This window comes from Telmatospirillum sp. J64-1, from assembly GCF_006980715.1.
In the GTDB taxonomy this organism is placed as follows: domain Bacteria; phylum Pseudomonadota; class Alphaproteobacteria; order Rhodospirillales; family Magnetospirillaceae; genus Oleiliquidispirillum; species Oleiliquidispirillum nitrogeniifigens.
In genome coordinates this window covers 1,353-114,562 of record NZ_SBHN01000004.1, presented here as the reverse complement: position 1 = coordinate 114,562, position 113,210 = coordinate 1,353, and the positions used below count along the sequence as shown (strand labels likewise).

The window sequence follows — 113,210 nt, the reverse complement described above, 5'->3', positions numbered from 1 at the left end:
ATTCCGCTAGGCATCACGGCCATCGTCGGGCGCAACGGCAGCGGCAAGACCACCCTGCTGAAGCTGCTTCAGGGTCTCTATCGTCCGACGGAAGGCAGGGTGCTGCTGGACGGCGCCGATATCGCCCAGTTCTCGCGTTCCGAGCTGGCCTCCTGGATCGGCTACGTGCCGCAGGATTGCGTGCTGTTCGACGGTACCATCCGCGACAATATGGTCGCGGCGATGCCCGAGGCTTCGGACGAGGACGTCCTGCGCGCCGCGCGCATGGCCGGGGTTCATCACTATATCGCGAACCTGCCCGACGGCTATGGCACCGCCATCGGCGAGGCGGGCGCAAGGCTGTCGGGGGGGCAGCGCCAGCGCCTTGCCATCGCCCGCGCCCTGATCGGCCAGCCACCGGTCCTGCTGCTGGACGAGCCCTCGAGCAGCCTGGACCATCAGGCGGAAGAGGAATTACGCGATACGCTGGTGACGCTCGCCAAGGAACGGGCGGTGCTGGTGGTCAGCCACAGCCCCGTCCTGCTACCGGCTTGCCAGCATGTCATGGTGCTGGACGGCGGCAAGCTGGCGGCTTTCGGTCCCGCTGCGCAGATCCTGCCGCGCCTGATGGGAACGCGTCGTCCGGTCCCGGCCAATGGGGCTCAGCCGCAACGGGTGGTGCCGGCATGAGCCGTCTTGAGGAACTGACCCGCCAGCCCGGCCGCGCCGCTTGGCAGCGTCCGTCGCGGATCATCATGGTCTTGCTGACCGGTTTCGTCGCATGGTCGGCCTTCGCCCAGATTGACGAAGTCTCCTTCGCTGCCGGCAGCGTGGTGCCGGAAGGCAAGGTCCGGGTCATTCAGCATCTGGAAGGCGGCATCATCCGTGAAATCCATGTGCAGGAAGGCCAGACGGTCGAGGCTGGCGGCCCCCTGGTACAGCTCGATCTGCCGGTGGGCGGCATCAACCGCGAGGAATTGCAGGTGCGGCTGGACGGCCTGCTGCTGGCCCGCGCCCGTCTGGCGGGCGAGGCCGAGGGCGTCGCGCCTGTCTTTCCCCCCGAGGCGGCCGCGCGCCGCCCGCAATTGCTGGCGGCCGAGCAGAACAATCACCGGGCCCGGATGGAAGGACTGGAGAGCGCGCTGCGGGTTTTGCAGGAGCAGGTCCGCCAGCGCGAGATGGAAGTGCAGGAATTGCTGGCCCGTGAGCGGGCGGTGAATTCCAACCTGCGCCTGGTGCGCCAGAAACTCGCCATGTCGCGGGATCTGGTCAAGGACGGCCTCGTCTCGAAGATGGACCATGTGCAGCTTGAAAGCGAGGCCGACGCCCTGGAAGGCCAGATGAGCGTGTTCGGCCCGGCGATCCCACGCGCGCGTGCCGCCTTGGCCGAGATGGAGGGGCGCATTGAAGAAGAGCGGGCCCGTTTCCGCAGCGAGGCCCAGGCCCAACTGACCGCGACCGAAGTCGAAGTGGCCCGCGTCGAGGAATTGCTGTCCATCGCCACCGGGCAGAAGCAGCGCGCGCTGATTACCTCGCCCACTGCAGGGATCGTCAAGAATATGCGCTACCACACCATCGGCGGCGTGGTGCGGGCGGGCGAGCCGATCATGGAGATCGTCCCATTGGACGAGCGCCTGCTGGTGGAGGCCAAGTTGAGTCCGTCCGATCGCGGCTATGTGCGCGAGGGCCAGCCGGCACGGGTGAAGGTCAGCGCCTATGATTTCACCCGCTATGGCGCGCTGGACGGCACTGTCTTGCTGGTCGCCCCGGACGCCACTAGCGGCTCCGAGGGAGAGCAGTATTTCCGTGTTCTGGTGGAGACCGAAAAGGCCTATCTCGGCACGGCCGAGGCACCGCTGGCGATTGTTCCCGGCATGCAGACGGTCGTCGACATCAAGACCGGAACACGTTCAGTTGCGCGTTATTTCCTGCGTCCGGTCATCAAGTTGAAGGACGAAGCCTTCCGCGAAAGATGATGATGTCGCGGATGGTTTTTCAGCGGAGCGGGACTCCGTATTGGAAGTGAATATTTTTTGGCATAATTTTATCTTTTGGATAATGAGGCCGCTCAAGGGGGGCGCCAATGGCGAAGTCGTTTGAAGGTGTGATCAACGGCCTGACGGGTGAAACGCTGCCCGATTCGGCGCCTTTCGCGGTCCTCGACGCCTCTTCCGGTGCGCAGCTGGTGGTGCCTGGCGGCGATTTCCTTCTGACGGCGCGCTTCATTCGTGTCGGGCCCAACTTGGTCCTGGAAGGGGCGGACGGCACCCAGGTGGTGGTGACCGGCTATTTCCGCATGTCCCCGCCGCCGGACCTGATGACCGAATGGGGGGCGGTGATCCCCGCCGACATGGCCGAGAAGCTGGCCGGTCCTCTGGTGCCCGGACAATATGCCCAGGCAGGTGAAGCCCCCGATCAGCCCCATATCGGGGTGGTCCAGAATGTTTCCGGCAATGTCACCGCGCGCCGCGCCGATGGCAGTCTGGTGGTCCTGGAGGATGGTGCCCCGATCTATCAGGGGGACGTGATCGAGACCGGCGAGGACGGCTCGATCGGGGTGGTTTTCGTCGACCGTTCGACCTTCTCGCTCGGCCCCAAGGGCCGCATGATCATGGACGAACTGGTCTTCGATCCCGCCAGCCTGGAGGGCAGTTCGGCTTTCTCTGTGGTACAGGGTGCCTTTTCCTTCGTCTCGGGGCAGATCGCCAAGGCCAATCCCGAGGCCATGGTGGTGCGCACGCCGGTCATGACCATCGGTATCCGCGGCACCACGGTGGCCGGCTATGCCGCCGCCGAGGGCGAGGCGAACTATGTGACCCTGCTGCAGGATGAAGACGGCGGCACGGGCGCGATCATCATCCAGACGGGTGGGGGCTCCCAACTCCTGACCGCCAGCGGTCAGACAGCCGTGATCGGGAGCTACTTCTCCTCGCCGAGCGAAAACGTCTTTACGATGAGACCGGAGGAAGTGGCGGCGCGCTACGGCATCGCCATCGACTTCCGTCCGCAGCAGCCCCCGACAGTGGATCAGGTGCCTCCGCCGGTCCTGGGGCCACAGGGAAAGCAGCCTGATCAAGAACGTCCGCAGCAGGAGAGACAAGAGGGGGAATCGTCGGCGCTGCTTCCCAGGGAAGTTCTGCAAGCGATGCTCACGGCGCTACAGGCCCAGCAGCCGCTTCAAGAGGAAGCGGATGCACAACGAGTCTCGGAACTTTATCGGGAGGCCCTGGGGAGGGGGGCGGAAAAGGATTCGACGCAGGTGTGGCTCGAGAGCCTGTTGAGGCCGACACCGCGGCCGTCAATCATAGAGACCACATTGGCGCAGAATTCGTCAATATCATCACTGGCGTATAGAGGCGTGTTGACGGTGTATCCGTACACGCCTTCTCCAATACGAACCTCAATACTGATCCCAACGCTGCGCCCCACGAGCACGCCGGAACCGGCTGTGACGCCGAAACCGACTGTGACGCCGGAACCGACCGGGACGCCGGAACCGACCGGAACGCCGGAACCGACCGGGACACCGGAACCGACCGGAACGCCGGAGCCGACCGGAACGCCGGAACCGACCGGGACACCGGAACCGACCGGAACGCCGGAGCCGACCGGAACGCCGGAACCGACCGGGACACCGGAACCGACCGGAACGCCGGAGCCGACCGGAACGCCGGAGCCGACCGGGACACCGGAACCGACGGAGACGCCAGCACCATCGGAGACTCCGCTGCCGATCCGTGGAACGGATGGTGACGATTCTCTGGTTGGCACCGATGGCGACGATGTTTTCCTCGCAAGTCCGGGTAATGACATCATCGACGGTAAGGGCGGCAACGACTGGATCGATTATTCCGAGGCGCCGAACGGTGTCCTGATCGATCTGTACGAGGGCAGGGGGAATGCGGATCAGTGGGGCGAAGACCTCCTGATCAGCATCGAGAACGCCATCGGTTCTCGATATGACGATACCCTGGTCGCCGGTTTCGATACCATCCGTTTGGAAGGAGGGGCCGGGAACGATACTTATGTGGTTCCTTCCTTGCCCGCTCCGGGCCAAGTCCTCACCATCTTCGACGACGAAGGGGACGATGACGGTCTGGTTCTGTCGTCTCCTGTGGAAGGCGGACGGGTCGAGGAAAACCTGCAAGGCATTTCACGTGTTGGGGATGATCTTGTCATCACCTTCATGAGCGGCGGCTCGATCGTCGTTTCCGGCCATTACAGCGGCAATGCCGTGGAATGGTTGGCGATCGAACACGAGGACTTTTCCTGGGAGAAGTTCTTTTTGGCCACCGGCTATGTCGCCGGGGACGAGGGATCGTATATCATTGTCGGCCCCGGCGCGGGTGAGACGGCTGCCGTCGTCGGTGGTGCTTTCCACGATATTTTCTTCTGGAATGGCGGCAGCGGATCCTTCACGGGCGGTGGCAGCCTCTACGAGAGGGATGAAATCCATTTCGGCAATGCCGAGATCGGCATCGATGCCGATCTTTCCGCAGGGACGGTCAAGATCGGCGACATCACCGTCACGATCAGCGGCATCGATCAGGTTTTCGGCAGCCGCTACGATGATGTATTCGTCGGCAATAGCGGCAACAACTGGTTCTCGGGCATGGGGGGTAGCGATGTCTTCTATGGCGGAGGTGGCTGGAACGAGGTCGATTATTCCTGGAGCGGCGGCGGCATCGTCGTCGAACTGAACGATTATTCTGGCAGTGTCGGCTATTATGACGGCACGGACAGCCTGCAGGGCATCCAGGCTATCAGCGGCAGCCGCTTCGACGACACGATGGTCGCCACCGGCTCAAAGGGCGTCTACTTCAACGGTGGGGCCGGCAACGACACGCTGATCGGGGGCGATGGCGATGACTTGCTGGCCGGCGGCACCGGGCAGAACACCATCATCGGCGGCGGCGGGCACAATACCGCCCTCTTCGACGGCGAGATGAGCCAGTACACGGTGAGCTTCGATGGCGAGTGGCTGTGGGTCAGCGACGGCGAGAACGCCACCCGCATGAAGCAGATCCAGGAACTCCAGTTTTCGGATGGCAAGCTCAGCGTCTCGGGTACCGATCCGCTGGAACTGAACGAATTGCCGGGCTGGTATGAAGCCCCCAGCCTGACGACGCTGGCCAATGGGACGCAATTGGTGATCTGGCAGACGGTGGAGAATGGTGCAAGTACCGTCTGGGGCCGTTTCCTGGATATCGGCGGCAATCCCGCCGGATCGCAGTTCCAGATCAACAGTAGCAACAGCACCCATGAAAAGCCTGTCGTCACGCCCTTGGCCGATGGCGGATTCCTGGTGGTGTGGGAGGTAAAGGCCTCCTATACCGAGAACGAGTGGGATGTCTATGCCGCCCGCTTCGATGATGCCGGCAATCCCGTTGGTCCTCAGTTCCGTGTCAACGATACCTTGGCCGGTCATCAGGAAGGTGCCAAGGCGGCGGGCTTGGCGGATGGCGGCTATGTCATCATCTGGCAAAGCCAAGGGGACAATGCCTATGATATCTGGGGCAAGCGCTTCGCCGCTGACGGCACGGAGCAGACCGGCGGCGAATTCAGGATCAACCAGACCCTGGACGGTGACCAGAAAGCGGCATCCCTGACGGCGTTGCCTTATGGCGGATTCGCTGTGACTTGGCTTTCGGTATCGGCCGATGGTTCCTATGACCTGTATGGCCGTGTCTATCACGCCTCTGGGACAGGCGGCGAGGAGTTTGTCATCGCGTCCCAAGCTGCGGCACTCCCCCCTGTCATCGCCACCTTGTCCGATGGCGGTTTCGTGACTGTCTGGGTTGGGCAGAGCGGGACCGGCGAATACAGCCTGAGAGGAGCCCTGTTCGACAATGCGGGCAATGGGCTGGGCGACCAGTTCGTCATTGCCGATGGGGTGAGCGGGGAAACCGCGCCTGAAGTGGCGGTTTTGGCGAATGGCAGCTTCGTGGTGTCCTGGGGGAATGCCGATGGCGTCTATTACCAAATCTTCGATGCGGTCGGTATGGCGGAAAGCGAACCGCTGAAGGTCGCTTCGGCGGGGGCATTCGATTTTTCGATCACGCCCTCCGTCGATGGCGGTTTCGCCATCACCTGGAGTCAAGCCAAGGAAGGTGTGTCCGGCGAAACCCAGATATTGTCACGGCGCTTCGACGCCAATGGCGAGGCCCTGATCCAGGTCACGCCCAGCGCGGGTGGCGGCGAGGAGGGACGGACCATTGTCCTCTCGGGAAATATGCGCGTGGCCAATGGGGGGCCTGGCAACGATACGATCATCGGCAGCGACGGCAATGATGTCATCAATGGTGGCGCTGGGGCCGACAGCATCTTTGCCGGGGATGGCGATGACCGCATCTGGTACGACCCCGAAGACGTCATCGTCGATGGCGGACGCGGCTTCGATACCCTGATTGTTTCTTCCCTGTCTTCCGGGACCGAACTGAAAGAGTATTTCCGTCCAGGGGAGAAGGTGTTCGACATCGAACATCTGAACATCCTGAGCGGCGAGGGAAGCTTGAGCATCGACGCCGCTTCCGTGCGGGCTTTCTCGACGGAAACCGACGCCCTTGTCATTTCGGGGGGATGGCGTGGACTTCTTCATGATGCCGAACTGGGCTGGCAGGAGGGCGGCAGTGTCCTCTTCAACGGTACCAGCTACAACGTCTACACCAAGGATGGTGCGACATTATGGGTCGACCCCTCCATCCAGGTCTCCCTAGCCTCGCCGCCTGTCACGTCGGAGCCGCTTCTTTCGACGGAGCCCCGCAGCGAAGGCGACGGGACCATCTTCCGCATCTTGGGCATGCCGCCCATGGGGCAGGAAATCCTGATCGAGGGGGCGACGGAGGGGAATGACCAGCTCGACCTCGCTGCTTTGGGGAATCTGGATCGCGTCGCCAAAGGCCTGTACCGCGATGGCGAGGATCTGGTGCTGGAGTTTTTGGCCGGCGGCGTCATTCGCGTGAAGGACCATTTCGGAGCCGGTCAGGTGGAGTGGCTTTCCGAAGGCCATGATGCTGAACACGGCTCTTCCAGTGACTTCCGCTTGGCGAAGGGATATGAGGCGGAAGAAGGGTCAGCCAACCATATGTTCCTCGGCCCCCGCGCCAATGAACATGCGGATGTAATAGGCAGCCAATGGGGGAATGACATCTTCATCTGGCAAGGCGGCAGCGGCAGCTTTGAAGGCAATGGCGGATGGAACAATGAAGCCTGGTTCATCAATGCCGACCGGGGCATCTTCGTCAATATGGGTGGAACGGAAGTGCCTTATGTTATGGTCGGATACGATCAGGCCTTGGGCGATGAGTTCTATCGTGGCTATGACGGCGCGGCCGATTACGCCCCTGAGTCCGTGATTGTTCATCTGCATGACATTCACGGCATTCGGGGGACTTCCTATAGCGACCGATTCTATGGCGGCTTTGGCGATGATTGGTTCCAGGGCATGGGGGGCGGTGATTTCTTCGATGGAGTCGAAGGAAACAATACCGTCAGCTATAGCTGGCTGAATGCTGGTGGTATCAAGGTAGAGGTTGTCTGGGAAGAAGAATGCTCCTCTTATCCTCTCTACCTAGAAGTTACCTACGACCGCGGTTTCGGTCAGGAAACGGATATCCTGCAGAATATCCAGAGGATTGTCGGTTCCGATTTCAGTGATGAATTGCGGGTCCTGCCGATGACCTGGGATGGAGCCCTTTATGGCGGGGCCGGAGACGACCGCATCTGGTACAGCGAAGGGGTTCGGGAATTCGACGGTGGAAGCGGCTGGGATACCTTGGTCGTGGATAAGGGAACCGTCCAAGGAAATCTCAATTTCGGCCAGATGATGAGGGGAGAATGGGCCTCCTTCCGGAATTTCGAGGAAATCAGCCTGGAAGGCGAAGGCTATGTGACCCTGGTCGTGGGCAGCGATACGATGGAGATCTCCTCGGATCTGCGTCTGCGGATTTCCGGAACCGCTGGCCAGGTTATCAATGGGCAAGGGGAAGATCCCTGGAACTTCACGGGGACCCAGGTAATCGAGGGCGTCACCTACAAGATCTTCACCCGGGAGACGGGATGGGGCGAGGCGTATACCCTGGAGGTTCAGGACGGGCTGGATAGCACGATGCTGACCTTCGATCCTTGGACGATCGGGGGCGGCCAAGCGTGGTGGAGCAATGTAGACAACTGGAAAACCAACCTCGGTGATGCCGCAACGACGCTTCCTCCCGCGGGCCAGGATGTGAGGGTCGATGGCATGCAAAGTTCGGTTTTCCTGGATATGGATGCCGAGATCGGTACGCTGCATCTCAATTCGTCAACAAATTTGATTTTTATGGCGACAAGTGAGGGGGAGCCTTTTGTCACGGCCCAGTCCGTCGTCCTTACCGATGCTGCACGCTTGGACATCGCTGTAGGCAGCCTGACCACCGAGACATTGTTTGCCTCCGGATATGGCGGCAGCCTGAATATCAATGGGGATCTGCTCGTCACGCAGCGGGGGCGCCTCGAGTCGTTGTCTTTCTTGGAAATCGGGGAAGGCGGACGCCTCGGAGGCATCGGCAGTATCGAAATTCGCGAAACGGCAGTTTCTCTTACGGGTGGAGCCGCACTTGGCAGTTTCGGCGGCAGTGTCATTTTCCGCGGCGGCACTGACCTGGGCTTCGGCAATGGAAGCTATAGCATAGACGGTCAGGTCTTCTTTGGCCTCGACGGTGATAATGAGGTTTATGCCTTCCTGGAAGGGGCCGAGTTCCATGGGGAAGGGCGCCTCGTCAATTACGGACATATGGATATCGCGGAGGAGAACTCCTTCGTTGTCGATTTTGAAAACAAGGGCGCAATGTTCGTCGAAGCGGAAGGAAAGGTCGTTTTCGGGAATGGTCTGAAAAACAAAGGCCTTATCCATCTCGACTCCGCCGTCTTGGAGATCCAAGGAACTGGTTTCCAGAATGACGGCGTCCTTGATGGCACGGGGAGTATCTGGTTTTCGCCCACCGGATCGTGGGGAGAGTTCCTGAACAACGGGATCGTCAAGGTGGGCGATAATATCGGCAATCTGGCTTTCGACTTCGGCGCCGTGGGAGGAAGACTGAGCAGCAGCGCCACCGCGGAATGGTGTTTCCGGATTGCGGAGAATGGCAATCATTCAGTCAGTGTAGTGAGCGGCGATCTCGATCTGGGCGGCACCTTGTCCGTTGAGGTGGAGGGCGGCAACTTCGAGCCTGGGCAGTCTTTCCAATTGTTCACCCTGGAGGGCGGCGGGCAGATCGTATCGAACATCTTCCATCGCTATGAAGGTCTGAATCTGGGCAATGGTCTGGTGCTGGCGATCGAACACGGTGATGGCAGCCTTGATGGCATGGTCATCAGTGCTGAGGTGAAGCAAGGGACTCTTCTGCAAGCAGGAAGCTATCAATTCTCGGCCAATCCTCCGCAATATTCAGATGAACCGATTTATGTCGGTACCAATGCCGAGGGGCAGAGTTTCGACCTGTCCGGCACGGAAGGCCATATCGTCTATGGCGCGGTAGGGAATGATACCTTCATCATCGACAGCACAGGCTTCGGCCGCATTGATGGCGGCGAGGGCGAGGATAGCATCGCCTTTTCCGGTTCCTTGTCACTGCTGGACCCGGATCTCCATGGCTATGGCATCGACAATATCGAGCGCCTGATCTTCCGTGATGAGCAGAACCGTTTGATTCTGGACCACCAATCCGTCATCGGGGTGACCGATTCGCAGAACGTGCTGTTCATCGGCTCATCCTCTTCGGATGGACGGAATTTCGTGGAATTCGCGGATTGGGAGGATTGGGCGGCGGAAGCATCCGATCCGGTGGACGGCTATACCGTCTACACCCATTCCTCCGGTGCCAAGGTCATGATGGACTCGACGATCGAGCGGCAGGCTTACTCGCTAGGCGGTTAAGGCCTGGCGGTTGTTCTTTCATCGGATCTGGCTTGAGGCGCGGAGGTCGGCGGCGGCGCCGCTTTCGCGTTCTCCGGCCATGTGTTCGTCGCGGGCCTCGAACCAGCCGTTTTCCCAATGCAGATGGCGGCCGCTTTCGAAGCGATGGGGATTGGCGGTCAGGGGGAGACCTTGCAGGAAGGCGGCGTAGCCTTCGTCGTATTCCTTCAGGCCCGGGTCTTCGGGCTGGTCCTCGCCGTGATGGCGGTTGAGGAAATCGCGGAATTCGCGGAATTGCATCAGGACGGTATCGTCCACGCCCTGGGGATTTTCCGCCAGGATGCGGCGGCCCCGTTCGGTGATGCAGAAGCGTCCGTCATCCACCGGCTTCAGCAGCAAGGCCTCTTGAAGATAGATCCGGGCGGTATCCAGGCGCTCGCGCACTTCCTCGGCCGAGGCACGGGGCTGTTCGCCGGCGGCCTCCAGCATGGCGTTCAATTCGGCCACGGCATCGTCCAGTCCGGCCGCGCGGCGGGAGGCCACTTTCAGCAGGTTCAGCATCAGGTCGGGATAGCTCAGCAGGGGGAGCTGGTAGAAGTCCTGGTCGGTCATGGTTCCTCTCGTCTCAGCGCGATCGTCCGGCAGGCCCTTTCTTTCAGATGCGAAGAGGTGGGATGGGGATCAAGCATTCTTTCCCCGCCCGGGGATAGTCCTCCGCCGTCAAGGAGGGAACGAAGAAACGAAGGAGGCGTTGATTCCCCATATGCCGGTTGCCGGGGAGGAGACGGAAATGCCTCAAAGCCGCAATGATGCCTTGAGAAACGAGATGGTGGAGACGCAGATTGTCGCGCGGGGCATCAAGGACCGGCGAGTCCTCGACGCGATGCGCAAGGTCCCGCGCGAGATGTTCCTGCCCGAGGAGGCGGCGGACAGGGCCTTCGCCGACGGCGCGGTGGGGATCGGCCAGGACCAGACCATCTCCCAGCCCTATATCGTCGCGCTGATGACCGAGGCGGCGGGGCTGACCCCGCAATGCCATGTGCTGGACGTGGGCACCGGATCGGGCTATGGGGCGGCCGTCGCGGCACAGCTGGCCGATCAGGTCTTCACCATCGAGCGCATTCCCGAACTGGCCGATGCCGCCCGCAAGCGGTTCCACGACCTGCATTACGACAACATACACAGCCGTGTCGGCGATGGCAGCCAAGGATGGCCGGAACAGGCGCCCTTCGACGCCATCCTGGTGGCGGCGGCGGCATCCGTGGTGCCGGAGGCCTTGTGCGCGCAACTCAAGATCGGTGGGCGGCTGGTCATCCCCATCGGCAGCGGTGGCGGCCAGAGGCTGATGAGGATCGAGCGCAGCACCGCCCATGGTTTCCGCGAAACGGATCTGGGACCGGTGGCCTTCGTGCCGCTGCTCGGCGATTACGGGCCGCAGGCCGGGAAAGTGGACAGGGGCACGGGCGGGTATAATCACTAGAGGCGGTGAAAGACGCCGCCGTCAGCGTGAAGGAGCCCGAGGACGCAGGGCAGGGCCGGACCGGTTCCGTCCGGCCCTGCCGCCGCGTCAGCTTATGCTGCGCGGCTGGCCGCTATCCTGGTGCACATCCTTCTCGGCCTGACCGGCGAGTCTCTGTTCATGCTCGGAGACATCGCCCAGGGACAGCACGCCCACCAGCCGCTTGTCGCGGTTCAGAACAGGCAGGCGCCGGATCTGGGCTTCGCCCATCAAGGCGGCGGCTTCGTTGAGGTCGTCATCCTCGAAGCAATAGACCAGCTTCTCCGACATCGCCTCGCGGACCTTGGACTGATTAGGGTCCTTGCCCTCGGCCGTCGAACGCATGGTGATGTCGCGGTCGGTCAAGGTGCCGATCAGGCGGTCGCCTTCGCCCACGGGCAGGAAGCCGGTATCGATGTCGCGCATCATGCGGGCGGCATCGTAGACGGAAAGATCCGGCCCGATCACCTCTACCTGGGAATGCATCACGTCTTTGACCTGCATCGCTCCCTCCTTGGTCATGGGACGTCTGAAAGGATTAACCGAAGGAGTGAGCGAAGGTTCCCGGATCAGAACAGGCTTATCAGCATGCGTATCGCCGTCAGGAACAGGAAGAAGGCGAAGGCCTTGCGCAGAAGATTGGGGTTGATGGTATGCGCCAGCTTCGCCCCCAACGGGGCGGTCAGCATGCTGGCCGGAACGATCAGCGCAAAACCGACAAGGTTGACGAATCCCAGCGACAGGGGCGGCAGGCCCTCGCGGTCCCAGCCGCTGATGATGAAGCCGATGGCGCCGGGAATGGCGATGACCATGCCGATGGCCGAGGCCGTGCCCACGGCGCGGCGGATGGGATAGCTGAAGGCGCTGAGGATGGGTACGCTGAGCGTTCCCCCGCCGATCCCCATGACGGTGGAGAAGCCGCCGATGATGGTGGCGATCAGCCATTGCAGCGGCCGCGCCGGCAGGCTGGGGGCCAGGGCGGCGCCTTCCTTGCCCAGGACCATGTTCAGGGCGACGAGCATGCCCACGCTGCCGAAGATGGCGGTCAGCACCCGGCCGTCGGCCAGGCCGCCCAGCACGGCGCCCAGCAGTACGCCCAGCATCACTGCGGGCCCCCAGCTTTTCAGCAGGTCGGGGTCGATGCCGCCCCGCTTGTAATGCGAGCGGGCGGAAATGATCGAGGTGGGAATGATGGCCGCCAGCGAGGTACCCACCGCCAGATGCATCTTCACCGCCGGGTCGATGTTGATCAGCGTGAACAGATGGAACAGGACCGGCACCACAACGATCCCGCCGCCGACGCCCAGAAGTCCCGCCAGCAGCCCGGCAAACACGCCGGTCGCCAGCAAAGCGGCGATGAAACCCGCCAGCCAGACGGGGTCTAAAGTCTCCAAGGTTACTCTCCGGGATAGCTTGCGGCTGAATTTGGAGAGCAGATCATGCCCCGCCCGATGGCAATGGTCAAACCAGCCTTGTCACAGAATGGTTTTCGGTGATCTTAACCCCTCTGTCCTATCCTTTCGGTCGGGTCATACTCAGACAAGGAGGGTCAGATGTTGGGAATCGGTGCCGTCGGTTTTGTCGTGGGAATCATGGTCATGGCTCTGGGCGTCTGGGCCCTGTCCATGTGGCGCCAGCATGCCCAGGAAAACCACGCGCAAGGTAATCTGCAGGCCGGTTTCGACCGCGCCCGCCGTGTCCGCTTCACCGGTACGGGCGAGCAGGGCCATTACTACGGCGTCTATACCGATTACGTCTCGCGCGGATAACCGCGTCGGCGTGACGGGGCGGCTCAGCTGCCGAAATTGAAGCTGAGCTGCTCTTCGTCCTCGGTGCCGCGCGGGTCCAGTTCCGTGGCCATCAGGCTGGTGCGCGGCAGCGGGCGGAAGGGGGCTTGTTCCTCGGCCGGCGGGCTGGCGCGGCGGGTCATGCGCCACAGGCCGTAGATGCCCAGCGCGGCGCCGACGAGCGCGGTGAAGAGGAACAGGCCCGACGGCCCCACGGCTTCCATGAAGGCGGCCGCGCTCAAGGGGCCGATGGTGGCCCCGAGGCTGTAGGACAGCAGCAGTCCGCCGCTGACCGGCACCACGTCTTCCGGCCCGATGAAGTCGTTGGCATGGGCGACGCAGAGCGGATAGAGCGTGAAATTGGCGCCGCCGAACAGGGCGGCCAGTACCAGCAGCGCCGTGATGTTCTCCCCCACCTGGGTCAGGGCCAGGCTGACCAGCAGGATGCCCCCGCACAGGGCGACGATGACCTTGCGGCGGTCGAACAGGTCCGATCCCCGGCCGATGGGAAATTGCAGCAGCAGTCCGCCCATGATGGCGGCGGCCATCAATTGCGCCGTGCCGCTGACGGGCAGGCCGATCTCGTGGGCGAAGATCGGGCCGATGCCGTAGAAGGACCCTACCGTCAGCCCCGAGGCGAAGGCCCCGGCGACGCCGAGCGGCGAAATCTCGTAGAGCCGGCGGAAGCTCAGGCGCGACGGCTGGGGCGTCGCCGGGGCCGTCACCTTCGTCGCTGCCACCGGCACCAGGGCCACCGACAGCAGGATCGAGGCCAGCACGAACAGGCCGAAGCCGCTGGGGTCGTGCAGGTTCAGCAGGAACTGCCCGGCGCCTTGCGCCATGTAGACGGTGACCATGTACATCGACAGCACCAAGCCGCGCGTGCGGTTGTCCGCCTGCTGATTGAGCCAGCTTTCCGTCACCATGAACAGCCCGGCCATGCAGACGCCTTCCAGCATGCGCAGCGCCGCCCAGGGCGCCGGGGCGACGTAATAGCCATGGGCCAGCGTCGCCGCTGAAAAGACCGAGGCGAAGACCGAGAAGGCGCGGATATGCCCCACCGCCTCGATCAGCCGGTTGCCGTAAAGCGACCCGATGACCAGCCCCAGGAAATAGGACGACATCACGAGGCCGTTCAGGAAAGACGGGATGCCCGCATCGGCAAGTCGTATGCCGATTAGGGTACCCAGCATGCCACTGCCCAAAAGCATTAATCCGACTGCGACCAGCAAAGCGGCGATGGGGGCAATGGCTTGGCGCATGGAACTCCCGGGAGGCGGAATAGCAGAAGGAATAATAGGCGCTTGCTGCTGTTCAAGATGTGCCGGGACGGGTCTGTGATCAAGGCGATATATCTCATACGGAATGGGCAGAAATAACATCACCAGAAGGATGCGTAGGCATAATTGGAATATTAGGGGTTGATCCCTGGGCTTCGATCCGTATATTGGCAGCCATGCTGATGGAAATTCACCAGAATCAGCGTCAGGAAATAACTGTTCATCCTGACATTGATCGCGGGAGAAGGCATCGTATGTTAATGCCTCAGGCGGAAACGCTGATTCCCGCGATTGAATAAAGACTGCGCGATACTTTGCGAATGCTGGTGCGTGCCATTTGGGCGCGTGCGCTTTCACCCTTTTCTGAAACAGCTATGGAGCCGGTTCCGTGTCGAACGGCTTTCAAGCTGGCGCTTCGGCGTCTCTTGTTCTCCGCCCGCCCATCCAGGAAGATGGGCCCCGAATGTGGGAGTTGGTTCGTGCCGCTGGGACGCTCGATCTCAATTCCTGTTACGTCTATTTGATGCTGGCCCGGTGGCATGCCGCCACCAGTATCGTCGCCGAGGCGGCGGATGACGAAAACGGCCCCCTGGCGGGCCTGATTACCGCCTACCGCCTGCCCGAGCAGCCGGATCATCTCTTCGTCTGGCAGGTGGGCGTAGCCCCCGAATATCGCGGTATCGGCCTGGCCGGCCGCATGCTCGACAGTCTTGTGCGGCGCCTCGATCCGGCGCCCCTGATGGTGGAAACCACCATCAGCCCCAGCAATACCGCCTCTCAATCCCTGTTCCGCTCCTTTGCCCGGCGCTTTTCGGCATCGGTGACGGAAGAGATGTGTTTTCCCGAGGATCTGTTTCCCGGCGCCGGCCACGAGGCCGAGCTTCTGTTCCGGATCGGTCCTCTCAAATTTGGCTGAGGAGGAGTACCCTCTCATGAAAACTTTCGAGGAACTCGAGTCCAAGGTCCGTTCCTATGTCCGTGACTTCCCGACCGTCTTCACCAGGGCAACGGGCCATACCGTCTTTGATGAAAACGGCCGGCGCTATATCGACTTCTTCGCCGGCGCGGGCGTGCTCAATTACGGGCACAACAATCCGCTTCTGAAGGCGCGGCTGATCGATTACATGTCGCGCGACGGCATCGCGCACGGTCTGGACATGGCGACCGAGGCCAAGCGCGACCTGCTGAACACCCTGAACGACGTGATCCTGGCCCCGCGCGACATGAAGTACAAGGTCATGTTCCCCGGGCCGACCGGCACCAACAGCGTCGAAAGCGCGCTGAAGCTGGCCCGCAAGATCACCGGGCGTTCGATGATCATCGGCTTCACCAACGGCTTCCACGGCATGACCATGGGATCGCTGGCGGTGACCGGCAACAGCACCAAGCGCGGCGGCGCCGGCATCCCGCTGACCAATGCCTTCTCCATGCCCTTCGACGGCTATCTGGGCGAGGACGTGGACACGGTCGACGTGCTGGCGCGCTATCTGGACGACCGTGGCAGCGGCATGGACCTGCCGGCGGCGGTGATCGTCGAGACGGTGCAGGGCGAAGGCGGGATCAATGTCGCCTCCTTCGACTGGCTGAAGCGCCTGGAAAAGCTGTGCCGCAAGCACGGCATGCTGATGATCGTCGACGACATCCAGATGGGTTGCGGCCGCACCGGCCCGTTCTTCAGCTTCGAGCCCGCCGGCATCAAGCCCGACATCATCTGCTTGTCCAAGGCGATCGGCGGCTTCGGCCTGCCGCTGGCCCTGACCCTGTTCAAGCCGGAATACGACAAGTGGACGCCGGGCGAGCATAACGGCACCTTCCGCGGCAATAACCTGGCCTTCGTCGCGGCCACCGAGGCCCTGATGGCCTATTGGCAGGACGACGGCCTGGAAAAGGCCGTGCAGGAAAAGGGCGAGATGGTGCGCCTGCGCCTGGAGCAGATGGCCGACCGTTTCGACGGCTTGGTCGAGGGCGTGCGTGGCCGCGGCCTGGTCCAGGGCATGGTCTTCGGCGCCGAAGGCATGGCCTCGGCCGTCGCGCATGAGGCCTTCTCGCGCGGGCTGATCATCGAGACGGCGGGCTTCACCTCGAATGTGCTGAAGGTGATGCCGCCGCTGACCATCTGCGAGGAGGCCCTGGTCAAGGGCCTGGACATCCTGGAGGAAGCCATCGCCCCGGTGGCCCGCCGCGAAGTCACCCGCATGAATGCTCGGGCTGCCGAGTAAGGATTGAACGGGGGAAGAAAACGCCTGAGCGCTTGGCATGCTTCGAGACGCCCCTGCGGGGCTCCTCAGCATGAGGTTCGATAAGCCTCACCTTGAGGAGCCGCCTTGGCGGCGTCTCGAAAGGTGCAAGGCGGACCAAAAGCGTCTCGGGCGTCTTTTCCAGCCCGTTCTGCGTTCCCCCACTGACTTCCGAGAGATACGGAGAGAAAGAAGAATGATCGTCAAACGGCTTCAGGACGTGATCGGCACCGAAAACGACGTCGATACCGAAACCTGGAACAGCCGCCGCCTGCTGCTGAAGCATGAAGGCATGGGCTTCTCGCTGCACGACACCATCATCAAGGCCGGCACCGAAACCCTGATCTGGTATCGCAACCATTTGGAAGCGGTCTATTGCATCGAGGGTGAGGGCGAGATCGAGACCACCGACGACGGCAAGATCTATCCGATCTCGGCCGGGACCGTCTATGCGCTGGACAAGAACGACCGCCATCTGCTGCGGGCGACCAAGGACATGCGCATGGTCTGCGTCTTCAATCCTCCGCTGACGGGCCAGGAGGTCCATGACAGCGAAGGCGTCTATCCCTTGGTGAAGGAAGACGAAAACGCCGCTTGATCCATCTTCCCCCTCTACCAAGGTGGAGGGGGATAACCGGCCAGAAACGCAGGGCGCCCAGGGCGGCTTGCCGATCGCAATCTAACGTTCCTTGGTTCGCCCTCGTGTTCTGGTGAAGCTCTCCTTCCCCATGGAAGGAGCAATCAAGAATATGGGAAAAGGAGACTGAGCCAATGGACCGGATGGTCGATATCTACCCCTCGCGCATCTATGATCGGCCTCGGCTGATCGACCGCCAGGATCCGGTGGTCTATCCCGGCCGTTCCGGCCCGCTGACCGCCGACCAGTTGGCCTTCTTCGAGGAGAACGGCTATCTCTTCCTGCCCGCCTTCTTCGACGAGGAGGAGACGGCCAGGCTGGTGGACGAGGTCAACCGCCTGTGCCGCGAAAAGGCCGGTTCGACCGAGCCGGAAGTGATCCGCGAGGCCGGCGGCGACGATGTCCGCTCGATCTTCGCCATTCACCAGAGCGATCCCGTCTTTGCTTCCTTGTGCCGCGACGACCGGCTGGCCGGAGTCAGCGCCCAGATCCTCGGCAGCGACGTCTATGTCCATCAGTCGCGCATCAATTACAAGCCGGGCTTCCGGGGCAAGGAATTCTATTGGCATTCCGATTTCGAGACCTGGCATGTGGAAGACGGCCTGCCGCGCATGCGCACCGTCTCCTGCTCGCTGGCGCTCAGCGAGAACAATCCCTTCAATGGCCCGCTGATGGTCGTGCCGGGCTCGCACAAGACCTATGTGTCCTGCGTCGGCGCCACGCCCGAGCAGAACTACACCCAGTCCCTGGTGCGCCAGGAAGTCGGTGTGCCCGACGACGAGACCATGACCGAGCTGGTGCGCCGCCACGGCCTCGTCCAGCCCACGGGCCCTGCGGGATCGGTGCTGATTTTTGACTGCAATGTCATCCATGGTTCGGGCAGCAACATCTCGCCCTATCCACGCAGCAACGCCTTCTTCGTCTATAACAGCGTCGAGAATCTGCCGGTGGCGCCCTTCGGTCCCGAGACGCCGCGTCCCGGTTTCCTGGGCTCGCGCGACTTTACGGTGGTGAACCGCCAGCCTTAAGAGTCGGTCTCCATCCCCTTGTAAGCCCGGCCCTTGGCCTCAAGTCAGAGGCATGAAGGTCCGGGCTTTTTTCCTTTCCGTCCTCGCCTTTCTCTGCGGGGCGGTGATGCTGGCGGCCGGGGCGCAGGAACAGCGCCCCGAAGGGCAGCGCCGTGCGGTGATGCTGACCATCGAGGGCCCCATCGGCCCGGCGCTCGCACGTCATGTCATCCAGAACATCGAACGCGCCGCCGAACAGGACGACATCGCCCTAGTGATCCTGCGCCAGGACACGCCGGGCGGGCTGGACACGGCCATGCGCGACATCATCCGCGCCATCCTGGCCTCGCCCGTGCCGGTGGCCTCGTGGGTGGCGCCGCCCGGCGCGCGGGCGGCCAGCGCCGGGACCTATATCAGCTATGCCAGCCATGTCGCGGCGATGGCGCCCAGCACCAATCTGGGCTCGGCCACGCCGGTGGCGATGGGCGGCATGCCCGGCGGGCCGCCGGAGGAGGAACCGGCGGAAGAGGAGGGGGAGGAGGAAACCGTTCCCACGCCGCGCGGCCCCATGGAGCGCAAGGTGGTCAACGACGCCGCCGCCTATATCCGCGGACTGGCCGAGATGCATGGCCGCAATGCCGAATGGGCCGAGCAGGCGGTGCGTGAGGCGGTCAACCTGACCTCCAGTCAAGCGGTTGAGCAGCGCGTGGTGGATTTCATCGCCACGTCTCCGCAGCAGCTTGTCGGACAGGCCAACGGCCGCACCGTCACCCTGCGCGGCGAGCAGGTCACGCTGGACCTCGATGGCGTGGTGGTGGACGAGGTCGCGGTGGATTGGCAGACGCGGATGCTGGCCGTCATCACCGATCCCTCCATCGCCTATATGCTGATGCTGATCGGCATCTACGGCATCATCTTCGAGCTGTCCAATCCGGGCGCCATCTTCCCCGGGGTGATCGGCGCGACCAGCCTGCTCGTGGCGCTGTTCGCCCTGAACGTCCTGCCCATCGATTATGCCGGGGCGGCCCTGGTGATGCTGGGGCTGGCGCTGATGATCGCCGAGGCATTCGTGCCCTCCTTCGGCCTGCTGGGGCTGGGCGGGGCAGCCTTGTTCGCCTTCGGCTCGATCATGATGTTCGACATGAATGTGCCCGGCTTCGGGGTGCCCTGGCCGGTCATCCTGGGCGCCACGGCCCTGACGCTCGCCGTGGTGGTGACGGTGATGACCCTGTTCCTGCGCACGCGCAGGCGGCCCGTCCTGAGTGGTTTCGAGGAGATGCTGGGCGCCGAGGGCAGGGTGCTGACCTGGAGCGAGGCGGGGAAGGGCGAAATCCTGGTGCATGGCGAACGCTGGCAGGCCCGTGCCGCGCGTCCCTTGCAGCCTGGGGAAACGGTTGTGGTGCGCAAAGCCGAGGGCTTGGTGCTGGAGGTTGACCCCAAGAAACCGGACGAGAGGTGACCATGGTTCTGGATTTGTCATTCTACGTCATCATCGCCCTGCTTCTGATCGGGCTGATCGGCGCGGCGATCAAGATCCTGCGCGAATACGAACGCGCCGTGGTCTTCACTCTGGGGCGGTTCAGCGGGGTCAAGGGGCCCGGCGTGATCGTCATCCTGCCGGGCATCCAGCAGGCGGTGCGGGTGGACATGCGCACCATTGTCCTCGACGTGCCCAGCCAGGACGTGATCAGCAAGGACAACGTCTCGGTCAAGGTCAATGCGGTGCTCTATTTCCGCGTGGTCAATGCCGACAAGGCGGTGATCCAGGTCGAGAATTTCATGGTCGCGACCAGCCAGCTGGCCCAGACGACGCTGCGCTCGGTACTCGGCAAGCACGACCTGGACGAGATGCTGTCGGAACGCGACAAGCTGAACAGCGACATCCAGGAGATCCTCGATTCCCAGACCGATGCTTGGGGGATCAAGGTCGCCAATGTGGAAATCAAGCATGTCGACATCGACGAGAGCATGGTCCGCGCCATCGCCCGCCAGGCCGAGGCCGAGCGTATCCGGCGCGCCAAGATCATCAATGCCGAGGGCGAGCAGCAGGCCGCCGAAAAGCTGGTCGAGGCCGCCGAGATCATGGAACGGGCTCCGGCGGCCATGCAGCTGCGCTATCTCGCCACCTTGCATGACATCGCCGCCGAGAAGAATTCCACCATCGTCTTCCCCTTCCCGGTGGACCTGGCGAAAAGCTTTATCGACATGATGGAGCGGAAGGGCGCGTCCTGAGCGAGCAGGAAAATCCCCGCGCTCCCCTGGCCGAGGAACGGACCCTGCTGGCGGCGGAGCGCACCTATTCCGCCTGGATCAGGACCGGCCTTGCCGCCTTGGTCTCAGGCCTGGGTGTCGAGCGCTTCCTGCACGAGGTGCTGCCCTTCTGGGCCTTGCGCGCCTCGGCGGTGGCATTGATCGTCTTCGGCATCATGACCTTCCTGATGGCCGCCTGGCGCTACCGCAAGATCAGCGACAACCTGCACGGCCCGGATATCGGGCGGCTGCCGCCCTGGCTGCTGGTCCTGCTGAGTTCCATCCTGGCGGCGGCGGCCATGGGGGCGCTGACGGGGGTATGGTTCCGGTAGCGGGCGGGGCTGGACAATCCGGCCGATCCCCATGATGCTGCGGCCCCATGTGGACGATCCCGACCTATATCCTGGCCGCTTTCGCCGAGATTGGCGGCTGCTTCGCTTTCTGGGCTTGGCTGCGGCTGGACAAGACGCCGCTCTGGCTGATTCCCGGCATGGCCAGCCTCGCCCTCTTCGCCTGGGCGCTGACCCGCATCGATGCGGATTTCGCCGGACGGGCCTATGCCGCCTATGGCGGCATCTACATCCTGGCGTCGCTGGCCTGGATGTGGACCGTCGAAGGCACGCGCCCCGACCGCTGGGACGGGATCGGCGTGACGCTGTGCGTGCTGGGGGCGATGGTGATCCTCTTCGGGCCGAGGACAGGGAACTGAGGCGGGAAGAGGATTAAGACACAGAGGAACACAGATGAATTTTTCGAAGTTCTTTGCCCGATCTTTTTAAAAAAGAAGGGGAGAGAAAAATCAAAATTTCATCTGTGTTTATCTGTGTCCATCTGTGTCTCGTAACAGGCTACGGAAACAGTCAGCTCTGTCCGCGCCAGACCGTCACCCTCGCGAAGGCGAGGGCCATGGGGGGAAATAGGAGTTTTTTGCAATCTGCCAAATCCTGAGGAGCCGCTTTAGCGGCTTCTCAGGACGACATAAGGCTCCATTCCTTTCCCGTCACACCGAGAAATACTTGGCCTGCGGATGGGTGACTACGATGGCCGAGGTGCTTTGCTCGGGGTGGAGCTGGAAGCCTTCGGACAATTCGATGCCGATGCGCTCGGCCCCCAGCAGGCGCAGAAGCTGTTCCTGGTCCTCGACATGGGGGCAGGCGGGATAGCCGAAGGAATAGCGCGAGCCGCGATAGCCCTGTTTCAGCATGGCCTCGATGTCGCGGGCGTCCTCGGCGGCGAAGCCCAATTCGGCGCGGATGCGCTTGTGCTGGTATTCGGCCAGGGCCTCGGCCATCTCGACCCCCAGGCCGTGCAAATAGAGGTAATCCTGGTAGCGGTTGGCCTCGAACCATTCGCGGGCGACGTCGGCCGCGCGCTGGCCCATGGTCACCACTTGCAGGCCGATGACGTCGCGCTCGCCCGAATCCACCTCGCGGAAGAAGTCGGCGATGCACAATCCGCCTTCGCGCGCCTGGCGGGGGAAGGAGAAGCGGGCGACCTCGGTTTCTCCGTCCTCGTCGAACAGCACGACGCTGTCGCCTTCGGACGCGGCCTTCCAGTAGCCATAGGCGGCCTGGGGCTGGAGGATCTTCTCTTCTTCCGCCTGTTTCAGGATGCGCGTGACGATGGGGCGCAATTCCTTGGCGGCCCAGGCCTTGAACTCGTCGATGGTTCGGCCTGCCTTGCGGTAGCCCCAGTGGAACTGGAACAGCATGGTCTCGTTGAGATAGGGCACCAGCGTCTTCAGCGGCACATGCTCGACGATGCGCGAGCCCCAGAAGGGCGGGGTCGGCACTTCGTACTGGCGGGCCAGTTCGGCGCGGCGGGTCTTGATCTCTTCTAGGTCGATGGGGCGCAGGTCGGTGGCCGCCTGGGCGGCTTGGCCGAGCTTGCGGCGGGTGTTGGAGGGACGGTTCTTGCGCTTGGCGCGGAGTTCCGTCAGATGGGCGTCGAACTGGCCGCGCACTGCCTTGTCCATCAGGTCCAGGCCGTCGAAGGCATCGCGTGCATAGGCGACGCGGCCCGCGCCATAGGCGGCGGTGCAGTCTTCCTCGACATAGCCGCGCGTCAGGGCGGCACCGCCCAGCAGCACCGGTATGTCCAGGCCTTCGCGCGTCATCTCTTCCAGGTTTTCGCGCATGATGACGGTGGACTTGACCAGCAGGCCGGACATGCCGATGGCATCCGCCTTGTGCTCGCGGGCGGCGGCGATGATGTTGGCCACCGGCTGCTTGATACCCAGGTTGATGACCTTGTAGCCGTTATTGGTGAGGATGATGTCCACCAGGTTCTTGCCGATGTCGTGGACGTCGCCTTTCACCGTCGCCAGGACCATGATGCCTTTTTCCTGGCCTTCGACTTTTTCCATGTGGGGTTCGAGATAGGCCACGGCGGTCTTCATGGTCTCGGCCGATTGCAGCACGAAGGGAAGCTGCATCTTGCCCGCGCCGAACAGCTCGCCCACCACCTTCATGCCGTCGAGCAGGATGGTGTTGATGATGTCCAGTGGCGGATATTTCTGCATCGCCTCGGCCAAATCCTCCTCGATGCCGGTGCGGTCGCCGTCGACGATGCGCAGCTTCAGCCGCTCCTCCACCGTTTCGGGGCGGGCCTTGGCGGCGGCGGCTTCGGCCTTGCGGTCCTCGAACAGGGCGATGAAGGCCTGCAGCGGATCATAGCCTTCGGCGCGGCGGTCGAAGATCAGGTCCTCGGCGATCTTCACCTCGTTCTCGGGGATCTTGTGCAGCGGCATGATCTTGCTGACATGCACGATGGCCCCGGTCATACCCCGGCGCACGGCATGGTCCAGGAAGACCGAATTCAGCACATGGCGCGCCGCCGCCTTCAGGCCGAACGAGACGTTGGACAGGCCCAGGATGATCTGGCATTCGGGCATTTCCTGCGCGATGCGCTCGATGGCGTCCAGCGTGTAGAGGGCCAGCTTGCGGTCGTCCTCGTTGCCGGTGCAGATGGTGAAGGTCAGCGGGTCGAACATCAGGTCCGAGGGCGGCAGGCCGTGCTTGTTGACCGCGAAGTCGTAGAGGCGGCGGGCGATGCGCAGCTTGTCCTCGACTTCCTTCGCCATGCCCACTTCGTCGATGGTCAGCGCGACCACTGAGGCGCCGAACTTGCGGGCCAGCAGCAGGCGCTCCTCGGCATGAGCCTCGCCATCCTCGAAATTGATCGAGTTGATGATGGCCTTGCCGCCATAGAGCTTCAGCGCCGCCTCGATCACTGGGGTCTCGGTGGAATCGATGACCAGCGGCGCGGTGACCGAGCCGCGCAGGCGGGTCACCACTTCGGTCATGTCGGCGATCTCGTTGCGGCCGACGAAGGCGGTGCAGACGTCGAGCGTGTGCGAGGCCTCGCGCACCTGTTCGCGGGCCATGGCGACGATGCCGTCCCAGTCCTCGTTTTCCTGGTACTGGCGGAATTTCTTCGAGCCGTTGGCGTTGCAGCGCTCGCCGATGGCCAGGAAGGCGTTTTCCTGGCGCAGGGGAACCTGGCTGTAGAGCGAGGCGACGGCGGGCACCCAATGGACCGAGCGGGTCTTGGGGGCGGGGCGCAGGTTGCCGCCCGCCAGCTTGCGCAGCATGGCATCCTGGGCGGCGATATGGGCGGGCGTGGTGCCGCAGCAGCCGCCGACCATGTTCAGTCCGTCCTCGACCACATAGCGTTCCTGCCACACCGCCAGTTCGTCCGGCCCCAGCGGATAGCGGGTCTGGCCGTCCACCAGTTCGGGCAGGCCGGCATTGGGCTGCAGCGAGATCAGGCCCGGCCAGTTCTCGGCCAGCCACTTCACATGCTCGCTCATCTCCTGCGGGCCGGTGGCGCAGTTCAGGCCGATCAGCGGCACGTCCAGCGATCTAATGACGGTGGCGGCGGCGGCGATATCGGCGCCGACCAGCAGGGTGCCGGTGGTCTCGACCGTGACCTGCACGAAGACCGGAACATCCACGCCCGCTTCCTTGCAGGCGATCTTGCATCCGTTGACGGCGGCCTTGATCTGCAAGGGGTCCTGGCAGGTCTCGATCAGGAAGGCATCCACCCCGCCGGCGATCAGGCCCGAGGCCTGGACGCGGAACGAGGCCTCCAGCGCGTCGTAATGGACATGGCCCAGCGAAGGCAGCTTGGTGCCCGGCCCGATCGAGCCCAGCACGAAGCGGTCACGGCCGTCGCGGAATTCCTCGGCGGCTTCACGCGCGATCTCGGCGGAACGCTTGTTCAGCTCGAAGGCCATTTCGCTGATGCCGAATTCGCCCAGCGTGATGGGCGAGGCGCCGAAGGTGTTGGTCTCGACCATATCCGCCCCGGCGGCGTAATAGCGCCGGTGGATTTCCCGGATCACGTCGGGCCGCGAATGGGACAGGATGTCGGTGCAGTTCTCGTGTCCCATGAAGTCGCCGTCCACGGTCAGGCTCATGGACTGCACCTGGGTGCCCATGCCGCCGTCGCACAGCAGGACGCGGTTGGACAGATGGTCGAGGATCTTGCTCATTCTTCTTCCTGACGTTCAGGCGATGGCTGAAAGGGCGGCTGGTCCGCTTTACCCTTCGAGACGCCCCTGGCGGGGCTCCTCAGGGTGAGGCTACACATATGTTCAATTTTGTCCTCGTCCTGAGGAGGCCCCAAAGGGGCCGTCTCGAAGGACGGGAACTCAGGCGGTTTGCACGGCGGTATCGCGCGGTGCGCGCACGCCCAGGATATGGCAGATGGCGAAGGCCAGATCGGCACGGTTCAGGGTATAGAAGTGGAAATGCTCCACCCCGTCGGCGGCCAGGGTGCGGCATTGTTCCATGGCCAGGGTGGCGGCGACCAGCTTGCGGGTTTCCGGGTCGTCGTCCAGCCCCTCGAACAGCGTGCCCATCCAGCTGGGCACCGTCGCGCCGCAGACCTTGGAGAACTTCACCACCTGGGCGAAATTGGTCACGGGCAGGATGCCCGGCACCACCGGCACGGTGATGCCGGCGGCCAGCACGCGGTCCATGAAGCGGCGATAGACGTCGACATCGAAGAAATACTGGGTGATGGCGCGGGTGGCGCCCGCGTCGATCTTGCGCTTCAGGTTGTCCAGGTCGAACTGGGCGCTGGGCGCGTCGGGATGGGCCTCGGGATAGGCCGCCACCGAAATCTCGAAATCATGCAGCCGCTTCAACCCCTCCACCAGATCCGCGGCATAGGCATAGCCGTCGGGATGGGGGCGATAGCCGCCCTGGCCCTCGGGCGCATCGCCGCGCAGCGCGACGATGTGGCGGATGCCTTCGTCCCAGTAACGCTGCGCCACCTCGTCGATCTCGGCCTTCGAGGCGCCGACGCAGGTCAGATGGGCGGCGGGTTCCAGGTTGGTCTCGCGGCGGATGCGCGCCACGGTCTCGTGGGTGCGCTCGCGCGTCGAGCCGCCCGCGCCATAGGTCACCGAGACGAAGCGCGGCGCAAGCGGTTCCAGGCGCTTGACGCAGTCCCACAGGGATTGCTGCATCTTCTCGGTCTTGGGCGGGAAGAACTCGAAGGACACCTTGATGCCCGACGGCACCGGGGCGGCGATGGCGGGTTCATCCAGCGGACGGGGAAGGCTCACGCTGCGGCTCCTTTTTGCAGGCTGGTCTTGGCGGCGGCGTCCAGGGGATTGCGGGCCAGCCAGAGAGTGACGGTCAGGGGATTGCCGGGCAGGCGGACGGGCTGGCCGGGCTCCAGATGGGCGCGGCGGAACCATTGATGGACTTCCTCGTCCGAGAAGCCGAGACGGCGATGATTATAGAGGCTGCGTAGGTCTTCCAGGTCGTGGGGGGCGAAATCCACCACGGCCAGGCAGCCGCCGGGGCGCAGCATCCGCGCCGCCTCGGCCACGGCCGCGCCGGGATCTTCGGCGAAATGGAGGACCTGGTGAATGGTCACGGCATCGAAGGACGCGCCGGGCAAAGGCAGGTTGTACATGTCGCCCTGGCGGATATCGCAATTGCGCGCCCCGGCCTGTTCGAGATTGGCGCGCGCCACCGACAGCATCTCGCGGGATTGGTCGAAGCCGATGGCGCGTTCGACATGCGGGCTCAGGATTTCCAGGACGCGGCCGGTGCCGGTGCCGATATCCAGCAGGTCGCGGATCGGCTCGCCGGACAGCAGGGCGTCGAGCATCGCCTTCTCGACCACGCGCTCGTCCACATGCAGCGAGCGGATGCTGTCCCATTGGGCGGCATTGTTGCTGAAGAAGGCCGCCGCCGCCTCGGCGCGCGCCTGCTTGATGCCGGCCAGGCGTTCGGCATCAAGCGCGAGCAGCGGGTCGTCTGCGGGCAGCAGGTCCAGCACGCGGGGCGCCAGGGCCGCCCCCAGGCCGTCGCGGGCGAGGCGGTAGAAGACGAAGGCGCCTTCGCGGAAACGGTCGAGCAGCCCGGCCTCGACCATCAGTTTCAGGTGGCGCGAGACACGCGGCTGGCTTTGGCCCAGGATGTGGGTCAACTCGGTGACCGTCAGCTCGCCCTGGGCCAGCAAGGCGATCAGGCGCAGCCGGGTCGGTTCGGCCGCCGCCCGCAATCCCGCCAAAAGCTGTTCCATGCCGCTCTCATGTCTTGTGTGCAAAGTCAGGACATAAACATATCTTTATATCCGGATGGCGGCAAGAGCCTCTTACGCTTTTCCCCCTATGGCCAGGAAGGGAACATGTTGGGCGCTGGTAATCGCCCCGAGGCTGTGTTACCTCAAACGTTATTTCGCCCGGTCCGGCAGAGGGCAAGGCGGGACGTAGAGTTGATGGAACAGGACGGACGCTCTGATGCTTGTTTCTTTGTCAGGCCGCTTTGCTGCCACGCTGGCTTCGGTAATGCTGCTGGCCGGCTGTGCGTCTGTGCCTCCGGAAGACGATCCGGTGGCCCGTGCTGCCTATGAAGAGGCCAATGACCCGCTGGAGCCGTTGAACCGCGGCATCTTCACCTTCAACCAGGGCGTGGACACCATGTTCATCCGCCCGGCGGCCGAGGCCTATCGCGGCCTGACGCCGCGCTTCGCCCGCGACCGCGTCAATGACGCCCTGGACAATCTGGGGGCGCCGCTGGATGCCGGCAACAACCTGCTGCAGGGCGATTTCCGCAATGCCGGGGTGATGGTGCTGCGCCTGCTGGTCAACACCACCTTCGGCGTGTTCGGCATCATGGATGTGGCCACGCCCATGGGATTGGTGGCCAAGAAGGAAGATTTCGGCCAGACCCTGGCGGTCTGGGGAATCGGCGAGGGTCCCTATCTGGTGCTGCCTCTCCTCGGCCCGTCCAATCCGCGCGATGCCGTCGGTTTCGCCGTCGATTCCTTCCTCGATCCGGTCGACCGGATCGCCGTGAATAACGACGCGGAAGGGTTTACGATCGCACGAACCGGGGTAAGGGTCATTGCCGCGCGCGAAGAAATGCTCGATGTTCTGGACGACATCGAACGGACGTCCCTGGACTATTATTCCGCCATTCGCAGCCTGTATCGTCAGCGCCGCGACGCGGAAATCCGCAACGGTGCCGTGCCCGGTCCCGCTTCATCCCCTGGCCATTTCGATTGGGAGCAGGAGATGGAGCAAGGGGCGGACGCGGCTGACAAGGCTCGCTGATCGCTGATGCTGACTCGTAGACTGTTTCTCTCGGCTGCCCTGGCCCTTGGGCTGTCCAGCGCTTTCGCCGTCATGCCCGCCCGTGCGCAGGGCGAGGCCGAGGCGCGTGATTTCATTCAAACCCTGGCAAGCGAGGCCCTTGAGGCCGTCGTCGCGCCGGTGCCCGTGCCCCAGAAGATCAACCACTTCCGCCAGCTCTTCATCAAGGGTTTCGATCTGCCGGAAGTCTCGCGCTTTGTGCTGGGCCGCTATTGGCGCGGCTCCACGCCCGAACAGCAGCAGGAATTCCTGTCCCTGTTCAGCGAAATGACCGTGCTGACCTGGGCGCGGCGCTTCATGGATTATGCCGACCAGGCCGGCGGCACCAGCATCCAGGTCACCAACACCACGCCCGACGGTGAGCACGGCATGCTGGTCGAGACCCGGGTCCTGCGTCCCGGCGGCCAGCCGCCGATCCTGGCGACCTGGCGCCTGCGCAGCACCTCGGGGCAATGGCAGGTGGTCGATATCGTGGTGGAAGGCGTCAGCATGGCCATCACCTATCGTTCGGAATATTCCTCCGTCCTGCGCGCCCAGGGCGGCACCATGGACGGCCTGCTTGATGTCATGCGGCGCCGGGTGGCGCAAATGCAGGCGGAATACGGGCTGTAATAGTTTCTGGCGGACAGGCCGTTCTGTAGAAAGGCGCCCCTTGCGGGCGCCTTTTTCGTTTCCGCATCCGCTGTCGAAGCTCCGGATCTATCCTGGCTTGTCTTGAACAGGCCGCTTTGCCACCCCTTATCATCTTAATCGCAAAAACAACGGCTTTCCGTCAGGGAAGGGGAGGCATCACATGCTGGTTAACACGATTCTGGCAGCCAAGGGGCGACGGGTGGAAACAATCGGGCCCGACGCCAGCGTGGCCGAAGCGGCATCCAAGCTTTGGGGTGCGAAGATCGGCGCCATGGTCGTCCTGGAGGGCGAACGCATCGTCGGCATCATCTCGGAACGCGACATCGTGCGCGGTATGGCCTTGACCGGGCCGGATGTGGGCCAGCGGCCGGTACGGGACCTGATGACCACCCAGGTCCAGACCTGCTCACCCGATGCCAGGGTGGAAGACCTGATGTCGACCATGACCAGCCGGCGCATCCGCCATCTGCCGGTGGTCGAGGACGGCAAGATGGTCGGCATCATCTCCATCGGCGACATCGTCAAGAACCGTCTCGACGAAGCCACCATGGAGGTCCAGGAACTCCGGCATTACGTGGTGTCCAGCCGATAGGAACCAAGCAGCAAGGAAGGAGGCTGGCCGGAAGAATTCCGGTCAGCCCAGCTTGTCGGCCAGTTCCTTGAGCAGCTTCTGGCGCATGTCCTGTGCGCCCATCCGGGCATGAAGTTCGGCGGCGCGTTCGTAATGCTGCCGCGCCGTATCCGGCGCTTCCGCCGCCTCTAGCCGCGCCAGTTCCAGCAGGATTTCGGCTTCCCCGCGCAGGTTCCCGGCGCGGACATGCATTTCCTTGGCTTCTTCGAAGCGGATGCGGGCCTCGTCGCGCTGGCTCATCGAGCGCAGAAGCTGGGCCAGCGCGGTCAGAACGCCGGCCTCGCCCAGGATGTCGCCCTGTCCGCGCAGCAAGTCCAGCGATTGTTCCAGCGCCAGCCGCGCCCGGTCGGGTTGGCCCAGGGTGCGCAGTACGCCGGCCAGGGCGCGCAGGGTATGCGCCTCGCCCAGGCCGTCTCCGGCCCGCTGGTAGAGGTTGCGGGCCTGGCGGTAGAGGTCCCGTGCCGTGTCGTGATGGCCTTCGTCGCGCTCGATATGCCCCAGCCGCTTCAGGCAATGGGCCTCGCCGGAATTGTCTCCGGCGGCATGCAGCAGGTCGCGGGCCGATTCATAGCAATTGCGCGCTTCCCCCGTATCGCCCCGGCGATGGGCCAGTTCGCCCAGCCGGGCCAGGATGGCGCCCTGGTCGTGCTGGTCGCCCTCGGGGGCGAAGCAGCAGCGAGCCTTCACATAGCAGTCCTGGGCCTTGTCCATGTCGCCCTGCCGCAATTCCAGGTCGCCGAGCAGCATCAGGGCCTGGCCCTCGCCGCCACGGTCGTTGGCCTCGCGGTAGAGCTGCTGGGCACGGGCGAAGGCGTCGCGCGCCTTTTCGGCGTCGCCGGCGAGCCAGAGCTTCTCGGCTTCCATCAGGACTTCGTCGGGTTTTGACTGCATGTTCGGCTCGTTTCCCGGTGGTGACAGGTCTGTTTTGGGGACGTCTCTGTCATAACGTGGGGGCGCTCGGTCCGCCGGTAAACTCCTCCAAGGCTGCTAAACTCTTCTAAGGCTTCAGCCTTATGACTTTCCTTGGGGCCCACAGTTCATTAAATCTATCTCATGATCCAGCGCTCCCTTCTTGCGGCCTCAGCGGCCCTCACCCTTATCGCTTTCGTCGACGTCCCGGCTGCACAGGCGTCAGATTGCACTGCCCCGCCTGGGCCAAAGGTCAATTGGACCCGTTGCTACCTTGACGGCCGCAATCTCTCTTCGGAGAATTTGTCGGGAGCGATCCTCATGGATGCGACGTTCCAGCGGGCCCAGATGAACGAAGTCAACATGAGCGATGCCAACGCTTTTCGCTCGAAATTCTTCAGCACCCAGTTGCGGGGCGCCGTGCTTGATGGCGGCAATTTCAGCAATGCCGACTTCACGCGCTCGAATCTCGAAGGGGCATCGCTGAAGAATGTGGATCTCCGCCGTGCCCGTCTCTACGGCACCAATCTGCGGGAGGCCAATCTAACGGGCGCCCGGACGCTGGGGGCGGATTTCATGTATGCCGATCTCTCGGGCGCCACTTGGATCGATGGGGAGCGTGTCTGCGCCGAAGGCTCGATCGGCCAGTGTAATTGACGGCACAGCCCCAGAAGCGGAGAGGCGAAAGCGTGGAATGGGCGGAGGATTATCACGAACGCGCCTGGCGGACGGCGCGTCGGGCCCTGGCCATCATGCTGCGGCTGGAACTGTCGCCGACCCCGCGGAATTTCGCGCTCTTCTGCGCCTATGTAGGGGGCTCTGACGCCGCGCTGGTGAAGGCGGTGGACCAGGCCATGGCGATGCCCGGCGGCTTGACCGACACGGCCTGCGCCAAGCTGCACCAAGCCCATCTGCATGGCCTCGAGGCCGAGGAATTGCGGACGGCATCGGCGCGGATGGAGAAAGCCCTGCGGCAGGCCTTCGCCGCCATCGGCACGGCTTCGGATGGAGCCGGGCGCTACGGCCGCGCGCTCTCGCGCTTTACCGGGGGCCTATCGCAGAGGGAAGAGGACCTGCCGGATCTGGCGCCGCTCCTGGAGGAATCCGAGGAAATGGTGCAGGCCAATCGCGCCTTGCAGGAGCAATTGGTGGCGTCCTCGGCGGAGATCTTGCGCCTGCGCCAGGACATGGATGCCTTGCGCCGTGAAGCGGCTACCGATCCGCTGACCGGAATCGCCAATCGCCGCAGCTTCGACGAGGCCATGGGCTCGGCCATCCGCCAGGAAAATGCGGCGCCGGGCGGCCTCAGCCTGCTGATGGTCGATATCGATCATTTCAAGGCGTTCAACGACAGCTGGGGCCACCAGATGGGCGATCAGGTGCTGAAGCTCGTGGCGCGGGTCCTGGTGGATTGCATACGGGAAGGGGATCTGCCCGCCCGTTTCGGCGGCGAGGAATTCGCCGTCCTGCTGCCCGGTGCCCGCTTGTCGCAGGCGGTGGAAATCGCCGAGGCGATTCGTTCGGCCGTGGCCGAAAAGAAGGTGATCAACCGCCGGACAGGTCAGGATCTGGGACAGGTCAGCCTGTCGGTGGGGGTGGCGGAATACCGCCCGGACGAAACGGCCGAGCAGTTGATCGAGCGGGCGGACAGGGTGCTGTATCTGGCCAAGCGCGACGGCCGCAACCGCGTGATGGCCGATACCGCCGATTTGGCCGCCGCCGGGTCGTAAGGGCCGGCGACAGGCAAACCCCCGGCCTTGCGGCGCGGGGGCTTCCCTGCGGTAACGGAAATTAGTGCGAGAACAGCACCGGCACGGTCATGTGCTGCATGATATGCCGGGTGGCGCCGCCCAGAACCAGTTCGGTCAGGCGGGTGCGTCCATAGGCGCCCATCACCATCATGTCGGCGCCTTCCTCGGCGGCACGGGACAGCAACATGTCGCCGACATCCATGTCCTCGCCGCCGATGTGATGGCAGACGGCGGGAACGTCGTGGCGGGCCAGGTGCAGGCAGATATCGGCGCCGGGAACCTCGCCATGGCCGCGCGCGCCCTTGCCGGGCTTGGGATTGACCGCCAGTACGTTGACCTGGGTGGCGCGGGTCAGGAGCGGCAGGGCGTCGTTGACGGCGCGGGTGGCCTCGCGGCTGCCGTTCCAGGCCACCAGGATGTTCTTGCCGATCACCGGGAAACGGCCGGCATAGGGCACCACCAGGACCGGGCGGCCGACTTCGAGCAGCAGATGGTCGGTCAGGTTGTTGCGGGCGGCCTGGTCGTCACTTTCGGGGTCGATCTGACCGGTGATCAGCAGATCGGCGTAGCGGCCGTGCAGCGACACGGCCTCGACCAGATCGCCATGGGCTTCGCGCCATTCGAAGGACACGCCGGACAGGCGGCACTGGTTTTCGAAGGCGGTTTTGGACTTGTCATGGGCCTCGCGGGCGAATTCTTCCTGGAACTGGGCGATCTGGGAGCCGTATTGGGCCATCACGAAACCCGGCACATTGGTCCGGGGATGGACGAACAGGCCGACCAGATGGGCTCCGTGCTCGACCGCCAGATTGGCCGCAACCTCGAGACGGGCGGGGCATTGGGCGGTGTTGTCCACGTAGACCAGGATATCCTTGAAAGGCATTTGGTTCCTCCTCGGCGCGCTGGGGATTGGCGCCGGAACAAAGATTGCCTGGACAGTATAGCCGAGGTGGAGGCAATTATCACTACTCGGGGAAGGGAGATTGCGCTTCCCTCCGGGTCGGAGAGGCATGGTGGAAATACGGCGTAGCCGTCCTCACATGCTGGGAAGTGGCTAATGGCAGGGCAGGCAGCATGTTTGGCATAACCCGCGCCCCGGAAATCGACCGTCCCGGCCTGACTTGGTTCAACACGTCGGGGCCGTTGTCCCTGCGCCGGGTCGCGGGGCGCATCGTCATTCTCGACTTCTGGACGTCCTGCTGCATCAACTGCATCCATGTCCTGCCGTCCCTGCGCCGCATCGAGGAGGCCTATCCCAACGAAGTGGCGGTGATCGGCATCCATTCGCCGAAATTCGAGGCCGAGCGCGACCCGCAGGCCCTGGCCAAGGCGATCGCGCGCTACGACATCCAGCACCCGGTGGCGCATGATCCGCAGATGCTGCTTTGGCAGGAATATGCGGTGCGCGCCTGGCCGACCTTGGTCTTCGTCTCGCCCGACGGCTATGTCATGGGCCAGTTGGCGGGCGAGCCTCATCCCGACCGCCTGCTCGACGGTATCGGCGACATGGTGCGTGAATTCTGGGAGCGGGGCGAGTTGAAGGCGATGCCGCTCGATTTCGCCCCCGTCGAGGAAAGCGGCGCCATGCTGCGCTTTCCCGGCAAGATCAAGCCGGTGCCCGGGCGCGAGAAGCTGTGGGCGGTGGCCGATGCGGGCCATCATCAGGTGGTGCTGCTCGATGACGAGGGGCAGGAGCGGGCGCGGTTCGGCTCGGGCCGCCGCGGGTTCGGCGACGGTCCCGCCGACCAGGCATGCTTCGATTCGCCGCAAGGGCTGGTCTGTTCCGAGGAGGCCATCTATGTGGCCGATACCGGCAACCACGCCATCCGCCACATCGACCGCGCGAGCGGCATGGTGAGCACCCTGGCCGGTACGGGCATGCGCGGCACGGTGCTGAAAGTGCCCGAAGCGGGCGAGGAGGTGGCCCTGGCCTCTCCCTGGGATCTGGAACTGGACGAGGGGCGGCACCTTTACTTCGCCAATGCCGGCACCCACCAGCTCGGCGAACTGGACCTGGAGACGGGCATTCTGCGGGCCCTGGCCGGATCGGGGGCGGAAAACATCGTGGACGGACCGGCCATGACGGCCCAACTGGCGCAGCCCAGCGGCCTGGCCCTCTCCCCCGACGGCCACAGCCTCTACTTCGCCGACAGCGAAACCTCTTCCATCCGCCGCCTGTCCCTGGCCGAGCGCAAGGTGGAAACCCTGGTCGGCAGCGGCCTGTTCGACTTCGGCCATGTCAACGGCCCCTTCCCCCAGGCGCGATTGCAGCATGCCCTGGGCGTGGCGGCGGTGGATGGACGGCTCTACGTGGCCGACAGCTATAACGGCGTGGTGCGGGTGCTGGACCTGGAGGCGGAAACGGTCAGCGACCTGGACGGCCCCCAATGCATCGACCCGGTCTGCTTTCCCGCCGCCGAACCGGCGGGAATCGTGGCGGACGGGCCGGAAAGGTTGTTGCTGTCCGACACCAACAACCACCGCATCCTGGAATATCGCCTCGACGGCAACACCTATCGAAGCTGGGCTTGAAGCGCGGTTGCCAATGCGTTGCTCCCATGCCCGTCCGGCGTTAGACTTCGCCATCCGGGTGGGCGGATATAACAAGGGGGCTTCGTCATGGCGGCCAAGAGCCGGTCCGCGATCATTGCGGAAATAGAACATCACATCGACAAGCACGGCGGCATCTATACGGACTGGTTCGTGGGATATACGGCCACGCCGAAGAAGCGCCTGTTCACGGACCATGGCGTCCGGCAGAACGGCGATGCCTGGATCGCCCGGCGTGCCCTGGACGATTTGCAGGCGCGCGAGGTCGAGGAATATTTCCGTTCGGTCAGGCGTTGCGGGGGCGTCGCGACCTCGGGGAACCCGGATGCCGTCTATGTCTATGCCTATCTGCGGAAGCGGCACACCAAACCCTAGCCTTCGGCGTCACGCCCTGTTCATGACGCGGCGGCGGACACAGATCTATGATAAATAAAGAGACCGGCGCCGCCGGTCTTCCTTTTCCCGTTCTGTCCCGTCTGTGTTCATCCGAGTTTTCCGCGTATCGCGGCCTGAGGTGCGGGAGACCTGGTCTTTTCCGGCGGGGGCGGGACGGGGCCTGCATGTCGTCAACTTTTGAGGGGACTGCGCCATGACCTCCAACAGCATCGCCGAAGCCGACAAGGCCAGCCTGCTTCATCCCTATACCAATCTGGTGCGTCATCAGAGCGTGGGCCCCCTGGTCATCACCCGGGGCGAGGGCGTGTATGTCTTCGACGAACAGGGCCGCGCCTATATCGAGGGCATGGCGGGGCTGTGGTGCACCGCCCTGGGCTGGGGAGAGGAGCGCCTGGCGAAGGCGGCGGCCGATCAGATGATGCGGCTGGGCTTCTATCACGGCTTCACCCACAAGAGCCACGACCCCATGATCCGGCTGGCCGAGAAGCTGCTGGAACTGGCGCCGGTGCCCATGTCCAAGGTCTTCTTCGCCAATTCCGGCTCGGAAGCCAACGACACCGCCATCAAGATGGTGTGGTACTACAACAACGCCCTGGACCGGCCGCGCAAGAAGAAGATCATCTCGCGCCTGCGGGGCTATCACGGCGTCACCGTGGCGGTGTCCTCACTGACGGCGCTGCCCCATAACCAGCGCGGCTTCGACGCCCCGACCACGCCCTATCTCCAGACCGATTGCCCGCATTACTGGCGTCACGGCAAGCCCGGCGAAAGCGAGGAAGACTTCGCCACCCGCCTGGCCGAGAACCTGGAAAAGCTGATCCTGGCTGAAGGTCCCGACACGGTGGCGGCGCTGATCGCCGAGCCGGTGATGGGGGCGGGCGGGGTGATCGTGCCGCCGGCCACCTATTTCGAGAAGATCCAGGCGGTCCTGCGCAAATACGACGTGCTGCTGATCGCCGACGAGGTCATCTGCGGCTTCGGCCGCACCGGCGCCCGTTGGGGCTCGGAAACCTTCGGCCTGAAGCCCGACATCCTTACCATGGCCAAGGCGCTGTCCTCGGGCTATGCGCCCATTTCCGCGCTGATGCTGACCGCGCCGCTTTATGACGTGATCGCCGAATACAGCGACCGCCTCGGTCTGTTCGGCCATGGCTACACCTATTCCGGCCATCCCGTCTCGGCGGCGGTGGCGCTGGAGACCCTGGCGATCTACGAGGAGCGCGACATCCTGGGCCATGTCGCCGAGGTCGCCCCGGTCTTCCAGCAAGGCTTGCGCCGCTTGGCGGATCATCCGCTGGTGGGCGAGGCGCGTGGCGTGGGGCTGGTCGGCGCGGTGGAACTGGTGAAGGACAAGGCCAGCCGCGAGAGCTTCGACCCGGCCCTGGGGCTGGGGCCGAAGGTGGTCGCCTTCGCGCAGGAGCAGGGGCTGATCACTCGCGCCATGGGGGATGTCATCGCCATGTCGCCACCTCTGGTTATCAAAGCGGAAGAGGTCCGGGACATGCTGTCCCGGCTGGAGAGGGCGCTGGACCTCGCTGAAAGTTGGGTCGCGGCAAACGCATAGCTGAAGAGACCATATTTTTTGACTGGATGTGTTGCACCTGGGAGGGACAAGACATTAGGATTACGTGAAATCGCCTAGCTTGCGGGTGTCCGAGGAGGACTTATGGATTACGAGACATTCTTCGCCGACAAGATCTCTGGATTGAAGGCCGAAGGGCGCTATCGCATCTTCGCCGATCTGGAGCGTCAGGCCGGCCGCTTCCCGATGGCGAAGAATTATCGTAACGGCAAGGTCGAGGACGTCACCGTCTGGTGCAGCAACGACTATCTCGGCATGGGACAGCATCCCGAGGTGGTCGAGGCCATGGTCGAGGCCGTGCGGATGTGCGGGGCCGGGGCCGGGGGGACGCGCAACATCTCGGGGACGAACCATTACCATGTGCTGCTGGAAGAAGAGCTGGCGGCCTGGAACGGTAAGGAAGCCGCGCTGATCTTCACCTCGGGCTATGTCGCCAACCAGACCACCCTGTCCACCCTGGGGACGCAGATCCCCGACCTGCTGATCCTGTCGGACGAACTGAACCACAATTCCATGATCGAGGGCATCCGCCACGGTCGCAGCGCCAAGGTCATCTGGCGCCATAACGATCTGGCCGACCTGGAAAGCAAGCTGGCGGCTCAGCCGCTGGAGCGGCCCAAGCTGATCGCCTTCGAATCCGTCTATTCCATGGACGGCGATATCGCCCCGCTGGCGGAAATCTGCGATCTGGCCGAACGCTACAACGCCATGACCTATCTGGATGAGGTCCATGCGGTGGGCATGTATGGCGAGCAGGGATCGGGCGTGGCCGAGCGGGACGGCGTGGCCGACCGCATCACCATCATTCAGGGCACCATGGCCAAGGCCATGGGCGTGGTCGGCGGCTATATCGCCGGTTCCGCCGCGATGGTGGATTTCATCCGCAGCTTCGGCCCCGGCTTCATCTTCTCTTCCGCCTTGCCGCCGGCGGTGGCGGCGGGCGCGCTGGCCAGCGTCAAGTATCTGCGCAGCCATCCCGAATTGCGCCATCGCCATCATGAGCGGGCGGCGACGCTGAAGAAGCGCCTGACCCAGGCCGGACTGCCCCTCATCGACTCCGTCAGCCATATCGTGCCGGTGATGGTGGGCGATGCGACCTTGTGCAAGCAGGCCAGCGACGACCTGCTGGCGCGCCACAAGATCTATGTCCAGCCCATCAATTACCCCACCGTGCCCAAGGGGACGGAAAGGCTGCGCATCACGCCCACGCCGCTGCATGACGACGCCATGATGGACCGTCTGGTGAACGCGCTGGTGGATGTGTGGCACCGGCTGGGCCTGAAGAAGGACGCCGCCTGAACGGCGTCTTCTGTACGAGAAGAAGGCGGGCACAAAAGGCCATAACTATAGTATGGCTTTACTTTGCGCCCGTCCACCCCTATATGAATGAGATTAGTTCGCATTTAGGGGGCGCGCGATGTTTGCCGACAATACGCTGACGCCAAAGGAAGCCGTTCGTCTCTGCGCTTTGGGCACGGTTGCTTCCGCGCCCTTGCATTATAGCGAGCTTGCCGGTTCGGTCCGGCACTTCATCAGCCGCATCATGGGGCCGTCGCTGGACCTGATGGGCACTTCCATCGAATTGTTGCGCTATGAAGGGCTGATCGAGGCCCTGGACGGCAAGGGGATGGAGGACAATGCCGTTCTCGCCATCACCGAGGCCGGACGCCAGGAACTCCACACCCTGCTGACCGCCAGGCTGCGTTCGGGCACCGACCTGACCAAGCTGGTGGTGGCCCTGAAGTTCCGCTTCATGCATCTGCTGAACGAGGAAGACCGTCAGGCCCAGGCCGACCAGCTTCTCGATTCCAGCGAAACCGAACTCGCCCGCCTGCTGGACCTGCGCCAGCATCATGTGCGCGAGACCAACGCCCAGACCGGCGATCCCCTGCTCGACTGGCTCGACCACGAGATCGACCAGCTCGAACGCCGCCTGCAATGGCTGGAGAAGTTCCGGGCGTCGCTGTAGGGCGGCGTTCCGTCTTTCTTCGAGGAAGGCGAAAGGCCGGGGCGTCGCTTCCTGTTGCAGACCGACCCCGACCTGCGCTATTGGCTCGGCTTTCCCTTGCGCAGCCGGAGCCTCCGCCATGACCTTGAAGATCGCCCCCAGTATTCTGTCCGCCGATTTCGCCCGCCTGGGCGAGGAAGTGCGCGCGATCGATGAAGCCGGTTGCGACTGGGTGCATATCGACGTGATGGACGGTCATTTCGTGCCCAACATCACCATCGGCCCGGCGGTGGTGAAGGCACTGCGTCCGCACAGCAAGAAGGTCTTCGACGTCCATCTGATGATCGACCCGGTCGATCCCTATATCGAGGACTTCGTGAAGGCCGGCAGCGATATCATCACCGTCCATGCCGAGGCCGGGCGCCATCTCGACCGCACGTTGCAGCTGATCCGTTCCTTTGGCGTCAAGGCGGGCGTGTCGCTGAACCCTGCCACCCCGGAAACCGCCATCGAATATGTCCTCGACAAGCTGGACCTGGTGCTGGTCATGTCGGTCAATCCCGGCTTCGGCGGCCAGAGCTTCCTGGAAAGCCAGGTCGAGAAGATTTCCCGTATCCGCCGCATGATTGGCGACCGGCCGATCGAACTTCAGGTGGATGGCGGCGTGACGCCCGACAATGCCGGCCGCATCGCCGCCGCCGGGGCCAGCGTCGTAGTGGCGGGTAGCGCGGTCTTCAAGGGCGGGGACTATGCCGGTAACATTGCTGCCTTGAAGAAGGCTTCTACCGCGGCGTGAGTGATCGCACCCGTGAAGGCCGGGGAGGGGATGCCTCCCCGGCCTTTTTTATTGGGGATCAAGGGGGTGCCGCAGGCCGTCCCGATCCCTGTGGTAGAGGAGGGGAGAGGGCTTGGCATGCGCTGTAACATAACTTTCACAAATCCGTCATCTCCGCGAAACACAACGCAGCTATTGTCCGACGGCACGCGGCAGGACCTGCTGCCGTAAATACTCTCGGAGGGACTATGATCAGGAAGAGTTTGGCTGTGGCAGCTCTGGCCACCCTGGCGTTCACTGCCACTGCTGAAGCCCGCGACCAGATCCGTATCGTTGGCTCGTCCACCGTCTATCCGTTCTCGACGGCGGTTGCCGAGCAGTTCGGCCGTGGGTCGAACTTCAAGACTCCCGTGGTGGAGTCGACCGGTTCGGGCGGCGGCTTGAAGCTTTTCTGTGCCGGTGTCGGCGTGCAGCATCCCGACATCACCAATTCCTCGCGTCGTATCAAGAAGTCCGAAGTCGAGCAATGCGCCGAAAACGGCGTCGCCGAAGTCGTGGAACTGAAGATCGGCTTCGACGGTATCGTGCTGGCCAGCTCGAAGAAGGGCCAGCCGATGGACCTGAGCCGCGAGCAGGTCTTCCTCGCCCTGGCCAAGCAGGTGCCGGTGGATGGCAAGCTGGTCGACAATCCGTACCGCAACTGGAGCGACGTCGATCCGTCCCTGCCCAACGAACGCATCGAAGTCCTGGGCCCGCCGCCGACCTCGGGCACCCGTGACGCCTTCGTCGAGCTGGTGATGGAAGAGGCGTGCAACCAGTTCCCCGAAATCGCCGCCCTGAAGGACAACTCCGCCGCCCATAAGGCCGCCTGCGCCACCATTCGTGAAGACGGCGCCTATATCGAAGCCGGCGAAAACGACAACCTGATCGTCCAGAAGCTGGATGCCAACCCCAAGGCCGTCGGCATCTTCGGTTACAGCTTCCTCGACCAGAATGCCGACAAGCTGCAGGGCGCTCGCATGAACGGCGTGGAGCCGACCTTCGAGAACATCGCCGATGCCAGCTATCCGGTTTCGCGTGCGATGTACATCTACATCAAGAAGGCCCATGTCGACACCGTCCCGGGCATCCGTGAATTCATCGCCGAATTCACCAACGAACGCGCCTGGGGCCCCGAAGGCTACCTGGCCGACAAGGGTCTGATCCCGCTGCCGGACGACGAGCGCAAGCAGGCTGCGGAACAGGCCGCTACGCTGGCCCCGCTGATGATGTAAAAAAGGATCTGAACGGATCCTGACGGTTCAGGCCGGCGGTCCCTTGGGCCGCCGGCTCCCGCTTCCCTAAAGCTTGTCGAGCCAGATGCAACTCCTCCCCTTGGTCATCGCTCTGCTGGTGCTGACATCCATCGGTTATTATCTCGGCCGCGGCCGGGCTTTGACGATGGCCGGCGGCAGCTCCCGCAACCTGCATTCCCTGCCCGGCTATTACGGCTTCTACGTAGCCCTGTGGTGCGGGATCCCCGCTTTCCTCGTCCTGGCCGCCTGGCTGGCTTTCGAGCCGACGCTGGTACGCGCCTTGGTGATGAACAGCCTGCCGCCCAGCGCCCAGGCGCTGCCCGAAGGCGAGTTGCGCCTGCTGATGAACGAGGTCCGCCAGTTCGCCGGGGGCCGTAGCTACGGCCGCGAGCCGAGCGAGATCGTCATCGCCGCCGCCGAATATTATACCAGCCTGAAGACCACCGGCTTCGCCGCGCTGATCGTCTTCTCCCTGTCGCTGGCCGTTGCCGGTCTGGCCTGGGGGCGCAAGCGCATTCATCAGCAGTTGCGGGCCCGCGTCTCGGTGGAACGGGCGGTGAAGGTCTTCCTGATCATCAGTTCGACCATCGCCGTCTTCACGACCATCGGCATCGTGATGTCGCTGCTGTTCGAGAGCATCCGCTTCTTCCAGGCCGTGCCGCCGATGGAATTCCTGTTCGGCCTGAACTGGAGCCCGCAGACCGCGATCCGCGCCGACCAGGTGGGCAGCAGCGGTGCCTTCGGCGCCGTTCCGCTGTTTGCCGGCACCCTGCTGATCAGCCTGATCGCCATGACCGTCGCCGTGCCGGTGGGGCTGTTTTCCGCCATCTATATGGCCGAATACGCGCCCTCGCGGGTGCGTGCGGTGGTCAAGCCGCTGCTGGAAGTGCTGGCGGGCATTCCCACCGTCGTTTACGGCTTCTTTGCCGCCCTGACCGTTGCGCCCTTCCTGCGCGACAGCGGCTCCGTCCTCGGCCTGTCGGTGGCGTCGGAAAGCGCCTTGGCCGCCGGTCTGGTCATGGGAATCATGATCATCCCCTTCATCTCGTCCCTGTCCGACGACGTCATCACCTCGGTGCCGCACAGCCTGCGCCAGGGGTCCTACGGCCTGGGGGCGACGAAGTCCGAGACCATCCGTCAGGTGGTGATCCCCGCGGCGCTGCCGGGCATCGTCGGCGGTGTCCTGCTGGCCGCCTCGCGCGCCATCGGCGAGACCATGATCGTGGTGATGGCCGCCGGTCTGGCCGCCAACCTGACCGCCAATCCTTTCGAAGCCGTGACCACCGTCACGGTGCAGATCGTCACCCTGCTGGTGGGCGACCAGGAATTCGACAGCCCCAAGACCCTGGCTGCCTTTGCGCTGGGCCTGGTGCTGTTCTGCGTGACCCTGGTGCTGAATGTCGTGGCCTTGCACGTCGTGCGCAAATATCGGGAAAAATATGACTGAGATGTCCCAGACCGTTACGGCGCCGACGGATGCGGCGGCCCGTAAGGCTCGGCAAGACGCCCGTCTGCGGAAGCGTCATGCCGCCGAGCGCCGTTTCCGCGCGCTTGGCATCGCCTCAATCATCATTGCCCTGACCTTCCTGGGGCTGCTGTTCACCACCATCATCGGCAAGGGCTATACCGCCTTCATGCAGTCGCATCTGACGCTGGAGGTGTATTTCGATCCGGCCGAGATCGACCCTGCCGGGACGCGCGATCCCCAGGCATTGGCCACGGCCAATTACATTGCCCTGGCGCGGCAGTCGCTGCAGGACCTCTTCCCCGAGGCGACCTCGCGCAACGACCGCCGCCAGATGAACGCGCTGCTGAGCGTCGGCGCCGATCTGGAATTGCGCCGCATGGTCGAGGCCAATCCGGAGATCATCGGTACCACCCAGCGCGTCGTCCTGCCGGCTTCCGCCGATGTCGACATGGTGGTCAAGGGGCATATCGGCCGCGACGCGGTCGAGGGTGGCCGTGTCAGCCAGCAGCAGCTGGATTGGATCGCCCATCTGGAAGCCCAGGACATGCTGGCGCTGCAATTCAACACACGCTTCTTCACCGCCGGTGATTCCCGCGAGCCGGAACTGGCGGGCATCAAGGGCGCGGTGATGGGCTCGTTCTACGCCATGCTGGTGACGGTGGCCCTGTCCTTCCCGCTGGGCGTGGCGACGGCGATCTATCTCGAGGAATTCGCCCCCAAGAACCGCTGGACCGACCTGATCGAGGTCAACATCAACAATCTGGCGGCGGTGCCTTCCATCGTCTTCGGCCTGCTGGGTCTGGCGGTCTTCCTGCAATTCTTCAACCTGCCACGATCGGCGCCGCTGGTCGGGGGGCTGGTGCTGACGCTGATGAGCCTGCCGACCATCATCATCGCCTCGCGCGCTGCACTGAAGGCGGTGCCGCCGTCGATCCGCCAGGCCGCCACCGGCCTGGGCGCCTCGAAGCTGCAGGTGGTGCTCCATCACGTCCTGCCGCTGGCGATGCCCGGCATCCTGACCGGCACCATCATTGCCCTGGCCCAGGCCCTGGGCGAGACGGCGCCGCTGCTGATGATCGGCATGGTGGCCTTCGTGGTGGACATCCCGGGCGGTCCGTTCGACCCGGCCACCGCGCTGCCGGTGCAGATCTTCCTGTGGGCCGACGCGCCCGAACGCGCCTTCGTCGAACGCACGTCCGCGGCCATCATCGTCCTGCTGGGCTTCCTGGCGGTGATGAACATCGTCGCGATCATCCTGCGCAAGAAATTCGAGCGCCGCTGGTAGGACAGTAGAATGAACTCCTTTGCCAACACTCCTCATTCCAAGCCGTTGGAAACCGACCGCCGGATGGTCAAGGTGTCCGCCCGCGATGTCTGTGTGCGCTATGGCGACAAGCTGGCGCTCAAGCATGTGGACCTGGACATGGAATGCAACCAGGTGACCGCGCTGATCGGTCCGTCGGGCTGCGGCAAGTCCACCTTCCTGCGCTGCATCAACCGCATGAACGACCTGATCGAGGGGGCCTCGGTCTCCGGCAGCCTGATGCTGGACGGCCAGGACATCTATGACCGGGAACTCGATCCGGTGCTGCTGCGGGCGCGGGTGGGGATGGTTTTCCAGAAGCCCAATCCCTTCCCCAAGTCGATCTACGAGAATGTGGCCTACGGCCCGCGTATCCACGGCATGGCCAACACCCGCGACGAGCTGGACGAGATCGTGATGACCAGCCTGGAGAAGGCGGGCCTGCTGGCCGAGGTCAAGGACCGGCTGGAAGAATCCGGCACCGGCCTGTCGGGCGGCCAGCAGCAGCGCCTGTGCATCGCCCGCGCCATCGCCGTCAGCCCCGAAGTGATCCTGATGGACGAACCCTGTTCGGCGCTGGACCCCATCGCCACGGCCAAGGTGGAGGAACTCATCGACGAATTGCGGCAGAACTTCACCATCGTCATCGTCACCCATTCCATGCAGCAGGCCGCCCGCGTCTCGCAGAAGACCGCCTTCTTCCATCTGGGCGAGCTGATCGAAGTGGGCGAGACCGAGGAAATGTTCACCACTCCTCGGCACAGCCTGACCCAAGGCTATATCACTGGACGTTTCGGTTGAGGTATATCCGATCTTGTGTGACTCTTGCCCACGGCCCTGGGGGGCGCCGTGGGCAGCAAGACTGGAAGGGGCCTGGAAGATGAAGCCACTGGTCATGATCGTCGAGGACGAAGCGCCGCTGGCTACCATGCTGCGCTACAATCTCGAAAAGGAAGGCTATCGCGTCTGCGAGGCCGTCGACGGCGAAGAAGCGCTGACGGTCATCGCCGAGGCCAATCCCGATCTGGTGGTGTTGGACTGGATGCTGCCGGTCATGTCGGGGATCGAAGTCTGCCGCCAGCTGCGCCGCAAGCCGCGTACCCGCGACCTGCCCATCATCATGGTGACCGCGCGGGGCGAGGAGGGCGACAAGATCCGGGGGCTCAATACGGGGGCCGACGACTACATCACCAAGCCCTTCTCGCTGCCTGAACTGCTGGCCCGCATCAAGGCGCTGCTGCGCCGCGTGCAGCCGGCCCAGGCCAAGGGCGAATTGACCTATGAAGATATCTCGATGGACCTGACCGGCCATCGTGTCACCCGCGGCGGCCGGTCGATTCATCTGGGACCCACCGAATTCCGCCTGCTGCAATTCCTGTTGCAGCATCCGGGCTGCGTCTTCTCACGCGAGGAACTGCTCAACGCCGTCTGGGGGCCCGACATCTATGTCGAGCCGCGTACGGTCGATGTGCATATCCGCCGCCTGCGCAAGGCGTTGAACGCAGGCGAGGAGGCCGATCTTATCCGCACCGTCCGGGCGGCGGGCTATGCGCTGGATGTCAATCCGGTTGGAGTGTAGGTGGGGCAGGAGAATGACCACCAAAGGATGATAGCTCCAATGACAGATTGAGTAATAGTATCCTTATCGCCAGATCAGAGGGTAAGAGAGACGAGAGGAGCAGAGAGATGCCGCAAGGCGTATTGTATCTGATCGTCGGCCCCTCCGGCGCCGGTAAGGCGGACCTTATCGAGGCGGCTCGACGAAAGCTTGCGGAAGACGACGCCTTCGTCTTCCCGAGACGAATCATTACCCGCTCGGACAGTATGGGTGGGGGCGAAATACATCAGGCCGTGACACCCGCCCAATATGATCGTTTGCGACGGGATCACGGTTTTTCTTTGACCTGGAGCGCCTACGGCGCCAATTACGCCCTTCCTGCCAGCATCCACGACGATCTGGATGCCGGCCGCAACGTCGTAGCGATGGTTTCCCGCACCGTCGTCGAGGAAGCCCGCAACAAATTCTCCTCCGTCGAGGTGATCCTCGTCACCACCAGCCGCCCCTTGCGGCGTCGGCGTCTGGCCGCGCGCGGCGAGGCGCTGGACCTGATCGTCACCCGGTTGGACCGTGATGCCCTGCCGGTGGCGGCCGATCATCGGCTGCAGACCGATGGCGGCATAGAAGCCGCCTTGCCGCGGCTGATGTCGATCCTGCGCGAAGGCCGCTTTTCCCAGCCTACCGGCCGTCGCCGTTCCATGCTCACCGGGATGGCTGCCGCCAACCTGCGCTGAGGCCTCGTCCCCCTTCAGGCGCTTCCGCTCATCCGGAAGCGCTTTTTAACTAAATTGTCAGATGTCTGCCATCAAAGGGTAGCCGGCGGCGGCTAGGATGAACCCATCGCCGGTTTGTTTCAAAGGGCCCCCTGCTGATGGCGCAGAACGATTTCGACCTTACCCCCAGCGAGAAGAACGATATCCTGTTCCGGCTGTCCTGGCCCGGCGCGGCCAAGCCCGCCGTGCCTGCCCCCATCCATTGCGCCGGTTGGCCGGTACGGCTGTCCTTCCCCCGCCAAGTGCCCAGCCTGCCTGTCGCCCGCATCAAGATGAAGGGTGGCCCGCTCGACTGAGGCTGCCCCCAAGACTGGTTTTTGCCCGCACCTGTCGGGGGCCGTCACGGACCTCGACCCCACCCTCATCAAAATCAATAAGGGGAGCCGGCATCGGTCCGGCCGGGTGTGGGCTCAAACCTGCAAGAAGGCGACGCCATTGGCAATTCCCCCTGCGATTGCCTAGGTTAGGGAAAGAGTCACCTGGCCTGGGAAAGCGGATGGTCCTTCTTTTCAAATTCGTGGCGATGCTGGCGATCGTCCATGCCGCCATCGAGGCCCTGTCCCGTTGGGCGAGGCCGGAAAGGCGCGGCTGGTATCTGGTCGGCATCACGACCCTGGCCGCCGCCGGGCTGGCATGGATTTGACGGGCTGCGGGCAAGCACGTGCCGCAGCCTGCCGGCGATGGATTCCTTCCGGTTAAAATCCCTCTAAAATTGTGGCTTCCAGGCAGGGGAAGTGCTAGAAGTCTTCCACCTGCCAAGGAATTGGTGGCTGCCCCCTAGTCTTCGCCCGAATCCGGTGTCTGCCGGCAAGGGATGGGGAAGGGCAGGCCAAGACTTGGTATGTATAAATATGGCTTAAGCCGCGAGAAGGGCATCCGGGAAACGAGATGCCTCTTACAAAGGGACGCCACGACTTTTGGGAGGAGTGTCATCATGGCACTGTTGGACCCGTTCCGGCCAAGGCGCCGGTGCATCGTGATTCCTGCCGGTATCCGCGTCTTCCTGGCTTGCCAGGAGTAAGGCGCCATGCATCTCCGTTCTGAACTGGCCACCGACATGCTTTCGGTGGAGGATGCTCCTGCCTCGGCAGGGCAACGCACCCTGCTGCCCCAGGCCAAGCCGCGTGCGCGGCGCCTGTTCCAGTCCCTTCTCCTGATCCAGGCCTTCAGCCTCGTCGCCCTGGCCGGAATCGGCTTCATGCCCCGCGTGGTCCCCGATCTGGTTCCCCCGGTTTGGCTGGTGGGGCTGGCGGCCGGTCTGGGCGGATTGGTGCTGTGGATCCTGTGGGACCTGCTCCGCGATCATTTCGAGGACCTCAAGCTGGTGGGCGTGGCGTTGAACCAGACCCTGCGCGGCGAGGTGCCGCCCGAGCGTCTGGTGACGCGCTGGCAGGGGCCGCAGGTGGACGAAGTCGGCCATCTGGCCCGCCTGATCGTCGAGATCGCATCTGGCCGCGCCCTGGAAAAAGCCCGTCCCGACCAGCGCCTGGCCTCGGTCATCGGCGCCCTGGGCGATGCGGTCGTGGTCATCACCGAAAGCGGTCAGGTCAGCCTGATCAATTCGGCGGGGAAAAGCCTGCTGGGCGAGCAGCGGGCGGCGGTGGGAACCTCGATCTATGCCGCCTTGGATTACGACTCCCTGAGCGAGGCCATGGAACGGGCGCGGAATGCCAATCGCCGCGCCATCGAGGCCGTGCTGCTGACCGTGGACGGCGAGGAAATCCATGCCCGCATCACCGATTTCGGCGAGCACCGGGGGGCCGTGCTGACTTTCTCGGCGGAAGAGGTCGAGCATTTCCACGAGGTCGAGCATGCCTTGGACATGCATGACCGCCCACCGGAACCCTTGCCGCCGCTGGACGATACGCTGCTGTCCGAATTGCCGGGCCTGGTGCTGGATACCGAAACCACCGGGCTGGACGTCACCTATGACAGCGTCATCTCGATCGGTGCCGTGCGGACCCATGGCACCCGCATCTATCGCGGCGTGGTGATGGATTGCCTGGTCAATCCGGGACGTTCCATCCCGGCCCGCTCGACCGCCATTCACGGCATCACCAATGCCATGGTCGCCGATGCGCCGCCTTTCGGCCATGTGGTGCCGCAGTTGAACGCGCTAATGACCAACACGGTCTTCATCGGCCACAATGCAGGTTACGACATCGCCATGCTGCGCCGGGCCTATAAAGCCGCCGGACAGCCCTGGCGCGATCCGCCCTGGCTGGACGTGCTGCTGCTCTCGGCCGCCCTGGATCCCAAGGAAACCGACCTCAACCTGGAATCCATCGCCCTGCGCCTGGGGGTCAACGTCACCGCCCGTCATACCGCCCTGGGCGACGCCCTGGTGACGGCGGAAGTCTTCACCCGCCTGCTGCCCCGGCTGGAGGAACGCGGCATCCGCACTCTGGGCGACGCCGTGGAATTCTCCCAGACCGCCCGCCAGATGATCGCCGCCCAGCGTTCGGCGGGATGGTAAGGGGGATATAGAAGAAGACACAGATGAACACAGATGGGGCTGGGAAACGGGGGGAAGTCTGGGGCTGTGAGAAAGTGATCGCTCTAGTGGTTAAGAAGAGAAATCACTTTCATCTGTGTCTATCTGTGTTCATCTGTGTCCCTAAAGCCCCTTGTCAAAGGAATGCGGAACAGGAAAAAGGCCCGCTTTCCAGCGGGCCTTAAAGTGTCGGCAAGCCATTTTCCTCGTCACTTCCACCCGGCGCCAGGATTTCCAGGCTTCCAAAGCCTTGGTGTCTTGGTGGCCCCTGCGGCATGAAGAAACCACCAAGGGCACCAAGGAGCCGGTTGCGAGGGTCTGGCCCGGCTTCGGCGTTACGTCTCCCCGTCAGTCGTGAGATAGCCCCCCGCTTGGGCGGGGGGCTATCTTGCTGTGGGGCCGGTTTTGTCAGTGATGTTCTACGAGGACTGGTTCTTGTTCTTCTCGCGTTCGCGCAGGTAATCCTCGGTGGTCCGCAGGCGGGGCGGTTCCTCGGGGTCTTGCGCGGCTTCGAACTGGACGATGACGCGACAGTCCTCGCACATCTTGATCAGGTCCAGCTTGCCCGGCTGGCTGAACATCCAGTGGCCCGACAGACGCCCGATCATGCGCTCGATCGAGGACTTGGTGCCGAAGGGCTTGCCGCACTTGATGCATTCGAAGGGCTCTTCCTCCTTCAGCACCTGACGGACGCGGGTGGCTTCGGTGAAGGCCAGGCGCGGATCCAGGGTGATGGCCTTTTCCGGACAGGTGGCGCGGCACAGGCCGCATTGCACGCAGGCATTTTCCAGGAAGGTGAGCTGCGGCTTATCCGGATTCGATCCCAGCGCCTTGACCGGACAGACATTGACGCAGGACAGGCAGAGGGTACAGGCCGACTGGTCGAGGATCAGCCCGCCGAAGGGCGCGCCCTCGGGCAGGGAGACGGCCTCGACCGGCTGCGGGGCGGTATCGTGCAGATGGGTCAGGGCGAGGCCGATGACCTGGCGCTTGCGGCCTGCCGGCAGGAAGTCGGCGGCCGGCGAGACCGGCTTGGGCGCGGGACGGCGCAGGATATCGGCCAGGACGAAGGGATCGGCCTCGTCGAGGATGACGACGCGCTCGCCCTGGTGGCCCAGTCCGGCCATGGCGGCATTGACGAGGGCGGCATTGCCCTGCATCGGCGCCAGCGAGTCGCGGTGTTCCGGTCCCGTCAGGAAGGCCACCTGCGACACGCCCTGGGCCAGCGCCACGAACAGGAAGTCCAAGCCCAGCGCGGTGACTTCGTTGATGGCGAAGGGCAGGACATGGGCCGGCAGCCCCGAGCCGAGACGGGCCATGGTCGAGATCATCTCGCTGCCGTGGCGCAGGTCGTGGACCAGCAGCACCGGCGCCGTGCCGCCCGCCGAGCGCCAGGCCGACAGCAGGGTGGTTAGGCGCTTGAAGATGCCTCCCGCCGCAGGCAGGTCATAGGTGATGGCCCCGGTCGGGCAGACGCTGGCGCAGGCGCCATGGCCCGAACAGGCATGGGCGTCGATGGAGATATGGTCGCCCGCAGGCTGGATCGAGCCGGTGGGGCAGGCATCCAGGCAGCGCGTGCAGCCGACCTTGCTGTTGCGCGAATGGGCGCAGATGGTCGCGTCCACGCGCACGTAGCGGGGCTTCTCGAATTCGCCGATAAGGCCGTTGATTTCCAGCAGCGCGGCATCCAGCGCACCCGGCTTGCGCGGATCGACGCGCAGATAGCCGTCGCGCGTCCCGGGAAAGAGCGGGGCTTCGCCCGAGACGTCGAGGATGATGTCGAAATTGAGCGTGCTGCCCTGGACGGGGGCGGCGAAGGCCAGGCTGCCGCGGCTTGACGGCGCGGCGACGGCCAGGCTGTCCACGCTGACCTGGAAGGCGCCCAGATGGCCCTTTACGTTGCGCAGGCCGCCCTTGAACAAGGGGAAGTCGTGGCGCGCCGGGGGCATCAGGTTGCCGGGACGGCCCAGCAGGCAGGTCACGGCATGACCGGCGGAGAGGCGGCGCGCGGCTTCCAGCGCCGCTTCGTCATGGCCCCAGACCAACACCGAGCCTTCCGAGGACATGGAGACCGAGGAAGAAGGCTCCAGGTCCAGCGCCGCCTCGGCGATCAGCGCGGCGATCTTGGCCGTGGCTCGGGGCGCCTCGTCGGACCAACCGGCGGTCTCGCGGATATTGACGAAGCTGACATCGGCTTCGGTTTCCTCGGCGATTTCGGCAAACAGCGGCGCTTCCTGCGTACAGCAGACCAGCAGCCGCTCGCCTTCGGAGGCGGCCTGACGGAAATTGTCGATTTGCGCGCGGCAGAGATGGCTCTGCAAGACCGGCGTTTCGGCCCCCAGAGCGGAGGCGATCTTCTTCGGGTCCAGCGGCATCGTGCCTTCGCACGAGCAGACCAGAACCCGCTTGTCCCTGACCTTCATGTCTACTCCTGAAACCACTCGCATGGCCGCTTCGTTATGGCGCTTTGCGCTTGTCGGCCAATATGCGTGGCGCATAGTCTACGCGGCAGGAGGGCCGGAATGGAAGAAGAACAGTATCTCTTGCGCCCCGATTCCGAGGATGCGCGTCTTTATGAAATGATCAGGGGAATCGACCAGGATGGTCGAGAGACCGAGGCTGCAATCATCAATGAGCGTCCTCTGACCATATTTCTCAACGCACGCGAGATTGTTACCGCCATGACCATCGGGGATTATCCCGAATATCTGGCGGTGGGGTATCTGCTGAACCAGAACATGCTGCATGCCGATGACGAGATCACCGGCGTCGATTACGATCCCGAGATCGAGACGGTGGTGGTGCGCACCGCGCGCCAGACCGATTACGAGGACAAGCTGAAGAAGCGCATCCAGACCTCGGGCTGCGCCATGGGCACGGTCTTCGGCGACGTGATGGAGAAGTTCGAGACGGTCAGGCTCGATCCGGCGGTGAAGCTGCGCACCTCGTGGATCTATGCCCTGTCGCGCAAGATCAATACCACGCCCAGCCTCTATCTGAAGACCGGCGCCATCCATGGCTGCGTCCTCTGCGAGGAGGACCGGCCGCTGATCTACATGGAGGATGTCGGCCGCCATAACGCCATCGACAAGATCGCCGGCTACATGCGATTGCACGGCCTCGGCGCCGAGGGCAAGAGCTTCTACACCACCGGGCGGCTGACCAGCGAGATGGTCATCAAGACGGTGCAGATGGGCATTCCGATCCTGATCTCGCGCTCGGGCTTCACGGCCTGGGGGGTGGAACTGGCGCGCAAGGCCGGGCTGACGCTGATCGGCCGGGCCAAGGGCAAGCGCTTCCTGGTGCTGTCGGGGGAAGACCGCCTGGTCTTCGATGCCGATCCCGCCGGGCAGGCGGAGGAACCGGCCCATCTTTCGCGCAAGGGGAGTCGTGGTGATGACGCAGAGTGAGCAGGTCGCCGGGCTGATCCTGGCGGGTGGATTGTCGCGGCGCATGGGCGGCGGCGACAAGGCGCTGATGTCCCTCGGCGGGCAAAGCATGATCGAGCGGGTGATCGAGCGTGCCCGGCCGCAGGTGGGGCCGTTGCTGGTCAATGCCAATGGCGATCCGGCGGAATATGCGCGCTTCGGCCTTCCGGTCGAGGCCGATTCCGTCCCCGGCCATGCCGGTCCGCTGGCGGGCATCCTGACCGGAATGGACTGGGTGCGGCGCGAACATCCCGAATGCCGATGGCTGGCCAGCTTCGCCACCGACACGCCGCTTTTCCCGACCGATCTGGTTGCGCGGCTGCTGGCGGCGGTGACTGAGCAGGGCGCCGACATAGCCTGCGCCACCTCGCTGGGCCGCGCCCATCCCGTCTTCGCCCTTTGGCCGGTGCGGCTGGCCGAGGAATTGCGCCGGGCCATGCTGGACGAGGACATGCGCAAGATCGACGCCTGGACCGCGCGCTACAAAGTGGCGCAGGTGGATTGGGCGGGCGACCGGGTGGACCCGTTCTACAATGCCAACACGCCCGAGGACCTGGCCTATCTGGAAGCGGTGCTGGCCGCGCCCGAGGCGGCGGCTCCGCTTCACGACCGGGTGGCGCTGGGGCTGATCGTCCAGCGCCGGGACGGCGTGACGAAATGGCAGGAGGATGTCTGGCGTCCGGTCGAGGTGGTGCTGAATGCCCCTGCTATTCCTGGGGCTACCCTCTTGCGCCGGAGCGAGGGATGCGACTACTACCTTTTCGGGGGGCTCGGGCTGGAGCTGCACCGTTCCGATCTCGCCAGCTACCGCTATAACCTTGCCAGCGGCCAACCGCGTTTGTGGATCGGCCTGCGCCCCGGTGCGGGCGAGGGCGGGAAACCGGCGGTGGTGCTGGTCAGCGCCGCGCCGGACGAGGCCCAGGCTTTCCTGGACAGCGGCGAGGATGTAGTGGAAACGATCGCCATGCCTGCGGACTTGCGTGCCTGGGTGGAAAGCTTCGTGCTGCGCCATCCGCCGCCGCCGCCCATGCGCAAGCGCAAGAGAGTGAATTACGACCCGGACAAGGCCGGTTTCGGCCGTGGCGCCGGAGAGGAGGGAAGATGAGCGGAGAAGGTGGTTTTCTGCGGCGCTGGTCGCGGCTGAAGAGCGAGGCCGAAGCGCCCGCGCCGGCACCGCAGGAGGCTCCGGAAGCCGAGGCGCTGCCTACCGTTCAGACGGAAGCCCCGGCGGCGGAGGAAGGATCGGCGGAACCCGAGTTCCGGATCGAGGACCTGCCACCGGTGGAAAGCCTTACTGCGGAGTCGGATTTTTCGGTCTTCATGCAGCAGGGCGTGCCCGATGATCTGCGCCGTCTGGCGCTGCGCAAGCTGTGGGCGTCAGACCCCAGTTGGGCGGTGCCGGACCCGCTGGATTTGCACAACCTTGACTATACGACCCCGGCGGCGGGCATCGTCGCCAGCGCTTGGCGGGTCGGCCAGGGCTATGCCGAGGAGGCGCTGGAGAAGATGGACGAAGAGTCCAGTGATTCCGCGCCGCAGCATGCTGCACCGCAACCGGAAGAGGCTGCCGATCCGGAGGGCGAGACGCCCGATCCGGAAGAGACTTCCGTCTCATAGGTTGTGATGCGGAAGGGGATGATTAGTCCCAATATAAAAGTTCCCTCCCTCCACAGAATTCGTTGACGGCCCATCCCTTCGGGTGTGATATTCCGTTGAGTGCGTAACTCCCCCAAGTGAGTGGGGTGGGCGCCTTTTGGCCGGCCGCATGACGGTTGATGCACAGTACCGATTAACCCGCAGCCGGTTGAGCAGGGAGTGGAATGGTTCCGATGGTGAAAGCGGTCCCCGTGGCCGAAGAGGATTTGTTGCGTGCGCGGTTTTATGGATTACTCGCAGCTCTTCTGGCTTCGCCGCCCGATACGGAAATGCTGTCTCGCCTGCGTCAGCTCGAAGGCGACGACTCCCCCATGGGCGAGGCCCTGACCCGTCTCTCCCAGGCCGCTGCCGACGCCTCTCATGAACAGGTCGTGGAAGAGTGGAATGCCCTCTTCATCGGCGTGACGCGGGGCGAGGTGCTGCCTTACGCCTCCTATTATCTCACTGGTTTCCTGAACGAAAAGCCGCTGGCGGTGCTGCGCGAGGATATGGCGCAGCTTGGCATCGCCCGGCGCGAAGGCGTGCCCGAATCGGAAGACCACATCGTTTCCCTGCTGGAAATGATGCGGGGAATGATCGAGGGCAGCTTCGGTGAACCTTTCGATCTGGGCTGCCAGAAGACCTTCTTCGAGAAGCATCTCAAGCCTTGGGCTGGCCGTTTCTTCGCCGACCTCGAGACGGCGGGGGAGGCCAAGCTCTACCGCCCCGTGGGCGCGGTCGGGCGGCTGCTGATGCAGATCGAGGGTGAAGCCTTCGAAATGATGTGATTTTTGCCGGCGGCCTGTATTGCCGGCATCTGAAAAACCGGGTGTGGGGACATGCCCGGAGAGAACAAGACGCAAAACGAGAATGGTGGGTGTCATGAACAAAGACAACGAAGCCAAAGTAATGGACCGCCGCGCCTTCCTGCGTGGCATCGGTCTTGGTGCCGGTACCGCAGGGGCCGCTGCCGTGGCCCTGAGCGCTGGCCCGGCCGCTGCCGCTCAGGCTGACACCCGCGAGAGCTCGGGCTATCGCGAAACGGACCATGTCCGTGCCGTCTACGCCGCCGCTCGTTTCTGATTCGCCGGCAGGAGAGTTGAGAGATGCTGATCAAAAAGGTTGAGGGGGCGTCGAAAAGCCGACGCCTGAGCGAATCCCTGGCCGGGGTCGTCGGCGGTGCGATGGACCGTCGTACCTTCCTGCGCCGTTCGGGTCTGACCGCCGGTGGTGCGGCGCTGGTCGCCTCGGGCGCGCTGGCCACGGTCCAGAAGTCGGAAGCCGCTCCGGCCGTTGCCGGTGGTGCCGTCGAAATCCGCAAGAATATCTGCACCCACTGCTCGGTCGGCTGCACCGTCAATGCCGAAGTGCAGAACGGCGTGTGGATCGGCCAGGAACCGGCCTTCGACAGCCCGATCAATCTGGGTTCCCACTGCGCCAAGGGCGCGGCGGTGCGCGAACACGCCCATGGCGAACGCCGCCTGAAGTACCCGATGAAGCTCGTCAACGGTAAGTACCAGCGCATCAGCTGGGAACAGGCCATCAACGAGGTCGGCGACAAGCTGCTCGACATCCGCGAGAAGTCGGGCCCCGATTCGGTCTACTGGCTGGGCTCGGCCAAGTTCTCGAACGAACAGGCCTATCTGCTGCGTAAGTTCGCCGCGCTGTGGGGCACCAACAACATCGACCACCAGGCGCGTATCTGCCATTCGACCACCGTTGCCGGCGTGGCCCAGACCTGGGGCTACGGCGCGATGACGAACAGCTACAACGACATCCACAATTCCAAGCTGATCTTCCTCATCGGCTCGAACGCGGCCGAGGCCCATCCGGTGGCCATGCTGCACATGCTGAAGGCCAAGGAAGAGAACAACGCGCCCTTCATCGTCTGCGATCCGCGCTTCACCCGCACCGCCGCCCGCGCCACCGAGCATGTGCGCATGCGTTCGGGCACCGACGTGCCGCTGATCTGGGGCATTCTCTGGCACATCTTCGAGAATGGCTGGGAAGACAAGGACTTCATCGCCAAGCGCGTCTGGGGCGTTGAGCAGATCAAGGCCGAAGTCGCCAAGTGGAACCCGGAAGAGACCGAGCGCGTGACCGGCGTGCCCGGCGAGCAGCTGCGCCGCGTCGCCTATCTGCTGGCCCATCACAAGCCCGGCACCGTCGTCTGGTGCATGGGCGGTACCCAGCACACCGTGGGCAACAATAACACCCGCGCCTACTGCATCATGCAGCTGGTTTTGGGCAACATGGGCGTGGCCGGTGGCGGCACCAACATCTTCCGCGGCCATGACAACGTGCAGGGCGCCACGGACATGGGCCTGGACGTCACCTCGCTGCCCGCTTATTACGGCCTGACCGAAGCCGCCTGGAAGCACTGGGCCGGCGTCTGGGACCTGGAATACGACTATCTGCTGAGCCGCTTCGGCGACAAGAAGCTGATGGAAGAGAAGGGCATCCCGGTGTCGCGCTGGTTCGACGGCGTGCTGGAAGCCAAGGAAAACGTCGATCAGCCCGATACCGTCAAGGCGATGATCTACTGGGGCCATGCTCCGAACTCGCAGACCCGCCAGCCCGACCTGAAGAAGGCGATGGAAAAGCTGGACCTGCTGGTCATCGTCGATCCCTTCCCGACGGTTTCCGCCGTGCTGCATGACCGCCAGGACGGCGTCTACCTGCTGCCCGCCACCACGCAGTTCGAGACCGACGGCTCGCGCACCGCGTCGAACCGCTCGCTGCAATGGGGCCAGAAGGTCGTCGAGCCGCTGTTCGAGAGCAAGGTGGACCACGAGATCATGTATCTCATGGCCAAGAAGTTCGGCTTCGCCGAGCAGCTCTGCAAGAACATCAAGGTCGAAGGCAACATCCCGGTCGTCGAGGACATCCTGCGCGAGATCAACCGCGGGGCCTGGACCATCGGCTATACCGGCCAGTCGCCCGAGCGCCTGAAGCTGCACATGGAATACCAGCACACCTTCGACAAGACCACGTTGAAGGCCAATGGCGGTCCGTGCGACGGCGATTACTACGGCCTGCCCTGGCCGTGCTGGGGCACCGCCGAGATGAAGCATCCCGGCACCCCGAACCTCTATGACAATTCCAAGCCCGTCGCCGAAGGCGGCCTGGCCTTCCGCGCGCTGTTCGGCAACGAACGCGACGGCGAGACCCTGCTGGCCGAAGGCGCCTGGCCGAAGGGTTCGGAAATCCAGGACGGCCATCCGGCCGTGACCATGGGCATGCTCAAGAAGCTGGGCTGGGATTCCGATCTGACCGCCGAAGAGCGCGCGACGATCGAGAAGATCGGCGGCGGCAACGTGGATGCGGTGGCCTGGCACACCGACACCTCGGGCGGCATCCAGCGCGTGGCGATCAAGCATGGCGTCTCGCCGTTCGGCAATGCCAAGGCCCGTTGCGTGGCCTGGAACTTCCCCGACGGCGTGCCGCTGCACCGCGAGCCTCTCTACTCGCCCGACCGCGAGTTGGTGGCCAAGTACCCGACCTGGGACGACAAGCAGGACTTCCGCCTGCCCATGCTCTACAAGAGCGTCCAGGATCAGGACTTCTCGAAGGACTTCCCGATCATTCTCACCTCGGGTCGTCTGGTTGAATACGAAGGTGGTGGTGACGAGACCCGATCCAACCCCTGGCTGGCCGAACTGCAGCAGGAAATGTTCTGCGAAGTGAATCCCGCCGACGCCAACAACGCCAATGTGCGTAACGGCGACATGATCTGGGTCCATGGTCCGGAAGGTGGCAAGGTGAAGGTCAAGGCGCTGGTGACCGAGCGTGTCGGTCGCGGCGTGGCCTTCATGCCCTTCCACTTCGGCGGCCATTTCCAGGGCAACGACCTGCGGTCGAAGTACCCGCAGGGTTCGGACCCCTACGTCCTTGGCGAAAGCACCAACACCGCGCAGACCTACGGCTACGATCCGGTCACTGCCATGCAGGAGACCAAGACGACGCTGTGCCGTATCGAGAAGGCTTGAGGAGTTAGACTATGGCCCGTATGAAGTTCCTGTGTGACTCCGAACGCTGCATCGAATGCAACGCCTGCGTCACCGCCTGTAAGAACGAGCATGAAGTGCCGTGGGGCGTGAACCGCCGCCGCGTCGTCACCATCAACGACGGCAAGCCCGGAGAGCGCTCGCTCTCCGTCGCCTGCATGCATTGCTCGGACGCCCCCTGCATGGCCGTCTGCCCGGTGGATTGCTTCTACCAGACCGCCGACGGCGTGGTCCTGCACAACAAGGACCTGTGCATCGGCTGCGGCTACTGCTTCTATGCCTGCCCCTTCGGCGCGCCCCAGTATCCGAAGGAAAGCAACTTCGGCGGCCGCGGCAAGATGGACAAGTGCACCTTCTGCGCGGGTGGTCCCGAAGAGGACAACACCCAGGCCGAGTTCGAGAAGTACGGCCGCAACCGTCTGGCCGAAGGCAAGCTGCCGCTTTGCGCCGAGATGTGCTCGACCAAGGCCCTGCTGGCCGGTGACGGCGATCAGGTCTCGTCGATCTACCGCGAGCGCGTGGCCGCTCGTGGCTTCGGCGCCGGTGCGCCGGGCTTCGACGCCGCCTACAAGGGCTAAGGCCGCTTCCGGATCGGGCGGCGCCGGAAATGGTGCCGCCCCGTCTCCGGGATATGCGAAGGTTCATCGAAGAGGGTCGATACCATGACCGCCAGCATTCGTCCGCGCAGCATCGTCCTCCTGGCCGGCGTCGCCGCCATGGCGGCGTTGCTGACCGGCTGCAACGAGCATGAGCGCTCCCAGGTGCTGCATCTGGAAAAAGGGGTCTACAAGGGCTACCAGTCTCCCCCCCTGTCCGCCGAAACCTATCAGGCTTTGGCCCGTCGGGGTGAAATGCAGCGCGTTCCGGTCAATCTGAACCAGCAGCTGACGCCGGACAGCCTGCCCGAGGCGGGTGCGGGCGTCGTGGTTCAAGGCCGCGAGAAGAACCAGAAATTCTAAGGGGCTTCGGCTGCGCCTGCGGCCGGAAGAGGAGATATTGGCATGAGCAATCGATCCCGCTTCACGTGGAAAGCTGCTCTGTTCTCGGCGCTGATGGCGCTGAGCGCGGCCCTGGTCACCATGCCGGCGGTCCATGCCGCCGAAGGCGCGCTGGATCCCAACCTGCCGACCAACGTTCAGCCCCAGCCGGCGACCACCGACATGTGGCGCGACATCCGTCAGGGCGAACCCGGCTATGTGTCGATCCCGAACGATCACGCAGCCGTGCTGATCCAGTCGGAAGGCAATAGCTGGCGCATCCTGCGCAATGCCTGGGTCGCCCCCTATGGCGCCTTGGCGCTGGGCGGCATGATCCTGGCGCTGGCCGCCTTCTACCTGATCCGCGGCAAGATCCGCGTGTCCTCCGGTCTGGCGGGCCGCCAGATCCTGCGCTTCAAGACCATCGAGCGCGTGGGCCACTGGCTGACCGCCGGGTCCTTCATCGCCCTGGCGCTGACCGGCCTGAACATCCTGTATGGCCGCTACATCATCGCCCCGGTGATCGGGTTGGAAGCCTTCTCCTGGCTGACGGTCTTCGGCAAATGGGTCCACAATGTCGGCGGCTTCGCCTTCATGGCCGGTCTTGCCCTGATCTTCATCCTGTGGGCGAAGGACAATCTGTGGGACCGCTATGACCTGAACTGGATCCTGAAGGGCGGCGGACTGCTGGGCCTGGGCCATCCCCCGGCGCGGAAGTTCAACTTCGGCCAGAAGGTCATGTTCTGGATGGTGATCCTGGTCGGCGCCCTGGTCTCGGCCACGGGCCTGAACCTGCTCTTCCCCTTCATGTTCGTCGATCTGCTGGGGATGCAGCTGCTGCAGCTTGCCCATGTGGTCGCCAGCCTGCTGATGATCGTGGCCATCTGCGCCCACATCTATATCGGCACCATCGGCATGGAAGGCGCCACCAGCGCCATGACGACGGGCTATGTGGACGAGAACTGGGCCCGCGAGCATCACGGGGTCTGGGTCGAGGAAGTGACCGGCGTGCCGAACGGCAAGCATCACGGTCATCAGCCCGCCGAGTGATCGGGCGGTTCCGAGCGATGGAGGAGGGGCCCTGCGGGGCCCCTTTTTCTTTGGCGGGTTTTCTGCGGAAAGGCGGGCTTCAAAAGGTTGACTCTGCTTGCCCGATCCGTATAGTCCGCAGCTCCATTCCCGAGAATGTGGGCCGGTATCCATTCCGTTCCCCGCCCCGGCGCGAGCCGACCGGACTATCGGGACAACATGCTCAGATAAGGAAATCCGATGAGCAAGCGTATTGCTGCAAAGTACAAGATTAACCGGCGCCTCGGCGTCAACCTGTGGGGCCGTGGCAAGTCGCCGATCGCGCGCGGCAAGGAATACGGTCCGGGCCAGCACGGCCAGCGCCGCAAGAAGCCGTCCGACTTCGGCACCCAGCTGATGGCCAAGCAGAAGCTGAAGGGCTATTACGGCAATATCAGCGAGAAGCAGTTCCGCAAGCTCTATGACGAGGCCGTGCGCCGCCGTGGCGACACCTCCGAGAACCTGATCGAACTGCTGGAGCGCCGCCTGGACGCGGTCGTCTACCGCATGAAGCTGGTGCCGACCCCCTTCGCCGCCCGTCAGGTCATCAACCACGGCCATATTCTGGTCAACGGCCGCCGCCTGAACATCCCTTCCTATCAGGTGCGTGACGGCGACGTGATCGAAGTCCGCCAGAAGTCCAAGGACATGGCCCTGATCCTGGAAGCCGTGCAGAGCGGCGAACGCGACATTCCGGACTACCTGGAATTCGACGCCAAGGACCTGAAGGGCAAGTTCATCCGCGGCCCGAAGCTGGCCGATGTGCCCTATCCGGTGCAGATGGAACCGAACCTGGTCATCGAATTCTATTCGCGCTGATCGCTTCCGGTTTCGGAAATGGGAAAGGCCCGGCAGTTGCCGGGCCTTTTTCTATTGGGGAAGGGCGGCTCCATTTCCGCCTCCGTCCGTCTGCGTCTTATGAACTGTTCCCTTACGCCTCGACCGGATCGCCGTGGAGGACGCGGGAGGCGGGGAAGGTGACGATGGCGGTGGTGCCCTGGCCGAAGGTCGATTTCAGCGACATGAAGCCGCCATGGGCCTCCACCAGGGCCTTGGTCAGGGGCAGGCCCAGGCCGGTGCCTTCATATTTGCGCGACAGGCGGGAATCGATCTGCGCGAAGGGTTCCATGGCCGCCGAGATGTCCTGGGGCAGCATGCCGATGCCGGTATCGGCGATCTCGACAACCATCCGGCCTTCCGGGTCCAGACGCGCCGAGACCGTGACCATGCCGTCTTCTTCGGTGAACTTGATGGCGTTGGACAGCAGGTTGAGCAGGATCTGCTTGATGCGGCGCTCGTCGGCATCGAGCAGGGGCAGGTCGGGCGCCAGATGGGCCGCCAGCTTGACATGGGCGTTGTCGGCGCGGTTGCGCAGGATGCGCAGGGCGGCCTCGACGCAGTCGCGCAGGTCCAGCGGTCCGCTATGGATGTCGATCTTGCCGGCTTCGGCCTTCGACATGTCCAGGATGTCGTTGATCAGGTTCAGCAGGTGGTTGCCGCTGTCGTGGATGTCCCGGACATAGTCGCGGTAATTGTCGTTGTTGATCGGGCCGAACAATTCGGCGGCCATGCATTCCGAGAAGCCGATGATGGCGTTGAGCGGCGTGCGCAATTCGTGGCTGATGGCGGCCAGGAAGGCGGCCTTGGCGCGGTTGCCGCGTTCGGCGGCTTCCTTGGCCTCGCGCAGGGTCTGCTCGGTGCGGATGCGCTCGGTGATGTCGGTATAGGTGGACAGGAAGCCGCCATCGGGCATGGCGGCGCGCTGCACCTCGACATAGCTGCCGTCGGGCCGGCACCGTTCCGTTTCGAGCAGCAGGGGCGGGTCCTGCCGGGCCATGTCCAGGCGCTGGCGCACCAGTTCCTCGGTGTCGCCGGGGCCGAACTCGCCTTTCTCGGCCATCAGGCGGATGAAATCTTCGAAGGTGGTCTCGCCGGGGCGGGCGAAGCCCTCGGGCAGGCCGAAATAGTTGCGGGCGCGCTCGTTCAGCGCGGCCAGCCGCATGTCGCGGTCGAACACGCTGATGCCCTGGGGCATGTTGTCGATGATCGCCTGCAGCCGCTCGGTCTGGCGGGCGATCTCGCGCTCGCGCTGCTTCAGACCGGTGATGTCGGTATAGACGCCGACGACATAGCCGTCCGGCGTGGCATGCTCGTTGGCCAGCACCCAGACGCCGTCCGCCATCTGCATTTCCTGGCTGCTGGAGGATTGACGGTGCTGGCGCAGCCTTTCGGCCAGCCATTTCTCGGGGCTGCTGGCGTCGATGCTGATGATGCAGCGGTTCTCGACCACCTGCCGGCACAGGTCGCCGAAGGTGATGCCGGGGCGGACCTCGATACCGGGATGGGTGAAGAAGTGGCGGTATTTGTCGTTGCACAGGACCAGACGGTCGTCCTGGTCCCAGAGCACGAAGCCCTCGGTGATGCTTTCGATGGCGGCGGCAAGCTGCTGCTGGGCGCGTTCGGCGGTGGCCTTGGCCTCCACCTCGGCCGTGATGTCGGTCCCCGTGCCGCGATAGCCCCGGAAGGCGCCGCTGGTGTCGAAGAGGGGGCGGCCGCTGGTCTTCAGATACTTGATACGCCCGTCCGGCAGTTCCTGGCGGAAGATGAAGTCGCGGAAGGGCTTGTGGGATTCCAGCCGCCGCAGGTGATCGGCCCACAGCTTCTTCTCGTCCGACATCTCGGCGAAGTCGTGGAAGGAGCGGCCGATGAAGAAGGCCGTCTTGACGCCCAGGACCTGGCGCACGCGCGACGAGACGAAGACGAAATGCAGGTCCGGCCCGGTTTCCCAGAACCAGTCCGACGCGGCCTCGGCCAGGTCGCGGAAGCGCTGTTCGCTTTCCAGCAGGGCTTCCTCGACGCGCTTGCGGTCGGTGATGTCGCGCACCACGCCGATGAAGGTCAGCTCGCCTTCGCGACGCAATTCGCTGACCGCAAGTTCCAGCGGGAAGATGGTCCCGTCCTTGCGCTGGCCCTGCACCTGCCGTCCCAGGCCGATGATGCGCGCTTCGCCGGTTTCGAGATAGCGGCGCAGATAGTCGTCATGGTCGCGGGAATGGGGGTGGGGCATCAGCATCGAGACGTTGCGGCCCAGCACCTCGGCCGCCTGATAGCCGAAGATGCGTTCGGCGGCGGGGTTGAAGCTTTGCACGATGCCGGTCTGGTCGATGGTGATGATGCCGTCGACCACCGTGTCCATGATGCCGCGCAGGCGCTGCTCGCTTTCGCGCAGGGCGCGTTCGTTCCGCTTGCGCTCGGTGATGTCGCGCCGCGTGCCGACGGTGCCGCCGTCGCTGGTGCAATTTTCCCGCAGCAGCAGCCAGTGCCCGTCGGCCAGAAGCTGTTCCTCCTCGGCGCAGGGCATCTTGTGGAGGCGCATGCGCTCGGCCACCCATTCCTCTTCCCGGCCGATGGCGGCGGGCACGACGCCCCGCTGGGCGGCGGCGGCGGCGATCTCGCGGAAGGGGGTGCCGGGGACCAGAAGATCGGTCAGGGGGGTGAGCATTTCCCGGTAGCGGCTGTTGCACAAGACCAGCCGGTCCTGGGAATCGAAAAGGATGAAGCCTTCCGAGATGCTTTCGATGGCATCCAGGAACTGGTTCTGCACGCGGTTGGCCCGCACTGTCTCGCGTTCGGCCTGGATCTGCTGGCTGCGCAGCACCACCACCAGCAGGGCAATGGCGGTGACGATGGCCAGCACCTGCGCGGCGACGAAGCTCCAGGGCGCCAGATGGGGCACGGAATGGACGAAGGGCGCGCTGAATTCATGCAGGGCGGTGGCGGTGAAGGCCAGGGCGGCGATGGTATGGCCGTCGGCCTTCGAGCCGTCCCGGTTGCGCAGGAAGGCCCAGGCGGTGAACAGGAAGGGCAAGCCGCCCAGGCCATAGAGCGGCAGGTCGTCGTGCAGGGACAGGAACTGGCGTGGCAGGTCGGCCACTCCCCCCCAGACCAGCGCGGCGGCGAGGCCGAGGAGGAGCCAGACTGTCGAGACGCGGCGGCCCAGGAAGGTCAGGGCGCCGACCAGGACCAGGACGGCCATCGCGCCGTGCAGGGCATCCGAGGCCCAGAGCCGCCCCGGCCAGGGCGGCCCGATGAGGGCGAGATAGCCCAGAGTCTGCGCGGCGAAAGCCATGGCCCACCAGCCCAGCGCGGCGGAAGCGCCGGGCAGGGCACGTGCATAGACCATGGCGAAGGTCAGTACCGCCGACCCCATCACTGCCCCCAGCAGGGCCGTCTGCAATGAAATGTCCATGATCATGACACGCCTACCGGTTGGCCCTTGGGGCGCCTCCGGAAGATATTAGCCTTACACCGCACGGGCGAAAACCTATTTCCAGAAATAGGATGGGTTTATATCCGCCCGGTGGATCCTGTCCCGCCCTTTGCTACTGGTCGTATTGCACCAGCGAGGTGAAGGGAACGTCCAGGCGCTTCCGGCCGTTGAGGAAGGTCAGTTCGATGATGCTGGCCGCGCCGGTCACTTCGGCGCCCAGTTTGCGCAGAAGCTCGATGGAGGCCGCCATGGTGCCGCCGGTGGCGAGCAGGTCGTCGAGCACGACCACGCGCTGGCCCGGCTGGACGGCGTCGGCCTGGATCTCGATGATGTCCGTGCCGTATTCCAACTGGTATTCGTGCCGCACGGTGGCGCCGGGCAGCTTGCCGCGCTTGCGGCACATGACGAAGCCGCAGCCCAGTTTCAGGGCCAGCGGCGCGGCCGCCAGGAAGCCGCGCGATTCGATGCCGACCAGCAGATCCGGTTGGTGGACGCGCACTGCATTGGCCAAGCGGCCCATGGTCACTTGCCAGGCATCCGCATGAGCCAGCAGGGTGGAGATGTCGTAGAACAGGATCCCGGGCTTGGGGAAATCCGGGATCTCGCGGATATGGTCTTTGAGGTCCATCACGGCCGTCCGAATGTTTGAGAAAATCCGCCCTGTCGCGCAACTGGCGGGACGGCGGGGCATCCTATCCCCTGCGTTGTGTCATGACAATGTAAGGTATGGACGGCAAGATGGGTCATGGAGATTGCCACCGAGACTGTTTCAGAAATTTCGAATTCTGAAACAAATGTTGCAGGCGCGGCGGCGATCCCTTAGCATTCCCCAACACATTCGATGGGATGCCTGATGGATTCCCTGACCCTTACCGACCGTATCAGAGCGGGCTACGATGCCCTCAGCCCCCAGCTTCAGCAGGCGGCCCGCTATCTGCTGTCCCATCCCGAGGAAGCGGCCCTGGCCTCGATGCGCCGGCTGGCCGATCTGTCCGGCGTCAGCCCCGCCAGCATGGTGCGGCTCGCCCAGGCCCTGGGCTATCCCGGCTGGAACGAATTGCGCGAACAGGTGCGCGAGCAGATGCGCAACGGCGAGCCGCTCTTCGTCGACCGGGCGCGCCGGCTCCAGGGCCGGGATGCGCGGACGGAAGAGCGCCTGATCCAGGACATGGTGGTGGCCGACACGGTGGCCCTGCGCGACCTGCTGATCACCGTCGGCAGCGAAAGGCTGGCGGCCTGCCGCGATACCATCCTTTCGGCGCGGCGGGTCTATGTTCTGGGACTGCGCAGTTCCTATTCCGTGGCCTTCCTCTTCCACTACACCTATTCCCTGTTCCGCGATAACGCCGTCCTGCTGGACGGCCATGGCGGCACCTTCGCCGACAGCCTGCGCCATGTCGGGCCGCGCGATGTGCTGGTGGCCATCAGCCTGCCGCCCTATACGCGGGAAACGGTCTCGGCCGCCGATTTCGCGGCGGGTGAGGGGGCGGCCGTGGTGGCCATCACCGACGGGGCCAACTCGCCCTTGGCCGGGGTCGCCCGCCACGTCCTGACGGTGAGCCACGAAAGCCCGTCCTTCTTTCAGTCGCTGGTGCCGTCCCTGGCGCTGGTGCAAATGCTGGCGGCCAGCCTGGCTGCCGGCAGCGGCCCGGACACCCTGGCCGCATTGGCCGCATCCGAACGTCAGCTCAAGGGGCTGAATGCTTATTGGGAACCTGGAGATATCCCATGACACGCGTCTTCCACCGCCATACCAAGGCGGTTCTGCCTGTCGCCGTTGCCGGTGACGGGCCTTACCTGATCGACAGCACGGGCAAGCGTTATCTGGACGCTTCCGGCGGGGCGGCGGTGTCCTGCCTGGGGCACAGCGATGCCGACGTGCGCCGGGCCATCGTCTCGCAGGTCGAGACCATGGCCTTCGCCCATACCGGCTTCTTCACCAACGAGCCGATGGAGCGGCTGGCCGACATGCTGGTCGAGGCGGCGCCGGAAGGGATCGGCCGGGTCTATTTCGTCTCCGGCGGTTCGGAAGCGGTGGAGACGGCCCTCAAGATGGCCCGTCAGTATTTCCTGGAGGCGGGGCAGCCCGAGCGGTCGCGCATCATCGCCCGGCGCCAGAGCTATCACGGCAACACCATCGGCGCCCTGTCGGCGGGCGGCAACGAATGGCGCCGCGCCCAGTTCCGGCCGATCCTGCTGGACGTCCCGCATATCGCGCCCTGCTATGAATACCGTGACCGCCGCGACGGCGAGAGCGCCGAGGAATACGGCCGCCGCGTCGCCGACGAGCTGGAAGCGGAAATCCTGCGCTGCGGTCCGGAAACCGTGGCCGCCTTCATCGCCGAGCCGGTGGTCGGGGCCACCGCCGGGGCGGTGCCGCCGGTGCCGGGCTATTTCAAGCGCATCCGCGAGATCTGCGACAAATACGGCATCCTGCTGATCCTCGACGAGGTGATGTGCGGCATGGGCCGCACCGGCACGCTGTTCGCCTGCGAACAGGACGGCATCGCCCCCGACCTGATCACCATCGCCAAGGGGCTGGGGGCGGGATACCAGCCGATCGGCGCCTTGCTGGTGTCGGAGAAGATCTATCAGGCCTTCGCGCAGGGCTCTGGCTTCTTCCAGCACGGCCACACCTATATGGGCCATGCCACCGCCTGCGCCGCCGCCCTGGCGGTGCAGAAGGCCATCGTGGAGCGCGATCTCCTGAGCAATGTTCGGGCGCGCGGGGCGCAGTTGCGGGCGGCGCTGGGCGAAAGGCTGGGCGGGCTCGACGCGGTCGGCGACATTCGCGGGCGCGGCCTGTTCCTGGGGATCGAACTGGTGGCCGACCGTGCCACCAAGCAGCCCTTCGATCCGGCCTTGAGGCTCAATGCCCGCATCAAGGCGCTGGCCATGGAGCGCGGGCTGATGTGCTATCCCATGGGCGGCACCATCGACGGCCGGCTGGGCGACCATGTCCTGCTGGCGCCGCCCTTCATCATCGGCGACGACCATGTGGACGAGATCGTCGGGAAGCTGGGCGACGCCATCGAAACTGCCGTGGCGGAAGTGCGATGACCGCCGCCCCGCAAAAGCTGATCATCAACGTCGCGCCCAATGGGGCGCGGCGGCTGAAGCAGGACCATCCCGCCATTCCGCTGACGGCGAAGGAGATGGCCGAGACGGCGGCGCGTTGCCGCGAGGCGGGGGCGGCGATGCTGCATTTGCATGTGCGCGACGCCGACGGGGCCCATCTGCTGGATGCCGAGGCCTATAAGGAGAGCATCGCCGCCGTGCGCCGGGCGGTGGGCGAGGAGATGGTGGTGCAGATCACCACCGAGGCGGTGGGGCGCTATTCCCCCGCCGAGCAGATGGCGGTGGTGCGGGAGGTCCGGCCCGAGGCGGTATCCCTGGCCCTGCGCGAAATCATCCCCGACGAGGCCGCCGAGAGGGACGGGGCGGCCTTTTTGGCGGAATTATGGCGCGCCCGGACATTTATTCAGCACATCCTCTACTCTGCCGAAGATGTAAGCCGTTTCCTTCGGTTGCGCAGCCGAGGTATCATCCCGGGCGGGCAGGTGCTGTTCGTGCTCGGGCGTTATACGCCGGGGCAGGTGTCGCAGCCGACCGACCTGCTGCCTTTCCTGGCGGCCTGGTCGGGCGAGGCCGGGGAGCTTCCTCCCGGCTGGTCGGTCTGCGCCTTCGGACGGCACGAGAATGCCTGTGCCATGGCTGCCGCCGCCTTGGGCGGTCATGCCCGGGTCGGCTTCGAGAACAATCTCTGGCTGGCGGACGGCAGCCTGGCGCCCGAGAACGCCGCCCTGGTAGACCAATTGGCCCGGGGCGCGCCCCTGTTGGGCCGGGCGGTCGCCGATGCCGGAGCCGCCCGCGCCATTATGGCCGAGGAAAGCTGGAAAGTATGAGGAAAGGTATCGTCACGTTGGGTAAGGCCTTGCTGAGTCCCGCCGTCATGGCTCTTGCCGGAATGGTGGCCTTCACCGGGGTCGCGTTTGCCGAGGAAGAGCCGGAGGCGGTGGTCGAACAGGTGACCCTGCCCCTGCTGGTCGTGGGCGGCGGCGAGGTCGGCGGCTATTTCTACAGCGAAGCCGGCGCCATCTGCCGCATTCTCAACAAGAACCGCGACGTCCTGGGCAAGCGCTGCCTGGTCGAGCCGAGCAGCGGCACGGCGGCCAATGTCGTGGGCCTGCGCGAAGGCAACCTGGACCTGGCCCTGATGCAGTCGCGCGGCCAGGCCTATGCCCTGAAGGGCGAGGATGCCTTCAAGGAGCTGGGCCCCTTCGAGGAAATGCGCTCGCTGTTCTCGTTGCATGGCGAGGCGGTGGTGATGGCCGTGCGCAAGGACAGCGACATCAAGGACGGCACCGACCTGAAGGGCAAGAAGGTCAATCTCGGCAGGCCCGATTCCTTCCAGCGCAGCATGGCCGAAAGCGTGCTGGCGACCTACAACCTGCAGCATGGCGACCTCGAGGCGGTGCTGGAGATCGAACTGTCCCAGCAGGGCCAGGCTCTCTGCGAAGGCCGCATGGACGCGGCCTTTTTCACTGCCGTCCACCCGGCGGCGGGCTTGCAGGAAACCCTCAATCAATGCGAAGTGGAATTGGTCAGCTTGACGGGTAAGCCGATGGAGGCCATGCTGAGCAATCAGGCGCAATTTTCTGCCCTGACCATTCCTGCAGAGACTTACCAGGGGCAAACCGAAGACGTGGTCACTTTCGGTACTGTCGCCACCGTTGTGGCTACCGAGGATATGCCCGAGGACGAGGCATACACGATCGTCAAGTCCGTCTGGGAAAACCTGGACGCCTTGGCCGATATGGTGCCGGTATTGGGTACGATTCATCGCGACCGGATGCATAGGGCAGGTCTCACCGCGCCGCTGCATCCCGGAGCGGAAAAATTCTTCAAAGAGGTGGGACTGAAGTAAGAAGGAGGCTTCTTCTTCTTCCTTGCCGTGACCACCTTCAAGAGAATCTCACAATAGAAAGCATGAGGAGGTTTTGATGCTCATTCGTCGTACCAGCCTGGCCGTTCTTGCTGCGGCCGGCCTTGCCATGGCCAGCGTCCCCGCCTCGGCCCAGCAACAGCAGCGCTTCATCACCATCGGTTCGGGCGGCGAGACGGGCATCTATTATGCCGTCGCCACCAATATCTGCCGTCTGGTCAACAGCGGCACCCAGGAACACGGCCTGCGCTGCAATGCCCCGGCCGGCGGCGGCTCGGTCGCCAACCTGACCCGCATCGCCGGCGGCGAGATCGAACTGGGCGTGGCCCAGTCCGACGTGCATTACAACGCCCTGGAAGGCCTCGAGCAGTTCCAGCAGGCCGGCCCGAACGAAAAGCTGCGCTCGGTCTTCTCGCTGCACCCGGAATCTTTCACCGTGGTCGCCCGTCGTGACGCCAATGCCCGCACCTTCGACGAACTGCGCGGCAAGCGCGTCAATATCGGCAATCCGGGCTCGGGCCAGCGCGCCACCATCGAAGCCGTGATGGCCGCCAAGAACTGGACCGTCCGCGACTTCTCGCTGGCTTCGGAACTGGAAGCCCGCGAACAGGCCCAGGCCCTGTGCGACAACAAGGTCGACGCCATGGTCTACGTCGTCGGCCATCCCAACGGCTCGATCCAGGAAGCCACCACCTCCTGTGATTCGGTGCTGGTCAGCGTCGACGGCCCGGATATCGAGCAGTTGGTGAACCAGTATCCCTACTACGCCACCGCCACCATCCCGGGTGAAATGTATCGCGGCAACGCCGAGCCGACCCCGACCTTCGGCGTGCGCGCGACCTTCGTGACCTCTGCCGACGTGCCGGAAGACGTGATCTACAACATCACCAAGGCCGTCTTCGACAACCTGGACCGCTTCAAGCGCCAGCATCCGGCCTTTGCCGTGCTGGAAACCGAGGAAATGCTGACGGCCGGTCTGTCGGCTCCGCTGCATGACGGTGCCGTTCGCTACTTCCGTGAACGCGGCTGGATGGAGTAATAACCGCAATGGGGGCGGCCGCTCGCGCGCGGCCGCCCTTTTTCTTTCGGATGATCAAGACCATCTGACGAGCAGCCGAAGGGGCGGATAGGGGGAACAGCATGACGCCATCACCGACGAAAGACACTCAGCCGAACACTCCGCAGGACGGACCGAGCGCCGCCGATTTACAGGATCTTGTCGCTTCCGCCGACACAGGCGCCCGTTCACCCTTGGGATTGCCCGGCAAGGTGCTGTTCGCCGTGGCGCTGGCCTGGTCGCTGTTCCAGCTCTGGTTCGCTTCGCCTTTGCCGTTCATGCTTGGTTTCGGCGTGCTGAACGACACTGAAGCCCGCGCGGTTCATCTCGCCTTCGGCATCTTCCTGGCCTTTACCGCCTATCCGGCCCTGCGCTCCTCGCCGCGCCGCCGCGTGCCGATCACGGACTGGATCCTGGCGCTGGTGGCTGCGTTCTGCGCCGCCTATCTCTTCCTATTCTATAGCGAGCTGGCCATGCGCCCGGCGCGCCCGACCACCATGGACATCGTGGTGGGCTGCGTCGGCGTGGTGCTGCTGCTGGAAGCCACCCGGCGCACCCTCGGCCCGCCGCTGATGATCATCGCCATCCTGGCCCTGATCTATGTCTTCGTCGGCCCCTACATGCCTGACGTGGTCAGCCATCGCGGCGCCTCTCTGGCCCTGGCCGCCAACCATTTCTGGACCACCACGCTGGGCGTCTTCGGCATCGCCCTCGGTGTTTCGACCAGTTTCGTCTTCCTCTTCGTGCTGTTCGGCTCGATGCTCGACAAGGCCGGGGCGGGCAACTACTTCATCAAGGTCGCCTTCTCGCTGCTCGGCCATCTGCGCGGCGGCCCGGCCAAGGCGGCGGTCGTCTCCTCCGCCCTGACCGGCGTGATCTCGGGGTCGTCCATCGCCAATGTGGTGACCACCGGCACCTTCACCATTCCGCTGATGAAGCGCGTGGGCTATCCGGCCGAGAAGGCCGGCGCGGTCGAGGTGTCGTCCTCGGTCAACGGCCAGATCATGCCCCCGGTGATGGGGGCCGCGGCATTCCTGATGATCGAATATGTGGGCATTCCCTATTCGCAGGTGGTCAAGCACGCCTTCCTGCCGGCGCTGATCTCCTATATCGGCCTGCTCTACATCGTTCATCTCGAGGCGCTGAAGGCCGACATGAAGGCCCTGCCCAAGCCGGGCGTGCAGCGCAGCCTGCCCTATGCCTTGATCCGGACCGGGCTGATCCTGTGCAGCATCCTGATCCTGGCGGGCGCGGTCTATTGGGTCATCACCGGCATCCAGGCGATCGCCGGCGGCGCGGCCAATTGGCTGATCGGCCTGCTGATCGGCGTCACCTATCTGCTGCTGCTGCGTCACTCGGCCAAATATCCCGAGCTGGAGGCCGACGATCCCAACGCCCCGGTGGTCAAGCTGCCCGAAGCCTGGCCGACCATCCAGGTGGGGCTGCATTTCCTGCTGCCGGTGGTGGTTCTGGTCTGGGCGCTGCTGGTCGAACAGCTTTCGCCCGGCCTCTCGGCCTTCTGGGCCAGCCTGTTCATGATCTTCATCCTGGTCACCCAGCGTCCGCTGAAGGCGTTCTTCCGCCGTTCGGGCGACCTGGGGGCGGCTGCCCGCCAGGGCTTCAATGAACTGCTCGACGGCCTGACGACCGGTGCCCGCAACATGATCGGCATCGCCATCGCCACCGCCACGGCGGGCATCATCGTCGGCATGGTCACCCTGACCGGCCTGGGCGCGGTGATGGCCGATGTGGTCGAGGCGGTGTCGGGCGGCAACCTGATCCTGGTGCTGCTGCTGACGGCCCTGATCAGCCTGATCCTGGGCATGGGCCTGCCGACCACGGCCAATTACATCGTCGTTGCGACGCTGATGGCGCCGGTGATCGTCGAGCTGTCCGTCCAGTCCGGCGTCATCGTGCCGCTGATCGCCGCCCATCTCTTCGTCTTCTATTTCGGCATCATGGCCGACGTGACGCCGCCGGTGGGGCTGGCTTCCTTCGCGGCGGCGGCGGTGTCGCGCGCCGATCCCATCCGCACCGGCCTCGTCGCCTTCTTCTACAGCCTGCGGACGGCGGTGCTGCCCTTCCTGTTCATCTTCAACACCGACCTGTTGCTGATCGACGTGACGCTGTGGCACGGCACCCTGATCTTCTTTACCTCGACGGTGGCGATGCTGACTTTCGCGGCGGCCACGCAAGGATACTTCTTCGTCCGCTCGCGCCTGTGGGAATCGGCGGTGCTGCTGCTGGTGACCCTGATGCTGCTGCGCCCCGACGCCTTCATGAACCAGATCTTCCCGCCGCTGGAGCAGTACGACGCCAGCGAGATCGAGGAAGTGCTGCCCGAACTGGAGCAGGGAACGGAATTGCGGATGCGCATCCTCGGCCAGAGCGCCACCGGTGCACCGCGTGAATTCACCACCCTGTTCACCGTCGGCGCGCCCGGTACCGCCGAGGAGCGGCTGGATCAGCTCGGCCTCATGCTCTACCACGAGGGTGACCGGATCCTGATCGACTCCGTCGGTTTCGGCAGCCCGGCGCAATCGGCGGGCCTGGAATTCGACGACGAAATCCTGTTCATGGAAGTCCGCGCCGACGTCCCGCCGAAGGAATTGCTGTTCATTCCGGCCTTCCTGCTGCTGGGCTTCATCATTCTGCTGCAGCGCGTGCGCCTGCGGCGGCAGCAGGCGGTTCCGGCAAAGGCATAATCCTTATGCAGGCTGCGGATCGCTCCGCAGCCTGCCAGTGACGACGACCCTGCCAAAGACGACAAGGAGGCAGCGATGTACAAGGACATCCTCGTTACCGTCGATCTGGGCGATGAAAGCTCCTGGCGGCGTGCGCTGCCCACGGCGGTGGAATATGCCAAGGCTTTTGAGTCCCGCCTGCATGTGATGACCGTGCTGCCCGATTTCGGCATGAGCATCGTCGGGCAGTTCTTCCCCCGCGACCATGAGGACAAGATGGTCAAGGGCGTGACGGAGGCGCTGCATGCCTTCGTCAAGCAGCATGTGCCCGAAGGCATCCCGGTCCAGCACATCATCAGCCAGGGGACCGTCTATGAGGCCATCCTGGATATGGCCGAGCGTATCAAGGCCGACCTGATCATCATGGCCGCCCATCGCCCGGAACTGCGCGACTACCTGCTCGGCCCCAATGCCGCGCGCGTGGTGCGCCATGCCCATTGCTCGGTGCTCGTGGTGCGCGAATAGGCCTGTTTCCGCCGCGCCCCCTTCCGAACCACGAGATTTCGTAGGGGGTGACGGGAATATCGAGAAGGATGCTTGTCCCCGGCCGGGGGCATTCGTAGATATCCGTTAGAGCGCTTGTCAGGCCTGCGGAGAGGGAAACTCCGCTTTTGGATGGCCTCGGAAGAGCCGCGCGGCGCATCGGCCGGTCCGGTGCGCGCGTGGCGGCTTCCACCCGGCCCGGGAAGAGGGCCGGACGCGGTTTGCCGCTTCGCGCTCCGGCGCCCGGGTTCCAGGAAACGTCAGGAAGGCTTTTTGCGTCACGAGGATGTTTGCCGGAAAGGCTGCATCGGACGCATACGGACAGGGCAGAGCCATAGCCACCCCGTCGAACACAACCGGACGGACGTGCTATCGCGTATGCTCGCGCTATCCTTTTATGGCTCGGCTCTATCCTTGATTGCGGTAGCGCCTCCTTCCTCCCCCGCTCTGGCGGAGGTCGAAGAGGGGAAACCAGCGAGGTATGACGAAGGTTATAGGCTACCCCATATGAGGGTTTGTCAGGAGCGGGACTCTGGATTACACCAAAAAGGGGTGCCAACCGTTTAAAATAGGGATTGGGGTCATGGGCTTTATCGAAGACGAATTGCAGAAGACGCAATCACAGGACCAGGCCGGACTTCTCTCCGATGGCAAGTGGACGCCCCGCACGCGCCTGCTGTTCGCGATCGGTGCCGCGACCGGCGCCTGGGCGCTGGTGGTCCTGCTGGCGGTCTATGTGAGCAACCTGTTCTAGAAAAGCGACAGAAGGCCGTGGGGAGAAGGTCTCCTGTCGCCATTCCTTCGGGTCGAACCGCACCCGTCTCGCCATTTCATCACGCCGCCCAGTCCAGTCCTTTTGGCGCCGTCTCCTGACGGGCCTCAGCGCATATGTTCCACATCCACGTCGGTATGGCGGCGCCCGTAAAAGTCGGACCAGGAGGCGCCCCAGGGCGGAATGCCGTTCTGATGGCGCTGGTAACGGGGCATCTGCTTGAACAGTTCGGCATTATGCTGCGCGATCTGACCGCAGCTCTGGACCATGGCCTGCATGCAGGAAAGCCAGCCCTGGGCCAGCGTCATCTGCCATGCCAGCATGAACATGTACGGATTGTTCATCTTGCTTCCTCCTTCCTGTCGTTGCGCCCTGCATCCACCGTTGCAGGAAGTGCGCAGCGGCCTGGCAAGGCGGCGTCCGGCTTTCAGGTCTTTATCGGCTGACCGGAAATGGAACGCAAGAAACCGTTCAGCGTAGCCAATTCGTCAAAGGCATGATCCAACAGCGAAACCCCCAGATGGTCTTCGACTTCCATGATGAAGTGCAGAAGGTCCACGGAATCCAGGTCCAACTGCTCGCGCAGGGGACGGTCGGGGTCGAGCCGTTCCGGATCGCATTCGGGAGCGACGGCGCATAGGGCCTCGGTGATGGTCCTCATCATGGCGGCGGTCAGACCCCGGTTCCGCGGATGTCGGAATCCATGCCGGAGAGGTCGCCCGTGGGAAGGCCCAGTTCCCGGGCCTTCAGCACGCGCCGCATGATCTTGCCGCTGCGCGTCTTGGGCAATTCGTCGATGAAGACGAGTTCCTTGGGGGCGAGGGCCGAGCCCAGGCGCAGGCGGGCGAAGGCGATGAGCTCGCGCCGCAAGGCTTCCCCGGCCGCGAAGCCGTGGCTGAGCGAGACATAGGCCTTGACCCGTTCATGGGCCACGGGGTCCGGCTTGCCGATCACCCCGGCCTCGGCCACGGCGGGATGGTCCATCAGCGCGCTTTCCACCTCGAACGGCCCGATCAGGTGACCCGAGGCCTTGATCACGTCGTCGGCACGCCCGAGGAACCAGAAATAGCCGTCGGCATCGCGCTTGGCCAAGTCGCCGGTCAGATACCAGCCGTCGATGAAGCATTCCTCGTAGCGGGTATGGGCGCCGATATAATCGCTGAACATGCTCGGCCAGCCGGCCTTTAAGGCGATTTCGCCCGGGATGCCGGCATCCTCGATGAAGCGCAGCCCTCCCTCGGGGCGGCGCTCGACCAGGGCGACCTCGAAGCCGGGGACGGGGCGGCCCATGCTGCCCGGCTTGATGGTGGTGACGGCGAAATTGGCCAGGGCGATGCAGCCGGTCTCGGTCTGCCACCAGGTGTCGTGGAAGGGCAGGCCCAGGGCGTCCCGCGCCCAGATCACCGCCTCGGGGTTCAGCGGCTCACCGACGCTGAAGGCCAGACGCAAGGAGAGCGGGCGATAGGTGCGGGGCAGGGCGGCGCCGAAGCGCATCAGCATCCGCACCGCCGTCGGCGTGGTGTACCAGACGGTCACCTTCTCGTTGCGCAGCACGCCATACCAGGCGCCAGGATCGAACTCGCCTTCGTAAAGGATGCCCGTCGCCCCGGCCAGCAGCGGCGCCAGAAGCTTGTAGATGCTGCCGGTGACCCAGCCGGTATCGGCCGTGCACCAGAAGATGTCGCCCGGACGCAGGTCCAGGACCATGCGGGCGGTGGCATGGATGCCTGCGGCGCTGCGCTGCGGGTGCAGGGCGCCCTTGGGCTCGCCGGTGGTGCCGCTGGTGAAATGCAGCATGGCCGGATCGTCGGGCGACGTGGCCTCGACCGTACCGTCCTCGGGCGAGGCGGCATTCAGGGTCGCCTGGAAGTCCAGGCAGCCCTGGGGCGGCTGGCCGCTGCCGCCGATCAGCAGCACATGGTCCAGCTCCGTCAGGTCCTCGCGCAGGTCGGCGATCTTGCGCAGATACAGCGCTTCGGTGGTGACCAGCAGGCGGGCGCGGCCCAAGATCAGGCGGGCGCGCACGGGTTCGGGACCGAAGGCGGCGAAAAGCGGGCAGAAGACGCAGCCGGCCTTGATCGTGCCCAGCGCGGCGATGGGGAGCTCGGCCAGGTTGTTCAGCATCACCGCCACCGTGTCGCCGCGCTTCAGGCCCAGATGGCGCAAGGCGGCGGCGAAGCGGTCGGTCTGCTCCTTCAATTGGGCGTAGGTGAGCTCGCGCCGCGAGTCCTGGTTGCGGCTGATCCAGCGCATGGCCACGGTCTCGCCCCGGCCCTCGGCGACATGGCGGTCCACGGCCTCCACGGCCAGATTGAGACCGCCCCCCGGAAGTTTCGACAGCCGGTCGATCTCCGTCTGCCAGTCGAAGGCCGCGCGGGCGGCCTCCCAATCCGTCAGATAGGGCGGAACGGCGAAATCGCCGCTCTTCTCGATGATCGGCCAGTCCATTCTTCCTCCGGATGCCGGTTCCCCGCCGGCAGTTGATTTTTTGCTATTCTTCATTCTACGCCCCGCTTCTTTGCCTGCAAAGCATTTGACGGGCTGAGGCTTTTACCCTTTTTCGCCTTTTTCGAGAGAGTGGCGATCCAGATGCCGATGAAGATCAGGCCCAATCCGGCACCGTGATACCAGCCGAAAGTCTCGCCCAGCAGCAGGACCGCCAGGACGGCGGTGAAGACCGGCAGAAGATAGATATATTGTCCGGCCACATTGGCGCCCAGGGCGCCGACCCCCCTGTTCCAGAAATAATAGGCCAGCAGGGACGGGAAGACCGCCACATAGGCGATGATCCCAAGATTGCTCAAATTGGTCTCGAACCGCGCCCCCGAGGACAGTTCCCAGAGATAGAAAGGCAGCAGGACCAGCAGGCCGGTGGCGATCTGAAGGGTCAGCAGCGCCATCGGGTCGAGCCCGGTCGGCTTGCGCTTCAGGGCCACCGAATAGATCGCCCAGGCGGCTGCGGCCAGCAGCATCACCAGATCCCCCTGGCGCAGCTCCAGCGCCATCAGCACCGACCACTGCCCTTGCGTGATGACCAGCACCACGCCGGACAGCGAAAGCAGGACGCCGCCCCATTGCCGCAGGCTCAGCGCCTCGCCCAGCCACAGCCAGGACAAGGCGACGATCAGCACCGGCATGGCGGAATTCACCAGCATGGCGTTGATGGCGGTGGTGCTGTGCAGGGCGATGTAGAGGAAGGTGTTGTAGGCGCCGACGCTGGTGGCGCCGAACAGCAGCAGGGTCAGCCAGTGACGCCGCACCGCCTCGCGCTGGGCCAGTACGCGCGGCAGGCCTATCGGCGCGACGATCAGCAGGGCCAGCATCCAGCGCCAGAAGGACAGGGCCAGGGGCGGGATCGCGTCCGCCGCGATGCGCCCGAGGATGGTGTTGCCCGCCCAGAGCAGCGGCGGCACCAGCAGCAACAGGTAAGGCGAAGCCAGCAGCTGGCGAAGGGGCGGAGCGTTCGTCATCGGCAGCAGGGTAGGACCACAGACTGTTCCAGGGGCGGATAGCCTACCCGAAGGAACTGGAATGTCAAAAGGAGCGGCTGCATGACAGCCTTGCCCTGCGGCAAGCCGCCTCCCTTGGCGCGCAAGACGTGACCGCGCCGACGGGCTGGGCTAAGCTCTGGCGCTTGATGAACCCACACCCGAGGCAGAGGCTGATGTTTCAATTGGACGAGCGCCTTGCGGCCGACACCGTCGAGGTGGCGCGCTGGCATCTGTGCCGTATCCTGCTCATGAACGAGAGCACCTATCCCTGGCTGATCCTGGTGCCCCAGCGCGAGGGCGTCACGGAAATCCATCACCTCGACGTGAGCGACCAGGGGCAGCTGATGGCGGAGATTGCCCGCGCCTCGAAGGTGATCGAGGCCGTTTCCCAGCCCGACAAGGTCAACGTGGCCGCCCTGGGCAATGTGGTGCCGCAATTGCACGTCCATGTGGTGGGCCGTTTCCGCAGCGATCCGGCCTGGCCGGGTGCCGTCTGGGGGCGCAGCGACCGTAAGCCCTATGAGCCCGAGGCCATGGAGGCGATGGTCAACAGGCTGCAATACGCCATCTTCAATCCTCTCGGCGAATAAGGACGGCCAACGACCATGCTGGTCAACGACGCCCATCTGCTGCCCGATCTGAACGGCGTGCTGGTCTGGCCCAAGGAAAGGCTGATCGCACTGGCCGATCTGCATCTGGACAAGCCCGCCCTGGTCAGCGGCCGGACGGCCCGGGCGCGTCAGGCGGAGGCGCCTTTCGACATCCGCTATACGCTGGACCGGCTGGCCGGAGTCCTGCGCCTGTTCCGTCCGCGCAGCGTCGTCTGCCTGGATGACAGCCTGTTCGGGCCGCAGGGCCAGACCCTGGAGGCGAAGGAGGCGCGCGACCTGTCCAAGCTGGTCGGCGCCCAGCGCTGGATCTGGGTGACGGGGCGGGCGGATGCCGTTCCTCCGCCTTGCGGCGGCGAGGCGGTCGAGGAATTGCCGCTCGGATCCCTGGTCTTCCGCCGCAAGCCCAAGCCCGATGCCGCGCCCGGCGAGGTCTCGGCCTTCCTACATCCCAAGGCCAGCACGAATCTGGCTGGGCAGGTGCTGACCCGGCCCTGCTTCGTCACCGATGGTGCACGTTTGATCCTGCCCGCTTTCGGCGCCTATGGCGGCGGGGTGAACGTGCTCGATCCCAGCTTCAAGCCGTTGTTCCGCCGGAGCTTCCACGTCTTCATGCTGGGCGACAGCAAGATCCGTGCCCTGCCGCGCGCACGACTGGAGGCGGAGCGTCCGTAGCCGATTGAACGGCCGCGCCGCCCACCCCAAATGGAAGGGTAATCCCATCCTCTAGTCGTATTGCGAGACTCATGACGTCCGGGCCCAATCTCGTCGTCTTTCGTCGTGACCTACGCGTGTCGGATAATGCGGCGTTGCATGCCGCCGTGGCCGAGGAGGGGCCGGTCCTGCCGGTCTATGTGCTGGACGACCGGCCCGAACGTCCCTGGCGTCCGGGCCGTGCCAGCCGCTGGTGGCTGCATCACAGCCTGGACGCCCTGTCCGACAGCCTGAAAGAGCGGGGAGCATCCTTGCTGCTGCGCCATGGCCCTTGGGCCGAGACGGTGGCGGATTTGGCTATCGAGACGGGGGCGAAGGCGGTGCTGTGGTCCCGCCTTTACGAACCGGCCACCGAGGCCGAGGATGCGGAACTGACGGGGCGGTTGCAGGCGGCGGGCATCCGGGCGCGACGTTTCTCCGGCTATCTGCTGCACGAGCCCGAAACTGTCCGCACGCGCTCCGGTACCTATTTCCAGGTCTTCACCCCCTTCTGGCGGGCGGCGAACGAGGCATTGCACCTCACCCGGCCGTTGCCCGCGCCGGAGCGGATCCAAGCTCTTGCGGCGGCGCCCCCAGGATTGGCCCTGGAGGATCTGCGCCTGCATCCCGGCCGCTCCGACTGGTCGGACGGACTGGCCGAGTCATGGCAGCCCGGCGAGGCGGCGGCCCAGGAGCAGTTGCAGGATTTCCTGGCCGATGGCGTGGACCGCTATCACGTCACCCGCGACCGTCCGGAATTGCCCGGGACGTCACGGCTTTCGCCCTATCTGCATTTCGGGGAAATCTCGCCCCGCCAGATCTGGCATGCGGTGCGCGGGCGGCGGCAGTCGGGGGCGGGCCCGGAGGCCTTTCTGCGCGAGCTCGGCTGGCGGGAGTTCAGCCATCATCTGCTGATGGCGTTCCCCGATCTGCCCGACCGTCCCTTGCGGCGGGAATTCGCCGCCTTTCCCTGGGCCGAGGACGAAGAGGCCTATCGCGCCTGGACCGGTGGGCGGACCGGCTTCCCCATCGTCGATGCGGGGATGCGCCAGCTGCGGCAGACCGGCTGGATGCATAACCGGGTGCGCATGATCGTCGCCTCCTTCCTGGTCAAGGACCTGCTGTTGCCCTGGTCCAAGGGCGAGGCATGGTTCTGGGACAGTCTGGTCGATGCCGACCTCGCCAACAATGCGGCAAGCTGGCAATGGGTGGCCGGCTGCGGCGCCGATGCCGCGCCTTATTTCCGCGTCTTCAATCCCGTGTTGCAGGGCGAGAAATTCGATCCCCGCGGACGCTATGTGCGGCAATGGCTGCCGGAACTGGCGAAGCTGCCCGATCTGCACATCCATCGCCCCTGGAACGCACCGTCGATGATCCTGGCCGAGGCCGGCGTGGCGCTGGGCAGGACCTATCCCCGGCCCATCGTGGATCATGGCGCGGCGCGGCGGCGTGCCCTCAACGCTTATGAGGAGATCCGTTCGCGCGGGGCGGCATGAGGCTCGGACGGTAAGGGAATTCCCGGCCGATGGAGAGCTGCCGGTCCCTTCCGGTCCATCCCGTCCCAGGCCGCGCTAGCGCGGATGTTCCCTCATGAATTCTTCGAGGGCCTGGCGGTAGCGTTCGGCGCAAACGATGTCCCCATGCGCGCAAAGGATGGCGATCTCATCGGCGATGATGCTTTCGACGATGACCTCGCCATTGGGCTTGGCGAGCATGGTTTCAGCCCATTCGACCGCCACCATGTCGGGGATGTGTTCGTGATCGGCGATGGCATGCAGCTGTTCGGGGGTAAGGCCGCAATAGCCGATGCAATCCTGGAGCGTCAGCATGACATCCTCCCTCGGTATCGCAAAAGCAGCCGGGGTCTCGTGCCGTAGCGTAGGGGGCCTCGGCTCGCGTCACTCCGGGAATTACCGGAGGATACAGTTTATTAGTACCATAAATTCTGAGGTTTTTCCATTGCTCGGAAGGGCGGGAAGCACTCTCATGGGGCCTGTTTCCCGCACGCTTCCTTGCGTCTTCTCCTCCTGGCTCAATGCGACAGCAGAACCGGAATGGTGGCGTTGTGCAACACGTGGCGGGTCACGCCGCCCAGGATCAGCTGGCGCAGGCGGGAATGGGTATAGGCCCCCATCACCAGCAGGTCGGCATCCATCGCCTTGGCTTCGGCCAGCAGGGTGGCGCCGGTGCTGCTTTCCCGTGCGGTAAAGGCATGGGCCTTGGCCTGCAGGCCGTGCCACGCCAGGTAGCGGGCCATTTCACCCGGTCCCTGGGTTTCCTCTCCGGCGTCGCTGCGCTCGGACAGGATGACGATCTCGTCGGCGCGGTGCAGGAAAGGAAGGGCGAAATGGACGGAGCGGCTGGCTTCGACGCTGCCGTTCCAGGCGATGGCGATGCGCCGGCCGATCCCGTTGCCCAGTTCCGGCGGGGTCAGCAGCAGCGGACGGCCGCTTTCCATCAGCGCGGCGTTGATCGTCAGCAGCGAGGGCAGGTCGCGGTCGGGCAAGGCGCGGGCCATGACCAGCAGGTCGCAGAGGCGGCCGCGCCGGGCGACCAGATCCTCTTCGCGGCCCGTCTCCTCGCTCCATGCCACCGACAGATGGTCGGGGGCAGGGGGCGTCTCGGCCAGCGGCACGCCCAGGCTTTCACGCAGATGCTCGAACATCTTCCGGGTGCGGGCGGCGCGTTCGGCGGCCTGGCGCTCGGCCATGTCCATCATCTCGTCGACCATGGCCCCCGACATGCCCTCGCCAACCAGCGGAATGGCATTGGCCGGGTCGTTGCGCACATGCAGGGCGGTGACGTGGGATGCGAAGTCGCGTCCTACTGTGAAGGCTGCCGTCAGCGGCGTTTCACCGGTCTCGGCATCGCTGAGCGGGACCAGGATCTTCTTGAAACCTGACATGGCCTTCCTCCTTCGAATGGATTCGGTTCTTGAAGTATGCGCCCCTTCGGGGCGGAATGCAAAAGACCTTTGATTTTATATGCCTAATGAGGCGCGAACGGTCCTGACGGTCTTGTCCTTGGGCCCCGAGCTGGGAATCACCTGCCAGCGCATTGGTCCGATGTCGTAGGAAAGCTGGCGTTCCAGCACGTCCGGCGTGGCATCCGAGACATTGCGGCGGCGCTTGCGGATGCGCTGGGCCGCCACCTCGGGATCGGCGTGCAGCCAGAAGCCGTCGAAGGGCACCCCGGCCTCGCGCGCCACCGCCGCGATGGCTTCGCGTTCCTCGGGCCGGGCGAAGACGGCGTCGGCGATCACCATCTGGCCGTCCGCCAGGGCCTTGCGCGCCGCCGTCATCAGGGCGTCATAGGTGCGGCTGCTCATTTCGGGGGTATAGCCCTCCGGCCCCAGGCGCTGGTCGAGGGGGATGCCCGCCAGCTGCTTGCGCAACACGTCGCTGCGGATCACCACCGCACCCGGGCCGCAGGCATCCTTGCCGCCGAGATAGGGCGCGATCTCGCGCGCCAGCCGCGACTTGCCGCTGCCCGACAGGCCGCCGGCGGCGACCAGGCGGGGGGTGGGCGGATGCAGGTAACGGGTGGCGAGGTCCAGATAGTCCCGGGCCAGCTTCTCGCGCGCGGCTTTCGCCTCGCCTTCCTCGCCTGCCGCGATGGCGGCATTGACATGGGCGCGGATGGCGGCCCGGCAGGATAGGAAGAAGGGCAGGGCGGCTAGCGCCCCGCGGTCGCCGGTCACGTCCAGGTAATGGTTCAGCACCCAGGACGTCTCGCGCCGCAGGCCCCGCTGTTCCAGGTCCATCAGCAGGAAGGCGAGGTCGTAAAGGGTGTCGATGCAGGCGATCATCTCGCTGAATTCGATGGCGTCGAACAGGGTCGGACGGCCCTGGAACAGACAGATATTGCCCAGATGCAGATCGCCATGGCACAGCCGCACCCAGCCTTCCGCGCGGCGCTCCTCCAGCAGCGGCGTCAGGCGCCGCAACCAGCGTTGCGAGGCCGCGGCCAGGTTTTCCAGCGCCTCGGCGGGGAAGACCGAAGGGGAGAAGGGGCGCGAGGCGGCGAGGTTGTTGTCGATGATCCAGGCCATGCCCGACAGGCCGCCCTGGTCCGGGCGCGGCTGGGCATTCCGGTGGAAGCGCGCGATGTCCTCGGCCAGGTCCATCAGCAGATGACGGTCGAGGCGTCCCTCTTGGGCCAATCTGTCGAACAGGGTGGACTGGTCGAAACGGCGCATGTGCACCAGCCATTCCACCGCCTCGCCCGCGCCGTCCAGGGCCAGGCTGCTGTCGGCTTCCCGCGTCACGGTGGTGATGCCGAGATAGAGGTCGGGCGCGGTGCGGCGGTTCAGGGCCAGTTCCGCCTCGCAGGCGGCGCGGCGGTTCTCGGGCGGCGCGAAGTCGAGGAAGGGGAGGGTGACGGCCTTCTTCAGCTTCAGGACCTCGTCGCCGGAAATGAAAATGGCCGAGATATGAGTCTCCTGGCAGGAAAGCGCGCCACCGCCGAAGCCATCCTCGCGGGACAGCAGGCGGACGATGTCGCGCTGGCTTTCGGGGATCATCGCAGGCCCTCCTTGTTGCGGCTGTCAGGGTACCCGTATTGAGCGTGGGGGCAAGGATGCGAGACCAAGCCAAAAGTCATATATAGTGCAGGCCTTTTGTATGACTTTCCGGAAAGGTCCAAGGAGTTCATCCTGCGCGTGCACAAGGGGACGGGGATGGCTCTAAAAAGAAATATGGGAGCAGCCTTTGCCGCGCTGGGAGCGGCAGCAGGGACGGCCGCAACCGGGCTGGCGATCCTGCAGGCTCAGAACGAAAATCTCATGGGAATCGTGGTTGCCGGGAGTGCCGTGGCGGCGGGGTACATCGCCTGGCAGTCCCTGCGCGGCCATTTGCGCATCTGCAATCTCTTCCTGCGTGATCCGCTGACCGGGCTGGCCAACAAGACCCTGCTGGACGATCGCGTCGAGCGCGCCTTGCTGCGGGCGCAGCGCTGCGGCGGCTGCGTGGCCGCGCTTTATCTGGATATCGACGATTTCCGCCGCGTGAAGGAGACGTTCGACCAGCGCGAGAGCGACCGGCTGCTTGCGGCGGCGGCCCATCGTCTGAGCAAGGCGGTGCGGCAGATGGATACCGTGGCGCGCGTGGGCCCGGACGAATTCGTCGTGCTGCTGCCCGAGGTCGAGGATGCCGAAGGGGCGGTGGTGGTGGCCCGCAAGATCCTGGCGGCCTTCCGCCCCGCCATCGAGATCGGTGGCCGCTTCCAGCCCCTGGGCCTGTCCATCGGCATCGGCATCGCCCCGGACGACGGCACCGATGTCGATACACTGATCCGCAAGGCCTTCTTCGCCATGATGGAATCCAAGCGCAAGGGCAAGAACGCCGCCTGGCGCTACAAGGACGGCATCCTCGCGCCCGCCTGCATGGGCGTGCTCAAGGGGCCGGAGGGCTGACTCTTATAGCCAGCCCGGCGGGCCAAGTTCTTGCCCCCTTCCTGTGCATCCCTCTTCACCCGAATTCCGGCCGTTCCTCGCGGACGCCCGCGGGGTCCTGGTGGATGATCACTTCCGCATTGGGGAAGGCTTCCAGGATGCGCGTCTCCACCGCAACGGCGATGTCATGGGCGGCGCGCAGGCTCATCTCGCCGTCCACTTCCAGGTGAAGCTGGATGAAATCCTGCGGACCGGAGGAACGGGTGCGCAGGTCGTGCATCGAGATCACGCCGGGATGCTCCGTGCAGATGCGGCGGATGCGCTCGCGGTCCTCGTCGGGGAATTCCCGGTCCATCAGCAGGTTCAGCGAAGTGCGCGCGATGGTGAAGGCGTTGTAGAGCAGGAAGGCGGCGATCCCCAGCGCGAAGAGCGGGTCCAGGAAGGTCCAGCCCAGATACATGGCGAGCAGCAGCGAGAGGATGACGCTGCCGTTGATCAGGAGGTCGCCGGTATAATGGAGCGAATCGGCGTCGATGGCGACCGAGCGGGTGCGCGCCACCACATGCTTCTGGAAGCGCACCAGAGCGAGGGTGGCAAGGATCGAGAAGACCATCACGGCGATGCCCCATTCCCCGCGCGCGATGGGCTGCGGGTCGAGCAGGCGGGAGCTTGCCTCGAACAGCAGCAAGATGCTCGATCCGGTGATGAAGGCGGCCTGGCCCAGCCCGGCCAGGGGTTCTGCCTTGCCGTGGCCGAAACGGTGTTCGCGGTCGGCGGGTTGCAGGGCGTGGCGCACGGCGAACAGATTGACGATCGAGGCCGCCGCATCCAGCGCGGAATCCACCAGCGTGGACAGCATGGCGACCGAGCCGGTGGCGATATAGGCGGCGAATTTCACGCCCACCAGAATCAAAGCGGTGCCGACGGCGGCATAGGTCGCCAGCCGCATCAGCCTTTCGTCGTCCTTGCGGCCCGGGGGCTGCGCCAATTGGGGGGAGCTGCTTTCCATCCCCGCCCCTAGGGAAACAGGTGCTCGACCTGCCAGCCTTCGCCGTCGCGCCGGTAGACGGTGCGCTCATGCAGGCGGAAGGGGCGGTCCTGCCAGAATTCCAGATAATCGGGGCGCACCCGGAAACCCGACCAATGGGGCGGGCGCGGCACCTTGCCTAGGCCGAATTTGGCGGCATATTCGCCGATCCGCCGTTCCAGCTCGAAGCGTCCCGACAAAGGACGGGATTGCTGCGAGGCCCAGGCGCCGATCTGGCTGGCGCGCGGCCGGGTGGCGAAATAGGCATCGGCCTCTTCGTCGGAAACCGGCAGGGCCGGACCCTCGATCCTCACTTGACGGCGCAGAGACTTCCAGTGGAACAGCAGCGCCACGTTCGGATTGCCCAGAATCTGTGTGCCCTTCCGGCTCTCAAAATTGGTATAAAAGACAAAGCCGCTTTCGTCCCAGTCCTTGAGAAGGACCATGCGGATCGAAGGATGGCCGTCAGGCGTGCTGGTCGCCACCGCCATGGCATTGGGATCGTTGACCTCTTTCTCTTCGGCTTCGGCCATCCATTGGGCGAAGGTATCGAAGGGGGCGGCGTTCGCGCTGGTCATGGGCAACCTTGTGGCGTCGTGGAGATGGCTGTATGAGACTCGGAAGTTTTTAATCCCCCGGGACGCCATACAAAAGCCCAATTCCGCACCTAGGCAAGAATGGCGGCCTTGTGTCGGCGTTTTGACTGCCCCATTTTGGGCAACGGGACCAACCCATCGAGTGATATGGAACAGGCGATGAACTTTGCTCGCAAATTTATCCCCCTTACTCTTGTCGCGGCCCTGCTGACCGGCTGCGCCACGGACGGTATGGGAACCAAGCAGACCGGTGGTGCCGTGCTGGGGGGTGTCGGCGGCGCCCTTGCCGGTGCCCAATTCGGCAGCGGCAGAGGCCAGCTTGCCGCCACGGCACTCGGTACGCTGATCGGTGCCTATGTGGGCAGCGAAGTCGGCCGTTCGCTCGATGCCGCAGACCGCCAGGCGGCCATGGCCGCGCAGCAGCGCGCCTATACCGCCCCGATGCGCGAAACCATCGCCTGGAACAACCCGAATAGCGGCAATTCCGGCACCTTCACGCCGGTGCGCGACGGCACCAGCTCGACCGGCGCATATTGCCGTGAATACCAAACGACCATCACCGTGGGCGGCCAGACCGAACAAGGCTATGGCACGGCCTGCCGTCAGCCCGATGGAAGCTGGAAGATCGTTCAATGATCGGCTAGGAAAGGGAAAGGACGGGCGAAATGCGCTCGTCCTTTTTCTGTCGAAGGGACTGACTCGTGGAAGATCCTTACAAGATTCTCGGAATCGCCAAGACGGCGAGTCAGGACGAAATCAAGAAAGCCTACCGCAAGCTCGCCCGCGAACTGCACCCCGACCTGCATCCTGGCGACCGCAAGGCCGAGGATCGCTTCAAGGCCGCCTCGGCCGCCTATGACCTGCTCTCCGATCCCGACAAGCGGGCGCGCTTCGACCGCGGCGAGATCGACGCCTCGGGCGCCGAACGGATGCGCCGGGGCTCGTGGCGCAGCTATGGCGAGGGCTCCGGGGGCGCCAAATACCGCGAAGGCGCGGATTACGGCTTCGATCCTGACGATATTTTCGCCGAGATGATGCGCCGCAAGGAAAAGGGGCGCCAGCAATGGAATTTCGGCTTCGGCGGCGGAGAGTCCTGGGAAACCCGGGCTAAGGGCCGCGACGCCCGCTATACCCTGAAGGTCTCGTTCGTCGATGCCGCCGTCGGCGCGACCAAGCGTATCAGCCTGCCCAACGGCAAGACGCTGGATGTGCGCATCCCGCCGGGCACCCATGACAAGCAGACCCTGCGTCTGAAGGGCCAGGGCAGCCCCGGCAGCGGCGGCGGCCCGGCCGGCGACGCCCTGGTGGAAATCACCGTCGAGCCCCATCCCTTCTTCGAGCGCCGCGACAACGACATCCATGTGGAGGTGCCGGTGACGCTGCAGGAAGCGGTCATGGGCGGCAAGATCACCGTGCCCACCGTGGACGGCAAGGTGGCGCTCACCGTTCCGCCGCATTCCAACAGCGGAACCGTGCTGCGCCTGCGCGGCAAGGGCATTGCCGGGGGCGACCAGTTCGTGCGCCTGAAGGTCATGCTGCCCGATCCCCCGGACAAGGAACTGGAAGCGTTTCTGAAACGTTGGCAAGGTAATAGCGGTGCCGATCTGCGCCGCAAGGCCGGCATGGAATAGGTAGGGACGGAATAACGACGGGGGCCGCAATGACCTTCGAGGAAGTCTTGGTCACCTTCAGCCTGGAGCGGGCCGACCTGACCCTGTGGGTGGAGCAGAGCTGGGTCAAGCCGACCCGGCAGGAGGACGACTGGTTCTTCGATGAAAGCGACGTGGCCCGCCTTCAACTGATCTGCGAGCTGAAACGCGACATGGCCGTCAACGACGAGGCCGTCCCCGTCATCCTGTCGCTGCTCGACCAGCTCTACGCCGCCCGCACCAGCCTGCACCGCATCAGGGACCTGATCCAGCACCTGCCGCCGGAAACCCGCGCCGAGATCGAGAAGCTGCTCCAGGCGGAGGGGTAGGGGATGGGCGGCCGTCCTGCAGGCTGCTGACAAGGCCGATCTCGCCCGCAATGCATCCTCGCCCCCGCGCAAGCGGGAGCGACGAAGAAAAAAGGGTTCGGCAGCACTCTGAATGGGCCGTCGCCCATGCTTCGAGACGGCCCTCCGGACTCCTCGGCATGAGGGTGATCTTGTTGAGAAAGAACAAGAAACCAGCCTCACCCTGAGGAGCCGCGAAGGGCCGTCTCGAAGGGTGGGGCGGGCCGAAAGCAGCCCGCCAGTCTTCATTCCCCCGCCGCCGCTTCCTCTTCACCCCCGCGAGAGCGGCGGCGTCGTTCGTTATACAGGGCTTCCAGCCTGTCGCCGTAATGCTGGCGGATGATATGGCGGCGGATCTTCAGGGTGGGGGTCATCATCTCGTTCGCCACCGAGAAGGGCTCGGGAATCATCGTGAAGCGGCGGATCTTCTCCAGCGGCGACAGGTTGGTGTTGACCCGCTCGACGGCATTGGCGATGACCCGGCGGAAGTCGGCGTCTTCGATCAGCTGTTCCAGCTCCTGCGGCTTGTCGTTCTGGCGCGCCCAGGATTGCGCCCATTCGGCATCGGGCACCAGCAGGGCCACCAGATGGGGGCGGCGGTCGCCATAGGCCATGGCCTGGGCGATTTCCGGCTGGAGGGTCAGGAAGCCTTCGATGCGCTGCGGTGAGATGTTGTCGCCGCCGGAATTGACGATGATGTCCTTCTTGCGGTCGGTGATGACCAGATGGCCGTCCTCGTCCAGTTCGCCCATGTCGCCGGTATGCAGCCAGCGTCCGTCGGTGATGGTCTGGGCGGTGGCTTCGGGATTGCCCCAATAGCCCTGCATCACCAGCTCACCGCGCACCAGGATCTCGCCGTCCGGGGCGATCCGCAGGTCCACCTCCTTCATCGGCGGGCCGACGGCGTGAAGCTTGACCTTGCCGGGCCGGTTGACGGCGATGACCGGGCCGGTTTCGGTCTGGCCGTAGCCTTGCAGGATGCGCACCCCCAGCGCGGTGAAGAACAGGCCCACCTCGTAATTCAGCGGTGCGCCGCCCGAAACCATCGCCTTCAGGCGGCCGCCGAAGCGTTGCTTGACCTTGCGCCGGACCAGGAAGTCCAGGGCCCAATTCTCCAGCCGCTCGCGCAGGGACATGCGCTGGCGCTCATAGGCCTTGCCGCCCAGTTCCAGCGCCCGCATGAAGAATCGCCGCTTGCGCTCGTCGCCGCGCTCGATGCCGCGCAGGATGCGCAGCCGCATCATCTCGTAGAGGCGCGGCACGGCGGTCATGATGGTCGGGCGGGCTTCCAGCATATTGGCCGCCAGCGTGTCGGCGCCTTCGGCGTAATAGATCTGCGCCCCCAGCGAGATCGGGAAGAATTGCCCCGCCGTATGCTCGTAGGAATGGGACAGAGGCAGGAAGGACAGGAAGACCTCGTCGGCCAGCCCCAGTTCGCACAGCACGTCATAGGCGCCCATGCAATTATGGATGATGGCGCCGTGATGGGTCATCACGCCCTTGGGGGCGCCGCCGGTGCCCGAGGTGTAGATCAGGCAGGCGGTGTCGTCGCGCGCCGTTTCGGCGATGATGCGGTCGATCTCGTCGGGGGCTTCCCGTCCCGCCGCGACGGCCTGTTCCCAGGGCAGGACGGTCACGCCGCTCTGCTGGCGCGGCGGCAAGGGCTCCATGACGATGATCAGCGGGTTCTGCGGCACCTGCCAGGCGGCCGGAAGAACCTTTTCCAGCAGATTCCGGCTCGAGACGATCACCGCCTTGGCGCCGGAATTGTTCAGCAGGTGCTGATGGTCGGGACAGGTGTTGGTGGTGAAGGCGGGAACGGTGATACCGCCCGCGGCCATGATGGCGATATCCGCGATCAGCCATTCCGGGCGGTTTTCCGAGACCAGCAGGACCCGGTCGCCGCGCCCGATGCCCAGGGCGCGCAGGCCGCGGGCGAGTTCGCGGATTTGTTCCGCCACGCGGCGCCAGCTGCGGGAGACATAGACACCATTCTGTTTTTCCCACAGAAAAGGCTTGTCTCCCAGGCGCTTGGCCTGATCAAAAAACATGGCGGTCAGGTTGCGGACGGAAGCATAGTCCATGCCTGGAATTTCTCCCCTTATGGTTTCCTCGCCGCGCCTCGTTTCCTACATAGGGATCATTCTCGGGCGCGGTTGGCGAATTTCGAGTGGATACCCATATGGCTGTCTGGCGCAAGGAGCATCTGGATGAGTGAAGCAATAGCGGCAGTTTCGGCGGAACGTGAAGAGCTTGGAAATCTGCCCGAATGGGATTTGCGAGACCTCTATCCTTCGGTTGATGGACCGGAACTTAAGAATGATCTGGAGATGGTCGAGCGGAAATCCCAGGATTTCAGCAACACTTATCAGGGCCGCCTGGCCGAGATGTCGGGCGACGAGCTGGGGGGCGCCGTCGAGGAATACGAGGCCATCAGCGAAATCCTCGGCCGGATCATGAGCTTCGCCTACCTGCATTATGCCGGCAATGTGGCCGATCCCGAGCGCGGCCGCTTCTATCAGGTGATGCAGGAAAGGGTGAACGATATCTCGACCCATACCCTGTTCTTCACGCTGGAGCTGAACCGGCTGGAGGATGCGGCGCTGGAAGAGAAGCTGGCCTCGCCCCGCCTGGCCCATTACCGTTCCTGGCTGCGCGACCTGCGCGTCTTCCGCCCGCACCAGCTTTCCGACGACCTGGAGCGCTTGCTGCACGAGAAGGACGTCACGGGCAGTTCCGCCTGGAACCGCCTGTTCGACGAAACGCTGGCCAATCTGCGCTTCCCGCTGGGTGGCACCGAGAAGACCCTGACCGAGACGCTGAACCAGCTTTCCGACAAGGACAGCGCCAAGCGCGAGGAAGCGGCGAAGTCCCTGGGCAAGGTGCTGGGCGAGAATATCCGCCTGTTCGCGCTGGTCACCAACACCTTGGCCAAGGACAAGGAGATCGAGGACAAGTGGCGCAACTATGCCCGCCCGACCTCGTCGCGCAACCTTGCCAACCAGGTCGAGGACGAGGTGGTGGACGCCCTGGTGGCGGCGGTCAAGGGCTCCTACGGCAACCTGTCGCACCGCTACTACCGCCTGAAGGCGAAGTGGTTCGGTGTCGAGCAGATGGATTACTGGGACCGCAACGCCCCGCTGCCCGATGACGACGACAAGCTGTGGCGCTGGGACGAGGCGCGCGACTGCGTGCTGCAAGCCTATGGCGAGTTCTCGCCGGATCTGGCGGAAGTCGGCAAGCGCTTCTTCGACAATGCCTGGATCGATGCCCCGGCCCGTCCGGGCAAGGCTTCGGGCGCCTTCGCCCATCCCACCGTGCCGTCGGCGCATCCCTATCTGCTGCTCAACTACCTGGGCAAGAGCCGCGATGTGATGACGCTGGCCCATGAACTGGGCCATGGCGTCCATCAGGTGCTGGCGGGCAAGCAGGGGCCGCTGCTGTCCCATACCCCGCTGACCCTGGCCGAGACGGCCTCGGTCTTCGGCGAGATGCTGACCTTCCAGGCCATGCTGCGCAAGGAACAGGACCCGAAGCGCAAGCGCATCATGCTGGCCTCGAAGGTCGAGGACATGCTGAACACGGTGGTGCGCCAGGTCGCCTTCTACGAGTTCGAGCGCCAGGTTCACGAGGAACGCCGCAATGGTGAACTGAGCGCCGAGCGCCTGGGCGAGATCTGGATGTCGGTGCAGTATGAAAGCCTGGGGCCGGTCTTCCGCTTCGGCGAGGAATACAGGAACTTCTGGGCCTATATTCCGCACTTTATCCACTCGCCCTTCTACGTCTATGCCTATGCCTTCGGCGACTGCCTGGTGAACTCGCTCTACGACGTCTATCAGCAGGGCGCGCCGCAATTCCAGTCGAAGTACCTGGAGATGCTGCAGGCGGGCGGCACCAAGCGGCACAAGGAGCTTCTGGCCCCCTTCGGGCTGGATGCCAGCGACCCGGCCTTCTGGCGCCGGGGGCTGAACGTCATTGGCGGCTTCATCGACGAACTGGAGAGCTTGAGCTGAGCAACGGCGAGGAAAACAGCATCGGCGGGCGGGTCAAGCGTTATGCGCAGGTCTCGACCGCCGTCGGCGGACTGGCGGCCCGGCTGGCGGGCGAGCGGGTGTTCGGCATCAAGCTGGACCGCGGCCGTCATGCCGGGGAACTGAAGGCGGCCTTGGGCGGGCTGAAGGGCCCGCTCATGAAGGTGGCACAGATCATGTCCACCATCCCCGATGCGCTGCCCCAGGAATATGCCATCGAACTGGCCCAGTTGCAGGCCAATGCGCCGCAGATGGGCTGGGCCTTCGTCAAGCGCCGCATGGCCGCCGAGCTTGGTCCGGACTGGCAGAAGCGCTTCGCCAGCTTCGGGCAGGAGGCCTCGGCGGCCGCCTCGCTGGGGCAGGTCCACCGTGCCACCGGCCATGACGGGCGGCTGCTGGCCTGCAAGCTGCAATATCCCGACATGACCTCGGTGGTCGAAGCCGACCTGCGGCAGCTGCGGCTGATCTTCGGCATCTACAAGCGCTATGACCCGTCCATCGATACCAGCAATATCCACGCGGAAATCAGCGACCGCCTGCGCGAGGAGTTGGATTACCTGCGGGAATCGAAGCAGATGCGGCTCTACGCCCATATGCTGCGCGACGAGGACGGCGTGCATGTGCCCGAGGTGGTGCCGGAGCTGACGACGAAGCGCCTGCTGACCATGACCTGGCTGGAAGGAAGCCGCATCCTGGATTTCAGCGAGGCCGACCAGGAAACGCGCGACACACTAGCCTACAACATGTTCCGCGCCTGGTATGTGCCGTTCTACTATTACGGTGTCATCCACGGCGACCCGCATCTGGGCAATTACACCGTGCGTCCGGACCTCGGCATCAATCTGCTGGATTTCGGCGCCATCCGCGTCTTCCCGCCCAGCTTCGTCAAGGGCGTCATCGACCTGTACCGCGCCCTGCAGACCGAGGACAAGGAACTGGCGGCGGAAGCCTATCGCAGCTGGGGGTTCAACGACCTCAAGCCCGAGGTGATGGAGGTCCTGAACATCTGGGCCGGTTTCGTCTATGCGCCGCTGCTGGAAGACCGCAAGCGCATGATCCAGGAAACCAATAGCGGGCTTTATGGCCGCGAGGTGGCCGAGCGGGTCCATCGCGAATTGCGCCGCGTCGGCGGCGTCAGTCCGCCCCGGGAATTCGTGCTGATGGACCGCGCCGCCATCGGCCTGGGATCGGTCTTCCTGCACCTGAAGGCCGAGATCAACTGGTACCGGCTTTTCCACGACATGATCGGCGATTTCGACGTGGAGGAACTGACCCGCCGCCAGACCGAGGCGTTGCGGGCAGTGGACCTGCCGGCGGCCATATGATTTTCCTCCATATGTTTTTGCTCTAACCATTTGAGGGCTTATGGCCCTCAGGGGTGATTGTTCCCCTGTCATGGAAGTGTCACATCTTCTTGGTCCGCATGACTGGTTCCTCCAAGAGAGCACCCGTAAATGCCCCAAGACTATGTGGAGATGGCGCTGCACCTTGCTGCCGCCTGGGCGGCCGGCAGCCTGATCGGGCTGGAACGCAGCTTCCATGGCCGTCCGGCGGGTTTCCGCACCCATGCCCTGGTCTGCCTCGCCTCGGCCCTGCTGATGATGGTGACCACCTATCAATGGCAATGGATCGGCGCGGCCCCCATGGAAACCATCCGCACCGATCCCACCCGCATGGCCCAAGGCATCATGACCGGTATCGGCTTCCTGGGGGCCGGGGTCATCTTCAAGGAAGGCCTGTCGGTGCGCGGCCTGACCACCGCCGCCTCGATCTGGATCACCTCGGCCCTGGGGATCCTGTTCGGCATCGGCTTCTATTTCCCGGCTATCGTGGCGACGGCGGGAACCTTGCTGACGCTCGCCGTATTCCGCCTGATCGAATACCGCATGCCGACGCAATTCTATGCCCAGCACCTGATCCGTTTCCGCAAGGAACAGGTGCTGGCGGAACCCGACGTGCGGAAGCTGATCGAGGATCACGACTTCAGCATCTCGAACATGAGCTACCGCCTGAGCGAAAGCGGGGCCGTCTTCGAATACCGCATGGTCATCAAGACGGTGCGGAAGGAAAATGTCGAGACGCTGGCGGCGGATCTGCGGGCCAGGGACGACATCCTGGAATTCCGCATCTCGCCGACCGGGGACTGACCTTCAGGCCGGTTCCACTTCCTCTGCCGCTTCCGCGCCGGATAGGCGCAGCAGGGCGGCCAATTGCTCCTGCGAGAGCGGGCGGACGAAGCGGCAATGCAGGCCATGGGCGGAACGTTGCTGGACCTGCGCGGCGAAGCTCTGCTCGCCCACGGTCAGGCGCACCGCATGGGCGGGAACGAAGCCCATTTGCCCATGGGGGGTGAAAAGGAAGCCTTCGGTGCTGATGTTGCGGATCGTGCCACCGATGGGGCTGCGCCGGCCGGGCACACCCAGCGTCACCCGCAGGCGGCAGGGGTGGCGTGGTTGCAGGCGTCGATCCCTGCCGAAAAGCGTGGCGAAGAAATGCAACATTTCTTGATGCTGCACTATTGTTAACTTCTTTTCCACCCCCGATAGACGAACCCTTGGCGAGAGACGCTGCCATGCCCATTCTATCGGCGGAGGAACGACAACCAGGGGAGCAGGGATATGGGACGTTTCGGCGCAGGCCAGCCCATCCGTCGCGTCGAAGACCGGCGCTTCCTGACGGGGCAGGGCACCTATACGGATGACCGCAGCCTGCCCAATCAGGCCCATATGGTGGTGGTGCGCTCGGTCTATGCCCATGCGCGCATCGAAGCCATCGCGTTGGAGGCCGCCCGCGCCATGCCGGGCGTGATCGACATCTTCACCTGCGCCGACCTGGATGCGGACGGCATCGGCGACGTGCCCACCATCTTCCTGCCCCAGAATCGCGACGGCAGCCGGATGACGGCCCCCCGCCGCCGCCCGCTGGCCCAGGGCGTGGTGCGCCATGTCGGCGAGGCAGTGGCGATCGTGATCGCCGAAACCCAGGCCCAGGCCCGGGATGCCGCCGAACTGGTACAGGTGGACTACGATCCCCTGCCTGCCGTGGCCGAGGCGATGGATGCGCTGGAGGCCGGCGCGCCCGCTGTCCATGACAGTCATCCGGACAATCTGATCGTGGATTGGGAAATGGGCGACGAGGCCGCCGTGGCCGAGGCCTTCCAATCGGCCGCCCGCATCGTCAGCCTGGACCTCATCAACAACCGTGTCGCCCCCATCGCCATGGAGCCCCGTGCCGCTTTGGGCCAGTGGGACGAGGCGGAGGACCGTTTCACCCTCTATACCGGCAGCCAGGGCTCGCACAGCCTGCGCACATGGCTGTGCCGCCATGTCTTCGGCATTCCGGAAGAAAAGATGCGCGTGGTGGCCGGGGATGTGGGCGGCGGTTTCGGCATGCGCATTTTCCTGTTTCCCGAGCATGCGCTGGTGCTCTATGCCGCGCGCAAGCTGGGACGCCCGGTGAAATGGGTCGGCGACCGCTCCGAGGCCTTCCTTACCGATACCCATGGCCGCGACCATCATAGCCATGCCCGGCTGGCCCTGGACGAGGACGGCCATTTCCTGGCGCTGAAGGTCGAGACGGTGGCCAATCTGGGAGCTTATGTCTCGCAGATGGGGGCCTTCATCCCGACCTTGGGCGGCAGCGGCATGCTGTCCGGCGTCTATCGCACGCCTCATCTCCATGTCCATGTGCGCTGCGCCCTGACCAATACCGCCCCGGTCGATGCCTATCGCGGGGCGGGGCGGCCGGAGGCGGCCTATCTGATCGAGCGGCTGGTGGATGCGGCGGCGCGCGAGACGGGACTGGCGCCCGACGAGATCAGGCGGCGGAACTTCATCGCGCCTGAGCAGATGCCCTTCACCACCTCGGGCGGCAAGACCTATGATTCCGGCGATTTCGCCCGTCTGATGGACCAGGCCATGGCGCGCGCCGACTGGTCCGGCTTTCCCGCCCGGCGCGAGCAATCTGCGAAGAACGGCAGGCTGCGCGGCATCGGGCTGGCCTATTACATCGAAGCCTGTGGCGGCGGAGGACCGGAAACGGCGCGGATCATGCTGTCCCCCGAGGGCGATGCCACCGTGCTGATCGGCACCCAATCCACCGGCCAAGGCCATGAGACCGCCTATGCCCAGATGGTGGCCGACGGGCTGTCCCTGCCTTTGTCGCGCATCAAGGTCCACCAGGGCGATACGGATGTGGTCGCCACCGGCAGCGGCACCGGCGGATCGCGCTCCATCCCCGTCGGCGGGGCGGCCCTGGCCCAGGCCATCGAGGCGGTACAGGCCAAGGCGAAGCGGCTGGCCGCCCATCTGCTGCAAGCGCCGGAAGAAGACCTTTCCTTCGCCGATGGCCGCTTCACCCTTCCGGGCAGCGAGCGCTCGATCACGCTGGATGAACTGGCCCGCGCCTCCCGCGATCCCGACCATCTGCCCGAGGGCATGACGCCTTGCCTGGATGCGACGGAAAGCTTCAAGCCCGCCGCTGGCACCTATCCCAATGGCTGCCATATCTGCGAAGTGGAGGTGGACCCGGAAACGGGGGAAACCAGCATCCTGCGCTATACCATCGTCGACGATTTCGGCGTGGTGCTGAACCCGCTTCTGCTGCAAGGTCAGGTCCATGGTGGCACCGTCCAGGGCATCGGCCAAGCCCTGTGGGAAATGGCGGCCTATGATCCGGAAAGCGGCCAGCTGCTCGCGGGAAGCTTCATGGATTATGCCGTTCCCCGCGCCGATTTCCTGCCCCGCATCGACTCCGCGACCGACGAATCCATTCCCTGCAGGACCCATCCCCTGGGCGTGAAAGGGGCGGGGGAGGCAGGCACGATCGGCGCGGCGCCCGCCGTGATCAATGCCGTGGTCGATGCCCTTTCCCCCTTGGGCATCCGTCACGTCGACATGCCCGCCACGCCCCATCGCGTGTGGAAGGCGATCCAGCAGCAGAGGGCGGGGCGTTTCGGGACGTAAAGGCTCGCCTCATCCTTCCAAGCTGGGTATGGTGGCGCCAATCAGGAGCCGAGCCATCATGACGACCACCACCGCTGCCGCCCTTTCCTTAAACAAGCTTTGCGCCCTCGCCCGCCGCGCAGGGGACGAGATCATGGAAATCTACGCCCAGGACTTCTCCGTCGAACGCAAGGGCGACGATTCGCCGGTGACCGAGGCCGACCAGCGCGCCGAGGCGGTGATCCTGGCCGGGCTGGCGGAACTGGCCCCGGATATTCCGGCGGTCGCCGAGGAAGCGATGGCGGCGGGGGCTCGCCCCGATATCTCGGGCGGGCGCTTTTGGCTGGTCGATCCGCTGGACGGCACAAAGGAATTCATCTCCCGCAACGGCGAGTTCACCGTCAACATCGCCCTGATCGAACAGGGCCGTCCGGTCCTGGGGGTGGTCTTCGCCCCCGCCCTGGGGCGGCTGTTCGCCGGGGCGAATGGTGCGGCCTTCGCCGAGGACGGGCAGGGGCGGCGCGGCATTTCGGTGCGCGCGGTACCGCCGGAAGGGCTGACGGTGGTGGGCTCGCGCTCGCATGGCGATCCGCAGGCCATGGAACGCTTCCTGGCCGGACGTCCGGTGGCTCGCCAGGTGGCGGCGGGGTCGTCGCTGAAATTCTGTCTGCTGGCGGCGGGAGAGGCGGACCTCTATCCGCGTTTCGGGCCGACCATGGAATGGGACACCGCCGCCGGTCATGCCGTGCTGGCCGCGGCCGGGGGCACCGTGGTCGAGCTGGGCGGGGCGCCCCTGCTCTATGGCAAGGACGGCTTCCGCAATCCCCATTTCGTCGCCTGCGGCAAGGCGTAGGAAGACGGCGGGCCCCCTGTTCCCGCCTCCTGCCCTTATTCCCCGACCTTCACGTCCGGCCGCTGGCGGTGGCTTTGCGCGGCCTGGCGGTCGCCGACATAGATGCCGACCCCTTCGGCGGTGGTGACCAGCGGCCCGTCGGGATCAACGCAGCGATAGACGCCGACCACGTCGTCGATGGGCACGTCCACCACGCCGCGATTCTGCCAAGCCACCATGCGGTCCACCTTGCCCGCGGCCAGCAGATCGACGGCATGAACGCCGAAGGCCGAGCCGATCAGGCGGTCGCGCATCGAGGGCATGCCGCCGCGCTGCACATGGCCCAGTACGGTGACGCGGGTTTCGGCCTGGACCAGCGTGGCGAGGCGGTCCGACAGCCAGTGTCCGATGCCGCCATAGCGGGATTCGCCGCCTTTCCAGGTCAGCGTCACCTTCTGCCCGTCCTCGGTCTTCACGCCCTCGGCGACCACCACCAGGGCATGGTTGCGGCCCTCGTCGCGGACCTCGTTCAGCTTCTTGACGATGCCGTCCAGGGTGTAGGGGATCTCGGGGATCAGCACCACGTCGGCGCCGCCGGCGATGCCGGAATTCAGGGCGATGTGCCCGGCGTCGCGGCCCATCACTTCCAGGATCATGACGCGGTGATGGCTGGCCGCCGTGGGCTGCAAGCGGTCCAGCGCCTCGACCGCCACGTTCACGGCGGTGGTGAAGCCGATGGAATATTCGGTCAGGTGGACGTCGTTATCGATGGTCTTGGGGATGCCGACCATCTGGATGCCGCCGCGCTGGCAAAGTTGGCGCAGGATGCGCATGCTGCCGTCGCCGCCGATGACGATCAGCGCGTCCAGCCCCAATTCCTTCACGCCGTCCACGAAATCCTGGGACATGTCCTTGCGGGTGCCGTCGGGCATGGGAAAGGCGAAGGGATCGCCCTTGTTGGTGGTGCCCAGGATGGTGCCGCCCATGCGCAGGATATTGCCGGTGAACAGCCGCAGGTCCAGCTTCTCGAATTCCAGGGGGCGGCGCATCAGGCCCAGGGAACCGTCCCGGATGCCATAGACTTCCCAGCCGTAGGTGCGGATCGCCCGATGCACGACGGCGCGTATCGCCGCGTTCAGGCCGGCGCAATCGCCGCCGCTCGTCAGAATGCCTATGCGCTTTTTATCCGCCATGACAATCCCTTCCGCTGTTACAGTTTTACGGCCTTTGGGGCGCCCCCTGCCATCAGTCATACCGTTTTGGAACGGTTTCTGATAATGTCAATCGCACAAACATCCGACAGTGCGGCGATGATCGACAACAACACCGAAGAATTGCGACGCAAACTTGCCGAGTTGCGTATGGAGCACCGGGATCTCGACGACGTGATCTCGCGCCTGGTCGAGACCCACCCTATCGACCAGCTTCAGATTCAGCGTCTGAAAAAGCGCAAGCTGGCACTGAAGGACCTGATCGCACGCATCGAGGACCAACTGGTACCCGATATCATCGCCTGAGGGCGATCCTTGATCCCTATCTTCCGGAATATAGTGCCTGTTTCTGCCGCCGCAGAGGGGTTTTTCTTGCGTGGTGACGCACCCGGCCTATAATCCCGAGCCTTCTCCGCAGGAAGGGGCGAATTAGCATGGAAAACCCGGTCGTCGGCATCATCATGGGCAGTCAATCCGACTGGGAAACCATGCGCCATGCCGCCGAGACGCTGCAACAGCTCGGCGTCGCCTTCGAAACCAAGATCGTTTCGGCCCACCGTACGCCCCAGCGGCTTTACGATTACGCCACCAGCGCCCGCGGGCGCGGCCTCAAGGTGATCATCGCCGGGGCCGGCGGGGCCGCCCATCTGCCGGGCATGTGCGCTTCGATGACGCCGCTGCCGGTCTTCGGCGTGCCGGTCGAAAGCAAGGCCCTGAAGGGCATGGACAGCCTGCTTTCCATCGTCCAGATGCCGGGCGGCGTGCCGGTGGGAACGCTGGCGATCGGCAAGGCCGGGGCCATCAACGCCGCCTTGCTGGCCGGTTCGGTGATCGCCCTGAACGACCCGGCGGTGGCCCTGAAACTGGATGAATGGCGCGAGCGGCAGACCGCCGCCGTGGCCGAAACCCCGGAAGACAAGTGAACACTCCTGTGACCATGCTGCCGCCGGGCAGCACCATCGGCATCATCGGCGGCGGCCAGTTGGGCCGCATGACCGCCTTGGCTGCCGCCCGCCTGGGCTATCGCTGCCATATCTTCACCCCCGAGAGGGAGGGCCCCGCCGAGCAGGTTTCACACGCCTGTACCGTGGCCGAGTATACCGACCGCGCCGCGCTGGAGGCCTTCGCCTCCTCCGTCGATGTGGTGACCTTCGAATTCGAGAATATTCCCGCCGAGAGCGTGCGCCTGCTGGCCGAGCACGTGGCCGTGCGGCCCGGCTGGAACGTGCTGGAGACGGCCCAGGACCGGCTGGCCGAGAAACGCTTCTTCAACGGTTTGGGGATCGAGACCGCCCCTTGGCGCGAAGTCACCGGCCCCGACTCCCTGGCAGCCGCCGTTGCCGACCTGGGCCGCCCCAGCGTGCTGAAGACGACGCGGCTGGGCTATGACGGCAAGGGGCAGGTGAAGATCACCGACGGCACCGATCTGGCGGAAGCCTGGGCCTCGCTCAAGACCGATGTGGCGGTGCTGGAAGGCTTCATCCATTTCGAGCGCGAGGTCTCGGTGATCGTGGCGCGCGGCCTGGACGGCGCCTGGGCCTGTTTCGATCCGGTCGAGAACCGCCACGTCAACCACATCCTCGATACCACCCTGGCGCCCGCGCCCATTTCCGAGTCCTTGGCCGAGCAGGCCATCGGCATCGCCCGCAAGGCCGCCGAATCGCTGGAACTGGTGGGGCTGCTGGCGGTCGAGATGTTCGTGACGAAGAGCGGGCATCTGCTGGTCAACGAGATGGCCCCGCGGCCGCACAATTCCGGCCATTGGACCATGGATGCCTGCCTGACCGACCAGTTCGAGCAATTCGTCCGCGCTGTCTGCGGCCTGCCGCTGGGTTCGCCCGAACGCCATTCCAACGCCATCATGAAGAATCTGATCGGCGACGAAGTGGAGTCCTGGCCCGCCCTGTTGCAGGAACCGGGGGCCAAACTGCATCTTTACGGCAAGGCCGAAGCCCGGCCCGGCCGCAAGATGGGCCACGTCAACCGGCTGTTCCCCATTACCTGAATACGGGAGGGCGGGACTTGGCCGCATCCGCTGTTGACGGCGACCGAGTTAGCGGATTGACTCTCCACTGTCTTCACGCAAACCACCGGGCTGGGTAGCAGGGTGCAGGAATTTCTCAGTACTTGGGGCTACCTGGGCATTATCGGCCTGACCTTCCTGGAAGGCGAGACGGTGGTGATCCTGGCCGGGATCGCGGCTTATCAGGGATACATGGACATTTCCCTGGTGATGGCGAGCGCCATCGCCGGCACCTTCTGCGGCGACCAGCTTTATTATTACATCGGCCGGCGCTACGGCACGCCCTTGCTGGAACGCTGGCCGAACATGCGCAAGCGCGTGGATTGGGTCTTCCGCATCCTGCGGAAATACGAGACGGCCTTCATCCTGTCCTTCCGCTTCCTTTACGGCGTGCGTAATGTCAGCCCCTTCGTGATCGGCATGAGCGGCGTCTCGCGGCTGCGGTTCGGGGGACTGAACCTCCTTGCGGCAATGGTCTGGGCGGCGGCTTTCGCCTTCGGCGGCTATTATTTCGGGCATGCCCTGGAGAAATTCCTGGGCGAGCATCAGACCGACGTGCTGTTCGGCCTGGGCGGACTGGCCCTCGTCGCAGGGGGGCTGTCCTGGCTGCGCAACCGCTACAAGGCCCGCAAGCGGCGGCAAGAAGAGCAAGCGGACATGGCGGAAACCGCCGAAACGGCTTCGGCCAACGCCGAGGGCTGAAAGCCTCAGACTGCTGACAAAGCCGATGCCGTCCGCAGAAAAACGTCACCCCCGCGAAGGCGGGGGTCCATGCTGGGAATCGTGAAGATATCAGCCGCTTAATATGGATGAAGCGGCTCCATGGACTCCCGCTTTCGCGGGAGTGACGAGGAAAGAGAGGTTTGCCAGCATTCCGAGGCTGAAAGCCTTCAGTTGAACGCCCCGGCCTTGAGCGCATCCTCCTGCGCAGGGGCCGCCTGGGGGACCGTTTCGTCCACCATGCCGTCATTGGCATCCATCTGCATGGCGTAGCGGCGCACCAGCCAGACCACACGCTCGAAAAGGGTGGTGATGGTGAACAGCAGGTCCTGGTCCCGGGGTGACAGCGCGGCGGTACGGGTCGTCATCGACTTGCGGATGCGGTCCATCATGTCGCTGCGGTCGGCAGTCAGGGAAAGCAGCAGGGAATGCCCCACCGGATCGAAGGCCCGGGCCTCGTCGCGTAGCGTTTCGACCACCAGATGGGCGCTTTCCACTAGGCCATGGGCCAGCGGGGACAAATCTTTCGGGATGTCGGCCCGGTCCAGCACCATCACCAATTCGCCGACGCTTTCCTGCAATTCCGACAGCAGGGTCATCCTGTTCTGCGCCCGGATCGCCTTGTCTAGGCCGTGGCCGACGAGGCCCCCGGCTAAGGCAGCGCCGATGAAGGCATGGATCTCCGCCCCCAGTGCCCGTCCGGCCTTGTCGAGGGCGGCATGCGGCGTGGCCGTCCGTCCCGCCATTTCGGGGCGGATGGTGTCGAGGGAATCGGAGAGATAGCCCAGCAACCGGCCTTGTTCGCGCAGGACGAGGTCGAGGGCCGTTTCCGGTTCGGCCAGCGCGGCTTCATACAGATACTGCGGCCGCGACAATTCCTCGGCGGCGGTCGGTGGACGCCAGCGTTCGACCATGCGGAACAGCGGCCCCGTGATGGCGGACACGGCCAGTGCGGCGACAAGCTGATAGATCAGGTAATGCCATGCCGCCTGGGCGGCAGAATTGTCGGCCAGCGTGGCGACGGCTGTCTGGAGCAGGGGCAGGCCGAAGGAATGCTCGATCAGGAAGAGCGGCACCAGGATGGCCGCGCCGATCAGCTTGTTGATCAGTTGCAATTCGACCAACTGCCGCGCGGTGCCGCTGAGATTGGAGCCCAGCAGCCGGATGGAGAGGCCGGAACCGACACCGGCGCCATAGATCAGCAGGACGGTCTGTTCGCTCGTCAGCAGGCCCACCGAGACCATGGCGACGGCGACCACCGACACGGTGGCCGAGGATTGCGCAATCAGCGTCAGCACCGCCCCGGCCAGGAAGGCCAGCAGGCCCGAACCGGCGGTGAAGGCGATGACGTCGCGCACCTCTTCCATCTCGCGCAGGGGCGCGGCGCTGGCCTTGACCATGTCCAGGCCGAGGAACAGCAGGGCGAGGCCGAGCAGGGCGCCGACGGCATGGCGCCAGCGGGCCGAGCGGTCCAGGCCGAAATAGTAAAGGGCGCCGACGATGCCCAGCAAGGCGAGGATCATCAGATGGATGTTCAGCGTCGCCAGCATCACCAGGGCGGCGGTACCGACATTGGCCCAGATCACCAGCGGGACCGACCGCCGGGCTTCGATCAGCCCCGCCGTGACCATGTTGACGGCGACGAAGGTGACGGCACTGGTGCTTTGGGTCAGGGCACCGGCAGCGGTGCCGATCAGGGCGGCGGCGGCCGGACGCCGGGTCGTGCGGGCGACGGCGCTGCGCAGCCGCCGTCCGCTCATCTGCTGCAGATTGGCCCCGATCAGCTTGACGCCGATAAAGAACAGGCCGAGCCCGCCCAAGATCTCAACTACGATATCCATCCGAACGGAACTCGCATCACCTGGAAGTGCCTGTCGAGGCGGGACAATAACCGCTATCGCCCCGGTGCCGCCAGAAGCCGCGTGGATGGTTCCGTGAAATATTTGCGACAGCGGATGTGCCGCCGCTTGCGTCTCACATGCGCAGGGGGCGCTTCCCGCTTTCGTCCCAGCGCCAGTGTGTCGCCCCCGGAAGGATACGGACGCCCCCCACCCAGCGTTCCGGCGGTCCCAGGGACAGCCAGTCCCGTTCACCCCGCAGCACCGCGAGTCCCGCCTCGGTGATCTCCAGCCGCCATTGCGGCCAGGGCTTGTCCGCCGCTGCCGGATCGGGAAGGACAAAGGGCGGCTCCTGCGCCCGGGCCATGGCCCGAATCACGGCCAGGAACATGACATCCCCCAGCCAGGGCAGCGGCTCGCGCTCGCGCATCAGCCGCGAGAAGGCCTGCTCGACGGTCAGGCTTTCGGACTCGATCAACTGAAGGGTCAGGCGTGCCGTCAGGGAAAGACCGTCCGTGGTCCAGGGCAGTTCCCGCAGATGCCGCAGCAGGGCGTGCGGCAGGTCGGGCAGGCTGTCCAGGGACGAGCATGCAATGGCTGCCAAGGCGCTTGGATCGGCCCGGCGCAGCGCCTCCCAGACCTGACGGCCAGTCTCCAGGTCGCTTGGCGAGAGAGGATGCCGCCTCTCCCACAACATCCGCAGCGCTTCGGGCGGCAGTTGCCCAAGACCGATGAAGCGCGCGGCCCCCGGAAAATGGTTGATCGAGACGAGTTCAAGGACGGCGGGTTTTCCCGTCTGCGCGAATTGTGCGAGGCAACGCGCCAGGGTCAGCTGGTCGTAGCTGTCATGCTCGCACCACAGGACCACCCGGTCGTAGATGCCGGCGGCCTGCGCCAGGGTTTCCGCCTCCCGGCGCAGCTTCGCCGCCACGGATGCTTCCGGAAGATCCATCACCTCGCCATAGGCGGCGGCGATGAAGCGCGCCCGGATGGACAGGAAATCCCCTTCCTCGGGCAGCGGTCCCTGGCAATAGGGATCGGAATGTTCCAGGAAGTCGCCGACAAAACCGGCCTCGGTCAAGGTCTGGCGGATGTCGGAGCCGCAGCGGATGTGGAGCGTCCGCAAGGCGCCGTCCGGGGCGGAAGGCTTGCGGTCGATGGCGGCGCGCATCCGCTCCATCTCGGTGACATGGGCGCGGAGCCGGGGCCAGCTTGGGCTGCCCAATTCGCGCGCGATGACGAGCTGCGCATCCGCAAGCAGCATCGTCGCGGGAGCGCGGATGGCAGCTTGGGGGTGATGGGCGGCAAGGCGCGCCAGGGCCGAGGGGTCTTCCTCGCGAAGGCCCCGCAGAAGCTCTTTTGCCCGCTTTTTCTGCTGTTCGAGATTGAGGCGGAATGGCGTGTAGCGCCGCTTGGCCTGGTCGGTCATGGCAATCCCTTTTCATCCATGTCCGTGTCCGCCGTCAGACAGAAAAGGGAGAATCGAGGCAACCCATTTTCAAGGGTTGAGGGCGCAGCCCTTTCCGCGGACGTGGCGGGTCCAACCAAACCCGCCCGGATTCTCGCGAAAGGCCGCTCCGGCTGTCAAGAAGGATTACTGAGGTGTTTGTGTTATAAGATAACGATCTTGGCCTTCATGCTTCCCGGAGGGTGATCATGAAGCCGATTACGCAAGTCGCAGCGCTGAAGGCGAGTGTGGCGGCGCCATCGATTCCCGCTTTCGCGGGAATCGTGCGGTAAGGAACTAGAAACGCCCGTCGATGCCGAAGCGGCGCGGCCGGGGAGCGGGCGAGAAGCCGGGCATCAGGCGCAAGGGATTGGGCAGATAGGACAGGCCCTGGTTGATCTTCGCCTTGATCTTCGGGATGCGCATGATGTCTTCCAGGCGACGGTCGAGGAAGCCCCAGGTCTCCTCGAAGCCTTCGGACTGATCCTCCATCCAGTACAGCAGCGTGCTGCTGAACACGGCGGCCAGGCTGGCGCGCTTGGTATAGAAGCTGAAATCGACGGAACGGTCGCCGACCGCATACCACATGGTATCGACGGTCCGGTAGGTGGCGCGCAGGGCGACGGGCGCGTTCTGCGGCAGGGCCAGCAGGGTCGCGGCACGGCGCACCGCCTCGCGTTCGGGCGCCCAGCGTTCCAGGCGCAGGCGGATCACCGTCTTGATGCGGTCGCGCAGACGCATTTCCTCGGCCGTTTCCAGCGCCAGGTCCTCGACCATCAGGCGGTCGGCGTAATCGCTGAAATGATCCACCATCTCGACTACGCCGCCGGGGAACAGGCGTTCGGGCAGGGTGCGGTCCTGGCCCAGGCTGCGCGCGCCCTCGCGCATGGCCTTGGGCGTCCAGCCGTCGAAGGGAACATGGGGCAGGGTCGCCAGCAGCAATTCGTCGCGGGCTTCTCTCAAATCCTTCACGTCCATCATTTCCCCTCCTCCTGCAGGGCGCGGCGGACTTCCTCGGTAAAGCCGAAGCTGGTCAGGTCCGTCATGCGCCGGGGATAAAGAATACCGTCAAGATGGTCGCATTCATGCTGGACCACGCGGGCATGGAAGCCCTCGGCCTCGCGCTCGATGCGCTCCCCCTGGGGAGTCCAGCCGCGATAACGGATACGGGTGAAGCGCGGCACCTGCCCGGTCAGGCCGGGCAGGGACAGGCAGCCCTCGTATCCCAGGGCAGTCTCCTCGCCCAAGGGTTCGATCTCGGGATTGACCAGCGCCGTCAGGGGCAGGTCCTCGCCGGTATCCGAGCGCAGGGCGGGGACGTGGAAGATGACCACGCGCAAGGGCACATGCACCTGCGGGGCGGCCAGTCCGGCGCCTCCGGCATCTTCCATGGTTTCCGTCATGTCCTGGACCAGGCGCTGGATTTCGGGCGCGGTCGGGTCGGGCACCTCGTCGGCGCGGCGCTTCAGGACAGGGTGGCCCATACGGGCGATCTTCAATATGGCCATAGTGGGGGATAATATGCGGTGCGGTGCGCTGGCCGTAAATAGGTGCTGCCTGCGATCTTGAGTTTTTATGCCGAAACATCATATGTTTGGAGTGGCGGCGACGGACAAAAGTCGATTTCGCCCGCTGCCCCCTTCACAAGTGATGACGGCTGTGTTATCAACACGGCCTTCCGGACGGCGGATGTCCGCCGATCTGATTGTTTTTCGCATACTTGCAGAGGAGCGGTGACGAAACGTGCAGGTTCTCGTTCGTGACAACAATGTCGATCAAGCCCTGAAGGCGCTCAAGAAGAAGATGCAGCGCGAAGGGATTTTCCGCGAAATGAAGCTTCGCCGTAACTTCGAGAAGCCCTCTGAGAAGAAGGCTCGCGAACGGGCTGAAGCGGTGCGTCGCGCCCGCAAGCTCGAGCGCAAGCGCCTGGAGCGCGAAGGCTTCTAAAGCCTGCCGCGTTCGGGCCGCAGAGCCTAGACGCGTTATTCCTGCAAGTCACCAAGCGCGCTGCTGCCCGAAGGGCAGCGGCGTGTTTGGCGTTTGCACTGCCTCCTTGTCGGAGGCGAGGGAGCCTTCCGCGCTCAGGCCTTGATCCAGTACAGGCAGAGCGAAACCGTGATCAGCGATCCGATGGTCGAGAGCAGGATGGTGCGCGAGACCACGGAGGCTTCCCGCCGATAGAATTCCGCCAGCATGAAGGGCCCGGTTCCGGTCGGCAGGGCGCTGAGCAGCAAGGCGGCATGGGCCCAGAGGGGCGGCAGGCGGAAGACGTAATAGGCCAGCAGCCAAGTAATCAGCGGGTGGACGAAGAGCTTGATGGCGACTAGCCCCATGGCGCCTTCCTTGGGGCCTTGCTGCTTTTGCGCCAGGAACAGGCCCAGTGAGACGAGAGCGCAGGGCGTCGTCGCCTCTCCCAGCAGGAACAGGAACTTGTCGACCGGTTCGGGCAGGTCCACGCCGGTTCCCGCCCAGCAGGCGCCCAGCAAGGGGGAGAGGACGAGCGGGTTCTTGCCCAGGGCGACCAATACCTTCATCGCCGCGTGGTGCAGGGATTTTTCCACCTGCAGCCCGACCTCGATGAAGATCACCGCCACAGCGAACAGCACGCAGACCACCAGCAGGGTGGCGATCAGGGCCGGCCGCAAGCCGTCGTCGCCGAGGACCAGCAGGCAAAGCGGGATGCCGATATAGCCGGTATTGGCATAGGCGGCGCTCAATCCGTCGATGCTGGCATCCGCCAGATGGCGGGGCGATCTGAGGCGGTAGAGCAGGGTGACGGCGAACACGGCCAGCATGCTGAGGCTCGTCACCATGATGAAGTCCGGGTGCCAGAATTCCTCCCAGCTCGCCAGCGCCGTGGCCCGGAACAGCAGGGCCGGAAGGCATAGCCAGATGACGAAGCGGTTGAGCTCCGAGGCGGCGGTTTCGCCCAGGCGTCCGGTGCGGCGACAGAGATAGCCCGCCAGGATCAAGGCGAAGATCGGCAGGACGACACTGAGGACGGACAGCATTGGTTGGCGGGGCCATGGAAGAAAACGCGGCGGAAGGTTCAGCCTAGTTCTGTCGATCCATACCGTCTAATGCTATTTATGACGCTGATCGATACCGAGGGGGCATCAATCTTGGATATCCGCCAGCTCCGCTATTTCATCGTCTTGGCTGAAACGAAGCATTTCGGCCAAGCGGCCGAACGCCTGCATATGACGCAGCCGCCCCTCAGCCGCCAGATCGCGGCGTTGGAGGAAAGCCTGGGGGTGGCGCTGTTCCGCCGCACCTCGCGGTCGGTCTCCTTGACCCCGGCGGGAGAGGATTTCTACCGGAATGCCAAGCGGCTGCTTGCCGATCTCGATTTCGCCGTGCGCTCGGCCCGTGCCACCGCCCAGGGCGAGCGCGGGGAGGTGCGGATCGGCTTCACCATGTATGCCGCCTGGAACGTCCTGCCCCGTCTGATCAAGGCGTTCAGCGAGGCTCATCCCGATGTCTCGCTGATCCTCAACGAGACCCTGCCGCGCGACCTGCATCAGGCCCTCATGGCGGGGGAGGCGGATATCGGAATCACCATCCGTTTCCCCGGCGACTTCCCCAATGTCCTTCGTTACCACCCTTTGTCCCGCGAGCCCCTGTGCGCCGTGCTGCCGCAGACTCATCCGCTTGCCGGAAAGGAATCCATCTCGGTGGGGGACCTGGCCGCAGAGCCCTTCGTGACCTTTCCCCGCACGACCGCGCCGGTCCTGCACGAGGCGGTGATGTCCTGCTGCCGCCAGCATGGCTTCGAGCCAGTGATCCGGCTGGAGACGCATCTGCAGCAGACCATCGTCAATCTCGTCGCCGAGGGGTTGGGGGTGTCCCTGGTGCCGGATTCCATGAGGCGGATGCAATTGGCGGGAGCGGTCTTCCGGACGATCGAGGCCTCGGCGCAGATCGAGCAGGGCCTGTATTGGAACGACCGGAACGCCAATCCCTGCCTGCCCGGTTTTCTGGACACCGCGCACCGTCTGTCGGAAGCGTGCGGGCTGGTCGCGTCCGGCCCCACGCCCTGAAGCGCCGGTCAAAAAATAAGGCGGAGCCCGCAGGCCCCGCCTTTTTCATGTGCCGTGCCGAAGGATCAGCCCAGCGAGGTCACGATTTCCTCGGTGACCTTCTTGGCGTCGCCGAAGAGCATCATGGTGTTGTCACGGAAGAACAATTCGTTGTCCACGCCGGCGTAACCCGAAGCCATCGAGCGCTTGATGAACAGCACCGTCTTGGCCTTTTCCACGTCGAGGATCGGCATCCCGAAGATCGGGCTCTGCGGATCGGTCTTGGCGGCGGGGTTGGTCACGTCGTTGGCGCCGATGACGAAGGCCACGTCGGCGGTGCCGAATTCGTGGTTGATCTCTTCCAGTTCGAAGACTTCGTCATAGGGCACGTTGGCCTCGGCCAGCAGCACGTTCATGTGGCCGGGCATACGGCCCGCGACGGGATGGATGGCGTAACGCACGTCCACGCCCTCGGCCTTCAGAAGGTCGGCCATTTCGCGCAGGGCATGCTGGGCCTGGGCGACGGCCATGCCGTAGCCGGGGACGATGATGACCTTGCTGGCGTTCTTCATGATGAAGGCGGCGTCTTCCGAGCTGCCGGCCTTGACCGGACGGTCGCCGCCGGGGCCACCGGCCGCGCCGGCTGCCGCCGAGTCACCGCCGAAGCCGCCCAGGATCACGTTGATGATCGAGCGGTTCATGCCCTTGCACATGATGTAGGACAGGATCGCGCCCGAGGCACCGACCAGCGCGCCGGTGACGATCAGCAGCGGGTTGCCCAGGGTGAAGCCGATACCGGCCGCCGCCCAGCCCGAATAGGAGTTCAGCATCGACACGATGACCGGCATGTCGGCGCCGCCGATGGGCAGGATCAGCAGCAGGCCCAAGGCCAGCGACAGCAGGACCAGCAGCACCCAGGCGCTGTAGGAGCCGGTGCTGGCCAGCCAGATGATCAGGATGACCATCAGGATGGCAAGGCCGGCATTCAGGGGATGCTGCATCGGGAAGACCAGCGGCTTGCCGCTGACCAGGCCCTGGAGCTTGGCGAAGGCGACCAGCGAGCCGGTGAAGGTGATGGCGCCGATGGCGGTGCCGAGCGCCATTTCGATCAGCGAACCGGCGCCGATCTGGCCGGGCATGCCGATGCCGTAGGCCTGCGGGTTGAACAAGGCGGCGCCCGCGACCAGCACGGCGGCCAGACCGACCAGCGAGTGGAAGGCGGCGACCAGCTGCGGCAGGGCCGTCATCTGGATCTTGCGGGCGACGACGGTGCCGATGGCGCCGCCGATGACGATGCCGACGATGATCAGCGGATAGCTGACGACCGAAGGCATCATCAGCGTGGTGATGATGGCGATCGCCATACCGACGATGCCGAACCAGTTGCCCTGGCGCGAGCTTTCGGGCGAGGACAGCCCGCGCAGCGCCATGATGAAGCAGATGGAGGCGATCAGATAGGCGAAGGCCGCGAAATTCTCAGTCACTTGAGCGCCCCCCTTACTTCTGCGGCTGCTGCTTTTTCTTGAACATGCTCAGCATGCGCTGGGTGACGATGAAGCCGCCGAAGATGTTGACGGCGGCCAGCGTCACGGCGAAGAAGCCGAGAATGCTCGAGAGATTGATTTCAGCCGGGCCGGCGGCGATCAGCGCGCCGACGATGATGACGGACGAAACGGCGTTGGTGACCGCCATCAGCGGCGAATGCAACGCGGGGGTGACGCGCCAGACGACGTAATAGCCGACGAAGCAGGCCAGCACGAAGACGGTCAGCAGGGCGACGAAGCTGAAGCCCTCGGTCGTGCCCGAGGCGATGGCCAGCTGCGTCGTGTCATGGGCAAGACGGGCGGCATCCTGGGCCAGGTCCTGGGCCTGATTGGCCAGGCGGGTGGCCTGATCGATGATCTGCTGTTGGTCCATTATGCTCCTCCTTCACCGGCGAAGGCGGCATGCACCACCTTGCCCTCGCGGGTCAGGCAGGTGCCTTTGATGATTTCGTCTTCCCAGTTGATGTTCAGCGCCTTGGTCTCCTTGTCGACCAGCGGCGTGATGAAGTTCAGCAGGTTCTTGGCGTAGAGGGCGCTGCTGTCCACGGCGATGCGCGAGGGCATGTTGGCCCAGCCGATCAGGGTGACGTCATGCTTGACGACCACCTTGTCCAATTCGGAAAGCGGGCAGTTGCCGCCGGCTTCCACCGCCAGATCGACGATCACGGAGCCCGGCTTCATGTCCTTGACCATCTCTTCGGTGATCAGGACGGGGGCGGGCTTGCCGGGGATCAGCGCGGTGGAGATGGCGATATCGGTCTTCTTCAGCGTCTCGTGAATCTTGGCCGATTGCTTGCGCTTGTAATCCTCGTCCATTTCCTTGGCGTAGCCGCCTGCGGTCTCGGCGTTCTTGGTCGCGGTCTCGTCCACCTCGACGAACTTGCCGCCCAGCGATTCCACCTGCTCCTTGACGGCGGGGCGCACGTCGAAGGCATAGACCACGGCGCCCAGGCGCTTGGCGGTGGCGATGGCCTGAAGCCCGGCGACGCCGGCGCCCAGCACCAGGACGCGGGCCGGGGCGACGGTGCCGGCGGCGGTCATCATCATCGGGAAGGCGCGGCCGAAGGCGTTGCTGGCCTCGATCACCGCGCGATAGCCGGCCAGGTTGGCCTGGCTGGACAGGATGTCCATGCTCTGCGCGCGGGTGATGCGCGGCATCAATTCCATGGCGAAGGCGGTCACGCCGGCCTGGGCATAGGCCTTCACCTGTTCCCGGTTCTGCAGCGCCGCCAGATGGCTGATCAGGATCGCCCCCGATTTCAGCAGTGCGAGTTCGTCATTGCCTTCTTCGGCGGTCATCGGACGCTGCACCTTCAGGACGATGTCGGCGTCCTTCAGGGTGGCGGCAGCGTCTTCGGCGATGGTGGCGCCGGCATCCGTGTAATGCTGATCAAGAATGGACGAGCCCAACCCGGCGCCTTTCTCGACCACCACCTCAAAGCCGAGGCCGAGCAGCTTTTTGACCGTATCCGGGGAAGCGGCGACCCGAGCCTCGCCGGGGCGCCTCTCCTTCGGTATGGCGATTTTCATTAAAGTGTCCCTCTTTTGTCGCGGACTTATGATTCTGCGTTGCGACAAGATGCCGCGTATAATGGCTTTTGCCAAGCTCTTTAGGATAAGGTTAAGAGCTACAAAGGGCTAATAATCATATGCGTCATATACTAAAGTGTGGGCATTCGGGTAGAGTTTCCCCACCCGGAACCCACCCGGTCTTCCTGTGGATGATCCAAGCTGTAGGGAAACTATATTGCTCAACATGGATCGTACTCATGCCCGGCGCCGGTGGTTCGCGCCCCTCGCTCTCGGCCTGCTAGGCCTTCTGCCGGTTCTGGCGACGGCGGAACAGCCCCAGCTCGCTTCCCTGTCCGGGACCGAATGGGTCTCGCCCAGCGACACGGTCGGCCTGCGCTATAGCGGACATTGGAGCGGCTTCAGGGTCGGCAGCATGAGCCTGATCATCCAGGAAGATCCGAATGGATATGTGGCGCAGATGGAGCTTCAGAGCGACGGCCTGATGCACCGCCTCTCGCCGTTGCGCGTCGAGGCGGAGACCAGGGGGGTCCGTGATACGACGCCCGCTCCGGGCCAGATTCCCGGCGAACCCTTGCGCTTCCAGATGGTGTCGGTCGACAAGCGCAAGCAGCACGAGGTGCAGGTCGAATTCGATCCGCAGAGCGGCCTCGCGGTCAAGACCCTGGACCAGCGGACCGACCGGGACGAGGATGAGTCCGAAGACGAATTGCTGCCCGATGAATTGCTGACCAATGTGCTCGATCCCTTGAGCATGATCGTCGCCCTGCGTGATCAGACGGCGGCGGCCGTTTACGGCAATGGTCCGGCCCGTTTCACCGTGCCGTCCTATGACGGCCGGCGGCGCTTCGACCTGAATGCGGAAATCCTGGGGCCCGGCCGTCACCGCGCCATGGAAACGATCAGGCTGCGCCTGACTCTGACGCCCCGGGGCGGTTTCAAGGAAAAGCAGATCAAGAACTGGCAGAACATGGTGATCGAGGCGCAGCTCGACAGCCGCTATCTGCTGCCGGTCCGCTTCGTGGCCCACGGCAGCTTCGGCGCCGCCGTCATCAACCTGGAACAGGCCTGCGTCGACGGCAATCCGGCGGGCTGCTCGTTGGCGCGGGGATGAGCGCTACTCCATGCTTCGAGACGGGCCTTCGGCCCTCCTCAGCATGAGGTCTATCTTATTGATAGGAAATAAGGAATTAGCCTCGTCCTGAGGAGCCGCCGTGGCGGCATCTCGAAGGGCGGGTGTAGCGCGGTTTCCGATTTTGGACTTCTCCGACAGAGTTTTTGGACTCCTGCCGATGCCGTTAGAAGCGAGGTTTGACCGCCTCTTCTAACGGCATTCTCATGTCGCCACCGCTACCCTCTTGACGCCCCGCACGCAGTAGAACATTAAGGGAACATTTTGTTCTGTTGCGGAGCATCGCCATGGCCAGGAAGACCCTCTATATCTGCCAGCCCTATCTCCTGGAGATGGGCAAGACCGAGAAGCTAAAGCCCGGAGTAGCGATTACGCCATCGACCAAGGACGCAGCCCTGCGCCGGGCGGATCGTCTCCTTGAGATGCAAGGCATCGTTGGAGTGGATGTAGTCGAACAGACAGCGGACGACGTGCTGGGCGAGTATGACGAGCCCATCTAT

At 64.5% G+C, this 113,210-nt stretch carries 103 protein-coding genes (1 of these 103 only partly in view); 71 read left to right on the top strand and 32 right to left on the bottom strand.

The annotated features are described in order from the left end of the window. From EPD66_RS05415 to EPD66_RS05405, 3 genes are all read left to right on the top strand, one after another. Positions 1 to 669, top strand: the 3' end of a protein-coding gene (locus tag EPD66_RS05415) for a peptidase domain-containing ABC transporter (protein ID WP_142847467.1). Its footprint begins 1,074 nt before the window's first position; only the last 669 of its 1,743 coding nucleotides appear in the window; its start codon lies off the left edge, out of view; the stop codon is at positions 667 to 669. Beyond that, positions 666 to 1,955 (top strand): HlyD family type I secretion periplasmic adaptor subunit, encoded by a 1,290-nt coding sequence (locus EPD66_RS05410; protein WP_142847466.1) that lies wholly within the window; start codon positions 666 to 668, stop codon positions 1,953 to 1,955. The genes EPD66_RS05415 and EPD66_RS05410 overlap by 4 nt, the downstream gene beginning before the upstream one ends. A 107-nt stretch (positions 1,956 to 2,062) precedes the next feature. After that, entirely contained in the window at positions 2,063 to 9,892 is a 7,830-nt protein-coding gene (locus tag EPD66_RS05405) for a FecR domain-containing protein (RefSeq protein ID WP_142847465.1), read from the top strand. Positions 9,893 to 9,910: 18 nt separating this feature from the next. Here the strand turns inward: EPD66_RS05405 and EPD66_RS05400 are convergent, their stop codons facing one another. After that, the gene (locus EPD66_RS05400) at positions 9,911 to 10,483 is read right to left on the bottom strand and encodes a hypothetical protein (RefSeq protein ID WP_142847464.1); all 573 of its coding nucleotides are present in this window, start codon (positions 10,481 to 10,483) and stop codon (positions 9,911 to 9,913) included. Between the two features lie 178 nt (positions 10,484 to 10,661). Here EPD66_RS05400 and EPD66_RS05395 point away from each other — a divergent pair, with 178 nt between their 5' ends. Beyond that, positions 10,662 to 11,351: a protein-L-isoaspartate(D-aspartate) O-methyltransferase gene (locus EPD66_RS05395; protein WP_255448378.1), complete on the top strand. Its 690-nt coding sequence runs from the start codon at positions 10,662 to 10,664 to the stop codon at positions 11,349 to 11,351. A gap of 87 nt (positions 11,352 to 11,438) precedes the next feature. On the opposite strand, the gene EPD66_RS05390 is transcribed toward EPD66_RS05395, so the two are convergent. Together EPD66_RS05390 and EPD66_RS05385 are read right to left on the bottom strand one after the other, a co-directional pair. Further along, entirely contained in the window at positions 11,439 to 11,873 is a 435-nt protein-coding gene (locus EPD66_RS05390; protein ID WP_142847463.1) for a CBS domain-containing protein, read from the bottom strand. 65 nt (positions 11,874 to 11,938) lie between these two features. Beyond that, a complete protein-coding gene (locus EPD66_RS05385; RefSeq protein WP_142847462.1) occupies positions 11,939 to 12,763 on the bottom strand; it encodes a sulfite exporter TauE/SafE family protein in 825 nt (274 codons plus the stop codon). Between the two features lie 159 nt (positions 12,764 to 12,922). Between EPD66_RS05385 and EPD66_RS05380 the strand changes: the two genes are divergently transcribed. Continuing rightward, positions 12,923 to 13,138, top strand: coding sequence for a hypothetical protein (locus tag EPD66_RS05380; protein WP_142847461.1), 216 nt, complete (start codon positions 12,923 to 12,925; stop codon positions 13,136 to 13,138). A gap of 23 nt (positions 13,139 to 13,161) precedes the next feature. Here EPD66_RS05380 and EPD66_RS05375 read toward each other — a convergent pair whose 3' ends face one another. Further along, on the bottom strand, positions 13,162 to 14,418 hold the full coding sequence (locus EPD66_RS05375; protein ID WP_142847460.1) for an MFS transporter: 1,257 nt from the start codon (positions 14,416 to 14,418) through the stop codon (positions 13,162 to 13,164). 481 nt (positions 14,419 to 14,899) lie between these two features. Here EPD66_RS05375 and ectA point away from each other — a divergent pair, with 481 nt between their 5' ends. The 8 genes from ectA (at position 14,900) to EPD66_RS05335 (ending at position 21,276) form a co-directional block, all read left to right on the top strand. Further along, positions 14,900 to 15,352, top strand: coding sequence for a diaminobutyrate acetyltransferase (gene ectA, locus EPD66_RS05370; RefSeq protein WP_142847459.1), 453 nt, complete (start codon positions 14,900 to 14,902; stop codon positions 15,350 to 15,352). A 16-nt stretch (positions 15,353 to 15,368) separates the two neighbouring features. After that, positions 15,369 to 16,655: a diaminobutyrate--2-oxoglutarate transaminase gene (gene ectB / locus EPD66_RS05365; protein WP_142847458.1), complete on the top strand. Its 1,287-nt coding sequence runs from the start codon at positions 15,369 to 15,371 to the stop codon at positions 16,653 to 16,655. Between the two features lie 214 nt (positions 16,656 to 16,869). Next, positions 16,870 to 17,271 (top strand): ectoine synthase, encoded by a 402-nt coding sequence (locus tag EPD66_RS05360; protein ID WP_142847457.1) that lies wholly within the window; start codon positions 16,870 to 16,872, stop codon positions 17,269 to 17,271. Positions 17,272 to 17,444: 173 nt separating this feature from the next. Next, positions 17,445 to 18,338: an ectoine hydroxylase gene (gene thpD / locus EPD66_RS05355; protein WP_255448376.1), complete on the top strand. Its 894-nt coding sequence runs from the start codon at positions 17,445 to 17,447 to the stop codon at positions 18,336 to 18,338. A 52-nt stretch (positions 18,339 to 18,390) separates the two neighbouring features. Continuing rightward, positions 18,391 to 19,776, top strand: coding sequence for a nodulation protein NfeD (locus tag EPD66_RS05350; protein ID WP_142847456.1), 1,386 nt, complete (start codon positions 18,391 to 18,393; stop codon positions 19,774 to 19,776). A 2-nt stretch (positions 19,777 to 19,778) separates the two neighbouring features. Further along, positions 19,779 to 20,549 (top strand): slipin family protein, encoded by a 771-nt coding sequence (locus EPD66_RS05345; RefSeq protein WP_255448374.1) that lies wholly within the window; start codon positions 19,779 to 19,781, stop codon positions 20,547 to 20,549. After that, entirely contained in the window at positions 20,546 to 20,899 is a 354-nt protein-coding gene (locus tag EPD66_RS05340; RefSeq protein ID WP_142847454.1) for a DUF202 domain-containing protein, read from the top strand. Before EPD66_RS05345 ends, EPD66_RS05340 begins: the two co-directional genes overlap by 4 nt. A gap of 47 nt (positions 20,900 to 20,946) precedes the next feature. Further along, entirely contained in the window at positions 20,947 to 21,276 is a 330-nt protein-coding gene (locus EPD66_RS05335) for a YnfA family protein (protein ID WP_142847453.1), read from the top strand. Between the two features lie 291 nt (positions 21,277 to 21,567). Here the strand turns inward: EPD66_RS05335 and metH are convergent, their stop codons facing one another. From metH to EPD66_RS05320, 3 genes are all read right to left on the bottom strand, one after another. After that, on the bottom strand, positions 21,568 to 25,062 hold the full coding sequence (metH, locus tag EPD66_RS05330; RefSeq protein WP_142847452.1) for a methionine synthase: 3,495 nt from the start codon (positions 25,060 to 25,062) through the stop codon (positions 21,568 to 21,570). A gap of 159 nt (positions 25,063 to 25,221) precedes the next feature. Continuing rightward, on the bottom strand, positions 25,222 to 26,142 hold the full coding sequence (gene metF, locus EPD66_RS05325; protein WP_185961276.1) for a methylenetetrahydrofolate reductase: 921 nt from the start codon (positions 26,140 to 26,142) through the stop codon (positions 25,222 to 25,224). Further along, positions 26,139 to 27,113 carry a metalloregulator ArsR/SmtB family transcription factor gene (locus EPD66_RS05320; protein WP_142847450.1) on the bottom strand — a complete coding sequence of 325 codons (975 nt, stop codon included), beginning with the start codon at positions 27,111 to 27,113 and terminating at the stop codon, positions 26,139 to 26,141. Before EPD66_RS05320 ends, metF begins: the two co-directional genes overlap by 4 nt. A gap of 217 nt (positions 27,114 to 27,330) precedes the next feature. Here EPD66_RS05320 and EPD66_RS05315 point away from each other — a divergent pair, with 217 nt between their 5' ends. The 3 genes from EPD66_RS05315 to EPD66_RS05305 all read left to right on the top strand — a co-directional run bounded on the left by EPD66_RS05315 (position 27,331) and on the right by EPD66_RS05305 (position 29,410). After that, positions 27,331 to 28,146: a VacJ family lipoprotein gene (locus EPD66_RS05315; protein ID WP_142847449.1), complete on the top strand. Its 816-nt coding sequence runs from the start codon at positions 27,331 to 27,333 to the stop codon at positions 28,144 to 28,146. 6 nt (positions 28,147 to 28,152) lie between these two features. Next, the gene (locus tag EPD66_RS05310; protein WP_142847448.1) at positions 28,153 to 28,797 is read left to right on the top strand and encodes a phospholipid-binding protein MlaC; all 645 of its coding nucleotides are present in this window, start codon (positions 28,153 to 28,155) and stop codon (positions 28,795 to 28,797) included. A 181-nt stretch (positions 28,798 to 28,978) separates the two neighbouring features. Beyond that, the gene (locus EPD66_RS05305; protein WP_142847447.1) at positions 28,979 to 29,410 is read left to right on the top strand and encodes a CBS domain-containing protein; all 432 of its coding nucleotides are present in this window, start codon (positions 28,979 to 28,981) and stop codon (positions 29,408 to 29,410) included. 42 nt (positions 29,411 to 29,452) lie between these two features. Here EPD66_RS05305 and EPD66_RS05300 read toward each other — a convergent pair whose 3' ends face one another. Then, positions 29,453 to 30,340, bottom strand: coding sequence for a lipopolysaccharide assembly protein LapB (locus tag EPD66_RS05300; RefSeq protein ID WP_142847446.1), 888 nt, complete (start codon positions 30,338 to 30,340; stop codon positions 29,453 to 29,455). A gap of 162 nt (positions 30,341 to 30,502) precedes the next feature. Between EPD66_RS05300 and EPD66_RS05295 the strand changes: the two genes are divergently transcribed. Beyond that, positions 30,503 to 31,015 (top strand): pentapeptide repeat-containing protein, encoded by a 513-nt coding sequence (locus EPD66_RS05295; RefSeq protein ID WP_142847445.1) that lies wholly within the window; start codon positions 30,503 to 30,505, stop codon positions 31,013 to 31,015. A 32-nt stretch (positions 31,016 to 31,047) separates the two neighbouring features. Next, positions 31,048 to 32,088, top strand: coding sequence for a diguanylate cyclase (locus EPD66_RS05290; RefSeq protein ID WP_142847444.1), 1,041 nt, complete (start codon positions 31,048 to 31,050; stop codon positions 32,086 to 32,088). A gap of 61 nt (positions 32,089 to 32,149) precedes the next feature. On the opposite strand, the gene EPD66_RS05285 is transcribed toward EPD66_RS05290, so the two are convergent. After that, on the bottom strand, positions 32,150 to 32,992 hold the full coding sequence (locus EPD66_RS05285; RefSeq protein ID WP_142847443.1) for a universal stress protein: 843 nt from the start codon (positions 32,990 to 32,992) through the stop codon (positions 32,150 to 32,152). A gap of 191 nt (positions 32,993 to 33,183) precedes the next feature. On the opposite strand from EPD66_RS05285, the gene EPD66_RS05280 reads away from it, so the two are divergent. The 15 genes from EPD66_RS05280 to EPD66_RS05215 all read left to right on the top strand — a co-directional run bounded on the left by EPD66_RS05280 (position 33,184) and on the right by EPD66_RS05215 (position 48,233). Then, positions 33,184 to 34,641, top strand: coding sequence for a thioredoxin-like domain-containing protein (locus tag EPD66_RS05280; RefSeq protein WP_142847442.1), 1,458 nt, complete (start codon positions 33,184 to 33,186; stop codon positions 34,639 to 34,641). A gap of 87 nt (positions 34,642 to 34,728) precedes the next feature. Beyond that, the gene (locus EPD66_RS05275) at positions 34,729 to 35,034 is read left to right on the top strand and encodes a hypothetical protein (RefSeq protein ID WP_142847441.1); all 306 of its coding nucleotides are present in this window, start codon (positions 34,729 to 34,731) and stop codon (positions 35,032 to 35,034) included. Between the two features lie 214 nt (positions 35,035 to 35,248). Next, positions 35,249 to 36,619 carry an aspartate aminotransferase family protein gene (locus EPD66_RS05270; RefSeq protein ID WP_142847440.1) on the top strand — a complete coding sequence of 457 codons (1,371 nt, stop codon included), beginning with the start codon at positions 35,249 to 35,251 and terminating at the stop codon, positions 36,617 to 36,619. 102 nt (positions 36,620 to 36,721) lie between these two features. Beyond that, complete coding sequence (gene hemA, locus EPD66_RS05265) at positions 36,722 to 37,936, top strand: 5-aminolevulinate synthase (RefSeq protein WP_142847439.1); 1,215 nt, start codon at positions 36,722 to 36,724, stop codon at positions 37,934 to 37,936. A 118-nt stretch (positions 37,937 to 38,054) separates the two neighbouring features. Then, positions 38,055 to 38,606 carry a hypothetical protein gene (locus EPD66_RS05260; protein WP_142847438.1) on the top strand — a complete coding sequence of 184 codons (552 nt, stop codon included), beginning with the start codon at positions 38,055 to 38,057 and terminating at the stop codon, positions 38,604 to 38,606. A 118-nt stretch (positions 38,607 to 38,724) separates the two neighbouring features. Further along, positions 38,725 to 39,381, top strand: coding sequence for a ribulose-phosphate 3-epimerase (rpe, locus tag EPD66_RS05255; RefSeq protein ID WP_142847437.1), 657 nt, complete (start codon positions 38,725 to 38,727; stop codon positions 39,379 to 39,381). A gap of 227 nt (positions 39,382 to 39,608) precedes the next feature. Then, the gene (locus tag EPD66_RS05250; RefSeq protein WP_142847436.1) at positions 39,609 to 40,634 is read left to right on the top strand and encodes a PstS family phosphate ABC transporter substrate-binding protein; all 1,026 of its coding nucleotides are present in this window, start codon (positions 39,609 to 39,611) and stop codon (positions 40,632 to 40,634) included. An 85-nt stretch (positions 40,635 to 40,719) separates the two neighbouring features. After that, positions 40,720 to 42,102 (top strand): phosphate ABC transporter permease subunit PstC, encoded by a 1,383-nt coding sequence (gene pstC, locus EPD66_RS05245; RefSeq protein ID WP_142847435.1) that lies wholly within the window; start codon positions 40,720 to 40,722, stop codon positions 42,100 to 42,102. Position 42,103: 1 nt separating this feature from the next. Further along, positions 42,104 to 43,408, top strand: coding sequence for a phosphate ABC transporter permease PstA (gene pstA, locus EPD66_RS05240; protein WP_142847569.1), 1,305 nt, complete (start codon positions 42,104 to 42,106; stop codon positions 43,406 to 43,408). Between the two features lie 9 nt (positions 43,409 to 43,417). After that, the gene (gene pstB / locus EPD66_RS05235) at positions 43,418 to 44,227 is read left to right on the top strand and encodes a phosphate ABC transporter ATP-binding protein PstB (RefSeq protein WP_142847434.1); all 810 of its coding nucleotides are present in this window, start codon (positions 43,418 to 43,420) and stop codon (positions 44,225 to 44,227) included. A gap of 79 nt (positions 44,228 to 44,306) precedes the next feature. Next, positions 44,307 to 45,005, top strand: a complete 699-nt coding sequence (gene phoB, locus EPD66_RS05230) for a phosphate regulon transcriptional regulator PhoB (protein WP_142847433.1) — start codon at positions 44,307 to 44,309, stop codon at positions 45,003 to 45,005. A 320-nt stretch (positions 45,006 to 45,325) separates the two neighbouring features. Next, positions 45,326 to 45,718, top strand: a complete 393-nt coding sequence (locus tag EPD66_RS05225) for a hypothetical protein (RefSeq protein ID WP_142847432.1) — start codon at positions 45,326 to 45,328, stop codon at positions 45,716 to 45,718. Positions 45,719 to 45,855: 137 nt separating this feature from the next. Next, positions 45,856 to 46,053, top strand: a complete 198-nt coding sequence (locus EPD66_RS05220) for a DUF2961 domain-containing protein (protein WP_142847431.1) — start codon at positions 45,856 to 45,858, stop codon at positions 46,051 to 46,053. A 200-nt stretch (positions 46,054 to 46,253) separates the two neighbouring features. Continuing rightward, a complete protein-coding gene (locus EPD66_RS23990; protein ID WP_185961264.1) occupies positions 46,254 to 46,400 on the top strand; it encodes a hypothetical protein in 147 nt (48 codons plus the stop codon). A 384-nt stretch (positions 46,401 to 46,784) separates the two neighbouring features. Then, entirely contained in the window at positions 46,785 to 48,233 is a 1,449-nt protein-coding gene (locus EPD66_RS05215) for an exonuclease domain-containing protein (protein ID WP_142847430.1), read from the top strand. 437 nt (positions 48,234 to 48,670) lie between these two features. Here the strand turns inward: EPD66_RS05215 and EPD66_RS05210 are convergent, their stop codons facing one another. After that, a complete protein-coding gene (locus EPD66_RS05210; RefSeq protein WP_142847429.1) occupies positions 48,671 to 50,674 on the bottom strand; it encodes a 4Fe-4S binding protein in 2,004 nt (667 codons plus the stop codon). Between the two features lie 99 nt (positions 50,675 to 50,773). On the opposite strand from EPD66_RS05210, the gene fdhD reads away from it, so the two are divergent. The 10 genes from fdhD to rpsD all read left to right on the top strand — a co-directional run bounded on the left by fdhD (position 50,774) and on the right by rpsD (position 60,185). Next, positions 50,774 to 51,661: a formate dehydrogenase accessory sulfurtransferase FdhD gene (gene fdhD / locus EPD66_RS05205; protein ID WP_142847428.1), complete on the top strand. Its 888-nt coding sequence runs from the start codon at positions 50,774 to 50,776 to the stop codon at positions 51,659 to 51,661. Beyond that, positions 51,648 to 52,784, top strand: coding sequence for a molybdenum cofactor guanylyltransferase MobA (gene mobA / locus EPD66_RS24790; protein WP_142847427.1), 1,137 nt, complete (start codon positions 51,648 to 51,650; stop codon positions 52,782 to 52,784). The genes fdhD and mobA overlap by 14 nt, the downstream gene beginning before the upstream one ends. Beyond that, on the top strand, positions 52,781 to 53,296 hold the full coding sequence (locus tag EPD66_RS05195) for a DUF3306 domain-containing protein (protein WP_142847426.1): 516 nt from the start codon (positions 52,781 to 52,783) through the stop codon (positions 53,294 to 53,296). The genes mobA and EPD66_RS05195 overlap by 4 nt, the downstream gene beginning before the upstream one ends. Positions 53,297 to 53,508: 212 nt before the next feature. Next, positions 53,509 to 54,102: a molecular chaperone gene (locus EPD66_RS05190; RefSeq protein ID WP_255448373.1), complete on the top strand. Its 594-nt coding sequence runs from the start codon at positions 53,509 to 53,511 to the stop codon at positions 54,100 to 54,102. Between the two features lie 94 nt (positions 54,103 to 54,196). Next, positions 54,197 to 54,397, top strand: a complete 201-nt coding sequence (locus tag EPD66_RS05185) for a hypothetical protein (protein WP_255448372.1) — start codon at positions 54,197 to 54,199, stop codon at positions 54,395 to 54,397. Positions 54,398 to 54,420: 23 nt separating this feature from the next. After that, entirely contained in the window at positions 54,421 to 57,303 is a 2,883-nt protein-coding gene (locus tag EPD66_RS05180) for a formate dehydrogenase subunit alpha (RefSeq protein ID WP_142847424.1), read from the top strand. A gap of 11 nt (positions 57,304 to 57,314) precedes the next feature. Continuing rightward, the gene (gene fdh3B, locus EPD66_RS05175; RefSeq protein ID WP_142847423.1) at positions 57,315 to 57,899 is read left to right on the top strand and encodes a formate dehydrogenase FDH3 subunit beta; all 585 of its coding nucleotides are present in this window, start codon (positions 57,315 to 57,317) and stop codon (positions 57,897 to 57,899) included. Between the two features lie 84 nt (positions 57,900 to 57,983). Then, the gene (locus tag EPD66_RS05170) at positions 57,984 to 58,280 is read left to right on the top strand and encodes a hypothetical protein (protein WP_142847422.1); all 297 of its coding nucleotides are present in this window, start codon (positions 57,984 to 57,986) and stop codon (positions 58,278 to 58,280) included. Between the two features lie 42 nt (positions 58,281 to 58,322). Then, complete coding sequence (locus EPD66_RS05165) at positions 58,323 to 59,348, top strand: formate dehydrogenase subunit gamma (RefSeq protein WP_255448371.1); 1,026 nt, start codon at positions 58,323 to 58,325, stop codon at positions 59,346 to 59,348. A gap of 219 nt (positions 59,349 to 59,567) precedes the next feature. Further along, entirely contained in the window at positions 59,568 to 60,185 is a 618-nt protein-coding gene (gene rpsD, locus EPD66_RS05160; RefSeq protein ID WP_142847421.1) for a 30S ribosomal protein S4, read from the top strand. A 112-nt stretch (positions 60,186 to 60,297) separates the two neighbouring features. Here rpsD and EPD66_RS05155 read toward each other — a convergent pair whose 3' ends face one another. Next, positions 60,298 to 63,615, bottom strand: a complete 3,318-nt coding sequence (locus tag EPD66_RS05155) for a PAS-domain containing protein (protein WP_142847420.1) — start codon at positions 63,613 to 63,615, stop codon at positions 60,298 to 60,300. A 133-nt stretch (positions 63,616 to 63,748) separates the two neighbouring features. After that, positions 63,749 to 64,264: an adenine phosphoribosyltransferase gene (locus EPD66_RS05150; protein ID WP_142847419.1), complete on the bottom strand. Its 516-nt coding sequence runs from the start codon at positions 64,262 to 64,264 to the stop codon at positions 63,749 to 63,751. Positions 64,265 to 64,489: 225 nt separating this feature from the next. Between EPD66_RS05150 and EPD66_RS05145 the strand changes: the two genes are divergently transcribed. The 8 genes from EPD66_RS05145 to EPD66_RS23985 all read left to right on the top strand — a co-directional run bounded on the left by EPD66_RS05145 (position 64,490) and on the right by EPD66_RS23985 (position 73,619). Then, positions 64,490 to 65,368 (top strand): MurR/RpiR family transcriptional regulator, encoded by an 879-nt coding sequence (locus EPD66_RS05145; protein WP_185961263.1) that lies wholly within the window; start codon positions 64,490 to 64,492, stop codon positions 65,366 to 65,368. Continuing rightward, a complete protein-coding gene (locus tag EPD66_RS05140; RefSeq protein ID WP_142847417.1) occupies positions 65,365 to 66,696 on the top strand; it encodes an aspartate aminotransferase family protein in 1,332 nt (443 codons plus the stop codon). The genes EPD66_RS05145 and EPD66_RS05140 overlap by 4 nt, the downstream gene beginning before the upstream one ends. Further along, a complete protein-coding gene (locus EPD66_RS05135; RefSeq protein WP_142847416.1) occupies positions 66,693 to 67,541 on the top strand; it encodes a 3-keto-5-aminohexanoate cleavage protein in 849 nt (282 codons plus the stop codon). Before EPD66_RS05140 ends, EPD66_RS05135 begins: the two co-directional genes overlap by 4 nt. Beyond that, positions 67,538 to 68,563 carry a TAXI family TRAP transporter solute-binding subunit gene (locus EPD66_RS05130; protein ID WP_142847415.1) on the top strand — a complete coding sequence of 342 codons (1,026 nt, stop codon included), beginning with the start codon at positions 67,538 to 67,540 and terminating at the stop codon, positions 68,561 to 68,563. Before EPD66_RS05135 ends, EPD66_RS05130 begins: the two co-directional genes overlap by 4 nt. 76 nt (positions 68,564 to 68,639) lie before the next feature. Then, positions 68,640 to 69,620 (top strand): TAXI family TRAP transporter solute-binding subunit, encoded by a 981-nt coding sequence (locus tag EPD66_RS05125; protein WP_142847414.1) that lies wholly within the window; start codon positions 68,640 to 68,642, stop codon positions 69,618 to 69,620. Between the two features lie 101 nt (positions 69,621 to 69,721). Next, positions 69,722 to 72,343: a TRAP transporter permease gene (locus EPD66_RS05120; RefSeq protein WP_142847413.1), complete on the top strand. Its 2,622-nt coding sequence runs from the start codon at positions 69,722 to 69,724 to the stop codon at positions 72,341 to 72,343. Positions 72,344 to 72,418: 75 nt separating this feature from the next. Next, entirely contained in the window at positions 72,419 to 72,847 is a 429-nt protein-coding gene (locus EPD66_RS05115) for a universal stress protein (RefSeq protein WP_142847412.1), read from the top strand. 601 nt (positions 72,848 to 73,448) lie between these two features. After that, positions 73,449 to 73,619: a hypothetical protein gene (locus EPD66_RS23985; protein ID WP_185961262.1), complete on the top strand. Its 171-nt coding sequence runs from the start codon at positions 73,449 to 73,451 to the stop codon at positions 73,617 to 73,619. 125 nt (positions 73,620 to 73,744) lie between these two features. Here the strand turns inward: EPD66_RS23985 and EPD66_RS05110 are convergent, their stop codons facing one another. The 4 genes from EPD66_RS05110 to EPD66_RS05095 form a co-directional block, all read right to left on the bottom strand. Then, positions 73,745 to 73,981, bottom strand: coding sequence for a hypothetical protein (locus EPD66_RS05110; protein ID WP_142847411.1), 237 nt, complete (start codon positions 73,979 to 73,981; stop codon positions 73,745 to 73,747). Between the two features lie 83 nt (positions 73,982 to 74,064). Beyond that, a complete protein-coding gene (locus tag EPD66_RS05105; RefSeq protein ID WP_142847410.1) occupies positions 74,065 to 74,301 on the bottom strand; it encodes an acyl carrier protein in 237 nt (78 codons plus the stop codon). A gap of 8 nt (positions 74,302 to 74,309) precedes the next feature. Then, positions 74,310 to 76,085 carry an acetate--CoA ligase gene (acsA, locus tag EPD66_RS05100; RefSeq protein WP_142847409.1) on the bottom strand — a complete coding sequence of 592 codons (1,776 nt, stop codon included), beginning with the start codon at positions 76,083 to 76,085 and terminating at the stop codon, positions 74,310 to 74,312. Positions 76,086 to 76,135: 50 nt separating this feature from the next. Next, the gene (locus tag EPD66_RS05095) at positions 76,136 to 77,107 is read right to left on the bottom strand and encodes a DMT family transporter (protein ID WP_142847408.1); all 972 of its coding nucleotides are present in this window, start codon (positions 77,105 to 77,107) and stop codon (positions 76,136 to 76,138) included. A 194-nt stretch (positions 77,108 to 77,301) separates the two neighbouring features. Here EPD66_RS05095 and EPD66_RS05090 point away from each other — a divergent pair, with 194 nt between their 5' ends. The 3 genes from EPD66_RS05090 to EPD66_RS05080 all read left to right on the top strand — a co-directional run bounded on the left by EPD66_RS05090 (position 77,302) and on the right by EPD66_RS05080 (position 79,925). After that, complete coding sequence (locus tag EPD66_RS05090) at positions 77,302 to 77,718, top strand: HIT domain-containing protein (protein WP_142847407.1); 417 nt, start codon at positions 77,302 to 77,304, stop codon at positions 77,716 to 77,718. Between the two features lie 15 nt (positions 77,719 to 77,733). Beyond that, a complete protein-coding gene (locus EPD66_RS05085) occupies positions 77,734 to 78,411 on the top strand; it encodes a phosphoesterase (RefSeq protein ID WP_142847406.1) in 678 nt (225 codons plus the stop codon). 71 nt (positions 78,412 to 78,482) lie between these two features. Continuing rightward, positions 78,483 to 79,925 (top strand): deoxyribodipyrimidine photo-lyase, encoded by a 1,443-nt coding sequence (locus EPD66_RS05080; RefSeq protein ID WP_142847405.1) that lies wholly within the window; start codon positions 78,483 to 78,485, stop codon positions 79,923 to 79,925. Positions 79,926 to 80,000: 75 nt separating this feature from the next. On the opposite strand, the gene EPD66_RS05075 is transcribed toward EPD66_RS05080, so the two are convergent. The 3 genes from EPD66_RS05075 to EPD66_RS05065 form a co-directional block, all read right to left on the bottom strand. Beyond that, complete coding sequence (locus EPD66_RS05075) at positions 80,001 to 80,258, bottom strand: hypothetical protein (protein WP_142847404.1); 258 nt, start codon at positions 80,256 to 80,258, stop codon at positions 80,001 to 80,003. Between the two features lie 203 nt (positions 80,259 to 80,461). Next, a complete protein-coding gene (locus EPD66_RS05070; RefSeq protein WP_142847403.1) occupies positions 80,462 to 81,334 on the bottom strand; it encodes a universal stress protein in 873 nt (290 codons plus the stop codon). 75 nt (positions 81,335 to 81,409) lie between these two features. Then, on the bottom strand, positions 81,410 to 82,951 hold the full coding sequence (locus EPD66_RS05065) for a bifunctional aminoglycoside phosphotransferase/ATP-binding protein (RefSeq protein ID WP_142847402.1): 1,542 nt from the start codon (positions 82,949 to 82,951) through the stop codon (positions 81,410 to 81,412). A 156-nt stretch (positions 82,952 to 83,107) separates the two neighbouring features. Between EPD66_RS05065 and EPD66_RS05060 the strand changes: the two genes are divergently transcribed. Further along, a complete protein-coding gene (locus EPD66_RS05060; protein WP_142847401.1) occupies positions 83,108 to 83,842 on the top strand; it encodes a GGDEF domain-containing protein in 735 nt (244 codons plus the stop codon). A gap of 55 nt (positions 83,843 to 83,897) precedes the next feature. Here the strand turns inward: EPD66_RS05060 and EPD66_RS05055 are convergent, their stop codons facing one another. Both EPD66_RS05055 and pdxH read right to left on the bottom strand, forming a co-directional pair. Next, positions 83,898 to 84,830, bottom strand: a complete 933-nt coding sequence (locus tag EPD66_RS05055) for a cation diffusion facilitator family transporter (protein WP_142847400.1) — start codon at positions 84,828 to 84,830, stop codon at positions 83,898 to 83,900. Positions 84,831 to 84,838: 8 nt separating this feature from the next. Beyond that, positions 84,839 to 85,426 (bottom strand): pyridoxamine 5'-phosphate oxidase, encoded by a 588-nt coding sequence (gene pdxH, locus EPD66_RS05050; protein WP_142847399.1) that lies wholly within the window; start codon positions 85,424 to 85,426, stop codon positions 84,839 to 84,841. Between the two features lie 177 nt (positions 85,427 to 85,603). Between pdxH and EPD66_RS05045 the strand changes: the two genes are divergently transcribed. The 3 genes from EPD66_RS05045 (at position 85,604) to EPD66_RS05035 (ending at position 87,422) form a co-directional block, all read left to right on the top strand. Continuing rightward, on the top strand, positions 85,604 to 86,080 hold the full coding sequence (locus tag EPD66_RS05045) for an RT0821/Lpp0805 family surface protein (protein WP_142847398.1): 477 nt from the start codon (positions 85,604 to 85,606) through the stop codon (positions 86,078 to 86,080). A 65-nt stretch (positions 86,081 to 86,145) separates the two neighbouring features. Beyond that, complete coding sequence (locus tag EPD66_RS05040; RefSeq protein ID WP_142847397.1) at positions 86,146 to 87,075, top strand: DnaJ C-terminal domain-containing protein; 930 nt, start codon at positions 86,146 to 86,148, stop codon at positions 87,073 to 87,075. Between the two features lie 29 nt (positions 87,076 to 87,104). Beyond that, on the top strand, positions 87,105 to 87,422 hold the full coding sequence (locus tag EPD66_RS05035; protein ID WP_142847396.1) for a chaperone modulator CbpM: 318 nt from the start codon (positions 87,105 to 87,107) through the stop codon (positions 87,420 to 87,422). Between the two features lie 263 nt (positions 87,423 to 87,685). On the opposite strand, the gene EPD66_RS05030 is transcribed toward EPD66_RS05035, so the two are convergent. After that, positions 87,686 to 89,524, bottom strand: coding sequence for a long-chain fatty acid--CoA ligase (locus tag EPD66_RS05030; protein WP_142847395.1), 1,839 nt, complete (start codon positions 89,522 to 89,524; stop codon positions 87,686 to 87,688). Positions 89,525 to 89,650: 126 nt separating this feature from the next. Here EPD66_RS05030 and EPD66_RS05025 point away from each other — a divergent pair, with 126 nt between their 5' ends. The 3 genes from EPD66_RS05025 (at position 89,651) to EPD66_RS05015 (ending at position 93,618) form a co-directional block, all read left to right on the top strand. Then, on the top strand, positions 89,651 to 91,453 hold the full coding sequence (locus EPD66_RS05025) for a M3 family oligoendopeptidase (protein WP_142847394.1): 1,803 nt from the start codon (positions 89,651 to 89,653) through the stop codon (positions 91,451 to 91,453). Beyond that, positions 91,450 to 92,796 carry an AarF/ABC1/UbiB kinase family protein gene (locus tag EPD66_RS05020; protein WP_142847393.1) on the top strand — a complete coding sequence of 449 codons (1,347 nt, stop codon included), beginning with the start codon at positions 91,450 to 91,452 and terminating at the stop codon, positions 92,794 to 92,796. The genes EPD66_RS05025 and EPD66_RS05020 overlap by 4 nt, the downstream gene beginning before the upstream one ends. Before the next feature lie 129 nt (positions 92,797 to 92,925). Further along, positions 92,926 to 93,618, top strand: coding sequence for an MgtC/SapB family protein (locus EPD66_RS05015; RefSeq protein ID WP_142847392.1), 693 nt, complete (start codon positions 92,926 to 92,928; stop codon positions 93,616 to 93,618). Positions 93,619 to 93,621: 3 nt separating this feature from the next. Here the strand turns inward: EPD66_RS05015 and EPD66_RS05010 are convergent, their stop codons facing one another. After that, the gene (locus EPD66_RS05010; RefSeq protein WP_142847391.1) at positions 93,622 to 93,987 is read right to left on the bottom strand and encodes a PilZ domain-containing protein; all 366 of its coding nucleotides are present in this window, start codon (positions 93,985 to 93,987) and stop codon (positions 93,622 to 93,624) included. Between the two features lie 102 nt (positions 93,988 to 94,089). On the opposite strand from EPD66_RS05010, the gene EPD66_RS05005 reads away from it, so the two are divergent. Next, the gene (locus EPD66_RS05005; RefSeq protein ID WP_142847390.1) at positions 94,090 to 96,435 is read left to right on the top strand and encodes a xanthine dehydrogenase family protein molybdopterin-binding subunit; all 2,346 of its coding nucleotides are present in this window, start codon (positions 94,090 to 94,092) and stop codon (positions 96,433 to 96,435) included. A 58-nt stretch (positions 96,436 to 96,493) separates the two neighbouring features. Next, positions 96,494 to 97,267: a 3'(2'),5'-bisphosphate nucleotidase CysQ gene (cysQ, locus tag EPD66_RS05000; RefSeq protein WP_142847389.1), complete on the top strand. Its 774-nt coding sequence runs from the start codon at positions 96,494 to 96,496 to the stop codon at positions 97,265 to 97,267. A gap of 35 nt (positions 97,268 to 97,302) precedes the next feature. Here cysQ and EPD66_RS04995 read toward each other — a convergent pair whose 3' ends face one another. Next, positions 97,303 to 98,439 (bottom strand): ATP-dependent 6-phosphofructokinase, encoded by a 1,137-nt coding sequence (locus EPD66_RS04995; RefSeq protein ID WP_142847388.1) that lies wholly within the window; start codon positions 98,437 to 98,439, stop codon positions 97,303 to 97,305. A gap of 117 nt (positions 98,440 to 98,556) precedes the next feature. Between EPD66_RS04995 and EPD66_RS04990 the strand changes: the two genes are divergently transcribed. The 4 genes from EPD66_RS04990 (at position 98,557) to EPD66_RS04975 (ending at position 101,182) form a co-directional block, all read left to right on the top strand. Continuing rightward, positions 98,557 to 98,763, top strand: coding sequence for a YdcH family protein (locus EPD66_RS04990; RefSeq protein ID WP_142847387.1), 207 nt, complete (start codon positions 98,557 to 98,559; stop codon positions 98,761 to 98,763). Between the two features lie 128 nt (positions 98,764 to 98,891). Continuing rightward, entirely contained in the window at positions 98,892 to 99,380 is a 489-nt protein-coding gene (gene purE / locus EPD66_RS04985) for a 5-(carboxyamino)imidazole ribonucleotide mutase (RefSeq protein ID WP_142847386.1), read from the top strand. Positions 99,381 to 99,394: 14 nt separating this feature from the next. After that, positions 99,395 to 100,462 (top strand): 5-(carboxyamino)imidazole ribonucleotide synthase, encoded by a 1,068-nt coding sequence (locus EPD66_RS04980; protein ID WP_142847566.1) that lies wholly within the window; start codon positions 99,395 to 99,397, stop codon positions 100,460 to 100,462. 102 nt (positions 100,463 to 100,564) lie between these two features. Beyond that, entirely contained in the window at positions 100,565 to 101,182 is a 618-nt protein-coding gene (locus tag EPD66_RS04975; RefSeq protein ID WP_185961260.1) for a DedA family protein, read from the top strand. 188 nt (positions 101,183 to 101,370) lie between these two features. Here EPD66_RS04975 and EPD66_RS04970 read toward each other — a convergent pair whose 3' ends face one another. The 4 genes from EPD66_RS04970 to def form a co-directional block, all read right to left on the bottom strand. After that, entirely contained in the window at positions 101,371 to 103,041 is a 1,671-nt protein-coding gene (locus EPD66_RS04970) for a Na/Pi symporter (RefSeq protein WP_142847384.1), read from the bottom strand. Between the two features lie 133 nt (positions 103,042 to 103,174). Then, positions 103,175 to 104,467 carry a DUF1835 domain-containing protein gene (locus EPD66_RS04965; protein ID WP_142847383.1) on the bottom strand — a complete coding sequence of 431 codons (1,293 nt, stop codon included), beginning with the start codon at positions 104,465 to 104,467 and terminating at the stop codon, positions 103,175 to 103,177. Positions 104,468 to 104,782: 315 nt separating this feature from the next. Beyond that, positions 104,783 to 105,466 (bottom strand): COQ9 family protein, encoded by a 684-nt coding sequence (locus EPD66_RS04960; protein WP_142847382.1) that lies wholly within the window; start codon positions 105,464 to 105,466, stop codon positions 104,783 to 104,785. Then, positions 105,463 to 105,993, bottom strand: a complete 531-nt coding sequence (gene def / locus EPD66_RS04955) for a peptide deformylase (protein WP_142847381.1) — start codon at positions 105,991 to 105,993, stop codon at positions 105,463 to 105,465. Before def ends, EPD66_RS04960 begins: the two co-directional genes overlap by 4 nt. A gap of 235 nt (positions 105,994 to 106,228) precedes the next feature. Here def and rpsU point away from each other — a divergent pair, with 235 nt between their 5' ends. After that, complete coding sequence (gene rpsU / locus EPD66_RS04950) at positions 106,229 to 106,432, top strand: 30S ribosomal protein S21 (protein ID WP_142847380.1); 204 nt, start codon at positions 106,229 to 106,231, stop codon at positions 106,430 to 106,432. 134 nt (positions 106,433 to 106,566) lie between these two features. On the opposite strand, the gene EPD66_RS04945 is transcribed toward rpsU, so the two are convergent. Then, positions 106,567 to 107,496 carry an AEC family transporter gene (locus tag EPD66_RS04945; RefSeq protein WP_142847379.1) on the bottom strand — a complete coding sequence of 310 codons (930 nt, stop codon included), beginning with the start codon at positions 107,494 to 107,496 and terminating at the stop codon, positions 106,567 to 106,569. Between the two features lie 111 nt (positions 107,497 to 107,607). Between EPD66_RS04945 and EPD66_RS04940 the strand changes: the two genes are divergently transcribed. After that, positions 107,608 to 108,525, top strand: a complete 918-nt coding sequence (locus EPD66_RS04940; RefSeq protein WP_221930881.1) for a LysR substrate-binding domain-containing protein — start codon at positions 107,608 to 107,610, stop codon at positions 108,523 to 108,525. 65 nt (positions 108,526 to 108,590) lie between these two features. Here the strand turns inward: EPD66_RS04940 and EPD66_RS04935 are convergent, their stop codons facing one another. From EPD66_RS04935 to EPD66_RS04925, 3 genes are read right to left on the bottom strand one after another with little or no spacing between them, the layout of a single operon-like run. Then, positions 108,591 to 109,988, bottom strand: a complete 1,398-nt coding sequence (locus EPD66_RS04935) for an NAD(P)(+) transhydrogenase (Re/Si-specific) subunit beta (protein ID WP_142847378.1) — start codon at positions 109,986 to 109,988, stop codon at positions 108,591 to 108,593. A 13-nt stretch (positions 109,989 to 110,001) separates the two neighbouring features. Further along, complete coding sequence (locus EPD66_RS04930) at positions 110,002 to 110,424, bottom strand: NAD(P) transhydrogenase subunit alpha (RefSeq protein WP_185961274.1); 423 nt, start codon at positions 110,422 to 110,424, stop codon at positions 110,002 to 110,004. Next, complete coding sequence (locus EPD66_RS04925; protein ID WP_142847376.1) at positions 110,421 to 111,578, bottom strand: Re/Si-specific NAD(P)(+) transhydrogenase subunit alpha; 1,158 nt, start codon at positions 111,576 to 111,578, stop codon at positions 110,421 to 110,423. The genes EPD66_RS04930 and EPD66_RS04925 overlap by 4 nt, the downstream gene beginning before the upstream one ends. A 226-nt stretch (positions 111,579 to 111,804) precedes the next feature. On the opposite strand from EPD66_RS04925, the gene EPD66_RS04920 reads away from it, so the two are divergent. Then, a complete protein-coding gene (locus tag EPD66_RS04920) occupies positions 111,805 to 112,692 on the top strand; it encodes a DUF3108 domain-containing protein (protein WP_142847375.1) in 888 nt (295 codons plus the stop codon). A 305-nt stretch (positions 112,693 to 112,997) separates the two neighbouring features. Further along, on the top strand, positions 112,998 to 113,210 hold a 213-nt coding region (locus EPD66_RS04915; protein ID WP_142847564.1), incomplete at its 3' end, for a hypothetical protein.

Excerpts from the sequence above, each read along its gene's own strand:
- cysQ (WP_142847389.1), top strand. The coding sequence starts at position 96,494 with ATGACGACCACCACCGCTGCCGCCCTTTCCTTAAACAAGCTTTGCGCC.
- EPD66_RS05080 (WP_142847405.1), top strand. The coding sequence starts at position 78,483 with ATGACGTCCGGGCCCAATCTCGTCGTCTTTCGTCGTGACCTACGCGTG.
- EPD66_RS05125 (WP_142847414.1), top strand. The coding sequence starts at position 68,640 with ATGCTCATTCGTCGTACCAGCCTGGCCGTTCTTGCTGCGGCCGGCCTT.
- EPD66_RS05375 (WP_142847460.1), bottom strand. The coding sequence starts at position 14,418 with ATGCGCCAAGCCATTGCCCCCATCGCCGCTTTGCTGGTCGCAGTCGGA.
- EPD66_RS05055 (WP_142847400.1), bottom strand. The coding sequence starts at position 84,830 with ATGGAAAGCAGCTCCCCCCAATTGGCGCAGCCCCCGGGCCGCAAGGAC.
- EPD66_RS05390 (WP_142847463.1), bottom strand. The coding sequence starts at position 11,873 with ATGCAGGTCAAAGACGTGATGCATTCCCAGGTAGAGGTGATCGGGCCG.
- EPD66_RS05105 (WP_142847410.1), bottom strand. The coding sequence starts at position 74,301 with ATGATGAGGACCATCACCGAGGCCCTATGCGCCGTCGCTCCCGAATGC.
- EPD66_RS05395 (WP_255448378.1), top strand. The coding sequence starts at position 10,662 with ATGCCTCAAAGCCGCAATGATGCCTTGAGAAACGAGATGGTGGAGACG.
- EPD66_RS05295 (WP_142847445.1), top strand. The coding sequence starts at position 30,503 with ATGATCCAGCGCTCCCTTCTTGCGGCCTCAGCGGCCCTCACCCTTATC.
- EPD66_RS05165 (WP_255448371.1), top strand. The coding sequence starts at position 58,323 with ATGAGCAATCGATCCCGCTTCACGTGGAAAGCTGCTCTGTTCTCGGCG.
- EPD66_RS05035 (WP_142847396.1), top strand. The coding sequence starts at position 87,105 with ATGACCTTCGAGGAAGTCTTGGTCACCTTCAGCCTGGAGCGGGCCGAC.
- EPD66_RS04980 (WP_142847566.1), top strand. The coding sequence starts at position 99,395 with ATGCTGCCGCCGGGCAGCACCATCGGCATCATCGGCGGCGGCCAGTTG.
- rpsD (WP_142847421.1), top strand. The coding sequence starts at position 59,568 with ATGAGCAAGCGTATTGCTGCAAAGTACAAGATTAACCGGCGCCTCGGC.
- mobA (WP_142847427.1), top strand. The coding sequence starts at position 51,648 with ATGACGCAGAGTGAGCAGGTCGCCGGGCTGATCCTGGCGGGTGGATTG.
- EPD66_RS05030 (WP_142847395.1), bottom strand. The coding sequence starts at position 89,524 with ATGGACTATGCTTCCGTCCGCAACCTGACCGCCATGTTTTTTGATCAG.
- EPD66_RS05130 (WP_142847415.1), top strand. The coding sequence starts at position 67,538 with ATGAGGAAAGGTATCGTCACGTTGGGTAAGGCCTTGCTGAGTCCCGCC.
- EPD66_RS05145 (WP_185961263.1), top strand. The coding sequence starts at position 64,490 with ATGGATTCCCTGACCCTTACCGACCGTATCAGAGCGGGCTACGATGCC.
- EPD66_RS05185 (WP_255448372.1), top strand. The coding sequence starts at position 54,197 with ATGAACAAAGACAACGAAGCCAAAGTAATGGACCGCCGCGCCTTCCTG.
- EPD66_RS05005 (WP_142847390.1), top strand. The coding sequence starts at position 94,090 with ATGGGACGTTTCGGCGCAGGCCAGCCCATCCGTCGCGTCGAAGACCGG.
- def (WP_142847381.1), bottom strand. The coding sequence starts at position 105,993 with ATGGCCATATTGAAGATCGCCCGTATGGGCCACCCTGTCCTGAAGCGC.
- ectB (WP_142847458.1), top strand. The coding sequence starts at position 15,369 with ATGAAAACTTTCGAGGAACTCGAGTCCAAGGTCCGTTCCTATGTCCGT.
- EPD66_RS05320 (WP_142847450.1), bottom strand. The coding sequence starts at position 27,113 with ATGGAACAGCTTTTGGCGGGATTGCGGGCGGCGGCCGAACCGACCCGG.
- EPD66_RS05060 (WP_142847401.1), top strand. The coding sequence starts at position 83,108 with ATGGCTCTAAAAAGAAATATGGGAGCAGCCTTTGCCGCGCTGGGAGCG.
- EPD66_RS05380 (WP_142847461.1), top strand. The coding sequence starts at position 12,923 with ATGTTGGGAATCGGTGCCGTCGGTTTTGTCGTGGGAATCATGGTCATG.
- EPD66_RS05115 (WP_142847412.1), top strand. The coding sequence starts at position 72,419 with ATGTACAAGGACATCCTCGTTACCGTCGATCTGGGCGATGAAAGCTCC.
- rpe (WP_142847437.1), top strand. The coding sequence starts at position 38,725 with ATGACCTTGAAGATCGCCCCCAGTATTCTGTCCGCCGATTTCGCCCGC.
- EPD66_RS04990 (WP_142847387.1), top strand. The coding sequence starts at position 98,557 with ATGATCGACAACAACACCGAAGAATTGCGACGCAAACTTGCCGAGTTG.
- EPD66_RS05360 (WP_142847457.1), top strand. The coding sequence starts at position 16,870 with ATGATCGTCAAACGGCTTCAGGACGTGATCGGCACCGAAAACGACGTC.
- EPD66_RS05155 (WP_142847420.1), bottom strand. The coding sequence starts at position 63,615 with ATGGACATTTCATTGCAGACGGCCCTGCTGGGGGCAGTGATGGGGTCG.
- EPD66_RS04925 (WP_142847376.1), bottom strand. The coding sequence starts at position 111,578 with ATGAAAATCGCCATACCGAAGGAGAGGCGCCCCGGCGAGGCTCGGGTC.
- fdh3B (WP_142847423.1), top strand. The coding sequence starts at position 57,315 with ATGGCCCGTATGAAGTTCCTGTGTGACTCCGAACGCTGCATCGAATGC.
- EPD66_RS05400 (WP_142847464.1), bottom strand. The coding sequence starts at position 10,483 with ATGACCGACCAGGACTTCTACCAGCTCCCCCTGCTGAGCTATCCCGAC.
- EPD66_RS05310 (WP_142847448.1), top strand. The coding sequence starts at position 28,153 with ATGCTGACTCGTAGACTGTTTCTCTCGGCTGCCCTGGCCCTTGGGCTG.
- pstC (WP_142847435.1), top strand. The coding sequence starts at position 40,720 with ATGCAACTCCTCCCCTTGGTCATCGCTCTGCTGGTGCTGACATCCATC.
- EPD66_RS05025 (WP_142847394.1), top strand. The coding sequence starts at position 89,651 with ATGAGTGAAGCAATAGCGGCAGTTTCGGCGGAACGTGAAGAGCTTGGA.
- EPD66_RS05180 (WP_142847424.1), top strand. The coding sequence starts at position 54,421 with ATGCTGATCAAAAAGGTTGAGGGGGCGTCGAAAAGCCGACGCCTGAGC.
- EPD66_RS04970 (WP_142847384.1), bottom strand. The coding sequence starts at position 103,041 with ATGGATATCGTAGTTGAGATCTTGGGCGGGCTCGGCCTGTTCTTTATC.
- EPD66_RS05090 (WP_142847407.1), top strand. The coding sequence starts at position 77,302 with ATGTTTCAATTGGACGAGCGCCTTGCGGCCGACACCGTCGAGGTGGCG.
- EPD66_RS05110 (WP_142847411.1), bottom strand. The coding sequence starts at position 73,981 with ATGAACAATCCGTACATGTTCATGCTGGCATGGCAGATGACGCTGGCC.
- EPD66_RS04965 (WP_142847383.1), bottom strand. The coding sequence starts at position 104,467 with ATGACCGACCAGGCCAAGCGGCGCTACACGCCATTCCGCCTCAATCTC.
- EPD66_RS23990 (WP_185961264.1), top strand. The coding sequence starts at position 46,254 with ATGGTCCTTCTTTTCAAATTCGTGGCGATGCTGGCGATCGTCCATGCC.
- EPD66_RS05315 (WP_142847449.1), top strand. The coding sequence starts at position 27,331 with ATGCTTGTTTCTTTGTCAGGCCGCTTTGCTGCCACGCTGGCTTCGGTA.
- EPD66_RS05405 (WP_142847465.1), top strand. The coding sequence starts at position 2,063 with ATGGCGAAGTCGTTTGAAGGTGTGATCAACGGCCTGACGGGTGAAACG.
- EPD66_RS05260 (WP_142847438.1), top strand. The coding sequence starts at position 38,055 with ATGTTTGCCGACAATACGCTGACGCCAAAGGAAGCCGTTCGTCTCTGC.
- EPD66_RS05335 (WP_142847453.1), top strand. The coding sequence starts at position 20,947 with ATGTGGACGATCCCGACCTATATCCTGGCCGCTTTCGCCGAGATTGGC.
- metH (WP_142847452.1), bottom strand. The coding sequence starts at position 25,062 with ATGAGCAAGATCCTCGACCATCTGTCCAACCGCGTCCTGCTGTGCGAC.
- EPD66_RS05190 (WP_255448373.1), top strand. The coding sequence starts at position 53,509 with ATGGTGAAAGCGGTCCCCGTGGCCGAAGAGGATTTGTTGCGTGCGCGG.
- EPD66_RS05085 (WP_142847406.1), top strand. The coding sequence starts at position 77,734 with ATGCTGGTCAACGACGCCCATCTGCTGCCCGATCTGAACGGCGTGCTG.
- EPD66_RS05075 (WP_142847404.1), bottom strand. The coding sequence starts at position 80,258 with ATGCTGACGCTCCAGGATTGCATCGGCTATTGCGGCCTTACCCCCGAA.
- EPD66_RS05410 (WP_142847466.1), top strand. The coding sequence starts at position 666 with ATGAGCCGTCTTGAGGAACTGACCCGCCAGCCCGGCCGCGCCGCTTGG.
- fdhD (WP_142847428.1), top strand. The coding sequence starts at position 50,774 with ATGGAAGAAGAACAGTATCTCTTGCGCCCCGATTCCGAGGATGCGCGT.
- EPD66_RS04945 (WP_142847379.1), bottom strand. The coding sequence starts at position 107,496 with ATGCTGTCCGTCCTCAGTGTCGTCCTGCCGATCTTCGCCTTGATCCTG.
- EPD66_RS05275 (WP_142847441.1), top strand. The coding sequence starts at position 34,729 with ATGGCGGCCAAGAGCCGGTCCGCGATCATTGCGGAAATAGAACATCAC.
- EPD66_RS05280 (WP_142847442.1), top strand. The coding sequence starts at position 33,184 with ATGTTTGGCATAACCCGCGCCCCGGAAATCGACCGTCCCGGCCTGACT.
- EPD66_RS05345 (WP_255448374.1), top strand. The coding sequence starts at position 19,779 with ATGGTTCTGGATTTGTCATTCTACGTCATCATCGCCCTGCTTCTGATC.
- pstA (WP_142847569.1), top strand. The coding sequence starts at position 42,104 with ATGTCCCAGACCGTTACGGCGCCGACGGATGCGGCGGCCCGTAAGGCT.
- thpD (WP_255448376.1), top strand. The coding sequence starts at position 17,445 with ATGGACCGGATGGTCGATATCTACCCCTCGCGCATCTATGATCGGCCT.
- EPD66_RS23985 (WP_185961262.1), top strand. The coding sequence starts at position 73,449 with ATGGGCTTTATCGAAGACGAATTGCAGAAGACGCAATCACAGGACCAG.
- phoB (WP_142847433.1), top strand. The coding sequence starts at position 44,307 with ATGAAGCCACTGGTCATGATCGTCGAGGACGAAGCGCCGCTGGCTACC.
- ectA (WP_142847459.1), top strand. The coding sequence starts at position 14,900 with ATGTGGGAGTTGGTTCGTGCCGCTGGGACGCTCGATCTCAATTCCTGT.
- EPD66_RS05135 (WP_142847416.1), top strand. The coding sequence starts at position 66,693 with ATGACCGCCGCCCCGCAAAAGCTGATCATCAACGTCGCGCCCAATGGG.
- EPD66_RS05250 (WP_142847436.1), top strand. The coding sequence starts at position 39,609 with ATGATCAGGAAGAGTTTGGCTGTGGCAGCTCTGGCCACCCTGGCGTTC.
- EPD66_RS05070 (WP_142847403.1), bottom strand. The coding sequence starts at position 81,334 with ATGTCAGGTTTCAAGAAGATCCTGGTCCCGCTCAGCGATGCCGAGACC.
- EPD66_RS05300 (WP_142847446.1), bottom strand. The coding sequence starts at position 30,340 with ATGCAGTCAAAACCCGACGAAGTCCTGATGGAAGCCGAGAAGCTCTGG.
- EPD66_RS05220 (WP_142847431.1), top strand. The coding sequence starts at position 45,856 with ATGGCGCAGAACGATTTCGACCTTACCCCCAGCGAGAAGAACGATATC.
- EPD66_RS05285 (WP_142847443.1), bottom strand. The coding sequence starts at position 32,992 with ATGCCTTTCAAGGATATCCTGGTCTACGTGGACAACACCGCCCAATGC.
- EPD66_RS05350 (WP_142847456.1), top strand. The coding sequence starts at position 18,391 with ATGAAGGTCCGGGCTTTTTTCCTTTCCGTCCTCGCCTTTCTCTGCGGG.
- EPD66_RS04960 (WP_142847382.1), bottom strand. The coding sequence starts at position 105,466 with ATGATGGACGTGAAGGATTTGAGAGAAGCCCGCGACGAATTGCTGCTG.
- EPD66_RS05150 (WP_142847419.1), bottom strand. The coding sequence starts at position 64,264 with ATGGACCTCAAAGACCATATCCGCGAGATCCCGGATTTCCCCAAGCCC.
- EPD66_RS05305 (WP_142847447.1), top strand. The coding sequence starts at position 28,979 with ATGCTGGTTAACACGATTCTGGCAGCCAAGGGGCGACGGGTGGAAACA.
- pstB (WP_142847434.1), top strand. The coding sequence starts at position 43,418 with ATGAACTCCTTTGCCAACACTCCTCATTCCAAGCCGTTGGAAACCGAC.
- EPD66_RS05095 (WP_142847408.1), bottom strand. The coding sequence starts at position 77,107 with ATGACGAACGCTCCGCCCCTTCGCCAGCTGCTGGCTTCGCCTTACCTG.
- acsA (WP_142847409.1), bottom strand. The coding sequence starts at position 76,085 with ATGGACTGGCCGATCATCGAGAAGAGCGGCGATTTCGCCGTTCCGCCC.
- pdxH (WP_142847399.1), bottom strand. The coding sequence starts at position 85,426 with ATGACCAGCGCGAACGCCGCCCCCTTCGATACCTTCGCCCAATGGATG.
- EPD66_RS05215 (WP_142847430.1), top strand. The coding sequence starts at position 46,785 with ATGCATCTCCGTTCTGAACTGGCCACCGACATGCTTTCGGTGGAGGAT.
- EPD66_RS05270 (WP_142847440.1), top strand. The coding sequence starts at position 35,249 with ATGACCTCCAACAGCATCGCCGAAGCCGACAAGGCCAGCCTGCTTCAT.
- EPD66_RS05195 (WP_142847426.1), top strand. The coding sequence starts at position 52,781 with ATGAGCGGAGAAGGTGGTTTTCTGCGGCGCTGGTCGCGGCTGAAGAGC.
- EPD66_RS05170 (WP_142847422.1), top strand. The coding sequence starts at position 57,984 with ATGACCGCCAGCATTCGTCCGCGCAGCATCGTCCTCCTGGCCGGCGTC.
- EPD66_RS05210 (WP_142847429.1), bottom strand. The coding sequence starts at position 50,674 with ATGAAGGTCAGGGACAAGCGGGTTCTGGTCTGCTCGTGCGAAGGCACG.
- EPD66_RS04995 (WP_142847388.1), bottom strand. The coding sequence starts at position 98,439 with ATGGCGGATAAAAAGCGCATAGGCATTCTGACGAGCGGCGGCGATTGC.
- EPD66_RS05015 (WP_142847392.1), top strand. The coding sequence starts at position 92,926 with ATGCCCCAAGACTATGTGGAGATGGCGCTGCACCTTGCTGCCGCCTGG.
- EPD66_RS05065 (WP_142847402.1), bottom strand. The coding sequence starts at position 82,951 with ATGATCCCCGAAAGCCAGCGCGACATCGTCCGCCTGCTGTCCCGCGAG.
- EPD66_RS05045 (WP_142847398.1), top strand. The coding sequence starts at position 85,604 with ATGAACTTTGCTCGCAAATTTATCCCCCTTACTCTTGTCGCGGCCCTG.
- EPD66_RS05120 (WP_142847413.1), top strand. The coding sequence starts at position 69,722 with ATGACGCCATCACCGACGAAAGACACTCAGCCGAACACTCCGCAGGAC.
- purE (WP_142847386.1), top strand. The coding sequence starts at position 98,892 with ATGGAAAACCCGGTCGTCGGCATCATCATGGGCAGTCAATCCGACTGG.
- hemA (WP_142847439.1), top strand. The coding sequence starts at position 36,722 with ATGGATTACGAGACATTCTTCGCCGACAAGATCTCTGGATTGAAGGCC.
- EPD66_RS04920 (WP_142847375.1), top strand. The coding sequence starts at position 111,805 with ATGGATCGTACTCATGCCCGGCGCCGGTGGTTCGCGCCCCTCGCTCTC.
- EPD66_RS05140 (WP_142847417.1), top strand. The coding sequence starts at position 65,365 with ATGACACGCGTCTTCCACCGCCATACCAAGGCGGTTCTGCCTGTCGCC.